Origin of the sequence: Faecalibacterium langellae, from assembly GCF_002549775.1 — a bacterium.
Classification (GTDB): Bacteria; Bacillota; Clostridia; order Oscillospirales; family Ruminococcaceae; genus Faecalibacterium; species Faecalibacterium langellae.
Genome location: NZ_NMTR01000021.1, coordinates 627,875 through 741,817, shown reverse-complemented (window position 1 = coordinate 741,817; position 113,943 = coordinate 627,875). Strand labels below are relative to the sequence as shown.

At 60.0% G+C, this 113,943-nt stretch carries 106 protein-coding genes, 3 tRNA genes and 1 other annotated feature (2 of these 110 only partly in view); of the genes, 11 read left to right on the top strand and 98 right to left on the bottom strand.

Features of this window, described 5'->3' with window-relative positions; all coding sequences use genetic code 11:
- Together CGS49_RS12010 and CGS49_RS12005 are read right to left on the bottom strand one after the other, a co-directional pair.
- Window positions 1-168 carry the 5' portion of a DUF2508 domain-containing protein gene (locus CGS49_RS12010; protein WP_097802034.1) on the bottom strand. It extends 120 nt beyond the left edge of the window, so the window shows 168 of its 288 coding nt (coding positions 1-168); the start codon lies at window positions 166-168; its stop codon lies off the left edge, out of view.
- Between the two features lie 143 nt (window positions 169-311).
- Complete coding sequence (locus CGS49_RS12005; protein WP_097802033.1) at window positions 312-1,493, bottom strand: hypothetical protein; 1,182 nt, start codon at window positions 1,491-1,493, stop codon at window positions 312-314.
- Window positions 1,494-1,627: 134 nt separating this feature from the next.
- Here CGS49_RS12005 and CGS49_RS12000 point away from each other — a divergent pair, with 134 nt between their 5' ends.
- On the top strand, window positions 1,628-1,855 hold the full coding sequence (locus CGS49_RS12000; protein WP_097802032.1) for a helix-turn-helix domain-containing protein: 228 nt from the start codon (window positions 1,628-1,630) through the stop codon (window positions 1,853-1,855).
- Between the two features lie 138 nt (window positions 1,856-1,993).
- Window positions 1,994-2,067, top strand: a tRNA-Gln gene (locus CGS49_RS11995).
- Between the two features lie 94 nt (window positions 2,068-2,161).
- Here the strand turns inward: CGS49_RS11995 and CGS49_RS11990 are convergent.
- The 26 genes from CGS49_RS11990 to rpmE form a co-directional block, all read right to left on the bottom strand.
- Complete coding sequence (locus CGS49_RS11990) at window positions 2,162-3,922, bottom strand: bifunctional metallophosphatase/5'-nucleotidase (protein WP_097802031.1); 1,761 nt, start codon at window positions 3,920-3,922, stop codon at window positions 2,162-2,164.
- A 259-nt stretch (window positions 3,923-4,181) separates the two neighbouring features.
- On the bottom strand, window positions 4,182-5,954 hold the full coding sequence (locus CGS49_RS11985; protein WP_097802030.1) for an oleate hydratase: 1,773 nt from the start codon (window positions 5,952-5,954) through the stop codon (window positions 4,182-4,184).
- A gap of 370 nt (window positions 5,955-6,324) precedes the next feature.
- Entirely contained in the window at window positions 6,325-8,445 is a 2,121-nt protein-coding gene (gene rnr / locus CGS49_RS11980) for a ribonuclease R (protein WP_097802029.1), read from the bottom strand.
- A gap of 178 nt (window positions 8,446-8,623) precedes the next feature.
- The gene (gene secG / locus CGS49_RS11975) at window positions 8,624-8,875 is read right to left on the bottom strand and encodes a preprotein translocase subunit SecG (RefSeq protein WP_097802028.1); all 252 of its coding nucleotides are present in this window, start codon (window positions 8,873-8,875) and stop codon (window positions 8,624-8,626) included.
- Between the two features lie 101 nt (window positions 8,876-8,976).
- A complete protein-coding gene (locus CGS49_RS11970) occupies window positions 8,977-10,572 on the bottom strand; it encodes a peptidoglycan D,D-transpeptidase FtsI family protein (protein ID WP_097802027.1) in 1,596 nt (531 codons plus the stop codon).
- 127 nt (window positions 10,573-10,699) lie between these two features.
- Window positions 10,700-12,334, bottom strand: a complete 1,635-nt coding sequence (groL, locus tag CGS49_RS11965) for a chaperonin GroEL (RefSeq protein ID WP_097802026.1) — start codon at window positions 12,332-12,334, stop codon at window positions 10,700-10,702.
- 51 nt (window positions 12,335-12,385) lie between these two features.
- Window positions 12,386-12,673, bottom strand: a complete 288-nt coding sequence (locus tag CGS49_RS11960; RefSeq protein WP_097802025.1) for a co-chaperone GroES — start codon at window positions 12,671-12,673, stop codon at window positions 12,386-12,388.
- 244 nt (window positions 12,674-12,917) lie between these two features.
- Window positions 12,918-13,919: a diacylglycerol/lipid kinase family protein gene (locus tag CGS49_RS11955; RefSeq protein WP_097802024.1), complete on the bottom strand. Its 1,002-nt coding sequence runs from the start codon at window positions 13,917-13,919 to the stop codon at window positions 12,918-12,920.
- Window positions 13,920-14,024: 105 nt separating this feature from the next.
- The gene (locus tag CGS49_RS11950) at window positions 14,025-16,325 is read right to left on the bottom strand and encodes an ATP-dependent Clp protease ATP-binding subunit (RefSeq protein ID WP_097802023.1); all 2,301 of its coding nucleotides are present in this window, start codon (window positions 16,323-16,325) and stop codon (window positions 14,025-14,027) included.
- A 132-nt stretch (window positions 16,326-16,457) separates the two neighbouring features.
- Entirely contained in the window at window positions 16,458-16,718 is a 261-nt protein-coding gene (locus CGS49_RS11945; RefSeq protein ID WP_097802022.1) for a TIGR03905 family TSCPD domain-containing protein, read from the bottom strand.
- 103 nt (window positions 16,719-16,821) lie between these two features.
- Entirely contained in the window at window positions 16,822-17,679 is an 858-nt protein-coding gene (locus CGS49_RS11940) for a PHP domain-containing protein (RefSeq protein ID WP_097802021.1), read from the bottom strand.
- Between the two features lie 68 nt (window positions 17,680-17,747).
- Entirely contained in the window at window positions 17,748-20,015 is a 2,268-nt protein-coding gene (locus CGS49_RS11935; protein ID WP_343215872.1) for a hydratase, read from the bottom strand.
- Window positions 20,016-20,310: 295 nt separating this feature from the next.
- Window positions 20,311-20,394, bottom strand: a tRNA-Leu gene (locus tag CGS49_RS11930).
- A 76-nt stretch (window positions 20,395-20,470) separates the two neighbouring features.
- Window positions 20,471-21,988 (bottom strand): nicotinate phosphoribosyltransferase, encoded by a 1,518-nt coding sequence (locus tag CGS49_RS11925; protein WP_097802019.1) that lies wholly within the window; start codon window positions 21,986-21,988, stop codon window positions 20,471-20,473.
- Between the two features lie 223 nt (window positions 21,989-22,211).
- Window positions 22,212-23,726 carry an IMP dehydrogenase gene (locus CGS49_RS11920; protein WP_097802018.1) on the bottom strand — a complete coding sequence of 505 codons (1,515 nt, stop codon included), beginning with the start codon at window positions 23,724-23,726 and terminating at the stop codon, window positions 22,212-22,214.
- A 55-nt stretch (window positions 23,727-23,781) separates the two neighbouring features.
- Window positions 23,782-24,240, bottom strand: coding sequence for a hypothetical protein (locus CGS49_RS14055; RefSeq protein WP_143405864.1), 459 nt, complete (start codon window positions 24,238-24,240; stop codon window positions 23,782-23,784).
- A 3-nt stretch (window positions 24,241-24,243) separates the two neighbouring features.
- Entirely contained in the window at window positions 24,244-24,972 is a 729-nt protein-coding gene (locus tag CGS49_RS11910) for an acyl-[acyl-carrier-protein] thioesterase (protein ID WP_097802016.1), read from the bottom strand.
- Window positions 24,973-25,065: 93 nt separating this feature from the next.
- Window positions 25,066-26,298, bottom strand: a complete 1,233-nt coding sequence (locus CGS49_RS11905; RefSeq protein ID WP_097802015.1) for an ABC transporter substrate-binding protein — start codon at window positions 26,296-26,298, stop codon at window positions 25,066-25,068.
- Complete coding sequence (locus tag CGS49_RS11900) at window positions 26,298-27,143, bottom strand: ABC transporter permease (protein WP_097802014.1); 846 nt, start codon at window positions 27,141-27,143, stop codon at window positions 26,298-26,300. The genes CGS49_RS11905 and CGS49_RS11900 overlap by 1 nt, the downstream gene beginning before the upstream one ends.
- Window positions 27,143-27,958 carry an ABC transporter permease gene (locus CGS49_RS11895; RefSeq protein WP_097802269.1) on the bottom strand — a complete coding sequence of 272 codons (816 nt, stop codon included), beginning with the start codon at window positions 27,956-27,958 and terminating at the stop codon, window positions 27,143-27,145. The genes CGS49_RS11900 and CGS49_RS11895 overlap by 1 nt, the downstream gene beginning before the upstream one ends.
- Window positions 27,959-27,967: 9 nt before the next feature.
- Window positions 27,968-29,014, bottom strand: coding sequence for a spermidine/putrescine ABC transporter ATP-binding protein (potA, locus tag CGS49_RS11890; RefSeq protein ID WP_097802013.1), 1,047 nt, complete (start codon window positions 29,012-29,014; stop codon window positions 27,968-27,970).
- 265 nt (window positions 29,015-29,279) lie between these two features.
- The gene (locus CGS49_RS11885; protein WP_097802012.1) at window positions 29,280-30,275 is read right to left on the bottom strand and encodes a DUF4340 domain-containing protein; all 996 of its coding nucleotides are present in this window, start codon (window positions 30,273-30,275) and stop codon (window positions 29,280-29,282) included.
- Between the two features lie 12 nt (window positions 30,276-30,287).
- Window positions 30,288-31,718 (bottom strand): DUF7088 domain-containing protein, encoded by a 1,431-nt coding sequence (locus tag CGS49_RS11880; protein ID WP_097802011.1) that lies wholly within the window; start codon window positions 31,716-31,718, stop codon window positions 30,288-30,290.
- A 15-nt stretch (window positions 31,719-31,733) separates the two neighbouring features.
- Window positions 31,734-32,606 carry an ABC transporter permease gene (locus CGS49_RS11875; protein ID WP_097802010.1) on the bottom strand — a complete coding sequence of 291 codons (873 nt, stop codon included), beginning with the start codon at window positions 32,604-32,606 and terminating at the stop codon, window positions 31,734-31,736.
- Window positions 32,603-33,574: an ABC transporter ATP-binding protein gene (locus CGS49_RS11870; protein WP_097802009.1), complete on the bottom strand. Its 972-nt coding sequence runs from the start codon at window positions 33,572-33,574 to the stop codon at window positions 32,603-32,605. The genes CGS49_RS11875 and CGS49_RS11870 overlap by 4 nt, the downstream gene beginning before the upstream one ends.
- A gap of 230 nt (window positions 33,575-33,804) precedes the next feature.
- Complete coding sequence (gene rpmE / locus CGS49_RS11865) at window positions 33,805-34,005, bottom strand: 50S ribosomal protein L31 (RefSeq protein ID WP_005937210.1); 201 nt, start codon at window positions 34,003-34,005, stop codon at window positions 33,805-33,807.
- Between the two features lie 262 nt (window positions 34,006-34,267).
- Between rpmE and CGS49_RS11860 the strand changes: the two genes are divergently transcribed.
- On the top strand, window positions 34,268-34,813 hold the full coding sequence (locus tag CGS49_RS11860) for a YcxB family protein (protein ID WP_242975460.1): 546 nt from the start codon (window positions 34,268-34,270) through the stop codon (window positions 34,811-34,813).
- A gap of 74 nt (window positions 34,814-34,887) precedes the next feature.
- Here CGS49_RS11860 and tyrS read toward each other — a convergent pair whose 3' ends face one another.
- The 28 genes from tyrS to hprK all read right to left on the bottom strand — a co-directional run bounded on the left by tyrS (window position 34,888) and on the right by hprK (window position 62,580).
- Window positions 34,888-36,108 carry a tyrosine--tRNA ligase gene (gene tyrS, locus CGS49_RS11855; protein ID WP_097802007.1) on the bottom strand — a complete coding sequence of 407 codons (1,221 nt, stop codon included), beginning with the start codon at window positions 36,106-36,108 and terminating at the stop codon, window positions 34,888-34,890.
- Window positions 36,109-36,172: 64 nt separating this feature from the next.
- Window positions 36,173-36,427: a binding site (T-box leader), on the bottom strand.
- 33 nt (window positions 36,428-36,460) lie between these two features.
- Window positions 36,461-38,128 (bottom strand): DNA repair protein RecN, encoded by a 1,668-nt coding sequence (recN, locus tag CGS49_RS11850; protein WP_097802006.1) that lies wholly within the window; start codon window positions 38,126-38,128, stop codon window positions 36,461-36,463.
- Between the two features lie 18 nt (window positions 38,129-38,146).
- Window positions 38,147-38,635 (bottom strand): arginine repressor, encoded by a 489-nt coding sequence (locus tag CGS49_RS11845; protein ID WP_097802005.1) that lies wholly within the window; start codon window positions 38,633-38,635, stop codon window positions 38,147-38,149.
- A gap of 17 nt (window positions 38,636-38,652) precedes the next feature.
- Window positions 38,653-39,504, bottom strand: coding sequence for an NAD(+)/NADH kinase (locus tag CGS49_RS11840; RefSeq protein WP_097802004.1), 852 nt, complete (start codon window positions 39,502-39,504; stop codon window positions 38,653-38,655).
- A gap of 33 nt (window positions 39,505-39,537) precedes the next feature.
- Window positions 39,538-40,341, bottom strand: a complete 804-nt coding sequence (locus CGS49_RS11835; RefSeq protein WP_097802003.1) for a TlyA family RNA methyltransferase — start codon at window positions 40,339-40,341, stop codon at window positions 39,538-39,540.
- A complete protein-coding gene (gene dxs, locus CGS49_RS11830) occupies window positions 40,338-42,221 on the bottom strand; it encodes a 1-deoxy-D-xylulose-5-phosphate synthase (RefSeq protein ID WP_097802002.1) in 1,884 nt (627 codons plus the stop codon). Before dxs ends, CGS49_RS11835 begins: the two co-directional genes overlap by 4 nt.
- A 43-nt stretch (window positions 42,222-42,264) precedes the next feature.
- A complete protein-coding gene (locus tag CGS49_RS11825) occupies window positions 42,265-42,732 on the bottom strand; it encodes a divergent PAP2 family protein (RefSeq protein WP_097802001.1) in 468 nt (155 codons plus the stop codon).
- 31 nt (window positions 42,733-42,763) lie between these two features.
- Window positions 42,764-43,645 carry a polyprenyl synthetase family protein gene (locus CGS49_RS11820; RefSeq protein ID WP_097802000.1) on the bottom strand — a complete coding sequence of 294 codons (882 nt, stop codon included), beginning with the start codon at window positions 43,643-43,645 and terminating at the stop codon, window positions 42,764-42,766.
- The gene (gene xseB, locus CGS49_RS11815; protein WP_242975459.1) at window positions 43,645-43,869 is read right to left on the bottom strand and encodes an exodeoxyribonuclease VII small subunit; all 225 of its coding nucleotides are present in this window, start codon (window positions 43,867-43,869) and stop codon (window positions 43,645-43,647) included. The genes CGS49_RS11820 and xseB overlap by 1 nt, the downstream gene beginning before the upstream one ends.
- Window positions 43,856-45,070 (bottom strand): exodeoxyribonuclease VII large subunit, encoded by a 1,215-nt coding sequence (gene xseA / locus CGS49_RS11810; protein ID WP_097801998.1) that lies wholly within the window; start codon window positions 45,068-45,070, stop codon window positions 43,856-43,858. Before xseA ends, xseB begins: the two co-directional genes overlap by 14 nt.
- Window positions 45,058-45,999 (bottom strand): tRNA (adenosine(37)-N6)-threonylcarbamoyltransferase complex transferase subunit TsaD, encoded by a 942-nt coding sequence (locus CGS49_RS11805; protein ID WP_097802268.1) that lies wholly within the window; start codon window positions 45,997-45,999, stop codon window positions 45,058-45,060. Before CGS49_RS11805 ends, xseA begins: the two co-directional genes overlap by 13 nt.
- A complete protein-coding gene (gene nusB / locus CGS49_RS11800; protein ID WP_097801997.1) occupies window positions 45,996-46,442 on the bottom strand; it encodes a transcription antitermination factor NusB in 447 nt (148 codons plus the stop codon). The genes CGS49_RS11805 and nusB overlap by 4 nt, the downstream gene beginning before the upstream one ends.
- An 81-nt stretch (window positions 46,443-46,523) precedes the next feature.
- Window positions 46,524-46,910: an Asp23/Gls24 family envelope stress response protein gene (locus CGS49_RS11795; RefSeq protein ID WP_097801996.1), complete on the bottom strand. Its 387-nt coding sequence runs from the start codon at window positions 46,908-46,910 to the stop codon at window positions 46,524-46,526.
- Window positions 46,911-47,083: 173 nt separating this feature from the next.
- Entirely contained in the window at window positions 47,084-47,704 is a 621-nt protein-coding gene (locus CGS49_RS11790; RefSeq protein WP_097801995.1) for a SpoIIIAH-like family protein, read from the bottom strand.
- A 58-nt stretch (window positions 47,705-47,762) separates the two neighbouring features.
- Window positions 47,763-48,260, bottom strand: coding sequence for a stage III sporulation protein AG (locus CGS49_RS11785; RefSeq protein ID WP_097801994.1), 498 nt, complete (start codon window positions 48,258-48,260; stop codon window positions 47,763-47,765).
- Window positions 48,257-48,730, bottom strand: a complete 474-nt coding sequence (locus CGS49_RS11780; protein WP_097801993.1) for a hypothetical protein — start codon at window positions 48,728-48,730, stop codon at window positions 48,257-48,259. Before CGS49_RS11780 ends, CGS49_RS11785 begins: the two co-directional genes overlap by 4 nt.
- 4 nt (window positions 48,731-48,734) lie before the next feature.
- Window positions 48,735-49,736, bottom strand: a complete 1,002-nt coding sequence (locus tag CGS49_RS11775) for a stage III sporulation protein AE (RefSeq protein ID WP_242975458.1) — start codon at window positions 49,734-49,736, stop codon at window positions 48,735-48,737.
- Window positions 49,737-49,744: 8 nt separating this feature from the next.
- On the bottom strand, window positions 49,745-50,128 hold the full coding sequence (locus CGS49_RS11770) for a stage III sporulation protein AD (protein WP_097801991.1): 384 nt from the start codon (window positions 50,126-50,128) through the stop codon (window positions 49,745-49,747).
- A complete protein-coding gene (gene spoIIIAC, locus CGS49_RS11765) occupies window positions 50,125-50,319 on the bottom strand; it encodes a stage III sporulation protein AC (protein WP_097801990.1) in 195 nt (64 codons plus the stop codon). Before spoIIIAC ends, CGS49_RS11770 begins: the two co-directional genes overlap by 4 nt.
- Window positions 50,320-50,337: 18 nt before the next feature.
- Window positions 50,338-50,799, bottom strand: coding sequence for a hypothetical protein (locus CGS49_RS11760; protein ID WP_242975457.1), 462 nt, complete (start codon window positions 50,797-50,799; stop codon window positions 50,338-50,340).
- Window positions 50,796-51,695 (bottom strand): ATPase, T2SS/T4P/T4SS family, encoded by a 900-nt coding sequence (locus CGS49_RS11755; RefSeq protein WP_097801989.1) that lies wholly within the window; start codon window positions 51,693-51,695, stop codon window positions 50,796-50,798. Before CGS49_RS11755 ends, CGS49_RS11760 begins: the two co-directional genes overlap by 4 nt.
- Before the next feature lie 128 nt (window positions 51,696-51,823).
- Window positions 51,824-53,824 carry an NAD-dependent DNA ligase LigA gene (ligA, locus tag CGS49_RS11750; protein WP_097801988.1) on the bottom strand — a complete coding sequence of 667 codons (2,001 nt, stop codon included), beginning with the start codon at window positions 53,822-53,824 and terminating at the stop codon, window positions 51,824-51,826.
- Window positions 53,825-54,236: 412 nt separating this feature from the next.
- The gene (pfkA, locus tag CGS49_RS11745; RefSeq protein ID WP_005941980.1) at window positions 54,237-55,211 is read right to left on the bottom strand and encodes a 6-phosphofructokinase; all 975 of its coding nucleotides are present in this window, start codon (window positions 55,209-55,211) and stop codon (window positions 54,237-54,239) included.
- Between the two features lie 178 nt (window positions 55,212-55,389).
- The gene (locus tag CGS49_RS11740; protein ID WP_097801987.1) at window positions 55,390-58,899 is read right to left on the bottom strand and encodes a DNA polymerase III subunit alpha; all 3,510 of its coding nucleotides are present in this window, start codon (window positions 58,897-58,899) and stop codon (window positions 55,390-55,392) included.
- Window positions 58,896-59,825, bottom strand: a complete 930-nt coding sequence (whiA, locus tag CGS49_RS11735) for a DNA-binding protein WhiA (RefSeq protein WP_097801986.1) — start codon at window positions 59,823-59,825, stop codon at window positions 58,896-58,898. Before whiA ends, CGS49_RS11740 begins: the two co-directional genes overlap by 4 nt.
- Window positions 59,826-59,840: 15 nt before the next feature.
- The gene (gene rapZ, locus CGS49_RS11730; RefSeq protein ID WP_097801985.1) at window positions 59,841-60,704 is read right to left on the bottom strand and encodes an RNase adapter RapZ; all 864 of its coding nucleotides are present in this window, start codon (window positions 60,702-60,704) and stop codon (window positions 59,841-59,843) included.
- 14 nt (window positions 60,705-60,718) lie between these two features.
- Complete coding sequence (gene murB, locus CGS49_RS11725; RefSeq protein WP_097801984.1) at window positions 60,719-61,618, bottom strand: UDP-N-acetylmuramate dehydrogenase; 900 nt, start codon at window positions 61,616-61,618, stop codon at window positions 60,719-60,721.
- A 26-nt stretch (window positions 61,619-61,644) separates the two neighbouring features.
- On the bottom strand, window positions 61,645-62,580 hold the full coding sequence (gene hprK, locus CGS49_RS11720) for an HPr(Ser) kinase/phosphatase (RefSeq protein WP_097801983.1): 936 nt from the start codon (window positions 62,578-62,580) through the stop codon (window positions 61,645-61,647).
- A gap of 305 nt (window positions 62,581-62,885) precedes the next feature.
- Here hprK and CGS49_RS11715 point away from each other — a divergent pair, with 305 nt between their 5' ends.
- From CGS49_RS11715 to CGS49_RS11705, 3 genes are read left to right on the top strand one after another with little or no spacing between them, the layout of a single operon-like run.
- On the top strand, window positions 62,886-64,673 hold the full coding sequence (locus CGS49_RS11715) for a Na/Pi cotransporter family protein (protein ID WP_097801982.1): 1,788 nt from the start codon (window positions 62,886-62,888) through the stop codon (window positions 64,671-64,673).
- Window positions 64,670-65,359: a response regulator transcription factor gene (locus CGS49_RS11710; RefSeq protein WP_097801981.1), complete on the top strand. Its 690-nt coding sequence runs from the start codon at window positions 64,670-64,672 to the stop codon at window positions 65,357-65,359. The genes CGS49_RS11715 and CGS49_RS11710 overlap by 4 nt, the downstream gene beginning before the upstream one ends.
- Window positions 65,356-66,708 (top strand): sensor histidine kinase, encoded by a 1,353-nt coding sequence (locus tag CGS49_RS11705; protein WP_097801980.1) that lies wholly within the window; start codon window positions 65,356-65,358, stop codon window positions 66,706-66,708. Before CGS49_RS11710 ends, CGS49_RS11705 begins: the two co-directional genes overlap by 4 nt.
- 9 nt (window positions 66,709-66,717) lie before the next feature.
- On the opposite strand, the gene CGS49_RS11700 is transcribed toward CGS49_RS11705, so the two are convergent.
- The 3 genes from CGS49_RS11700 to CGS49_RS11690 are packed head-to-tail and all read right to left on the bottom strand — an operon-like array spanning window position 66,718 to window position 69,955.
- Entirely contained in the window at window positions 66,718-67,692 is a 975-nt protein-coding gene (locus CGS49_RS11700; protein WP_097801979.1) for a hypothetical protein, read from the bottom strand.
- Window positions 67,689-68,489, bottom strand: a complete 801-nt coding sequence (locus CGS49_RS11695; RefSeq protein WP_097801978.1) for a hypothetical protein — start codon at window positions 68,487-68,489, stop codon at window positions 67,689-67,691. The genes CGS49_RS11700 and CGS49_RS11695 overlap by 4 nt, the downstream gene beginning before the upstream one ends.
- Before the next feature lie 8 nt (window positions 68,490-68,497).
- A complete protein-coding gene (locus tag CGS49_RS11690) occupies window positions 68,498-69,955 on the bottom strand; it encodes a spore germination protein (protein ID WP_097801977.1) in 1,458 nt (485 codons plus the stop codon).
- Window positions 69,956-70,031: 76 nt separating this feature from the next.
- On the opposite strand from CGS49_RS11690, the gene CGS49_RS11685 reads away from it, so the two are divergent.
- Window positions 70,032-70,730, top strand: coding sequence for a DUF421 domain-containing protein (locus CGS49_RS11685; protein WP_097801976.1), 699 nt, complete (start codon window positions 70,032-70,034; stop codon window positions 70,728-70,730).
- A 4-nt stretch (window positions 70,731-70,734) separates the two neighbouring features.
- On the top strand, window positions 70,735-71,103 hold the full coding sequence (locus CGS49_RS11680; RefSeq protein WP_097801975.1) for a DUF4363 family protein: 369 nt from the start codon (window positions 70,735-70,737) through the stop codon (window positions 71,101-71,103).
- Between the two features lie 54 nt (window positions 71,104-71,157).
- Here CGS49_RS11680 and nrdR read toward each other — a convergent pair whose 3' ends face one another.
- From nrdR to CGS49_RS11510, 34 genes are all read right to left on the bottom strand, one after another.
- A complete protein-coding gene (gene nrdR / locus CGS49_RS11675) occupies window positions 71,158-71,628 on the bottom strand; it encodes a transcriptional regulator NrdR (RefSeq protein WP_097801974.1) in 471 nt (156 codons plus the stop codon).
- Window positions 71,629-71,650: 22 nt separating this feature from the next.
- On the bottom strand, window positions 71,651-73,990 hold the full coding sequence (gene secF, locus CGS49_RS11670; protein WP_097801973.1) for a protein translocase subunit SecF: 2,340 nt from the start codon (window positions 73,988-73,990) through the stop codon (window positions 71,651-71,653).
- A gap of 205 nt (window positions 73,991-74,195) precedes the next feature.
- Window positions 74,196-75,479, bottom strand: a complete 1,284-nt coding sequence (locus CGS49_RS11665; RefSeq protein ID WP_097801972.1) for an aspartate aminotransferase type Ic — start codon at window positions 75,477-75,479, stop codon at window positions 74,196-74,198.
- Between the two features lie 217 nt (window positions 75,480-75,696).
- The gene (gene clpX, locus CGS49_RS11660) at window positions 75,697-77,025 is read right to left on the bottom strand and encodes an ATP-dependent Clp protease ATP-binding subunit ClpX (protein WP_097801971.1); all 1,329 of its coding nucleotides are present in this window, start codon (window positions 77,023-77,025) and stop codon (window positions 75,697-75,699) included.
- Between the two features lie 34 nt (window positions 77,026-77,059).
- On the bottom strand, window positions 77,060-77,656 hold the full coding sequence (locus CGS49_RS11655; protein WP_097801970.1) for an ATP-dependent Clp protease proteolytic subunit: 597 nt from the start codon (window positions 77,654-77,656) through the stop codon (window positions 77,060-77,062).
- 147 nt (window positions 77,657-77,803) lie between these two features.
- Window positions 77,804-79,120 carry a trigger factor gene (gene tig, locus CGS49_RS11650; protein WP_097801969.1) on the bottom strand — a complete coding sequence of 439 codons (1,317 nt, stop codon included), beginning with the start codon at window positions 79,118-79,120 and terminating at the stop codon, window positions 77,804-77,806.
- 218 nt (window positions 79,121-79,338) lie between these two features.
- The gene (locus CGS49_RS11645) at window positions 79,339-80,022 is read right to left on the bottom strand and encodes a metallophosphoesterase (RefSeq protein ID WP_097801968.1); all 684 of its coding nucleotides are present in this window, start codon (window positions 80,020-80,022) and stop codon (window positions 79,339-79,341) included.
- A gap of 130 nt (window positions 80,023-80,152) precedes the next feature.
- Window positions 80,153-81,613 carry a threonine synthase gene (gene thrC, locus CGS49_RS11640; protein WP_097801967.1) on the bottom strand — a complete coding sequence of 487 codons (1,461 nt, stop codon included), beginning with the start codon at window positions 81,611-81,613 and terminating at the stop codon, window positions 80,153-80,155.
- A gap of 99 nt (window positions 81,614-81,712) precedes the next feature.
- Entirely contained in the window at window positions 81,713-82,075 is a 363-nt protein-coding gene (locus tag CGS49_RS11635; RefSeq protein ID WP_097801966.1) for a YraN family protein, read from the bottom strand.
- The gene (gene rnhB, locus CGS49_RS11630) at window positions 82,072-82,719 is read right to left on the bottom strand and encodes a ribonuclease HII (protein WP_097801965.1); all 648 of its coding nucleotides are present in this window, start codon (window positions 82,717-82,719) and stop codon (window positions 82,072-82,074) included. The genes CGS49_RS11635 and rnhB overlap by 4 nt, the downstream gene beginning before the upstream one ends.
- Window positions 82,716-83,639, bottom strand: a complete 924-nt coding sequence (gene ylqF / locus CGS49_RS11625) for a ribosome biogenesis GTPase YlqF (protein ID WP_097801964.1) — start codon at window positions 83,637-83,639, stop codon at window positions 82,716-82,718. The genes rnhB and ylqF overlap by 4 nt, the downstream gene beginning before the upstream one ends.
- Window positions 83,636-84,184, bottom strand: a complete 549-nt coding sequence (gene lepB, locus CGS49_RS11620) for a signal peptidase I (RefSeq protein WP_097801963.1) — start codon at window positions 84,182-84,184, stop codon at window positions 83,636-83,638. The genes ylqF and lepB overlap by 4 nt, the downstream gene beginning before the upstream one ends.
- A gap of 170 nt (window positions 84,185-84,354) precedes the next feature.
- A complete protein-coding gene (rplS, locus tag CGS49_RS11615) occupies window positions 84,355-84,696 on the bottom strand; it encodes a 50S ribosomal protein L19 (protein WP_097801962.1) in 342 nt (113 codons plus the stop codon).
- Between the two features lie 215 nt (window positions 84,697-84,911).
- Complete coding sequence (locus CGS49_RS11610) at window positions 84,912-85,556, bottom strand: TIGR03936 family radical SAM-associated protein (protein ID WP_097801961.1); 645 nt, start codon at window positions 85,554-85,556, stop codon at window positions 84,912-84,914.
- Complete coding sequence (locus tag CGS49_RS11605) at window positions 85,531-87,393, bottom strand: TIGR03960 family B12-binding radical SAM protein (RefSeq protein WP_097801960.1); 1,863 nt, start codon at window positions 87,391-87,393, stop codon at window positions 85,531-85,533. Before CGS49_RS11605 ends, CGS49_RS11610 begins: the two co-directional genes overlap by 26 nt.
- Window positions 87,394-87,459: 66 nt before the next feature.
- The gene (locus tag CGS49_RS11600) at window positions 87,460-87,939 is read right to left on the bottom strand and encodes a zinc metalloprotease (protein ID WP_097801959.1); all 480 of its coding nucleotides are present in this window, start codon (window positions 87,937-87,939) and stop codon (window positions 87,460-87,462) included.
- Window positions 87,926-88,480, bottom strand: coding sequence for a M23 family metallopeptidase (locus tag CGS49_RS11595; protein ID WP_097801958.1), 555 nt, complete (start codon window positions 88,478-88,480; stop codon window positions 87,926-87,928). The genes CGS49_RS11600 and CGS49_RS11595 overlap by 14 nt, the downstream gene beginning before the upstream one ends.
- A gap of 92 nt (window positions 88,481-88,572) precedes the next feature.
- The gene (ppk1, locus tag CGS49_RS11590; protein ID WP_242975456.1) at window positions 88,573-91,026 is read right to left on the bottom strand and encodes a polyphosphate kinase 1; all 2,454 of its coding nucleotides are present in this window, start codon (window positions 91,024-91,026) and stop codon (window positions 88,573-88,575) included.
- Window positions 91,027-91,071: 45 nt separating this feature from the next.
- Window positions 91,072-91,431: a ComEA family DNA-binding protein gene (locus CGS49_RS11585; RefSeq protein WP_097801956.1), complete on the bottom strand. Its 360-nt coding sequence runs from the start codon at window positions 91,429-91,431 to the stop codon at window positions 91,072-91,074.
- 66 nt (window positions 91,432-91,497) lie between these two features.
- Complete coding sequence (locus CGS49_RS11580; RefSeq protein WP_097801955.1) at window positions 91,498-92,331, bottom strand: HAD family hydrolase; 834 nt, start codon at window positions 92,329-92,331, stop codon at window positions 91,498-91,500.
- On the bottom strand, window positions 92,328-93,260 hold the full coding sequence (locus CGS49_RS11575) for an RluA family pseudouridine synthase (protein ID WP_097801954.1): 933 nt from the start codon (window positions 93,258-93,260) through the stop codon (window positions 92,328-92,330). Before CGS49_RS11575 ends, CGS49_RS11580 begins: the two co-directional genes overlap by 4 nt.
- A 3-nt stretch (window positions 93,261-93,263) precedes the next feature.
- A complete protein-coding gene (gene lspA / locus CGS49_RS11570; RefSeq protein WP_097801953.1) occupies window positions 93,264-93,740 on the bottom strand; it encodes a signal peptidase II in 477 nt (158 codons plus the stop codon).
- 95 nt (window positions 93,741-93,835) lie between these two features.
- Window positions 93,836-96,628, bottom strand: a complete 2,793-nt coding sequence (gene ileS, locus CGS49_RS11565; protein ID WP_097801952.1) for an isoleucine--tRNA ligase — start codon at window positions 96,626-96,628, stop codon at window positions 93,836-93,838.
- A 36-nt stretch (window positions 96,629-96,664) separates the two neighbouring features.
- On the bottom strand, window positions 96,665-97,480 hold the full coding sequence (locus tag CGS49_RS11560; RefSeq protein WP_097801951.1) for a DivIVA domain-containing protein: 816 nt from the start codon (window positions 97,478-97,480) through the stop codon (window positions 96,665-96,667).
- A gap of 19 nt (window positions 97,481-97,499) precedes the next feature.
- A complete protein-coding gene (locus CGS49_RS11555) occupies window positions 97,500-98,318 on the bottom strand; it encodes a YlmH family RNA-binding protein (protein WP_097801950.1) in 819 nt (272 codons plus the stop codon).
- The gene (locus CGS49_RS11550) at window positions 98,302-98,766 is read right to left on the bottom strand and encodes a cell division protein SepF (protein ID WP_143405863.1); all 465 of its coding nucleotides are present in this window, start codon (window positions 98,764-98,766) and stop codon (window positions 98,302-98,304) included. The genes CGS49_RS11555 and CGS49_RS11550 overlap by 17 nt, the downstream gene beginning before the upstream one ends.
- 107 nt (window positions 98,767-98,873) lie before the next feature.
- Window positions 98,874-100,187 (bottom strand): biotin/lipoyl attachment domain-containing protein, encoded by a 1,314-nt coding sequence (locus CGS49_RS11545; RefSeq protein WP_242975455.1) that lies wholly within the window; start codon window positions 100,185-100,187, stop codon window positions 98,874-98,876.
- A gap of 5 nt (window positions 100,188-100,192) precedes the next feature.
- Window positions 100,193-101,113, bottom strand: a complete 921-nt coding sequence (gene miaA / locus CGS49_RS11540) for a tRNA (adenosine(37)-N6)-dimethylallyltransferase MiaA (protein ID WP_097802266.1) — start codon at window positions 101,111-101,113, stop codon at window positions 100,193-100,195.
- 10 nt (window positions 101,114-101,123) lie between these two features.
- Window positions 101,124-103,247, bottom strand: a complete 2,124-nt coding sequence (mutL, locus tag CGS49_RS11535; RefSeq protein ID WP_097801947.1) for a DNA mismatch repair endonuclease MutL — start codon at window positions 103,245-103,247, stop codon at window positions 101,124-101,126.
- A gap of 36 nt (window positions 103,248-103,283) precedes the next feature.
- The gene (gene mutS, locus CGS49_RS11530) at window positions 103,284-105,899 is read right to left on the bottom strand and encodes a DNA mismatch repair protein MutS (protein WP_097801946.1); all 2,616 of its coding nucleotides are present in this window, start codon (window positions 105,897-105,899) and stop codon (window positions 103,284-103,286) included.
- Between the two features lie 102 nt (window positions 105,900-106,001).
- Complete coding sequence (locus CGS49_RS11525; RefSeq protein WP_097801945.1) at window positions 106,002-106,409, bottom strand: YlbF/YmcA family competence regulator; 408 nt, start codon at window positions 106,407-106,409, stop codon at window positions 106,002-106,004.
- Window positions 106,410-106,466: 57 nt separating this feature from the next.
- Window positions 106,467-107,852, bottom strand: a complete 1,386-nt coding sequence (miaB, locus tag CGS49_RS11520; RefSeq protein WP_430407826.1) for a tRNA (N6-isopentenyl adenosine(37)-C2)-methylthiotransferase MiaB — start codon at window positions 107,850-107,852, stop codon at window positions 106,467-106,469.
- Between the two features lie 147 nt (window positions 107,853-107,999).
- On the bottom strand, window positions 108,000-108,392 hold the full coding sequence (locus tag CGS49_RS11515) for a Fur family transcriptional regulator (RefSeq protein ID WP_097801943.1): 393 nt from the start codon (window positions 108,390-108,392) through the stop codon (window positions 108,000-108,002).
- Window positions 108,393-108,422: 30 nt separating this feature from the next.
- A complete protein-coding gene (locus CGS49_RS11510) occupies window positions 108,423-109,697 on the bottom strand; it encodes a replication-associated recombination protein A (protein ID WP_097801942.1) in 1,275 nt (424 codons plus the stop codon).
- 181 nt (window positions 109,698-109,878) lie between these two features.
- Between CGS49_RS11510 and CGS49_RS11505 the strand changes: the two genes are divergently transcribed.
- From CGS49_RS11505 to CGS49_RS11495, 3 genes are all read left to right on the top strand, one after another.
- The gene (locus CGS49_RS11505; RefSeq protein WP_097801941.1) at window positions 109,879-110,568 is read left to right on the top strand and encodes an endonuclease III domain-containing protein; all 690 of its coding nucleotides are present in this window, start codon (window positions 109,879-109,881) and stop codon (window positions 110,566-110,568) included.
- Between the two features lie 13 nt (window positions 110,569-110,581).
- Window positions 110,582-110,908 (top strand): GlsB/YeaQ/YmgE family stress response membrane protein, encoded by a 327-nt coding sequence (locus CGS49_RS11500; RefSeq protein WP_097801940.1) that lies wholly within the window; start codon window positions 110,582-110,584, stop codon window positions 110,906-110,908.
- A gap of 163 nt (window positions 110,909-111,071) precedes the next feature.
- Window positions 111,072-111,147, top strand: a tRNA-Thr gene (locus CGS49_RS11495).
- 166 nt (window positions 111,148-111,313) lie between these two features.
- Here CGS49_RS11495 and CGS49_RS11490 read toward each other — a convergent pair.
- The 5 genes in view from CGS49_RS11490 to CGS49_RS11470 are tightly spaced (at most 48 nt apart) and all read right to left on the bottom strand, a layout consistent with a single transcriptional unit that may run on beyond the window.
- Window positions 111,314-111,565: a phage holin gene (locus CGS49_RS11490; RefSeq protein ID WP_097801939.1), complete on the bottom strand. Its 252-nt coding sequence runs from the start codon at window positions 111,563-111,565 to the stop codon at window positions 111,314-111,316.
- Window positions 111,558-112,001 (bottom strand): phage holin family protein, encoded by a 444-nt coding sequence (locus CGS49_RS11485; protein ID WP_097802265.1) that lies wholly within the window; start codon window positions 111,999-112,001, stop codon window positions 111,558-111,560. Before CGS49_RS11485 ends, CGS49_RS11490 begins: the two co-directional genes overlap by 8 nt.
- Before the next feature lie 14 nt (window positions 112,002-112,015).
- Complete coding sequence (locus tag CGS49_RS11480; RefSeq protein WP_097801938.1) at window positions 112,016-112,438, bottom strand: YcbK family protein; 423 nt, start codon at window positions 112,436-112,438, stop codon at window positions 112,016-112,018.
- A 48-nt stretch (window positions 112,439-112,486) separates the two neighbouring features.
- A complete protein-coding gene (locus CGS49_RS11475) occupies window positions 112,487-113,257 on the bottom strand; it encodes a DUF6273 domain-containing protein (RefSeq protein ID WP_097801937.1) in 771 nt (256 codons plus the stop codon).
- A 12-nt stretch (window positions 113,258-113,269) separates the two neighbouring features.
- A protein-coding gene (locus CGS49_RS11470; RefSeq protein ID WP_097801936.1) for a hypothetical protein crosses the window boundary here: on the bottom strand, window positions 113,270-113,943 show its 3' portion. It continues 493 nt past the right edge of the window; only the last 674 of its 1,167 coding nucleotides appear in the window; the start codon falls outside the window, past its right edge — the gene reads right to left on this strand; it ends in the stop codon at window positions 113,270-113,272.

Below are 113,943 nucleotides of genomic sequence, written 5' to 3'. Positions count from 1 at the left end.
GTCAGTGTCCACCTCAAGATCGAACATCATTTCGTTGCGCTGCAGGCAGAACAGGCATTCCTTCAGTTCTTCCTCCAGCTCGGGGTGGTAGCGCTCGTGCTCGGTGTCCCGCGGGATGCGGGCCGAAAGCAGGGTCTGCGGGTTTTGGTTGTGGGTTCGTTCCAGCATAGGCCGTCCTCCTCTTTTGGCTTCTGGTCGTTTGTACATTCCAGTATATGAAGGAGACGGTGCAGAATATGCCAGTTTGTGGGAAGAAGGCAAAAAGCCGCCCCGCTGGGTGGTTCCGGGGAGCGGCTGTGGAGCTGTATTTGTTATACGGGTGAGTAATTGCCGTAGGGGTTATCGTAGTGACCGGCAAGGTAGTTCATGCGGTTCATGTAGTGGAGCTCACGTTGGTTGCATGCTTCAAAGTACGCAGCCAGTTCAGAAGTCTTTAGTAGTTCTTCTGTCTGCGACTGTATTTTTTGAAGCCGCGCATTCAATTGCGAATGGTTCCGTTCCCCCTGTGCGTAAACAGCTCCAATACCAGCAATAACAACATTCATTTTGTCACTGATTTGATTTACTGTCTTTTGTAACGCTGCAATTTTTTCTTCAGCATTTTTCATTTCTATATACAACATATATTGATTTTCTCGGATTGCTTCAAGATTTTTTATAACGACATTTAGTTGCGCGCTTATTTTATCCATTCGCATTTCCATGTCGTATTTATTATATGCGCCATCTGGGCCATCTAAAGAATAGCATCTCCCTGACGCGATGTAATCGTAAAAGGAACAAACTGCCACGTAATTGCGATATCTGGGATAGATATTGCCCTTTTCATATAGCTTTATGCAGGTCGTGTAGGTTTTATTTTCTTGCTCTCTAATATTTTGGAGTATCACTCGAAAAGGTTCAGCTTGATTTCTGCACCACTCGTTTTCATGGCGAATCTTTTCATTTTCCTGTTTCCATTGTTCGTTACAGAATTCACGGTACTGTTTACAGCGTTCTTTTTCTTTTTGGTATTCTTCCATGTCTTGATTATATTGGTCTATTTTCTTTTGGTAATCTTTCATCGCACTTCGGTGCATAGAACCCAAGTCCCGCCTGAGTTTTTCAATTTCTCTTTCTTTTTGATATTTCCGATAACCCCATATTCCTAGACACACAAGACCAATCGGAGGAAATAGCAAGCTTGCTACAAGAATGCCGATTATTTTCGTTGCCGAAATTTTTTCTGTCTCGTCGCTCGCCCACTTGATACAATCGTATGATTCTTTTGCTTCTGCTGGTTTTTCCGGTTTTATAGGCTTGCCCTTCCGGGGAGTGAAGTTACGTTCTGTGATTCCATGCATTCTACAGTAGTTTTCGAATGTGATTTCTTGCGATTGCCTAAAAATTTCAATTTTGTTTTGCATTGTTTTCTCTAGTGTTCGCTGAGTATAGAGTTCCTTTTCAACATCTACGACCATCCCCAGATATTCTTTCAATTCCGCAGTTGTCATTCAGCACACCATCCTTTTGGTCTTCACAATGTATTACCCGTATATTGATAATACCCCCGATTATCGCTAATTGTCAATATGCGGCCGATTTCATATTCTTTAATTATGAAAACCTACCAAGGATGGTATATGCTATGATTCGATACGACCCGCTTTGGGAGACAATGAAGAAGCGCGGTGTCTCCCAATATAAATTGCTCAAAGACTACCATTTCAGTGCGGGGCAACTGAGCCGTTTACGCAAAAATGAGAATGTCAGCACCTATACGCTTAATACTCTCTGCAAAATTCTGGACTGCACCCTTGAAGAAGTTGCCGTTTATCTGCCGGACGAACCGGACGGTGAAAAACATCCCGACTGATTTTGCAAAACATTCGGCGCTGCTGCGGCATTTTCCAAAAAAGTACAATTTTTTTCAAAATTATGCTTGACAACGCCGGGCTTTTCCCGTATAATAGCACACGTTGAGCGGCTCACCCCGCAAGACACAACAGAATATTGGGGATTTGCATAGTGGTAGTGCGGTAGACTCTGACTCTACTTGTGGGAGTTCGATTCTCTCATCCCCAACCAGAAGCCATTCGGTTTGTATCGGATGGCTTTTTTCTATTTTGTTATACAAAAACAGCGCACCGCCCTGCCGGACGGTGCGCCTTTTTATGCAGTTTTACAGGATGCTGATGCGGCCTGCGCCGTAGGCATCCTCATAGTTCAGCAGGTAGCCCGGGTAATCGGCCAGCGGGCTGTTGGCGGTGGTCAGGTGCGGCAGGCCTTCGCCATCCACGCCGCCAAAGCTCATGGCGTAGGTGGACATGACCAGATAATCCTCTGCCACATAGTCCTTGATGAGCTCGGCACCGTCGAACATGGCAAAGCCATCGCCCAGATTGCGCAGGGTGTAGTTCATGCCGGCCAGCGCGTAGGTCTTGCCCTCGTCCAGCGGGACATAAGTACCGGAGGTCTTATCGTAGATCTTCACGTTCTGCACGCGCGGGGTGCCGGTGGCGCTGCCGATCCAGACGTTCTTGTCGTCGGTCTGCACGGTGTTGGGGATATCGGTGTGGATCTCGTAGGTCGCACCGGCCACATGCAGGAAGCCACCGTTCTCCTGGCCATCCGGGCCAACGAAGCGGGCTGCAAATTCCAGTGCGTCCTGGATCTGCTTGCCGGTGACTGACATCAGGCAGGCCACATTGCCGAAGGGGCTGACCTGCTTGCAGGTCTTGAAGCTCCAGTCGCCTGCATCCACATCTGCACGGATGCCGCCGCCGTTCATGATGGCAAGATCGCAGTGCAGCTGTTCGACCTCGTTGAAGTAGGAGTAGATGCCGTCGGCCACAAAGTCGCCGAGGTTCGTTTCACCCAGACGGATGCGGCGCTTGCCGGTGGCGGGGTCAGAGATATAGAAGTTGGTCTCTGCCACAGCGATCTTCTCGCCCAGCATATCGTCCACAGCGCTCACCCACTCGGTCTGGATGCCTGCCACGGCGCTGTCCAGGCCGTCGTAAGTAGGAACCAGCTGGGTAGCGATGGAGCCGTCTGCCTTGATGGTCATCTCACCCACATTGGCAAAGTAAGAACCGGTCTGGGTCAGGGCCACTGCCTTGCCGGAGAGGTCCTTCACCCACTCGCACTCCATCACGGTGTGGGAGTGGCCGTCGATGAATGCGTCCAGGCCGGAGGTGTGCTCGATGACTTCCTTGCTGGTCCAGGGCGACGAGGACGGGTCTACGCCCAGATGGCCCAGGCCGATGACATAATCTGCGATCACGCGTGCCTTATTGATGGACTTCTGCACGGCGCTGTACAGCTTCTGGCCGTCCTCGCCGCCGAGGATATCGTAGACATACCGGTTCTGGTTTTTATCCATGAAGTAGGCCGGGGTGGATTTGGTGATGGTCTCCGGCGTGGTGATGCCCACGAAGGCGATGGTACGGCCGCCGATGCGGAAGTATTTGACATCCGACAGAACGCGGTTGTTCAGCGGCAGATTGACCCAGTTGCAGGACAGATAGGGATAGTCCGCATCTGCCATCAGCTCTTTTGCGCGGTCCATGCCGTAGTCGAACTCGTGGTTGCCCGGGGTGGCAGCGTCGTAACCGGCAGCGTTCATCAGCTGGATGATGGTCGCACCCTCATCCATAGAGCCGTAAGCAGTGCCCTGCACATGGTCGCCGGCGTCTACCAGCAGGACGTTCTTGCCGTCATCCTGATAGCTCTTTTTCAAAGCAGCAATGGCGGCATAGGTCAGCTTCGGGCTCTGCTTGTCAATGTAGGTGTGGACATCGTTGGTGTACAGAATGGTAATGTCCTGCACATCGCCGGTCCAGCAGGCAGACGCAGCGGGTGCGCCCAGTGCCATGGTGGCAGCGGCGGCGGACACACCGGCAGCCTTCATAAAGCTGCGGCGGGAGATAAGATTTTTCACAGGGAAACGACCTCCTTTTATTCTGGCTGTTACCAGCAGGCCTCCTCAGGCCCTGCTCTCATTGCTTTTAGCATAACACAGAACCCCGCCGCAGGCAAGCAAAAAAGCTCTTTTCCAACAAAGAAATTTAACTTTTTACCTATATTTTATCCAAAGTATTACTTTCTGCAAGAAAAAGGACCTCTCCGTGGCCTGTCGCAGGCGTTCGGAGAGGTCCTTTTGTTGGGGCCCTTTTCAGGGGCGGAGGACTATGATGTTATCAGATGGCATTGTATTCCTTGAGGATCTTCTCAAGGTCGGTGCCCTCGATCTTCTTCAGGGCTTCCTTCATGGCCAAGCGCGGGATGAGCGGCAGGTCCATGTCGGTGATCTTTTTGCCGTCGCGCAGCTTCACGGTGGCATCCAGCAGTGCGCGCACGTCGTAGGTGCTGCCCCAGACCTCGGGCACGCCGCGGTCAATGTTCAGCAGGGTGTACACAGCCTCCATGCCGGTACGCATGGAATACTCGGTGGTGAAGATGGTGTCACGGCCGGTCTCGGCAAATTGACCCAGGAAGGCAAAGTTGACAGCGCCTTCCGGCACGATGTCGGGGCGATCGCCCATGGCACGCGGCATGAAGAAAGCGTCGATATAGGGCATCATGACCGGGATGGTGTTGGCGCTGTGCTCGGCCAGTTCTTCGATCTGGTCCTCAGGCACACCGATGTGGTACAGCCACTCCATGCACAGCTCTTTGCCGGTGCAGTCGCGCATGGCCTTCTTGACGTAGTTGCCGGGCTTATCGCTGAACAGGCCGTAGACCCAGACACACAGCTGGTCCTTGGGCTGGTCGCGGAACTGCTGCTGACGGTTCAGCGTCCAGCTGAGCAGCCAGTTGGAGTCCTTGACCGTGACGATGCCGCCGGTGACGGTGTGGCCGCTGAACGGATCACGCTTGCAGATCTTCTGGATATACTGCGGGATCTTGTCGTCCAGCGTAGTGATGGTGGCACTCTCCCAGTTGGAGTGTTCGGGGTCGGAGCAGAACTTCTCCGGGTGACCGAAGGCGGGGTCCTGCGCAGCGATCTTCTTCCACAGATCCCAGCCGTTGCCCGGCTTGATGGTGGGGTCAAAGCCGGCAGCCTTGTCCTGTGCACCCATGGTGCAGCTCTCCACACAGCCGCCGTTGGTGATGAACAGCAGGTCGTTCTCGGTCAGGTCGATGGCGTTGGTCTCGCCTGCGTGCTCTACCACCACGCTGCTGGCCTGCTTGCGCTTGCCGTCGATGTCAAACTTCACGTCCACCACCTTGGTCTCGTAGTGGAACTGCACGCCGTGGTCCTTCAGATAGGTGACCATGGGCAGGATGATGGACTCGTACTGGTTGTAGCGGGTGAAGCGCAGGGCCGTGAAGTCCGGCAGACCGCCGATGTGGTGGATATAGCGCTTGAGATAGAGCTTCATCTCCAGAGCGCTGTGCCAGTTCTCGAAAGCGAACATGGTGCGCCAGTACAGCCAGAAGTTGGAGTTGAGCACTTCGTCATCAAAGAAATCCGTGATCTTCTTATCCTGCAGCTGCTCGTTGGGGGTGAAGAACAGTTTCATGATCTCCATGGCACCCTTATCAGACAGGCCGAACTTGCCGTCGGTGTGGGCATCCTCGCCGCGGTTGACGGTGGCACGGCAGAGCGAGTAGTTGGGGTCCTCTTTGTTCAGCCAGTAGTACTCGTCCAGCACGCTGGCACCTTCGGTCTCCAGCGATGGGATGGAACGCAGCAGGTCCCACATGACCTCAAAGTGGTTGTCCATCTCGCGGCCGCCGCGCATCACATAGCCGATGTCGTACTTGTAGCCGTCGCAGGCACCGCCGGGGATGGGGTCCTTTTCAAACACATGGACATGCTCGCCCTTCATCTGGCCGTCACGCACCAGATAGCAGGCGGCAGTCAGGGCTGCCAGACCGGAGCCGATGATATAGGCAGATTTATGATCGACACCCTCGGGCTTTTTGGGGTGTGCAAACGCTTCGTAGTTGCCACTGGAATAATACATAGAGAAGAACCTCCTTGACGCTGTCACGTTTTTCCGGCACCGCTGTGCCGTTCCTTATGGCAACAGTATACCCCGGTGGAGGGGCGCAGACAACAAACAAACTCCGGCTCCTGTATAAAATTTATACAACTTTCCCCTTTTGTAGGAAATGCGTCTAAATTGTGACAAAAGGCTCCAGCAGGAGTGCCGGTAGTTTCTCTGAGGACCGTCCGCTGGGGTGGGACCCTGTTGCCCGTAGGGCAATAGGGCGGGCGATGGAATGGCCCGATTCGTGTCCGAGGAGAAAGCTACCGGCATTTCTGCTAAATTTACAATTCTAAAAACAAAAAGCGGAAAGGCCGCAGCCCTTCCGCCGTTGGAAACTCTGATTTTATTTTGCGTTTGCCGGGGCGACCTCAAAGTCGATCTTGCCCAGGTTGACGTCGGCACGCACGATGGTGATCATCATGGTATCGCCCAGGCTCCAGTTTTTGCCGGAGACCGGGTCCGAAAGGCGCACGCCCTCGGTGAGCATGGTGCCGGAGGGCGTCAGGCTGGATGCAGGCACAAAGCCTTCCACGCCGTTTTCCAGTTCAATGAACAGGCCGCGCTGGGTCACGCCGGAGATGCGGCCCTCGTAGCACTCGCCCAGATGGCGGCGGGCATACTCGGCCTTGTAGCAGTCCTCCGCCTTGCGCTCGATCTGCATGGCGATGACCTCGCGTTCGCTGGACTGCTTGCTGGCCTTCTCGGCAAAGTCGCTGTAGCGCAGCACCATGGTCTCCTTGTCGGTGCCCTTGAGCTGGGCCGTCATGATGCGGTGGATGGCCAGATCCGGGTAACGGCGGATGGGGCTGGTGAAGTGGGCGTAGTCCTGCAGCACCAGGCCGTAGTGGCCCTTGGGCTTGTCCTCATAGAGCGCCTTGGACATGCAGCGCAGCATACCGGTATTGATGATCTGCTCATACGGGCCGCCGCGCACGCCTTCCAGAATGGCGCTCAGCTCCTTGGGGGTGGGCACATCCTTGGCAAAGTGGTCGTTGATGCCGCAGGCCTGCAGCAGAGCGTGCAGACGTTCCAGCTTTTCGGCATTGGGCTCCTCGTGCACGCGGTACACAAAGGGGATCTGCTTCACGCGGGCAAAGTGGGCGGCACACTGGTTGGCCAGCAGCATGAACTCCTCGATCATGGCCTCGCTCTCGCCGGAGGTGCGTTTCTTCACGTCGATGCAGTGGCCGTCTTCGTCCAGGATCAGCTTCACTTCGCCGCTCTCGATGTCCATGCAGCCGCGCTCCTTGCGCAGGCGGGCACGGTGGCCGTACAGCTCCTTCATGGCGGGCAGCTGGGCCAGCACCTCATGGTATTTGCCCTTCAGCTCGTCGTCAGCACTGCCGGCCAGCAGAGCGTTGATCTCGGAGTAAACGCCCTTGACGCGGCTGCGGATGACCGACTTGACGAAACGGTAATCCGTCAGGTTGCCGTCCTTATCCAGACGCATCAGGCAGGAGAAGGCCAGGCGCAGCACACCCTCGTTCAGGCTGCAGATGCCGTTGGAGAGCTGCTTGGGCAGCATGGGCACCACCTGATCGGCGTAGTAAACGCTGGTGGCGCGGCTGAAAGCCTCATTATCCAGCTCGGTGCCGGGCTTGACGTAGTTGGAAACATCTGCAATGTGGACGCCCAGCTCAAAGCCGCCTTCCGGGGTCTTGGTCAGGCTGATGGCATCATCGATATCCTTGGTCTCGGCGCTGTCGATGGTAAAGATGGGCAGCGCGCGCAGGTCCATGCGGCCCTCGGTGTCCTTCTCGGTGACTTCAGCGTCTTCCAGCTTCTTGGCTTCCTCGCGGACCTTGTCCGGGAAGCGGCTGCGGATATCCTGCGCGTAGAGCAGCGCCTTGGCGCAGCGCTTGGCCTCGTCCGAGCTGCCGAACCGCATGGCGACGCCCACGCGGTGATCTTCCTGCCGGTTGCCGCGCTGCAGGATCTCCACGGCCACTTTGTCGCCGTCCTTCGCGCCGCCCTCGCAGTCGCGCATCATCCGCATGGAGATGGCCGGGCAGTCGTCCGGCACGAACTTCAGGCTGCCCTCAATGCGGCGGGCCGTACCAACCAGATCATTCTTTTCTTCCAGAATGGCGAGGATCTCGCCTTCATCGCTGCCCTCCACGCGGGGATGGGCAAACTTTTCCACCAGGACCATATCACCGGGCATTGCACCGCGGGTGAAACGGCCCGGGATAAAGATATCACTGGTGCCGTCTTCCAGCATGACGAAGGCAAAGTTCTTGCCCAGCTTGACCACCTTGCACAGCAGAGCCTTGTCCGCACGGCCGGAACGGACCGTGAAGAACACGCCCTGACGCTGGCAGATGACAGCATCGTGCACCAGCTGGTCCACGGCCTCCATCACTTTGCGGTCCGCACTGCGGTCACCGCCGAACTTTGACTTTAAATCTTTGACGGTGCACGGCTGATTCTGAATCGCGTGCTCAATTTTATCGCGCATTGCCATAATATTTTTTCTCCTTGTTCTACCACGAGCGCAGCCTCCGACGGGCCGTGCTCCTGCCGGTCGTGGGCACATCCGCCCCACCCTGCCCTGCGGCGGCCCACATACAACGGCCGCCCGCAGTTCTATCCTCACGCAGAAAAACAGCCCCGTTCTTGCACACGGGGCTGTTCAGACTTTGTCAACCTGCCAGACGGCCGGTGAACACACAAGCCAGAATGGCGACCACAAAGAAAACGATGCCTGCAATGCGGGTCACCTTGGCCAGCATCTGGTCGGCCGGGGTCAGACGGGCACTGTTTGCGCCGCCTGCGCTGCCGTTGATGGCACCGGACAGGCCCTGACCGTGGGTGTGCTGCATGAGAGTGAGGAAAACGATGACGAGCGAAGCGATCAGCAGGATCGCACCGCCAACAATTTCGATAACAGACATGGATTGAAACGCTCCTTTATTATAATCAATGGAAAACTACGCAAAAATACAAATATATAGTAGCATAACAAACGCCAAAAAGCAAGCAGAATCCGCGCTTTTTATCCCAAAAGCCGCAGCGCTGTGCACAGCCGGGCAAAAACAGCAGCACTGGAATAAGCCGGGTCGGTCTGCCCATCCTGCAGCACCACGATGGTATACTTCGGCTTTTGTGCCGGGTAAAAACCAGCGAACCACAGGTTTTTGCGCTCGACGCCCTCCGGCGTGAACTGGCCGGTCTGGGCGGTACCGGTCTTGCCGCCTGCGCCTTCTTTCAGCCCGGCGGCGTCCTGCGCGGTGCCCTCTGCCACCACCTGCTCCAGCATTTCGCGCAGTGCATCGACCGTTTTTTCAGATAAGATGCGCTTTCCCTGTGGCTGCGAAAATGCTTCCGACACGGCCGCCTGCGTTTCGTCCACAGTCCCCTCCACGAAAAAGGGTGTGCGGTACACCCCGCCGCAGGCGATGGCATTCATCATGGCGGCCACCTGCACCGGCGAGGCTAGAAAGCTGCCCTGCCCAAAGCTGAAATTGGCCAGCTGTCCACTCTGGGCCAGCTCCTGCGCAGTGGGCAGATTTCCGCTGTCGGCATACAGGCGGCCAGCCACGGCGATCTGCCGCCCGAAGCCGAAGGCCTCTGCTGTCTGCAGAAGCATCTCGGCACTCAGCTGCTGACCCAGTCGAACAAAATAGCCGTTGCAGCTCTTTTCCAGCGCTTCGGCAAGGTTCACTGTCCCGTGCGGAACACCGCCTGCGCAGCGGAAAATTTGTCCATCCACCACCACGGCACCGGTGCACTCGTACTCCGGCGAAAGTCCGGCTTCCAGCGCTGCGGCCGCCAGCACCGGCTTGAACACCGAGCCGACAGCATAGCTTTCCAGTACACGGTTCAAAAACGGGCTGTCCGATGCACCCAGACTGGCGGCAAGGTCGTCCGGGTCGTAGCCCGGTACGCTGACGCTGGCCCGCACGGCGGCAGTCTGCACGTCCAGCACAAGGATACAGCCGCTGGTCATGGTCTCGGCGGCAACGGCTTCGGCCGCACGCTGCACGGGGCGGGAAATGGTCAGCTGCACCCCCACTGCGCCGCTGTCATTCTGGATGAGCTGCGGCGTCTCCCCCTCTCGCAGGCGGCCTTGTGCCGTGACCGCACAACGCAGGGTGTCGTGGGCTCCTGTCCCGGCCAGCAGGTCGTCCAGCGCTTTTTCCAGCCCGGCTGCACCATGGCCGTCTGCGTCCAGATAGCCGATCAGATGCTGGCACAGCGGCACCGATGCATACCGTTTTGCCGCCGGGAAGCAGCGCAAACCAAGCGAGGAAAGGTCGCGCATGGTTTCCAACAGGAACGGCGCGGCACGGTTCCGGTTTTGATACAGCGTTGCCTGCCCGGTGCTGTCGGTCTCGCTATAAAGGCGGGGATAGTTGTTTTCACCGGGAAAACACAAGGTCTGCCAGCGCATTTCCAGCCCGGTGAGCGGCAGGCCGTTGCAGTCGTAGAAATTGCCCCGCCGGGTGGGCAGCGCAAGACTCACCGTGCTCTGGGCTTCGGCGCGGGCGGCGTAAGCCGGGTTTTGCGCCAGGAAATAAATGCGGCACAAAACGACCGCAAAGCCAAACAGAATGACTGCATACAGCGCTAGGACCCGTTTGCCGGACATGGTGCCGCCCCCTTTTTCATAAAGGGTGGGCCAAAACGGCAAGTGTTATACATACAAAAAAAGGAGACGGAGTCTCCAAAGAGAATCCGTCTCCTTAAGGTACTTATTGAATGAACGCGGGTGCAGCTTAGTACATGCCGCCCATGTCACCGCCGGCAGGTGCGGCGGGAGCCGGGGGTTCCGGCAGGTCAGCGACCAGGCTCTCGGTGGTCAGGACCATCTCAGCAACAGATGCTGCGTTCTCCAGAGCAGAACGGGTGACCTTGGTCGGGTCCACGATGCCGGCGGCGATCATATCGTCCACAAAGACCTCATTCTGAGCGTCGAAGCCGTAGTTGGGCTTGTTGGCAGAGATGATCTTGTCGATGATGACGCTGCCCTCGAGGCCTGCGTTCTTGGCGATCTGGCGCAGAGGAGCTTCCAGAGCCTTCAGGACGATCTTAGCGCCGGTGCGCTCGTCGCCTTCCAGCGTGTCGCACAGCTCACGCACAGCGGGGATGGCGTTGATGGGAGCAGTGCCGCCGCCAGCAACGACGCCTTCCTGAACAGCAGCCTTGGTTGCGTTCAGAGCATCCTCAATGCGCAGCTTCTTGTCCTTCATCTCAACTTCGGTCGCAGCGCCGACCTTGATGACGGCCACGCCGCCGGCCAGCTTTGCCAGACGCTCCTGCAGCTTCTCACGGTCGAAGTCGCTGGTAGCCACCTCGATCTGGTTGCGGATCTGTGCGATGCGGGCTGCGATGGCGTCCTTGTCGCCTGCGCCACCCACGATGGTGGTGTTCTCCTTGGAGACCTTCACCTGACGGGCATGGCCCAGCATCTGGACGGTAGCGTCCTTCAGCTCGTAGCCCAGATCGGAGGAGATCACGGTGCCGCCGGTCAGGGTTGCGATATCCTGCAGCATCTCCTTGCGGCGGTCGCCGAAGCCGGGAGCCTTGACAGCGCAGACATTCAGGGTGCCGCGCAGGCGGTTGACGATCAGGGTGGACAGAGCCTCGCCCTCGATGTCCTCAGCCACGATCAGCAGCTTCATGCCGTTCTGCATTACCTGCTCCAGCAGGGGGACCAGATCCTGGATGACGCTGATCTTCTTATCGGTGATCAGGATAGCGGCATTGTCCAGGTCAGCCACCATCTTGTCGGTATCGGTGACCATATACGGGGTCAGGTAGCCGCGGTCGAACTGCATGCCTTCCACGATCTCGTTGTAGGTCTCGGCGGTGGTCTTGTTCTCCTCAATGGTGATGACGCCATCGGAAGTGACCTTCTCCATTGCCTCGGCGATCAGACGGCCGATCTCAGGGTCACCGGCAGAAATGGTGCCGACGCGGGCGATATCGTTGCTGTCCTTCACCTTCTGGCTGTGAGCCTTGATGGTCTCAACAGCCTTGTCCACGGCCTTGCTCATGCCGCGGCGGATATCCATGGGGTTTGCACCGGCGGTGACATTCTTCATGCCCTCGGTGACCATGGCCTGTGCCAGAACGGTTGCGGTGGTGGTGCCGTCGCCTGCTGCGTCGTTGGTCTTGGTTGCGACCTCACGCACCAGCTGTGCGCCCATGTTCTCGAACTCGTCCTTCAGCTCGATCTCCTTTGCGATGGTCACGCCATCGTTGGTGATGACCGGTGCGCCGAACTTCTTGCCCAGCACCACATTGCGGCCCTTGGGTCCCAGGGTGATCTTAACGGTATTTGCCAGGGTATCGATACCGGCACACAGTGCCTTGCGGGCGTCCTCGCCCTGCTTGATCTGCTTAGCCATAATCAAATCGCTCCTTTAAAGCTCAATTTCTTAAAATAGAGGGGGTACTGCTCAGTCCTCAACGACTGCCAGGATATCGCCCTGACGGACGATGGTGCACTCCTCACCGTCCACCTTGACTTCGGTGCCGGAGTACTTGCTGGTGAGGACCTTATCGCCGACCTTGACAGTCATCTTGACTTCCTTGCCGTCCACAACGCCGCCGGGACCCACAGCGATGACCTCGGCCACCTGGGGCTTCTCTTTGGCACTACCGGTCAGGATCAGGCCACCCTTGGTGGTCTCCTCGACCTCAACAGTCTTGATAACAACACGGTCTGCAAGAGGAATGATCTTCATAGTTCTTGCCCTCCTATAGTAAAATATAATTTAAAACATTGCTGGGAACCGAGGAGCTTTCATCCGCTCTCTCGGTCATTTAGCACTCCTTTTCTCTGAGTGCTAAGTGTATTGTACTCATCTTGGCTCAAAAAATCAAGGCTTTTTTTGCAGATTTTTATGAATATTTTGTTACAGCAGAAAATTTGATGATTCAGCGAAAAAAGAGACGGCTCCCTTCTGAAAAGGAGTCGTCTCTTTTGCATCAAAGGCTTATTGAGTTTGCACTCTCTGCCTGCCTTTGCGCCGCAAAGCGCTCGAATGCGGGCTTTGGCAGCAGGATGCGCCCCGCCAGCGGCCGGAGCTGCACCGCCACCTGCTCCGTAGGCACACACTCACCATCTGCCGTGGCAACGATGGGCCCGCGGCCATCGACGGCACGCAGAGTCACCTGCTTTGCCCGGCGGTAGATGAAGTACGGCTGGGCCTCCTTGACGAGCTGACCATGTTGGAAATGCTTTCCGCTTTTGTACATGCCCAGCAGCTTTGCAATGGTCAGGCGGCTCACCTTGCGGATGATATACACATCCAGCCAGCCGTCGTCCGGCTGTGCTTCCGGCGCGGCGCAGAAGCCGCCGCCGTAGGTGCGGCCATTGCAGACCGCGCACATCAGGCAGTCCACGGCAAACGTTTCGCCATCAATGGTGTATTCCACCCGGCGGCCGATGTGGCCGCACAGCTGCTCCACGATGGAGAGCGCATAGGCCATCTCACCGCCGCACAGGGGAATGCGCCGGAACTTCGGGATGCCGTAGGCCACCTGTGCATCCAGACCGGCGGCGCAGATGGTGGCGGAAAGGCCGAGGCTGGTGTCCATCAGGTCGATGCTCACCGGCCCGCCGGCCAGCTGGGCATCCAGGTCCAGAAACTCCTCTTTGGTGCCGAAGGTACGCAAAAAGTCGTTTCCGCTGCCAAAGGGCAGACAGCCGACAGCCGTGTTCTCGTACCCATAGGCACCGGTGAGAGCTTCGTTGAACGTACCGTCACCGCCTGCCGTATAGATGCGCAGGGTCTCCCCTGCCTGCCGGGCCTGCCGGGCAGCCGCATTCGCAAGCTCCCGGGCGTGACCTGCGTGGGTGGTGACCTGAATGGTATATGCTTCCGGGGCAAGGCCCGCGCGGGCAGCCGCCGCTTCGATCTGCTGCGGCAGGGTGCGGGTGCAGTCGGTCTTGCCGGCAGTGGGATTCAATAGAAATAAAGTGTGCATGGAATTCCTCCTGCGATTCTGTTGTTTCTATGATAACAGAAAAACAGAAAGTTGCAAGAAAAATCAGCACTTTCACGCGGGCAGCGTTGATCTCTGCCGGCCTGCTCATAGCGTAGCCGCCGCATCCTCCCGCAGGACGATGGAGCCATCGGCAGAGCAATCTGCCGTCCAGTGCTGGCCGGTGCTGGCTTCGCCGGAGGCGATGCGGTCCGCCAGCGCCTGCTCCACGGCACGGTCCACCGCCCGGCGCAGCTCCCGGGCACCGTAGGCTGAGTGAGCCTTTGCCGCCAGTGCCCGGCCCACCTGCGGGGTGTGGTGCAGCTGGTAGCCGCTGCGGGCCGCCCGCGCTTCCAGCTGGCAAAGCAGTTTTTCGGTGATGGCGCACAGGCTTTCCTCTGCCAGCGGGCGGAACACGATCATTTCGTCCAGACGGCCCACGAGCTCTGGCCGGAACCACTTTTTCGCTTCTTCGATGGCCTGCGCCGACTGCTTTTCAAACACAGCCTCGCTGCCCGCCGCAAAGCCCAGCGGAGCGCTCTGCCCCGCCAGGAAGCGCGCACCGAGGTTCGAGGTGAGCAGCACGATGGTGTTGCGGAAATCCGCCTTGCGGCCCATGGAATCGGTGAGCTGCCCATCTTCCAGAATTTGCAGAAGGACGTTCTGGATATCCGGATGGGCCTTCTCGATCTCGTCAAACAGTACGACACTGTAGGGGCGGCGGCGTACCGCTTCGGTCAGCTGGCCGCCCTCATCGTGGCCGAGATAGCCCGGAGGAGCCCCCAACAGGCGGGCGGCAGTGTGCTGTTCCTGATACTCGGACATGTCGAACTTGAGCAGGGCTTTCTCGCTGCCGAACCAGCTTACCGCCAGTGCCCGGGCAAGAGCGGTCTTGCCCACGCCGGTGGGACCGAGGAACAGCATGGCTCCGATGGGCCTGCCCGGCTCGCCAAGGCCGGTGCGGCTGCGGCGGATGGCCCCTGCCACGGCGGCCACAGCACGGGTCTGCCCGACGATCTCCGCATTCAGACGGTCTTCCAGCTTATCCAGCCGTTCCCGCTCCTGCTCGCCTACCCGCTCGGCAGGCACCCCGCTGGCCAGCGCCACCACCCGGGCGATGTCGTCCGGCGTGAGCACCGGCTGTGACCGGTCCGACTGCTCGGCACGGATGCGCACCGCCGCGCAGGCTTCGTCCACAAGATCGATGGCCTTATCCGGCAGGCACTTGCCCGGCAGATACCGCACCGAAAGCTCCACCGCTGCGCGCAGTGCTTCCGGCGGCAGTTTCACGCCGTGGTAGCGCTCATAGCGCGGGGCAAGGCCGTCCAGAATCTGCATGGCCTGCTCCGGGGTCGGCTCCTCCACCTGCACCCGGCCAAAACGGCGCTCCAGGGCGGCATCTTTCTGGATGTGGGTGCGGAATTCCTCGTTGGTGGTGGCACCGATCACCTGTATCTCGCCCCGGGCCAGCACGGGCTTGAGGATGCTGGCCGCGTCGATGGCACCTTCTGCCGCACCGGCACCCACAATGGTGTGGAACTCGTCCACGAACAGGATGGACGTGCCATCCCGCACCAGTTCTTCCAAAAGGTTCTTGAACCGTTCCTCAAAGTCGCCGCGGTACTTGGTGCCCGCCACAAGGCTGGCCATATCCAATGCCAGCAGGCGGCGGCCCTTCAGCGCCCGAGGCACACGGTCCGAGGTGATGCGCTGGGCAAGGCCCTCGGCCAGTGCCGTCTTGCCTACGCCCGGCTCCCCCACGAGGCAGGGGTTATTCTTCTGGCGGCGGCACAGGATCTCCACCATGCGGTCCAGCTCCGCTTCCCGGCAGAACACCGGGTCCAGCTCCCGGTCGGCGGCCTTGCGGGTGAGGTCGCGGCAGTATTTATCGCTGGCGCGGCTGCCTCGGGCCACACTGGCCGCAACGCGCGGCTGGGGCGACAGAATGAACTGCCCGGACAGCTGGCGGCATTCCCGCACGGCCTCGGTGAGCTGCAGGCCCATGGAGGCCAGCAGCAGGCCTGCCGTGCAGCCGTCATCTTCCAGCATGGCGCAGAGCAGATGTTCCGGTTCGGCGCGGTTCAGATGGGCGTTCTGGGCCCCAATGATGGCGTAGTCCATCGTGCGGCGCAGGTCCGGCGCAAAGGCATTCCGGTCCAGATGCAGGGCCGGGCCGCAGCGGCGCTCGGCCAGCTGACGGCGCACGTCTGGTTCGCGAATTTGCTTGTTTGCCAGAAAACGCGCGGCTGCCCCGTGGTCCTGCTGCAGGATCGCCAGCAGCAGGTGGCCGGTATCCGCTTTTTCACAGCCCAGATCCCCGGCCAGTTCCACTGCACTGCGCAGCAGATGATCCGACTCCCGCGAGAAGCCCTTATAGCCGCCAAAGCCCATTTTCTCCCAGATGCTCATTGCATGCTCCTTGTTGCTAAAATGATTGCACAAGAAGTATAGCCCCAAAGCAGCCGAAAAAATCAGTCGTTTGTGTCGGGATGAGAAAACAAAAAGGAGATACCTGCCGGTATCCCCTTCTTGTGGATGATTTTAGTTCATTTCGGCCAGAGCCTTTTTCAGGTTCTTTGCGATCTGATCCGGGCAGCTGGTGTTGCGGAAACCGCACTTGACGCCCTCAAAGCGCTCAATGACCTGCTCGGCCTTCATGCCGCGCACGATGCTGCAAATGCCCTTCAGGTTGCCGTTGCAGCCGCCGATGACCTCCATGCTCTCGATGGTGTGGTCATCGTTCAACACAAAGTTAGTCTGCTTCGAACAGGTGCCGCTGTTTGGAAAATTGAATTCTTTCATATCTCAAAATCCTCTCTTATTTGACCTCTCCTGCCCGGGCGTACAGGGCCCCGGGCTTTCTTTTTATTATAGTGCTCCGGCGCAAAATGTCAACGTGACCGGGTCACACTTCGATGCCCCGGCGCTTGCGGGCCAGCTCCAGAATGCGCTCCACCTGATCGTCTGCGGTGGTGCAGGTGCCCACCGGGTGCGGCACCTTGTGGTTTGCACCGTGGAAGTCGGTGCCGCCGGTGTGAATGAGACCGTACTGCTCGCACAGGGCGGCACACTCGGCCTTGTCTTCAGGGCTGTTGCGGGGGTGGTCCACCTCAATGCCGTCAATGATACCTTCCTTCGCCAGCTGGCGCACCAGCGGCATACTTTTGTATACCGTGGGGTGCGCGAACACCAGCACCGCGCCGGCAGCTTTTGCCGTGGCGATGACCTCCTGCACCGAAGGGTACTTTACCTGATGCAGCACCACACCCCGCGGCTCCCAGCCAAACAGATAGCTGTACAGCTTGCCGTACACGGCATCGCACAGGCCCAGCTGATGCAGCGCTTCCATAATGCCGCTTTTGAACAGTACCCCGCTGTCTTTCGCGTATTCCAGTGCCTGCTCGGTGCGGAACTGCGGATACAGTGCTTCGATCTCCTTTGCGCTCTGCAGACCGCACTCGTTGCGGCGCTGGCGCAGGATATCGCAGTGCTCTTTCAGCGCGCGGCTTTCCGGGTCCGGGTAATAGCACAGCAGGTGTACCCGGTGGCGGTGCTCGTGGTCGTAGCCGGTCAGCTCGGTGGCCGGGATGAGGTGCACGCCGTCCTGCACGGGGTGCTCATAGCAGTAGTTCACGCTGAGCAGGGTGTCGTGATCGGAAATGGCCATGGTGTCCAAACCAACCCGTGCCGCCATGAGCGGCAGGCGGTGGATGGGCACAGAGCCATCGGAACAGGTGGAATGATTGTGAAGATCGCCGGGCATAGAAATTGAACCTCCATGAAAGACACCCGGCCCCGTCAAGAAACAGGGCCGGGTGTCTGCAATTGCAATTAGTGCTTATAGAAATTGATCAGGCAGCCGTCGGCCAGAATTTTGCGCTCGTCGGCGGTCAGCGGGGCCATGTACAGGCTGAACTCCTTGACGGTGTCGCCCAGCACATAGGCTTTGATATCCTGCAGGTCACCCTTGAGGGCTGCGCGGACGCCCGGGATGAACACATAGTCACCCAGACCAAACGGCGTTGCGCCCACCAGCTGCAGCGGCAGCATGCCCCAGTTGATCAGGTTGGAGCGGTAGCGCTTGGTGGCGTACTCGGTAACGATATTGGCACCGGCACCCAGCACGCGCTGGCAGCTGGCGGCCTGCTCACGGGCGGAGCCGTCGCCGGGCTTCACCGCAAAGATGGTGGATGCGATCTGCACATCGTCCCAGGTCAGGTTTTCATAGCCGGGCACCTTGTGCAGCTGGGCCAGCACCTCAGCACTGCCCTCGCCTGCGCGGCGGGCCTTCTCCTCGGCCTGCACGGCCTTGGCACGGCTGACGTACTCCGGGTCCTTGCGGCTGAGGGTGAACTCGGCCAGACCCAGCGGGTTGGAGCGGAAGGAGGACGTCTCACCGGAGGGGATCAGCTCGTCGGTGGTGGTGACGGGGTCGGTGATGTAGGAAGCCACCTTCAGCAGCAGGTTGTCGCCCAGCGGTGCGATCTCGGGCCAGTCCTTGATGTTGGGGCCCAGCTTGAGCAGAGCGTCATAATCACCCTTGCCGAAGCCCTGATACACGCGGGTGTCGTAGCTGGACGAATCGTACTGGTACTCCGGCACAGTGGGATCGTAGTCGATGTCAGTGGCCGGGGTCAGGATGCCGCCGTTGGCCGTGGTGGCCGCGATGCTGCGGGCATCCATCAGAGCGACGCCGGAAAGCTGGCCGTTGCCGGGCTTGGAGCCCTCGCGGCTGGGGAAGTTGCGGGTGGTGTGGCGGATGGACAGCGCACCGTTGGCAGGCACGTCGCCTGCGCCGAAGCAGGGGCCGCAGAAGGCCGTGCGGATGGTGGCACCGCTGGCCATCAGGTCGTGGATGACACCGGTGCGCACCAGTTCCATCATGATGGGCTGGCTGCCGGGGTAGACGCTGAGAGCGTAGTCGCCGCAGCCGCCGGTGTGGCCCTTGAGGATGGATGCTGCCTCGTAAATGCTGTCGTACAAACCGCCTGCGCAGCCTGCAATGACGCCCTGATCCACCCGCAGCCTGCCGTTCTCGATCTTGCTGCACAGGTCAAGGCTGACATCCTTGCGGCCGATCAGCTTCTGCACATCCTGCTCGCAGGCATGGAGGATGTCTTCGAGGTTCGCGTTCAGTTCTTCGATGGTAAAGGCGTTGGACGGGTGCATGGGCAGCGCGATCATGGGCCGGATGGCAGAAAGGTCTACTTCCACCACGCCGTCGTAATATGCGAGGTCTGCCGGGGCCAGCTTCTTGTAGTCAGCAGCACGGCCATGCACAGCGAGGAAACGCTGGGTGGTTTCGTCGGTCTCCCAGATGGAAGAAAGGCAGGTGGTCTCGGTGGTCATGGCGTCGATGGCGTTGCGGGTATCCTGACGCAGGGATGCAATGCCGGGGCCGACGAACTCCATGACCTTGTTCTTGACATAGCCGCTCTTGAACAGCTTGCCCACCAGCGCAATGGCCACATCGTGGGGGCCGCAGCCTGCGGGCAGAGAACCGGTGAGGTAAATGGCAACCACGCCCGGGCGGGCCACATCATAGGTGCGGCCCAGCAGCTGCTTTGCCAGCTCGCCGCCGCCCTCACCGATGGCCATGGTACCCAGTGCGCCGTAGCGGGTGTGAGAGTCGGAGCCGAGGATCATCTTGCCGCAGCCCGCGAACTTCTCGCGCATGTACTGGTGGATAACGGCCAGATGCGGGGGCACAAAGATGCCGCCGTATTTCTTGGCAGCGGACAGGCCGAAGCGGTGGTCGTCCTCATTGATGGTGCCGCCCACAGCGCACAGGCTGTTGTGGCAGTTGGTGAGCACATACGGAATGGGGAATTTCTCCAGACCAGACGCGCGGGCCGTCTGGATGATACCCACAAAGGTGATGTCATGGCTGGCCATGGCGTCAAACTTGATCTTCAGGTTTTCGGCATCGCCGCTGGTGTTGTGGGCCTGCAGAATGCTGTAGGCCATGGTGCCGGTCTTTGCGTTTGCGATGGCTGCTGCATCAAAGCCCTTTGCGGCCAGGGCTGCGTCTGCATTGCCGTCTGCGGGCACCCACTCGCCGCGGGCATAGTATGCGCCGCCGGTGCTGCATTTGATCATATCCAACATCTCGATTCGCCTCTCTTTTTGATTTTCCCGCCCGCCGTATCTTGCGGGCACTGCCCCGGCAGAGCGGTACACCGTCCTCTCTGCCCTCTCCTGCCGTGCGCTTGACTGCACGGCTGCGGCCCAAAGGCTGCATCTGCAAACCATTATACCATGAAACCATGGAAAGAAAAAGCACTTTTTACAAATGAATCGTGAACAGCACGGAAAGAGACGGACTCTGGGTAAGCTGCTTCCTGCCCGGTACAAAATAAAAACAGCCCTCAGCGCAGGCTGAGAGCTGTTTTTATGCCGCCGACGGGGGTCGAACCCGTACTCTGTCTCCAGAAAGGGATTTTAAGTCCCTCGTGTCTGCCAATTTCACCACAGCGGCACAGAAAGAACTGCCGTCTTTTCAAACGGCAGTTCTTATAATACAATACGCCTTGTTTTTTGTCAAGAAAAAGCTTTTACACCTTGCCGCCGTGCAGTTCTGCGTACATCTTGGCACGGCACTCAGCCACAGCCGGGGTCATGTTCACATAGTGCTTGTGCGGGCACTCCAGGCGCAGCTCGCTCTCCCAGGTCTCCTCGGTGAGCTGCTTTGCGATGTAGGCTTTCTTCTCTGCAATAGAGGGCAGCTCAATGGCCAGCTGGCCGCCCAGAATGTGCGGCACCAGCAGCTTTTTCACCTTGGTGGGGGTGATGGTCACGGTGCGCTCGATGGCGTCCGAATCCAGGTTGACCATCGTGATGGGCTTGCCGGCTTCGATTTCCTCGCCGTCCATGGCGATCAGGTCGCACTGGGCCTGGCCGTTTTCGTCGTAGAGACGCCACGGCATCTTCTTGCCCGGGATGATGGCCTTGCTGGCAGAATCCGAGCACTTCATCTTGGGGGTATAGGTGCCGTCCGGCTGCTTGACCGCCACCAGTTTGTACACGCCGCCGAACACGGGATCGGAAGCGGAGGTGATGAGGTTCTCACCCACGCCGTAGGAGTCGAAGTGTGCGTGCTCGTACAGCTCCATGTTAGCGATCTTCTTTTCGTCCAGACCATTGGACGCCACCAGCTTGATGTAGGGCTTGCCGGCTGCATCCAGTGCCTTGCGCAGGCGCTTGGAGCCGCGGGCCAGGTCGCCGGAGTCGATGCGGGCACTCTTGACGCGGCGGTTGGGGTCGTTGGGGTATTTCTCAATGAGGTAGTCGTCCAGCTTGATCAGGTTGGGCAGGCCGCTCTCCATAATATTATAGGTATCCAGCAGCAGGCTGACCGAATCCGGGTAGGTATCCGCAAAGGCCTTGAAGGCGTCGAACTCGGTCGGGAAGAACTCGATGAAGCTGTGTGCTACGGTGCCCACGGCCTTGACGTCTGCGCCAAACTTCATCTCGGCCAGGCAGTTGGCCGTGCCGATGCAGCCGCCCAGAACGGCCGCATAAGCACCATCGTTGCCGGCGCTCTCGCCCTGTGCACGACGGGTGCCGAACTCCATGACGCTGCGGGGCGTATGGGTGTTCAGGCCAGTGACACGGGTGGCCTTGGTAGCGATCAGGCTGTGGAAGTTCATGGTCTGCAGCAGATAGGTCTCGATTAGGATCGCACCCACCAGGTCGCACTCGATGCGCACCATCTGCACATGCGGGTAAGCCACGGTACCTTCCGGCAGCGCATACATATCGCCCTTCCACTGATAGGTGCGCAGGTAATCGCAAAACTCCTCGCTCATGCCCTTGGTGCGCAGCCACCAGATATCCTGTGCGTTGAAGTGATAGTTCAGCAGAAAGCGGGTCAGTTTGCGCTGGCCTGCACTGATGGAATAGCCCTGATCATCCGGGTTCTTGCGGAAGAACATATCGAACACCAGGGTCGTGTCCTTGAACCCGTGCAGGAACAGGCAGTTGGCCATGGTGAATTCATAAAAATCAACGACCATTGCGGGGTTGTCGTAGTCCTCATCCGGAATGTAGGGCACAACCTTGATTTCGTCCATGAATAGTATCCTCTCTTTTTTGCACCCGGCAGGAGTTTCTCCTCCCCTGCCGTCTGACTTCCGCACCGGAGATGTTCCGTCGGAAGCGCACCGTCTCTGTCTTGACAGTGCGTTTCCCTCATGATATCACCATTTGACGCCCGGTTCAAGTGGTTTAAGTAAAATTCTGGTGACAAAAAAGCCGCCCATGCACGGCGGCACAGGCGGCTCTCAGTGTTACAGTTTAACCGTTGATGATGTTCGGGGTGGCATTTTTCAGCACGACATCGTGGCTGCCGCCCTCCACGATGGAGGTGGAGGACACGACGGTCAGCTTGGCCTTCTGCTGCAGCTCGGGGATGGAGAGCGCACCGCAGTTGCACATGGTGCTCTTGACCTTGTACAGGGTGGTCTGCACGCCGTCGGCCAGAGGGCCTGCATACGGGACGTAGCTGTCCACGCCTTCCTCAAAGCTCAGCTTGCTGGATCCACCCAGGTCATAGCGCTGCCAGTTGCGGGCGCGGTTGGAGCCTTCGCCCCAGTACTCCTTCATATACTGGCCGTTGATGCGCACCTTGTTCGTGGGGCTCTCGTCGAAGCGGGCGAAGTAGCGGCCCAGCATGACGAAGTCGGCACCCATGGCCAGCGCCAGGGTGATGTGGTAATCGTGGACGATGCCGCCGTCGGAGCAGATGGGCACATAGATGCCGGTCTCCTTGTAGTACTCGTCGCGGGCCTTTGCCACCTCGATGACCGCGGTGGCCTGGCCGCGGCCAATGCCCTTGGTCTCGCGGGTGATGCAGATGGAACCGCCGCCGATGCCGATCTTCACGAAGTCGGCGCCAGCCTCGGCCAGGAAGCGGAAGCCCTCAGCATCCACAACGTTGCCGGCACCGACCTTGACGGTGTCGCCGTAGTGCTCGCGGATCCAGCTGATGGTGCGGCTCTGCCACTCGGAGTAGCCCTCGGAGGAGTCGATGCACAGCACATCCACACCGGCATCCACCAGTGCAGGCACGCGCTCGGCGTAGTCACGGGTGTTGATGCCGGCACCGACGACATAGCTCTTGTTCTTGTCCAGCAGCTCGTTGACGTTCTTCTTGTGGGAGTCGTAGTCCTTGCGGAAGACGATATACTTCAGGTTGCCCTCGGCATCCACCAGCGGCAGGGTGTTGATCTTGTTATCCCAGATGATGTTGTTGCAATCGTGCAGAGAGGTGTTCTCCGGGGCGGTGACCAGCTTTTCGATGGGAGTCATGAAGGTGGTGACCGGTGCGTCGTCGGGGGTGTGGTTGACACGGTAATCGCGGGAGGCCACGATGCCCAGCAGCTTGCCGCCCGGAGTGCCGTCGGCAGTGATGGCAATGGTGGAGTGGCCGGTGCGGGCTTTCAGCTCCAGCACATCGTGCAGGGTGGCAGTGGGTGCCAGATTGGAGTCGGACACGACGTAACCGGCCTTGTAGCTCTTGACGCGGCGCACCATGGCGGCCTCACTCTCGATGCTCTGCGAGCCATAAATGAAGGAAACGCCGCCCTGACGTGCCAGCGCGATGGCCAGTTTGTCGCCGGAAACAGCCTGCATGATGGCGCTGATCATGGGGATGTTCATCTGCAGGGGGCATTCCTCCTCGCCCTTGCGGTACTTGACCAGCGGGGTCTTCAGGCTGACGGCAGTGGGCACGTTCTCAGCGGAGGAATAGCCGGGGACCAGCAGGTATTCACCGAAAGTGCGGGAAGGTTCTTCATAGAAATAAGCCATGTTCAAACTCCTTTTCTCTTAACGCATCAACATCAATCGGATTCATGTTTGTCACTTATAAATTGATTGTATATACTGTACCACAAAGCCCGCCGGAATACAAACCCCCGCCCCGCCAAACTTTGTAAATGTCCTTTGCAGAAAAACAGGCAAAATGCCCAGCAAAATTGCGCAAGGTCATACTTTTCCGCATGGGAAGCCGATTTTTCGCCTTTTCCGGGCGGCAGAAGATGCAAAAAAGCTCGTCCCGGAAAGGACGAGCTTTTTTGCACACGAAGCGGGATACCGCCTGTGCGGCACGCAGGATCACGAACTGTGAAGGAGAACAGTCGGAGGAGGAGAACCCCGTGCCCGATATCCCTAAAAACAAGAAGAAAAAGATTTCACACTCAGCAGAGCCGCTTGCCCTTGCTGTAACCATATTGTAACTCTTTTGGAATCGTTTTGCAATAGCTTTTTTGTAATTTCTTTGTAATAATTTTTGAACTTTTTGTGGACAAGCATCGGCAGGCATCTTTTACTCACCCAGTTCCAGATAAGATTCAAAGCTGGTCTGGCCGTTATGCTTGCCGATGATGTACCAGCCCTCTGCCGAGGGTGCATAGAATACTTCCACTGTTTCACCCATCGGCACCTCACGATGGTAGTTGATGGAGGCAAAGGTCACCGGGCCTTTGCGCACCACCTCCAGCGGCAGCGCGTCGCAGACGAGATCGAGGTAAAAGGCGTTGTTCAAATGGCCGTTCAGATCACACTGGGAGTAGCGCACCGTCCACTCCCCTGCGCTGGTGAGCCCTTCACGGCACTTGTGCAGCTGCAGGGGCAGCTCGCCTTCCACCGTTTCGTTCCAGAAGCCGTCCACCGTCCAGCCCGGCTCCCGCAGGATGCGGTTCTCGGCAAGGCTGACCACGATCCAGCGGCAGTCCACCATGGCCACCTGTTTGCCTTCGGCGTCGGTCACAGTGGTGATGCGCTTGACAGAGCCGCGCCTGCTGGCTTCGGCCCGGGTGAGCAGGGTGAGCTTCTCCGCACGCTGGGGCACGCGGTCAAACTTGAGCGCCTGTTTGCCCACCAGAAAGGCTACGCCGTGATCCTTGAAGAACTGGTCGGTCATGCCAAAGGTCCGGGCATGATCTGCCGACACCTGCTCCACATAGCGCAGCAGGGCGCTGGGCTTGAGCAGGCTGCGGAAGTCCGCATCCGCATTGAGCACCGTTGCGGTCTCGGTGTAAAAATTGGGTTCCATAATGTTCCTTTCCCATCCAAAATGATTTCAAAAAGGCCCCGCTCTCTCCATCGTCTGCGGCAGCAGCAGATCCGAGAGGGCGGGGCCGTCTGTTTAATACTGGTTGCGGCTCTTTTTGCGCAGTTTGCGCCAGATGTTGAAGCAGGCCAGCGCCACCATGGCGGCCAGCAGCGACAGGAACAGCAGGCTGCTGCCGCCCTCGTCGTAGCTCTTCATCTCGCTCCACTTCACGTCCAGCTCGCTGTTCACGTCATCGCTCAGAGCGGTGAACACCCGTTCCTTCGCGGCAAGTTCTTCCGGCGGATAAGCGATCTCGCTGTCGCGCAGGTCCTCGTCCAGCACCTCCCGCACCGACTCCATAGGAGTGGTGTAGCCGATGTACTCGGCGTTTGCCTTGCCGATGTCCGTCTCACACATGAAGTTGATGAACATTTCGGCGGCTTCCTGGTGCTCACTCGTGGCGGGGATGGCCATGCAGTCCACCGACAGCACACTGCCCTCCTCCGGGAACACCCAGGCAAGGTCGGGGTTATCGTCGATCATGGTGATGGCGTCGCCGGAGTAGTACACGCCGACGGCTGCCTCACCGCCGATCATTTTATCAAAGATCTCATCCATGACGTAGGCCTGCACCAGCGGCTTCTGAGCCTTGAGCTCTTTCACCACCTCGTCCACTTCTTCCGTGGACTGGGGGTTGATGTCATGGCCGCTCTTGAAGGCCGCAATGGCGTAGGCGTCGCGGCTGTTGTTGAACATCAGGATGTTGCCGGCATACTGTTCATCCCACAGGTCCGCCCAGCTGGTGGGTGCCTTGTCCACCATCGTGGTGTTGTAGATGATGCCGGTGGTGCACAGCATGTAGGGCACCGTATAGGCGTTCTGGGGGTCGTAATCCGGGTTGCGGTATTCCGCGTCGATCTTCTGGAAGTTGGGGATGTTGTCGTAGTTGAGGGGCTTGAGCATCCCTTCTGCGATCATCTTGGCCACCATGTAATCCGACGGGATCACCACATCGTAGTCCGCCGCACCGGATTTGAGCTTGGCATACATGGACTCGTTGGAATCGAAGGTGGTGTAATTCACCTTGATGCCCGTGAGCTGCTCAAAGGCAGCCACCACATCCACGCTGTCGTCCGAACCGTTGGAGATATACTCGCCCCAGTTGTAGACGTTCAGGGTGATATTCTGGCCCTTGAAGCGGGTCCAGTCATAATCAGCTGACACCGAGATATCCTCGTTGACCTCAATGGTCCCGGCTGCGAATGCAGGCAGAGTGCAGCACACCGCCAAAGCCAGCGTGAGCAGCAAAACAGCAAAACGTTTCATCACACGCCCTCCCCTCTCAGTGCCTTCTGGTCGCGGCGGTAATTGCGGCTCTCCATCGCATTGGAAATCAGGATGATGCACAGGATCACCACGAACATGATGGTGGACAGAGCATAGATCTCCGGACTGACCTTCTTGCGGGTCATGGAGTAGATGGCGATGGGCAGGGTCTCCACGGTACCGCAGTTGAAATAGGAGATCATGAAATCGTCGATGGAATAAGTCAGGCAGATCAGGAAGGCCGACAGGATGGCCGGGCTGATCTCCGGCAGGATGACCTTGAAGAATGCCTGCTTCGGGTCGCAGCCCAGGTCGAGCGCTGCCTCATACAGCTTGATATCCAGCTGCTTGAGCTTGGGGCTGACGTTAAAAATAACGTAAGGCACATTGAACGCGATGTGCGCAATGAGCAGCGTCGGAAAGCCTATGATGGTGTCCGGCAGCCAGGAAACGCCATCGGCAAAGCGCTGGTAAGCCACGAACAGCAGCATGAGCGAAATGCCGGTGATGATCTCCGGGTTGACCACCGGGATATAGGTGATATTGGTGACCACAAGGCGGCTCTTGCGGCCCATGGACGCGATGCCCAGAGACGCCGCCGTGCCCAGCACCGTGGCGACGACCGCCGACAGCAGGGCCACTTCCAGCGAGACGCGCAGCGCACTCAGGATGGAGGAATTGTGCAGCAGGCTGGAATACCATTTGAGGGTGAAGCCGGTGAACAGCGAGTAACCCTTGGACTGGTTGAAGCTGAACACGATCATATACGCAATGGGCAGGTACATGAAGCAGAAGAACAGGATGATGTAGACGCGCTGCATCAGGCGCAGATGTTTGGTTTTCATCAGGACACGCCCTCCATTTCATCTTCATCAAAGCTGGACGTGAAGCTCATGCACAGCAGCACGATGATCATCAGCACAAGGCTCATGGCGGAACCCACGTTCAGGTTGTAGCTGTTGCCCAGGAACTGCATCTCGATCAGGTCGCCGATGAGCAGGTTGGAGCCGCCGCCCAGCATACGGCTGATGACGAAGGTGGACACCGCCGGGACGAACACCATCGTGATGCCGGTGCTGATGCCGGGCACGCTCATGGGGATGAGCACCCGGACAAGGGTCTTGGTGGTGGAAGCGCCCAGATCCTGCGCCGCTTCCACAAGGCTCTGGTCGATCTTGGTCATGCTAGTGTAGAGCGGCAGGATCATATAGGGCACATAGTTGTACACCATGCCCAGCACCACCGCGCCGGAGGTGTTCAGCATGGAATAGGGTCCGAGACCAAAGAAGCCCAGCACGGCGTTCACCGGGCCATTGATGCTGAGCAGGCCCATCCAGGCATAAGTGCGCAGCAGAAAGTTCATCCACATGGGCAGCATGACCAGCATGAGCATGATGTGCTGCTTGTTCACCCGCAGACGGGAGAGGAAATAACCCACCGGGAACGCGATGACCAGACAGATGACCGTGGCAATGAGGGCCAGCAGCAGACTGCGGGCAAACACCGAGCCGTAGCCGCTGATGGAGGTGAGGTTATCCAGCGTGAAGGCACCGTTGCCATCGGTGAAGGCATAGTACACCACGATGATGAGCGGCACCACCGTGAACAGCACCATCCATACAAAGTAGGGATAGGCCAGCTTCTTATCATAAATCTTCATCATCGCGGCTCACCCCTCCGAACGCGCCATGATATGGATCTCGTTGGGGCCGATGCGCATACCAATGGTCTCACCGGGCGTGCAGGCGCGGGTGGAGTGGATGAGCCACTCGCGGCCCTCGCAGTCCACATGCATCTCGAAGTGGACACCCTTGAAAATGACATCGTTCACGACACCAACCAGCTGGCCCTCTACCGGAGAGACCACCTCGATGTCCTCCGGGCGCACAACGACCTGCACGCTCTGCTCGCGGGCAAAGCCGCGGTCCACACAGGGAAAGTCCACACCGGAGAAGGACACCAGGAAGTCCTTGTGCATCACGCCGTCCACGATGTTGGAATCGCCGATGAAGTCGGCCACGAAGGCATTCTTCGGCTCGTTGTAGATGTCCTCGGGCGTGCCGATCTGCTGCACCTTGCCGCCGTTCATGACCACGACCGTGTCGGACATGGTCAGGGCTTCTTCCTGATCGTGGGTGACATAGATAAAGGTGATGTTCATCTCGCGCTGCAGACGTTTGAGCTCCAGCTGCATCTCCTTGCGCAGCTTCAGGTCCAAAGCACCCAGGGGCTCATCCAGCAGCAGGATCTCCGGCTCGTTGACCAGACTGCGGGCGATGGCCACGCGCTGCTGCTGGCCGCCGGACATCTGGCTGATGCTGCGGCGCTCGAACCCCTTCAGGCCCACGACTTCCAGCATGTCACGCACCTTGCGGCGGATGGTTTCTTCGTCCATCTTCTTCAGGCGCAGGCCGAAGGCCACGTTCTCGAACACGTTCAGGTGCGGGAACAGTGCATACTTCTGGAAGACGGTATTCACCGGGCGCTTGTAGGGCGGCACGCCGGTGATGTCTTCGCCTTTCAGCAGCACCTTGCCGGAGTTCGGCTCCAGAAAACCTGCGATCAGGCGCAGGGTGGTGGTTTTGCCGCAGCCGGAGGAACCCAGCAGCGTCACAAACTCTTTGTCATGGATGTCGAGGTTCAGCCCATCCAGAATGCGCTGACCATCAAATTCCACCACGATATCCCGCAGTGAAACGATCACCGAGTTGTCCATTTTTTACTATATCCTCCTTGTAACTCAGATACGAAAAAAGACAGGGTCTTTGCCCCATCCTTCTCCCGCATCAGGGTGACCCAGCCCCGCACAACATCCATGACGACCGTAAAATATTGCGCAGTTATTCTGCCCTGTCTCGTCTATCTTAATCAATCTTTGCTGAAATGTCAATCACTCTGCCGATGTTTGCCGAAACTTTACGCAAAGCAACAAAAAAACATGCGCCGCAGCGGGCTTTCCGCATGCGGCGCATGTTGGCATTTTATTCCGTTTTGAGCTGGTCGGCCGTTGTCAGAAGGGCCTGCACGGTGCTGAGGTCCACGGCATACACGGAGCTGTCCCCTTCTGTCATCAGCCAGCAGCCGTCGGCATTGCTGGCATAGCGCAGGGTCACGGTGCCGTCGGCGGTGGCGGCCTGCACGGTGGCAAGCGGTGCATCAAAGCCGTAGGCAGACGGGTCCGCATCCGTCACCTGTGCCGAGACATAGCTGCTGAGGGCTGAGAGGATGCTCTGCACTTTTGTCTCGTCCAGTGCGGCATCCGGCTCATCCGCAAGACGCCAGACAGTCTGGTATTCTGCCGAGTCCGCAGAGCTTTCGGAAGAAGCATCTTCCGAACTGCTTTCCGTTTCCACCGGCTCCGAGACGGCGTTCAGCGAGAGGATGCCGCTGTTCGTGGTAATGGAGACACTTTCCAGTGCCGAGGCGGTCAGCCCCGCCGGGTTGAAGGCCCCGAACAGGTCGGCTTTGGTCAGCTCAAAACAGGCGGCCTTGTTGCCGGACACGGTGTAGATGGCGTCGTCACCTTCCTTTTGCACATACATGTCCCCGGTGACCGGGTTCTCAGTGCCAAACGCAAACGTGCTGGTCTGGCCGTTTGCGGTAACCGTCACGGTAACGGCCGGGTCGGTCAGACCATAATCCTCGCCAGTCTCAGCCGTGAGCTGGCGTTTGGCGTTCAGCGATGCCAGCGCCGTCGCCATGGTGTTGCAGGCGGAAGCGTCCAGATGATAGTCCGGGTCGTCGGCCAGCGTCCAGCTGCCGGAGTCGTAGTTCAGGGTGATGGTCTCACCGCCGTAGATATACTGCAGCTGTTCCAGGTCCCCGATGGCAAAGTTGGAAAGCGGGATGGTGCCTTCTGCGGCGGCACTGGACGCGGCTTCTTCCGCAGCATTGCTGCGGGTGACGAGCCATAGCAGCCCGCCGAGGAGAAGCGCCAGCAGCAGAAGAACGGCAAGGGTGCGCTGTTTTGTTTTCATGCGGCTGCCTCCTTACTTGCGGCGGCGCAGCAGCACCACCACGGCGCCCGCAATGAGCACTGCCGCGGGCAGCACAAAGACGAACACCAGCCCCAGCGTTGTGGCGGTGGAAGCCGGAATGGTGATGGGCGAAGCTTCCAGTGCCTTGGTGTCGATGAGGATATCCTGCCCCACCATGGAAGCCGCGCAGCCCTGCAGGAAGGTCAGGTTGCCCGGGATGGATTGATACAGCTGTTCGTTGTCCATGTTGGGGCAGCCGATCCAGATTACCTCGGCACCGGTGTCATCCTTGCGGGCCCACACCGCCAGCGAGAAGGGGCCGTCGGTGTCGCCGTCCTCTTTTGCGGTGGTGGAGCTTGTGTCGAAATTCAGCTTGCTGTAAGCGTCCTCCGAGGTGTTCAGCAGGGATTCGGCCGTCACACCGTCGGTCTCGGTGACGGTGATGCCCTGCGCCACCGACAGCATCACATGGGTACTGCGGTTCACGCCGTCCAGCGCGGTGCTTTCGTCGGTGGTGCCGTAGTCCGGGAACAGCGAGTACGGGGAGCCGTACAGGGCATGGCTGCTGTCGCCTTCCACCACAAGGCCCGCTTCCCGGGCAAGGCCGAACTGCGCCATAACGGCGTCCAGATTCGGCGTCTCGTCGTAGCCGTTTGTGGTGAGCAGCACCCTGCCGCCGTTCTCCAGGTAGGTCTGCAGCTGGGAGATCTCATCCACCAGGCCGTCAGAGGCAAAATCCGAGGTGGGATCATTGATGATGAGCAGGTCGCAGTCGTCGGGGATGGTGCTGGTGAGCAGGTCCAGCGGCTGGGCCGTGATGTTCTGGGCTTCCAGCGCTTCGGTCAGCGAGGAAGTCAGCGCCTGTTCGCCGTGGTTCGTGGTGTAGTAGGCGTGGGTCTCCTCGGCTGCCGTCAGCTTGTAGATGGCCGAGGTGATCTGCTTTTCGCCGCCGAAGGTCACGTTGGCAGAACCGGTGGTGTAGTAATCGGAGTAGTCATATTCGTAGAGGTCGGCAGCGTCCAGCACCACGTTGTTCTCCCCGCTCACCACGATCAGGCTGCCGGTGGAGACATCGGATGCACCATACTGGGCCGCAAAGGTCGGGTAGATGGCCGGGTCCTTCTGCTCCCAGCGGAAGTGGCTGCTCTCGTCGGCGTAGTGGTCCAGCAGCTTGGTGAGGATGGCGTCCTCGCTGCCGGTCTCGCACAGATAGTAGACCGTCACGTCCTGGTCAAGGCTCTGCACCAGCTTTTTGGAGCTGTCGCCGAGAGTATACATCTTGGCTTCGGAAAGATCGAACTCGGTATATTTTTTCGGCAGTGCACCCACCAGCAGGTTCAGCAGTACCGCCAGCACGATGGCCGCTGCCAGAATGGCCGTGGAGTACACGCCGCTGCGGAACACCTTGCCGTTTGCAGAGGAAGTCAGCTTAAACTTTTTCATGTTGGTTCCCTCCTCTCAGTTCCAGCGGCGCTTTTCCAGCCCCTGTGCCGTGAAGAACAGGAACAGAACGGTGACGGTCAGATAGTAGACCAGCGTCGGGATGGAAAAGCTGCTGTTGACGAATTCCTCAAAGGGGCTGAACAGGCACAGCCCGCTGAGCACGGCGCTGAAGGCCTCGGTCAGCCAGCTGCTCTGCAGCAGGAACAGTGCTGTCAGCGCCACGCAGCAGCCCGCGAACAGCAGGCACCCCAGCGTGAAGCTGCGGGTGCGCAGCCCGGCCGCCACGCTGAGCACAGCCGCAATGACCGTGAACAGCGCCAGCGCCACGGCGCTGCCCGTCGTGAACAGGTTGCGCAGGCTGGGCATCATGTAGGCCACCAGCAGGGCGGCAATGCCTGCCACGGCTGCAATGATCTGGTTCTCGGTCAGGCTGGACAGGAACACGCCGATGGCGATGGCCGCGCAGCCCATAAGGTAATAGCACAGCAGCGCTGCAAAGTTTGCCAGCGTCGCTGTGCCGGTGGCACCCAGCGCCGCCAGCACAAGGATCATGACGGCGTCTGCGATGCAGGGCAGCGCAAAGATGACGCACAGCGCAAAGAATTTGCCCAGCACGATGCCCCACACGGACACCGGACTCGTGAGCAGAAGCTGATCGGTGCGGGTGCGGCGCTCCTCAGCAAAGGAGCGCATCGTCAGCACCGGGATATACAAAAGCAGCACAAAGATGGTTCGGCACAGCGTATAATAGCCAAAGTCCGTCAGGCCGTAGCCCAGGTTCAGTGCCACAAAATAGATGGCCGCAGCCGCCAGCATGAAGGCTGTGAGCACAAAACCGATCATGCCGTGGAAGCAGCTGCGGACCTCACGTTTGAAAATCGCGATCATTCGTCTTCTTCCTCCCCTTCTGTCGTCTGGGCGGGGCCGCGCTCGGTCAGGGCAAGGAACACGTCCTCCAGCGAGCGGCTCTCGGCCGTCAGCTCCAGCACCGTGCAGCCCGCCTTCGTGAGGGCGCGGGACACAGCGGCGCGGTGGTCGGTCGAATCCCTGCTCTCGGCCGTGAAGGTCACCTGGCCATCGCTTTCGCTCACGATCTCTGCCTTGCAGATGCCCGGCACAGCACCCACGGCCCGCAGCACCGCCTTGCCGTCACCCAGCACCGTGACCCGCAGGCAGCTGCTGGTGTCGAAGCTGTCCCCCAGCGCATCCGGGGCACCCACAGCCACCAGACGGCCCTTGGAAAGGATCAGCACCTGGCTGCACACGGCCTGCACCTCGCTGAGGATGTGGCTGGACAGGATGACCGTGTGGGTCCGGCCCAGTTCCTGGATCAGCTTGCGGATGCCGATGACCTGCGCCGGGTCCAGGCCAACGGTGGGCTCATCCAGAATGATGAGCTTCGGGCTGCCCAGCAGCGCCTGCGCAATGCCCACGCGCTGGCGATAACCCTTGGACAGGCTGCGGATGAGCCGGGGCAGCACATCTTCCAGCCCGGTGCGGCGGGCAGCTTTCAGCACCTGTTCTTTGCGCTCAGCCTTCTTTTTGACGCCCTTCAGTTCCGCTGCAAAATCCAGATATTCCTGTACGGTCATCTCCGGGTAAAGCGGCGGCTGCTCGGGCAGGTAGCCCACACAGGCCTTGGCCTGCTGGGCTTCTTCCGGCAGGCTGAAGCCCGCCACCTTCACCTCACCCGAGGTGGGCGCAAGGTAGCCGGTGAGGATGTTCATGATGGTGGATTTGCCCGCACCATTCGGCCCCAGCAGACCAAAAATCTGCCCATCCCCCACCGTGAAGGACAGATCTTCAATGGCTGGGCGGGTGCCGTATTTTTTGCTCAGATGAGAAACTTCGATCACAGCAAACGCTCCTTCGTTTCGGAAAGCCGCCTTTCCCGCCGGAGCAGCCCCGGGCGCAAAACAGCTTTCGGATTCATGCTGGTATATTTTAGATGGAAAATGTGTAATTTCTAAGTCAATCCTGTGCGGCAATGCAAAAAGATTTCTTAAGAATTATAAAAAGCAGTGCTTTCTTCTGCCGACAAAACAAAAACGCTGCCTCCCGAAGGAGACAGCGCGAAAAACCATAATTACTTACGGCCGAAACGCTTGTTGAAGCGCTCAACACGTCCGCCGGAGTCAACCAGCTTCTGCTTGCCAGTGTAGAAAGGATGGCACTTGGAGCAAACTTCGACGTGGATCTCAGGCTTGGTGGAACGAGTCTTGATGACGTTGCCGCATGCGCAGGTGATGGTGCAGTCAACGTAGTTCGGATGGATACCCTGTTTCATTCTTTTCACCTCATTTCTGGTTCTGACGTTCGGGGCCATATTATAAATGTATGTGCCCATCACAACCTTCAATATCGGCTACCCCGTCGAGCGGCCTTGGAAACGATTGCCTTACTATTATAGCACGATTTCAAAAGAATGCAAGAGGAAATTTCGGCTTTTTCAGCACTTTTTAAGAAAAGTCGGTCTGTGCGGCGCTCTGCCCTTGCCTAACTGCGGCAAATGTGATACCATTTCCATGATAGAAAAAGGAGGCGACTTTATGTCCCAGACGATCTCCGCGCAGCCCATCTCGGTCTCCATCCAGATGGACGCCCAGGGCTTCCGCGATTTTGCCGTGTTCGATGTGTTCCACCACCGCAAAAGCTGGGTGCGGCCCACGATCTTTGCCGTCATCATGCTGGCGTTTGCCGGTGTCTGCCTTTCACAGATCGGCAAGCGCCCCGGTGCCGCTCTGCTGACCGTTGTGCTGGCCCTTGTCGGCATCGGCCTGCCGGCCAGCTACTTCGGCGCTTACTTCTACAGCCTTGCCCAGCAGGTGAAGAAGATGCACTTCCCCCGCCCGTTCTACCGGCTGGAGCTGGCCGATGACGCCTTTTCCATCTGGATGGTGGGCAGCCAGGACAAGGCAGAGCCAACCGAACGCCATGCGTGGGACGGCATCCATTGTGCCTACCGCACCCAGAACGCCGTTTATATTTATGTAGAGCCTGGCAAAGCCTACCTGATGAACGACCGGCTGGATGCCGCCTGGGAATTTTTGAGCCAGAAGCTCCCCGCCGAAAAGCTGCACGACCTGCAGAAATAACTGCGCTTATACAGAAAAAGGAACTGCTGACAAGATGTCAGCAGTTCCTTTTTTGCTTATCGGGCGTTCCCGTTTTACAGCGTGACCTTGTGGTAGACCTTCTTGCCCTTCTTGATGACGATGCCCTTCTTCAGCTGCTCTGCGGTGAAGCTGACAGAGGGTGCTGCCACCTTTTCGCCATCGGCCAGGACGCCGCCCTGCACCACCAGACGGCGGGCTTCGCCGTTGGAGGCTGCCAGACCGGCCTTGACCATCAGGGTCAGGATGCCGATGGAGCCGTCGGTCAGGTCGGCTTCGGTCAGCTGGGTGCTGGGCATATGCTCGGTGTCCATGGCGCTGCCGCTGAACAGAGCACGGGCAGCGTTCTGTGCCTTTTCGGCTTCTTCCTTGCCGTGGACCATGCTGGTCAGCTCGTAAGCCAGGATCTCCTTGGCCTCGTTCAGGCGCTGGTCCTTCCAGGTGCTCATCTCGTCGATCTGCTCCAGCGGCAGGAAGGTGAGCATGCGGATGCACTTCATCACATCGGCATCACCCACATTGCGCCAGTACTGGTAGAACTCGAAGGGGCTGGTCTTGTTGGGGTCCAGCCAGACGGCATTGCCGGCGGTCTTGCCCATCTTCTTGCCCTGGGAATCGGTCAGCAGAGTGATGGTCATAGCGTAGGCGTCCTTGCCCAGCTTGCGGCGGATCAGCTCGGTGCCGCCCAGCATGTTGCTCCACTGGTCGTCGCCACCGAACTGCATGTTGCAGCCGTAGTGCTGGAACATGTAGTAGAAGTCGTAGCTCTGCATGATCATGTAGTTGAATTCCAGGAAGGACAGGCCCTTCTCCATGCGCTGTTCGTAGCACTTGGCGCGCAGCATGTTGTTCACCGAGAAGCAGGCACCCACGTCACGCAGCAGTTCCACATAGTTCAGGTTCAGCAGCCAGTCGGCATTGTTCAGCATCAGAGCCTTGCCGTCGGAGAAATCAATGAACTTCTCCATCTGCTTCTTGAAGCAGGCGGCATTGTGGGCGATGTCCTCCTTGGTGAGCATCTTGCGCATGTCGGTGCGGCCAGAAGGGTCGCCGATCATGGTGGTGCCGCCGCCGATCAGGGCGATGGGCTTGTTGCCCGCCATCTGCAGGCGCTTCATCAGGGTCAGGGCCATGAAGTGACCAGCGGTCAGGCTGTCGGCGGTGCAGTCAAAGCCGATGTAGAAGGTAGCCTTGCCGTTGTTGATGAGGTCGATGATCTCGTCATCGGTGATCTGGGCCACCAGACCGCGGGCCTGGAGTTCTTCGTACAGAGTCATAAGTTTTTCCTCCTGTTGTGTGGGGCAGAGGGAAACAAAACGCCCCCTGCCAAAAATGAATTTGGCAGAGGGCGAGAAAATTCGCGGTACCACCTCTGTTTGCCGCCCCCTCACGGAAGCGGCCTCACGAGTGCGCACCCCAGAGTAGAGTGACACTCCTGCGTTTGTAACGCTCGCACGCGGCACAGCCTACTAGCCAAGCGGCATTCGGCCTGCAGCTCCGGGAGGTATTTCGCCTGCTGCTCTGCGGCCCCTTTCACCAGCCGGGGTTTCTCTGGGCAGAACGCTACAGGGTACTTGTTCCCTTCATCGCTATTAACGAGAACTACTTTATCACAACAAAACGGCCTTGTCAAGCCTTGCTTCGCTCCTGCAGCATTTCGCGCGCATTTGCGCGGGAAAGCTCGGTGACGTGGTCGCCGGAGACCAGCCGGGCCAGCGCTTCCACGCGGCCCTCCGTATCCAGCGGGTGGATCTCGGTATAGGTGCGGTCGTTCTCCACATTCTTCTGGATGAGCAGGTGGCAGTCCGCCAGCGCTGCGATCTGAGCCGTGTGGGTGATGCACAAAATCTGGTGCCCCTGCGCACTCTGGCGCAGCACTTCGCCGATGCGGCTGGCTGCCTTGCCGGAAACGCCGCTGTCGATCTCGTCGTAGATCACGGTGGGCACGGCGTCCTTATCGGCCATCGCATTTTTGATGGCCAGGGTGATGCGGCTCAGCTCGCCGCCGGACGCGATCTTGGCCAGCGGCTTCGGCGCTTCGCCAGGGTTTGTGGAGATATAGAACTCGATGCCGTCCTGGCCGTGGCTGGCCAGCGGGCCGCGGGTGTGGCGCAGCGTCATGCGCACGCCGGGCATGTTCAGGAAGTCCAACGTGCCGGAGATGCGCTTGTTCAATTCTTCAAAGGCGCGCAGGCGGGTCTGGGTCAGCACTTCGGCCTTCTCGCGTGCCTGCGCATACAGGCGGCGCTTTTCCGCCTGCAGGTGGTCGTAGCGTTCCTGGGAAGTCTGAATGTTCTGCAGCTCCTCGCGGGCCTTCTGGCCGAATGCGATCACATCCTCGACGGTGTCGCCATACTTGCGCTTGAGCTTGTAGAGCAGGTCCAGCCGCTGCTCGATCTCGTCCAGCTCGGCGTCGTTCGTCTCGTAGGCATCCAGCCGCCCGACCAGGTCAGCCGCGACGTCTTTGGCCGTATAATAAAGGTCTGTCAGCTGACCGGCTGCGCCGGAAAGCGCCTCGTCCAGCTGCGCGGCGTCCGAAGCCGCGTTGGAAGCTTCGCCCAGAAGGTCCACCGCACCGGCCGCCTCGTCACCGCCGGAAAGCAGCGCGTAGCACTGGGCGATGCGGTCCCGGATGGTGGAGGCATTCGCCAGCACCCTGCGGCGGCTTTCCAGCGTCTGCTCCTCGCCTGCGGTCAGCGCCGCATTCTCGATCTCCTGCACCTGATAGCTCAGCAGGTCGACCCGCCGCTGCTTTTCCGCCTCGTCGGTGATCATGGCATCCAGCTCGCGCTTGATGCGCACAAGTTCCCGATACAGCGCATAATATTCCTGGAACTGCACGTCGTTCTGCGCATAGTCATCCAGAATGCCCAGGTGGCGCGCCGGGTTCAGCAGGCCCACCGAGTCGTGCTGGCCGTTGATGTTGATCAGCCCGCCGCACAGCTCCCGCAGCACGGCAGCCGTGGCGGGCATTCCGTTGATGCGGCAGCTGCTTTTGCCTTCGGCGGTGATCTCGCGGCTGAGCATCAGCGCATCCGAGCGCTCGTACCCGGCCTTTTCCAGGCTGTCCAGAACGGCATCCGGCACCTGCTCGAATGCCGCGCGGATCACGGCCTTGGCAGCACCGGTGCGCACCAGGTCCTTGGAGGTGCGGTTGCCGAGGATCGCGTTGATGGAGTCGATCAGGATGGATTTGCCCGCACCCGTTTCGCCGGTGAGCACATTCAGGCCCGGCTGGAAGTGGACCTCTGCCTTCTGGATGACGGCAACATTTTCAATTTGCAGGCTGCTCAGCATGTTCCTCTCTCCCGCATATCATTTCTGTCCGATGTGCCGCGTCAGCTCCGAGCAGATGGTTTTCGCATCGCGCTCCGAGCGGGCAACGATCAAAAACGTGTCATCGCCGGAAAGCGTTCCGACAACATTTTTCCACTGCAATGCGTCAAAAACCTCGCACGCAGCATTTGCCATGCCGGAGTAGCACTTCACCAGCACCACATGCCCGGCATAATCCACCCCCAGCACCGACTCGTGAAAGATCGTTTCAAAGCGGCTCTGCGTTTTGGGGTTGAACCCTTCGCTCCGGCTGGAAACATACCGGTAGCCCTCTGCGGTGGCTGCCTTCACCAGGCACAGCTCCCGGATATCGCGGGAGATCGTGGCCTGCGTCACCTCGAAGCCTTCCCTGCGGAGGTGATCCAGAAGGACCTCCTGCCGGCTGATGGGATACTCCTGTACGAGCCGAAGAATCGCCTGCAGGCGGTCCCCCTTGCTCTTTGCATCTTCTTTACGGCTGCGCGCCATAAAAATCGCCTCCCCTGTTATCGTCTGCTCCGCAGCTTCTGGTCGATGGCCTGGAACTGATCGGCCTTGCCGAAGGTGATCAGCTTTACCACCTGATCGGAGAGCCGCACCTCTGCCGTGGCACCGGCCTTGAGCGGGAAACCGGCCGCACCGTCGCAGCTGATGAAAACCTCATCGTCTGCCACCTGCCCCACGCAGATGTTCAATTTGCGTTCCTGTGCAAAGACCATGGCCGGGCTGGCCAGGCTGTGGGGGCAGATCGGCGTGACCACAACGCCCTTTGTCTGGGAATCCAGGATGGGACCGCCCGCCGCCAGTGAATAGGCGGTGGAACCGGTGGGTGTGGCGACGATCACGCCGTCACCGCGGTAGTGCTCCACGAGAATGTCGTCGCAGTAAATGCTGAAGTCGATGGCCTGCTGCAGGCGGCCCTTCGTGACCACGACATCGTTCAGGGCGTGGCCCTCCCAGCCATCGTGCCCCAGCACCCGGACGAAAAGGAGCATCCGGTTGTCCAGGCTGAATTCGCCCCGGGCCACGGCGGAGAGCTTTGCTTCCATCTCGCTGATCTCACAGGTAGCCAGAAAACCGCAGCGGCCCAGGTTGATGCCCAAAATCGGCTTTGCGTACTGCAGCGAGAGATTGGCCTCGTGCAAAATGGTACCGTCGCCGCCGATGGTCAGGATCACATCGGCACGCTCCAGGCAGTCCTTCTGCGGCAGGTAGACAACGCCCATGGTGCTGCAGCTCTCCCGCAGGTCTTCGCACATCAGGACGGCGGCCCCGTGCGTCAGCAAGATCTGCGCTGCGCGGAGTGCGATCTCGCTGGCGGAAGCCTTGCCGGGATTCGGTGAAATGTAGATCGTCATGCCGGAAGCCCCTCTTTTATAAAATGAATGCGTTCAGCGGTCCAGGCTGCTGTGGCTTGCCGCCACCACCTGTTCGGCCACGCTGTCGTCCAGAACGGCCGGCTCGTCGCTTTTCTGGACGAACATCAGGTATTCAATGTTGCCTTCCGGGCCCTTCACCGGGCTGAAGTCCAGTCCGCGCACGGCAAAGCCGTTGGCGGCAGCGTAGCCCATGGCATTGTGCAGCACTTCGCGGTGGGTGGCCGGGTCGCGCACGACGCCATTTTTGCCCACCTTCTCGCGGCCAGCCTCAAACTGCGGCTTGACCAGGCAGACGCCCATGGCATCCGGGGTCGTGATGGCCTGTGCCACCGGGAAAATGTGGTGCAGCGAAATGAACGAGACGTCCACACTGAAAAATTCAATGGGCTCTGCCAGTGCATCCGGCGTGACATTACGGATGTTGGTGCGTTCCATGTTCACCACGCGCTCGTCCGTCCGCAGTTTCCAGGCCAGCTGGCCGTAGCCTACGTCCACGGCATAGACCTTCACGGCACCGTTCTGCAGCATGCAGTCGGTGAAGCCGCCGGTGGAAGCGCCGATGTCCATGCACACCTTGCCGCGCGGGGTCAGCGGGAAGCACTGCATGGCTTTTTCCAGCTTCAGGCCGCCGCGGCTGACATAGCCGATGTCGTGGCCGCGCACCTCGACCTTGGCGTCCTCTTTGATCATCTCACCGGCCTTGTCCACCTTCTGCTCGTTGACAAACACCACGCCGGACATGATCATTGCCTTTGCACGTTCACGACTCTGGATCAGACCATGCTGAACCAGATATTGATCCAATCGAATTTTCACGATTCAAATTCTCCTTTCATAACCGCAGCCTGCACAGCCTGGGCCAGGCTCTCTGCGTCCAGCCCGACCGCCTGCCGGATCTGGGCAACGCTTGCGTGCGGCAGGCGGGCTTCCCGCACGGCACGATGGATAAATCGTCCATTCCAGCCATTCTGCCGCAGCACGTACTCCAGATGCTCGCCAATGCCGCCGACGGCAATGCATTCCTCTGCAAACAGCACGACTTTATAATTCATCAGGTCTTCGACAAGTTTTTCTGTAAAGGGATATATCTTTACAAGCTTCAGCGTATCACATTCGATCGAATTTTCATTCAAACTCCGCTCCGCTTCGATCAATTCGGCCATTTCATCCGCATAGCTCACCAAGACGATTGATGTACCTGCCTTTTTCGTCAGGAAATCATATTCCGACCCGGTGCAGGGGTGCTTTGCCAGTGCTGCATCTTCCCCGCCCCGCGGGTAGCGGATGGCGCGCGGGCCCTGGAACGCCCCCTGCAGCAGTTCATGCAGCCAGTACGTCAGTTCTGCATAGTTGGAAGGCGCATAGATCGGCATGCCGACCTGGCTCAGGAAGGCCGGGTCATAAATGCCCTGATGGGTCTCACCATCGGCCGGAACAAAACCGGCGCGGTCGATGGCAAACACGACGTTCTCCTTCAGCAGGTTCACGTCGTGGATGATCTGGTCGTAAGACCGCTGCAGGAAGGTGGAGTAGATGCACACCACCGGCAGCATTCCCTGGCTTGCAAGCCCGGCCGCGAAGGTCACCGCATGCTGTTCCGCCATGCCGACGTCAAAGAACCGTTCCGGGTGGCTGTGGGCAAAGAACTGCAGGCCGGTACCATATTTCATGGCAGCCGTAATGGCGCACAGGTTCCCGACCTCGCCGCCTTCCTTCACAAGTGCCTTGCCAAACACTGTGGAGAAGGACTCCTTGGGTGCAACCTCGGGGTCCGGCATCCCGTCCGGGTCAAACGCCGACACGCCGTGGTAGCTGCCCGGGTTGATCTCGGCGGGCCGGTAGCCTTTGCCCTTTTTGGTGACGACGTGCAAAAAATGCGGGCCCGGGCGGCCACAGATGGTGCGGAGCGTCCGTTCCAGTTCTTCCTCGTTATGCCCGTCCACCGGCCCGATGTACTGGAACCCCATGTCCTCAAACATGGTGGAGTGATACATGGCACGGCGTACCAGCGTTTTGGCATTGGTCAGTGTCTTTTTCATGGGCGTGCCCACCACCGGCACATGGTCCAGGAAGCTGCTCACATTATCTTTTGCATCATAGTAGGCCGTCGTTGTGCGCAGGTGGGTCAGATACCGCGCCAGCGCGCCCACATTTTTGGAAATGGACATCTTGTTGTCGTTCAGGATCACGAGCAGATTGTCCAGATTTTCAATGTTGTTCATGCCTTCGTAGACCATGCCGCCGGTGAACGCACCGTCGCCGATGATGGCCGCCACAAGGCCCGGCTCGTGCCGCAGCTTTTTGGCCCAGGCCATGCCGATGGCAAGGGAAAGCGCCGTGTTCCCGTGCCCGGCAATGAACGCGTCGTGAACGCTTTCATCCGGGTTCGGAAAGCCGGAAATTCCGTCGATCTGACGAAGCTTATCAAATTGCTCTTTGCGGCCGGTGAGGATCTTGTGCGTGTAGCACTGATGCCCCACATCAAAGACGATGGCATCCTTCGGCGTTTCCAGCACGCGGTGCAGCGCCACGGTCAGTTCCACCGTGCCAAGGTTCGAGGCCAGGTGGCCGCCCGTTTTTGAAATGTTTTCCAGTAAAAAATGACGGATCTCCTCGCACAGCTGCACGATCTGCTGGTGATCCAGCTGTTTCAGATCGCTGGGCTGGTGAATGCTGTCCAGCAGCAATGATCCCATAATCCCACATCCTTCAAAAGGAGTTTTCGATGGTTCGACCATTTTACGCGATCGGGTACAGAAGGCCGACCGCCACGCCGACCAGAACACCCGCCACGACCTGCAGGGGCGTGTGACCGACCATTTCCTTCAGGTGCATGTTCTGCAGGAAGGGCGCGTTTTTCTCGCTCACGTCGATCCACTGCGCGATCATCTGGTTCAGCACCTTCGCCTGTTCGCCAGTCTCGTGGCGCACGCCCATGGCGTCGTGCATCGTGATGATGGCGACCACGCTTGCCACGGCGAAAATGGCAGAATTGACACCCTCGCAGCGTGCCGTTGCGATCACCATGGCGCAGACGGTCGCACTGTGGGCGCTGGGCATGCCGCCGTCGCCCCACATGCGCTCCAGCTGGAATTTGCCCAGCAGGATAAAGTTGATGAGGGTCTTCAGCACCTGTGCCACGAACCAGCCCAGAAGCGATACGGTAAGGATCGGATTGAACGAAAAGATCTCGTGAATGAACTGCATAATCATCTTCCTTTATGATTTGATCGGGGGATCAGCTTTTGCGCACCAGAAGCTGCTGTGCCAGCTGCTCCAGAAACGCCGCTTTTGTGCCAAAATGGCTGTGCAGCTGCGCGCAGGTCTCGGCGTTGAGTTTTTGTGCAAGGTCCATTGCACCCTGCACACCGTACAGGGTGGCAAAGGTCGTTTTGCCGTTTTCGCTGTCGCTGCCGATGGGTTTGCCCAGCTGTTCCGGCGTGCTGGTGACGTCCAGCACATCGTCCACGATCTGGAACACGAGCCCCAGACCGTAGGCATAGGCTTCCAGCACACGGCAGGTCTCGGTGTCGGCCTCTGCGGCAGCGGCCCCCATCTGGACGGCCGCGTTGATCAGCGCGCCGGTCTTGTTGCGGTGGATCAGCCGCAGCTGGTCCTCGGTGGCGGCAAGTGCCTCATATTTTAAATCCAGCTCCTGCCCATAGACCATGCCGCGGCTGCCGGCACCGGCGCCCAACGCCCGGGCTGCCCGAACGCAGGCCTGCGCCGACGCAGGTGCGTTCGCGACCACCTCAAAGGCTTCGGTCAGCAGCACATCCCCTGCCAGCATGGCAGTGGCCTCATCAAAGGCCTTGTGGCAGGAAGGCCGCCCACGGCGCAGGTCGTCGTTGTCCATGCAGGGCAGGTCGTCGTGGATCAGTGAATAGCAGTGCAGCATCTCCACAGCCGCCGCAAACTGCCCGGCTGCGGCCTTGTCGCCGCCCAGCAGGTCGCAGACGCTCAGCACCAGCACAGCGCGGATGCGCTTGCCGCCGCCCAGCAGGCTGTAGCGTGCCGCACGGCAGACCTCGGACGTCTCCGGCAGGAACTGCCCACAGGCTGCATCCAGTGCCTTTGATGCCTGCGCGAGATAGGCTTCGTATTGCGCTTTGTATTCCATCAGTCTTCCTCCCCGCTGTCCGGCGCGGACTGCGCAAGCTTTGCGTCGATCTCCTCGATCTGGAGCGAGGTCTTTTCCAGCGCAGCGCGGCAGTATTCCATCAGCGCCGCCGCCTCGGCATAGAGCTTGACGGAGTCTGCAAGGGTGGTTTCTTCGCTTTGCATCTTTGCAAGAACACCATTCAGGCGTTCCATGCCTTCCTCAAAACTTTTAGGTGTTTTCATTGAGTTCCTCCACTGCTTCCACCCGGCATCTTGCGCGGCGGGAAGCGCTTCGAATATAGACCGTCTGCTCCGGCTGCAAGGCCCCCTCGGACAAAATCTTTCCCTTTTCGGTGGTCATCATCGCATAGCCGCGTGCCAGCACGCGATACGGGTTCAGGGAATCCGCCAGAACGGCCGCATGCTGCAGCTGCCGCGAAGCATCCGTTTCTTTTTCACGCAGCTGCGCGCGGATACTGTCCTGCAGCTGCTGCAGTGCTGCCGCATTTTTCTGCAGCAGGCGGTCCGGCAGGTGTTGTTCCAACACATAGTTGTATTGTTCCAGACCATTATAGCATAAATCGAGACGATTTTGCATATTTTTGCGAATATTTTGTTGTAATTCCAGCAAAATTCTTTTTTGCTCGGCGCGGTCCGGCACGGCCAGCTCTGCGGCGGCCGAGGGCGTCGGCGCGCGTTGGTCGGCCACGAAGTCCAGGATCGTATAGTCGATCTCGTGGCCAATGGCGCTGATGAGCGGCTTTTTGCAGCGGAAGGCTGCCCGGGCGATCACCTCCGCGTTGAACACCCACAGGTCTTCCCGGCTGCCGCCGCCGCGCGCCACAATGATCTCGTCCACATCCCGGCGCTGGTCCAGCCTGCGGATGGCGTCCGCCACCTGCTGGGCCGCTTCAAAGCCCTGCACCGTCACCGGGCAGAGCAGCAGCTTCGCGGCCGGCCAGCGGCGGCCGATGACGTTGCGGATGTCCTGCAGTGCCGCACCGGTCTTGCTGGTCACGACGCCGATGCACTGCGGAAATGCAGGCAGCGGCTTTTTGTGCTCCGGGTCAAAAAGGCCTTCCTTGGCAAGCTTCTCCTTGAGCTGTTCCAGTGCAAGCTGGGCCGCCCCCATGCCGTCCGGGAACATTGCGTTGACGTACAGCTGGAACGCGCCGTCACGCTCATACAGCGTTGCACGGCAGCGCACCACGACCCGCATCCCCTCCTGGGGGCGGAACGCAAGCCGGGCAGCATCCGAGCGGAACATCACGGCCTTCACGCTGCAGGCATCGTCCCGCAGGGTGAAATAGCAGTGACCGCTGCGGGCATTCTGCACAAAGTTTGCGATCTCGCCCCGCAGGGCCAGATCGAACAGCACATCGTCGGCGTCCAGACGCATTTTGACATAACGGTTCAGCGCAGAGACCGAGATCACTTCAGCCATAGCCCGGCCTCCCGCGCAGCAAGGATCGACACGCCGATGGCGTTATCGCTGGAATACTGCCCCGGCACGAAATAGACACCGGGCAGGCGCTTGTTCACCCAGCTGTGGATGATGTCACTGCTCATGACACCGCCTGCGCAGACCACCGGCAGGCCGGGGTATTCCTTCTGGGCGGCTTTGGTCATCTTGACCACCGTATCGGCCACGCAGAGCAGGCAGTATTTGCAGACATACTCCGGGCTTTTGCCCGCTGTCAGCAGCGCATTGCACTGGTTCTCCAGCCCGGAAAGGCTGCACTGCATCCCCTTCACGCTGGACTTCGGCTTGATCTCCTCGGTGCACTGGGCGGCAAGGCGCGAGACCTCGGCACCCGCCGGGAAGGCAAAGCCCAGCTTGACGCCCACACGGTCCACGGCCTGGCCGGCATAAAGATCGGTGCTGGTGCCAAGGGGCGTGATCTGGCGCACCTGGTCGCACAAAAGCAGATCGGTGGTGCCGCCGGAGATGTGGAACAGCAGGACCTTTTCCCGGAACAGCTGTTCTCCTTTGGCGGCGAACAGCGCAGCGGCCGCATGGCCCTGCTGATGGGTCGTCAGCACGAGCGGGATGTCCCGCGCCTTTGCAAAGGCGGTCGCGGCGCTGACGCCTGCCAGAAAGCAGGGCATGTAGCTGCCCTCGGCCGGGCGCGGCTTCTGGGATACGCCCACGGCTTCGATCTTTGTCAGGTCGAACTCCTGTGCAAGCTGCTGCAGCATCTCCGGCAGGGCCGCCGTGTGGTGGAACAGCGCATCGCTCTGCCGCAGACCAAGCTGGCCCGCCTTGACCGGCAAAAAGCGCTTCTTTGCACAAACAACCTCTCCGGCTGTGTCAAACACCGCCAGAGAGGTTGCATAGTTGCTCGTGTCGATCCCAAGCGTATAACGGCTCACTGTTCAGCCGACTCCGCTGCGGCTTCGTCGTTCAGACCGTGGTCGCGGGCCACTGCGCCAAGCAGGCCGTTCACGAACTGATAATCTTCGTCGGCACCATATTTCTTCGTCAGTTCAACGGCCTCGTTGATGGCAACGCCGGGCTTGTTCTCGCCGCCAAACAGCATTTCGGCAATGGCCAGGCGCAGCACCGTCAGGCTCACGCGGGGCAGGCGCTCCATCGTCCAGTTGCGCAGGTGCGCACGGATCTCGTCGTCCACCTCAGCCGAGTGGTCGTAGTAAGCGTTCAGCAGGTGCTTGCTGAAGCCGTCCACCGGGTGGTCTTCGTCGTTTTCTTCGTGGTTCAGGATGGCCTCGGCCAGCGGCACATCGCCAAAGGTCTGCGAAAATGCCAGCAAAAAGGCATTCTCGCGTGCTTCTCTACGGGGCAAAATGTTTTCCATACTATTCCTCTCGCAACACGAACCCTCCCCATCCGAAGCGGCGGGGAGGATCGGTCATTTTCTATTCGGTCTCTAAAAGGGTCACTGCTGCTCTGCGTCTGCATCGGCAAGGCCGGCGATGACCAGATTGACACGGCTCACCGTGACGTTCGTCATGTTCTGGACCGCGTTCTTCACGTTCTCCTGCACCTTTTCTGCCACAGAGGGGATGCGTGCGCCGAAGCGCATCATCAGATGCAGGGTGATCGTTGCGGTGCCGTCACGCATTTCCACGGCAACGGGCGTCTGGATGCTGGAAGCCTCCAGCAGGTTCGAAAGCTTTTTATTCTGCTTGCCGCAGGAGACCCCGGCAACGCCCTCGATCTCCAGCGCAGCACAGCGTGCGATCTTTGCCAGCACTTCGGTCGAGATCTGAAGGGTACCGCCCTGAAGATCTGTATTCTGCAAATCCATTGTGTTGTCCTCCATTCAAGAGCGGGGCCGGAACGCCCGCCCTTTTCTGTTTGAAATGGTCCTGCCTGAAATGATCCATGGGATACGCAGGACAACATCACGTTCGATTGATAGTGTTATTATACCATCAATCCGGGTTCGATTTCAATACTTGATTCAAAAACTCTGCCGCCGGGCCTGCAGGGCACTTATTTCACCTCCACCACGGTGATATTCTGAGCCGGAACGGTGCTCTTGCTCAGCACCACATCCCGGATCTGTGCCACCTGTGCAGCCGTGAGCGGCTCGCCGGAGGTCATCACAGTCAGGTCGGCCCGGCCGGACTGCAGAAAGCACAGGCAGTCCGCAAAGCCTTTTGCCTTGATGAGGGTCTCGATCTCGTTCTCGGCGTTCAGGTCTTCCAGCCCGGCGGTCATCTGGTCGGTGTATTCCTTCTTTTCTTCTGCAGAAAGTGAGGAAGACTTCATGGTCTTGCGGATGGTATCCAGCGCTTCATCGTGCGCCTTTTCCCGCTTGAGCCGGGCCTGCTCAAAGAACTTCGCGCCGCTGTCGCTGGCCACGCTGACCAGCTGCGCCTCGCCGTAGTTCTTGTTTGCGCTGGAAACCGCTTCCGCCTCGGTGGGCAGCTCATCCAAAATCGCTTCGGCCTGGACCGGCTCCTCCACCGATGCCGCGACCATCTGCGCCGTTTCTTCCGTTTCAATGGAGCCGGTGCGGGCGTACTGCCAGTTCAGGTAGACGGCGATCAGCAGGGCAGCTGCCAGCGTGACGGCAGTGGCCCGACGGGTGTTCTGGGAAAGTGCTCTCATGAAAAGTTCCTCCTTTTCTCACGGTTCAAAAAAACGGAACAGCCTGTTTGCCCGCTTGTCAGCGGCGTTGTTCCACACAGATGCGATTGGACGGCAGGTCCAGCAGCGCGCCGATCATCTCCGTGATGCGCGCGGCCACCCGGACGTCTCCCCCGCCCTCGCACAGGACGGCAACGCCCTGCACCTGCGGCAGGTACACCGTCTCGGTCAGGGCGGAACCGTCGTCGAGCAGGACATGTGTATTCTGCGTCTGCAGTTCCCCGGACTGCGTGTCCACTGCATAGACCGACTCCTCACCCGTTTCCAATGTGACCATCACCGTTGTTTTGCCTGCGCCGCTCATCTGGGAGACGAGCGTTTCCAGCCGCTGCTCCAGCTGCGTCTGATATGCTGCGGTATCCAGCGGTTCGCCCGCAGCAGCCGTTGTCTGCCGGGCCGGGAAAAGCTCGGAAAGCAGGATCAGCACCATGGCCAGAAAGCCGATCCCCACCGCAAGCAGGGTGCGTCCCTGTTTACCCTGCAGTTTTTCCGGCAGGGTGAAACGTCCGTTTTTCATGTTCCCGTCTCCTCCTCGGTCTGCAGGCTCGGCTCCACGCCAAGCCGCTGCTGAAGATAATCGGCGGCTTCCCGGCACAGGGCGGTGCTGCTCCCGGCGGGCACGGTCATGGACGCCTGCACGGCCTGCAGCGTCTGCCCGTCCTGTTCCAGTATGACCCGGATCACAGCGTCCAGCCCGAACTGTTGCCGGCACTCGGACTCCAGCTGGGCTTCCAGGCGGCTTTGCGCATCGGCAAGGATCTGGTCTTCCAGCCCGGGCAGACTGACCGGTGTGCTTTGAGGCACCGTCCATTTGCCGAGTTCCGTCCGGGCAGACGGAAGGAGCTGCAGAAGGACTATTAGAATATATAGCCCGGCCAATGCTTTTATGCATCTGCGCGCCCAGCCGCTGCCCACCAGAAGGGTCACCGTTTCGGTGCAGATACAGGCCAGGCAGAACACGGCAGCCGCAGCCTGAAATGTACGCATTCCATCACCCTCCCGACAGCATCAGTGCCGCCACGCCCACAGCCATGAGCCCAAAGAACAGTGCCGTTACGGCGGCCATGCAGCGGACGGCCTCCGCCAGGCACGAAAACAACGCCTTGCACCGCCGGTTCTCCGCAAGGTCGCACAGGAGGACGCAGCCGTAAAGAAGCGCCAGGTGCACCAGAAGCGTGAGATACAGCGGCAGAAACTCCGCCCCGAGGAGCGCGATCCCGGCAAGGCCCAGCGTGCTTTTCAGCAGCTGCATCCCGGCAAGGACGGCATCTGCGGCACCGCTCAGGGCATCGCCGATCACCGGCACGCTGCCGGTGAGGAACCGCCCCACCTGCAGGGTGGTCTTGTCCAGCTGCAATGTCACGACCCGCTGCAGCCCCAGAAGGATGGCGAACAGCCGCCCGGCGAGGCTGAGCCCCTTTTGCAGCAGCCTGCCCGCCGAGCGGCAGCCGTCGGCAAGGCCTTTCTGGGTGCTGATGCAGCACGCCATGCTGATGGCAAGGTAGCTTTGCAGCAGCGGCCCGACCCAGAGCGCTGTGCACTGCGCCAGCAGGCACAACCCGGAAAGCAGCAGCCCGCAGGCGGCCATTCCGGCCTGCATTTCCCCGCCTGCCGTCAGCACCCCGCCGTACACCGGCAGAAAGCCCAGCAGAAAGCTTTTCCAGCTGGTCATCTTTTCGCAGATCTCCTGGGCAAGCCCGGTGAGCCCACCCCAGGAGAGGACCCCGCAGCCTGCGGCGGAGACCAGCTCCAGCAGATCGGCATTGCGGCTGTCGCCCAGCAGAAAGGAGAGCAGCAGCACCGCCAGCAGAAACAGAAAGACCGCTATGTAGCTGTGCGCGATCTGGGTCAGCAGCTGAACCGGATGGACCGGCAGCAGCGAAAGCAGCGCCCCGAGCGGGTCCTGTGCAAATGCTTCCGCACTCTGCGGGGCGGCTTCCAGATACGGCTGCCACAGCTCCTGCCCGGGCAGACCGGAAAGCAACGTCGTCATGGGCCATTTCACCCTCCCAAGCTCCAGATCTTCTGGCAGATCTCCTCCAAAAGCGGCCATGCGGCCCCCAGCACGAGGCAGCGCCCGGCAAACCCGGCACACCAGCCAAGGGAGCTTGCCCCGGCCTCCTCGCAGAAGGTGCGGGCATAATCCGTCACCAGCAGGATGCCTGCGCAGCGCAGAAGGCACGCAAAGGCCTGTCCATCCACCTGGCGGCCCAGAACGACCACCCGCTGCAGGAGCGATTGCACCGCGCCGCTCAACTGCAGCAGAAGGAACACGACTGCCGCAATGGAGACCAGCACCGCATAGACCGGGGCGTCCTTTTGCAGAAAAAGCTGAGCCACCGCCAGCACGATGATGGCCCCTGCGACCATACACGCCGTGCTCATAGTGAAAACAGGGATTTGATCGTGACGAACAGGGCGCTGATCTGCTTTACAAGGATGGACAGCACCACCACCAGCCCGGCCAGCGTTGTCATCATGGCCTGATCTTCCCGCCCGGACCGGATCAAAAGCTGGTTGAGCACCGCCACGATGATGCCGATCGCCGCGATCTTGAACACGAGATCAATTTCCACCTTTTCGTCCTCCCGCTTTCAGAAAAAGAAGATCGCCAGCACCATACCGGCTGCCAGCCCCAGCCGGTGCGGCAGACCGGCCCGGGCATGGGCCTGCTGCTGTGCCTGCTGCAAAAACTCCTGAAACCGCGCGATGTAGTAATCCAGCCGTTCGCACTCCTGCTCGGCGCTCGTCCGCCCGAGGCCGGACATGCACTCCGCAAAGCAGGCCCGTTCCGCTTCAGAGAGTGCTTTGGGTGGGGCAAGTGCCTGCAGCGCCCGGGGCTTTGCAGGCGTTTCCAGCAGACCTTCCCGCTGGAGCTGTGCGTCCAGCTGCGTCAGGTCCGCCCGGCGGAACGCGATCTCCTGCCGGATGCGCCGCAAAAGCCGGATACTCCATTCCAGTGCGCAGAGCTGCTCCCGCGTTCGCTGCTGAAATGCATCGCCGGTCAGCCAGCCGCACAGCGGCAAAAGCAGCGCGCCGAACACGCGGAGCATCATGGCTCCACCACCCGCACTTCCTGGATCTGCCCTGGGGTATTTCGCCCCCGCAGCAGCACAAGGACCCGCAGCATCCCGTGCTGCTGTAAGTACCGCACCTGCGGCCGCCGGAAGGCATCTTCAACCCCGGCGGCGTGGACGCTTGCCACGAAGTCCACCCCGCCGAAAAAGCCCTGCTCCAGCGCCTGCGTTTCTTCCAGTGAGCCCAGCTCGTCCAGCACGATCACCTGCGGGCCCAGCGTGCGCAGCGCCATCTGCACCGCAGCCGCCTTCGGGACACCTGCCAGCACATCCACGGCGGCCGGGCGCAGCGTGTGCCCCGCCGGGAAAAGCTCTCCCCGCTCGTCCACGACGGCCGCAGCGCAGTGCAGCTGTTCCAGCGCAAAAACGATCTGGCGCAGCAGGGTCGTCTTGCCGCTGTCCGGTTCACCGACCACCAGCATCCCAACAAAATGCCCCTGCAGAAGCTGCCGGAGTTTCTCCGGGAGAACGGCCGAAACCACGCGTGCGATGCGGAAATTCAACGAGGTGATCTGCTGCAGAATAAGCTGCCCGTCCCGCTCCGTGAAGCGCCCCGCCACCCCCACCCGGCACCCGCCGGGCGCGGTCAGAAAACCTTGCGCAAGCTCTGCCTGATGGGTGTGGACCGAGCCGCCGCACAGGGTGTGAAAGATCTCCTCCATTTGAATGGCCGTCAGCCGCAGCCCGCGCAATGCGGCCGGGCAGTCCGGCAGCGTTTCGGCTGTGCATTGCCGCCCCGCAAGGGTCAAAACGATGCCGCAGCCTGTCCGCAGCCGAAGTTCATGGATGCGCCCGGCCAGCGTCGGCGGGATATGCAGCAGCGGTTCGGCAAGCCAGGTGGGCAGCGCACGCACCGCCTGATAATACTCGTCCATTTTGGTTTCCCCTTTCCGCGAACACTTTGCTACGAGTATATGCGGACACGCCCTGCTTAGAACTGCCAACAAAAAACTCCCCGGCAGACCGTTCGTCCGCCGGGGAGTTTGCTTCGATTCAAATGCTATCAGGTGTTGTCGTCCCGGATCATATCCAGGAATTCCTGTTCGGTCAGCACCGGCACACCCAGTGCCTGTGCCTTGGTCAGTTTGGAACCGGCCGCCGTGCCTGCCACCACATAAGCCGTCTTTTTCGAGACCGAACCGCTGGCCTTGCCGCCGTTCTTCACGATCAGGGCTTCGGCCTCATTGCGGGAAAGGGTCTCCAGCGTGCCGGTGACCACCAGCGTTTTGCCCGCCAGTTTGTCGCCCTTGGGCTCGCCCTTCCACTGCATGTTCAGGCCTGCATCGGCCAGGCGGTGCACAAGGTCCGTCGTGCCTTCTTTTGCAAAGAACTCCACCACGCTCTGGGCCATCACGCCGCCAAAACCGTCGATCTCGCTGATCTGTTCGGCGGTCGCTTCCCGGATGGCCTGCAGCGTGCCGAAATGCTCTGCCAGCAGTGCAGCCGCCTTATCGCCGATGTTGCGGATGCCGAAGCCGAACAGCAGTTTATCCAGATTGTTCTGTTTGGACGCTTCGATGGCGTTCAGCAGATTATCTGCACTCTTTTCCTTGAATTTGTCCAGCGTCAGCAGTTGCTCCCGGGTCAGGGTGTAGATATCCGCCGCCGAGTGCACCATGCCCTTTTCCACCAGCTGCGTTGCCACAGCAGTGCCGAGGCCGTCGATGTCCATCGCGTCGCGGGAAGCAAAATGAATGATGTTGCGCAGGGATTGCGCCGGGCACTCCGGGTTGACACAGCGCAGGGCGGCCTCATCTTCCAGATGGACCACCGGTGCCCCGCAGGAGGGGCAGACCTTCGGCATCTCGTAGGGTTCGGCATCCTCTGCATGATGGGTCACGCCGATGACCTCCGGGATGATGTCCCCGGCCTTCCGCACCTGGATGGTGTCGCCGATGCGCAGCCCGAACTGCCGGATAAAATCTTCGTTGTGCAGCGTTGCGCGGGCGACCGTCGTGCCCGCAAGAAAAACAGGATCGAAACAGGCAGTGGGGGTCAGCACGCCGGTGCGGCCCACCGCCACTTCAATGCCGCGCAGAGTGGTCTCCTTGACTTCCGGCGGGTATTTGAACGCGATGGCCCAGCGCGGAAATTTGTTGGTGGAGCCCATGAGGTCGCGCTGCGCGAAGTCGTTCACCTTGATGACAGCACCGTCCATGTCGAAATCCAGCTTTGCACGGTTCTGGCCGATCTGTTCGATCTCGGCAATGGCGGCTTCGATGTCGTGCACCACATGGTAGCGCGGCGAGACCGGCAGTCCCAGGCTCTTGAGGTAATCCAGGCTTTCCGAATGCTTCGTCAGCGTTTTGCCGCGGATCTGCTGCACGTTGAACACAAAGATGGAGAGCCCACGCTTGCCGGTGATCTTGGCGTCCTTCTGGCGCAGGGAACCAGCCGCAGCGTTGCGCGGGTTCTTGAACGGGGCTGCGCCCTGCAGCTCCTGCTCGGCACACAGCTTTTGGAATGCCTCGTGGGGCATATACACTTCACCGCGCACTTCCAGAAATTCCGGCGCGTCTTTCAGCTTTTTGGGGATGCTGCGGATGGCGCGGACGTTGGCGGTCACGTCCTCGCCCACCACGCCGTCGCCGCGGGTGGATGCCCGGACCAGCTCACCATTTTCGTATTCCAGGCTGCAGGAAAGACCATCAATTTTGATCTCCACCACATACTCCGGTTCTACCCCGGCTTCCCGCACGCGGCGGTCAAAGTCCCGCAGTTCGTCAAACGAAAAGGCGTCCAGAAGGCTTTCCATTTTGACCGCGTGAGTCACCTTGGGCAGTTTGCTGCTGGCCGTGCCGCCGACCTTCTGGGTGGGCGACGAGGCCGTGACCAGCTGCGGGAACTGCGCCTCCAGCGCTTTCAGTTCCCGGGTCAGGGCATCGTACTCAAAATCTTCCAGCTCCGGCGCATCCTGATCGTAATACAGCCGATTGTTCTTTTCAATGACCGCGCGCAGTTCTTCCACGCGCTTTGCTGCCTGTTCCAGTTCCAAATTCTCCACGCTCCCGCTCTCCATTTTCCGCTGCCGCGTTGGCACTGCAAACTGCAAATGCGGCACGAAATCCATTTTAATTAGTATACCACATTGCGGCGCATTCCGCAAAGGAGTACGCTTTGTATAAATCAAATTTTCTGCTGGTTTGAAATCGTTTTCATTTGTGTGCTTCGGTTGATTTTGAATCAATCCACAAAGATACTCTTTGTTTATACATCATAATTATTGTCGTATCATCGTTCTTATTTTACCATTCTCTGCTTGTGCTTTTCAGTAATTCCGTTTGACAAAGATGCTGTTTCTACGCAAACGGCAGCGTTCTTTCCTTCTGCTGCCGCAGCAGAAAAAGGCACAAAAAATCGCCCTTCCGGTTCCCCGAAAGAGCGATTCAAACATTTTATGAAGTTGTTTTACGTGATCAGATACTGATGGTGTTACATACGTCGATCAGCACCGGGTCAAGCGTCTTGGTCATTTCAAGCGCTTCATCCACCGGGTAATCCACCAGCTTCTCGCCCTTCATGCCGACGATGCGGTTATACTTGCCCTGCTCCAGCAGGCAGACGGCGTGGTAGCCCATTGCGGAGGCGTTCACGCGGTCACGCAGCGTGGGAGAACCGCCGCGCTGGACGTGGCCCAGAATGGTGGCGCGGGAGTCGATGCCGGTGCGGGCCTGGATCTCGTTGGCGATCTCCTGTGCATGGCCGACGCCCTCGGCAACGATGATGATGAAGTGGCGCTTGCCGGTCTTCTGGGTCTCAGCGATCTTGTCCAGAATGTCGCGCTGCATATCGAATTCCTTCTCCGGCAGCAGGACAGCCATAGCACCGGAGGCAATGGCCACATTCAGGGCGATGTAACCAGCGTTGCGGCCCATGACCTCAACCACACTGCAGCGGTCGTGGCTCTGGGTGGTGTCGCGCAGCTTGTCGATCATCTCCAGTGCGGTATTCATGGCCGTATCATAGCCAATGGTGTAATCGGTGCAGGAGATATCATTGTCAATGGTGCCGGGCAGACCGATCATCGGGATGCCGCGGTGTGCCAGCTCACGGGCACCGCGGTAAGAGCCGTCGCCGCCGATGACCACCAGAGCATCAATGCCCAGCTCACGGCACTTCTCTGCGCCCTTATCCTGGCCTTCCTTGGTCTTGAACTCCAGGCAGCGGGCAGTGTACAGAATGGTGCCGCCGGCAGAAATAATGTTCGACACGCTGCGCAGGTTCATCTCGAAGCACTCGCCGTTCAGCAGGCCATTGTAGCCGCGCTGAATGCCGATCATGCGATAACCCTTGTGCAGGCCCGTGCGGACCACAGCGCGCACGGCAGCGTTCATGCCAGGAGCATCACCGCCGCTTGTCAGCACGCCAATCGTTTTGATCTGCTTTTCCATACGAGAGATTCCCTCCAATTTGTTCTTCATTTACCCATGAGCAGTTGTCCTCTATTTAACACCGCTCAAATGCTTTGCTCAAAGATATTTTAGATACCTTAAACTCGCCTTTGATAATTATATCACACTCGGCGGCATTTGAAAACAGCCAGTCTGTCGCTATTCGTGCACAGAAATGTCATTTTGTTGCAACATTCTCGGCACCGACCAGTCTTTCCAGCTCTTTGAAGAACAGCGGATGCCCCGAAGTGTACAGCCGCCGGGGCGCTGCCAGACGCTTGCCGGAGTCCTTCATGCAGAGGATCACCGGGATGTCGCCGTCGAAGATGGACAAAAGGTTTACCACCTTGGCATATTCCCTGCTCTCGCGGGACGGCAGACGGATATAGACCTTTTTCGCAGCAGTCTGCAGCGGGTCCTGCCGGCCGTGGTCCGGGCTGGAGGGGTCATAGTTTTCAATGGGAACGATGCTGTCCGCCAACAGCTTGGACGCTTCGTCCTCGCGCACCGACAGGCGGCCATCAATGACGACGACCGCATTTTCCCGCAGCGCATCCCGGAACAGGTCCAGAACCTTCGGGAAGACGATGACTTCCATGGTGCCGGTCAGATCTTCCACACTGGTAAAGGCCATCATGCTGTTGGATTTGGTGGTCATCATGCGGTTTTTGACCACTGCACACACGATGCGCACCCGTTCGCCGTCCTTCACATGGGCGTCCTCGCCGGTGAGCGCCTTGATGGTGTGGGACGCCACCTTTGCCGACTGCTCCCGGTAGGCGTCCAGCGGGTGGCCGGACAGGTACAGGCCGCTGACCTCTTTTTCCTGCTGCAGCAGCTCCTTGTGGCTGTATTCCGGCAGCTGCTTGATCTCGTAAGTGTCTTCGGAGGCGTCGTCCTGCGCTCCCCCGCTCATGACCGAGAACAGGTCCAGCTGGCCGTCCAGGTTGCGACGGGAGTCGGTCTCGATGCTTTTCAGGATGCCTTCCACCGCTTCCACATGGCTGTGGCGGTTGTTGCCCATGCGGTCGAAGGCACCGGCTTTGATGAGGCACTCCACGGCCCGGCGGTTCAGCTCGTTGCCGTGCATCCGCTTGCAGAAATCATAGAGGCTGGTGTAGGGCTTGTTTTTCCGCTCTGCAACCACGTTTTCGATCAGATTGCGGCCCACGTTTTTGACCGCATTCAGGCCAAAACGAATCTGGCCCTTGTCATCCGCCGTGAAGCCGCCGTTCGAGACGTTCACATCCGGCGGCAGCACCTTGATGCCAAGGCGGGCGCACTCGCCGGAATACTCAATGACCTTATCGGTGTTATCCAGCACGCTGGTCAGCAGTGCCGCCATGAACTCGCTGGGGTAATGGCACTTGAGGTAGGCCGTCTGGAATGCGACGTAGGCATAGCAGGCGGCGTGGCTCTTGTTGAAGGCATAGGAGGCAAAACTGGACATTTCGTCGTAAATTTCGTTCGCCACCTGTTCCGAAATGCCGTTTGCCACACAGCCGGGGCACTCGTTGCCCGGGTCGGTGCAGCCATGGACAAAATGCTCACGCTCTGCTTCCATGACGGCGTGTTTCTTCTTGCTCATGGCGCGGCGGACATTGTCTGCCTGCCCGAAGGAGAAGCCCGCCAGCTCGCGGAAGATCTGCATGACCTGTTCCTGATAGACGATGCAGCCGTTGGTCACGTCCAGAATATGGGCCAGCTGCGGGGTCTTGTAGCTGATCTTATCCGGCTCGTGGCGGTTGCGCAGGTAGGTGGGGATGGAGTCCATGGGGCCGGGGCGGTACAAGCTGATCAGAGCGATGACATCTTCCAGGTTCTGTGGCTGCAGGCCCACCAGCACCTGCTTCATGCCGGAGGATTCCAGCTGGAACACGCCCTCGGTGTCGCCCTGCCCCAGCATTTTATAGGTGTCCGGGTCGTCGTAGTCCAGCTTCTGGATGGAGAACTCCGGGTGATGCTTCTGCACGGCGGTCTCCGCATCCCGGATGACCGTCAGGGTGCGCAGGCCCAGAAAGTCCATCTTCAAAAGGCCCAGTTCTTCGATCTCGGTCATGTTGAACTGGGTCACGGGCAGGCCGTCGTTGGTGGCCAGCGGCAGATAGTAGTCCGTGGGTTCCGGCGTGATGACCACGCCCGCTGCGTGGGTGGAAGCGTGGCGCGGCATGCCCTCCACCTTCAGCGCGGTGTCAATCAGTTCCGTCACCTGCGGGTCGGTGTCGTACATCCGCTTCAGCTCCGGCGAAACTTCCAATGCGCGCTTCAGCGTCATTTTCAGCTCCATGGGCACCTGCTTTGCCACGGCGTCCACCTGCTGGTACGGGATGTCCATCACGCGGCCCACATCGCGGATGGCGTTGCGGGCCGCCATGGTGCCGAAGGTGACGATCTGCGCCACATGGTCCGCACCGTACTTGCGGTTGACATAGTCGATGACTTCCTGTCGTCGCTCGTAGCAGAAGTCCACGTCAAAATCGGGCATGCTGACGCGCTCCGGGTTCAAAAAGCGCTCGAAGATCAGGTTGTAGCGGATGGGGTCGATATCGGTGATGCCGACGCTGTAGGCCGCAATGCTGCCTGCGCCGGAACCACGGCCCGGGCCCACCGGGATGCCCTGGCTCTTGGCATAGTTGACATAGTCCCACACGATGAGGTAGTAGTTCGTGTACCCCATCTTCTTGACCACGCCGATCTCATACTGCAGACGGTCTTTGTTGGCCTGCGGCACGTCGGGGCCATAGCGGCGCTCCAGACCCTCCCAGCAGAGCTTTTCAAAAAACGCCTGATTGTCCATGCCGTCCGGGGCTTTATAATAAGGAATCTTGGTGTGCCCAAAATCAAAATCAAAGTTGCACTGCTCGGCGATCTTGGCCGTATTCTCGCAGGCCTCCGGCACCATGGAGAACAGGTCGTACATTTCGTCCGTCGTCTTGACGTAGAACTCGTCGGTCTGGAACTCCATCTTGTCGGCGTCCTGAATGGTCTTGCCAGTCTGGATGCACAGCAGGATGCCCTGCATCTTGGCGTCCTCTTTGCGCAGGTAGTGGGAGTCGTTGGTGGCAGCCATGGGGATGCCGGTCTCCCGGGCCAGCTTGATGAGCTGCGGCAGGACGATGTTGTCCTCCTCCAGGCCGTGATCCTGCAGCTCGATATAATAGTTGCCCTCACCGAACAGGTCACGGTACCACAGCGCTGCAGACTTTGCACGTTCGTAGTCCCCTGCCAGAATGGCCTGCGGCACCTCACCAGCAAGACATGCCGAAAGGCAGATGAGGCCCTCGTGGTACTGTTCCAGCAATTGCTTATCAATGCGGGGCTTGGAATAAAAACCCTCCACGAAAGCGGCCGACACCATTTTGATGAGGTTTTTGTAGCCCGTCTCGTTCTTGCACAGCAGGATCAGGTGGTTGTTGCCGTCGATCTTGTTCACCTTATCAAAGCGGGTGCGGGTGGCCACATAGACTTCGCAGCCAATGATTGGCTTGATGCCCGCCTTTTTTGCCGCCTTGTAGAACTGCACACAGCCATACATGACGCCGTGGTCGGTGCAGGCGATGGCATTCTGGCCGCACTCCTTCACGCGGTCCATCAGCTGGTCGATGCGGCAGGCACCATCCAGCAGGCTATACTCCGTGTGGATGTGCAGATGGACAAAAGGCCGGGTATTCGGGGTGGATTCACTCATGCTTTTGCCTCCTGTTCCAGATTCTGCCGCAGCGTTTCGGCCAGTGCTTCCAGCTTTTTCATCCGGTGCGAAAGGCCGGATTTGCTCACGGGTGGGTCAAAGCAGCTGCACAACGCCGTGAGCGAAAGGTCCGGGTTCTGCATCCGCTTGGCGGCCGCTTCCTGCAGCACCTCCGGCAGGGTGCGCAGGGCATCGTTTTCCTCCAGAAAGCGGATGGCTTTCAACGTCTGTGCGTTGGCCCGGGCCGTCTTGCCGAGATTTGCGGTGTCGCAGTTGGTCTGCCGGTTGGTCTGGTTGCGCACCTGCTTGAACGCCTTCAGGGTGTGCATCTGCTCGGCCGCGTCTGCCGCGCCCATAAAGCGCAGCAGCCGCTCCACATTGGCGCTGGCTTTGACGTAGATCAGGTTGATGCCGTTGCGGCGGGTGCGGTGGGGCGCAAACTCGTGCTCTGCCAAAAGCGCCTCAAAATCCCGCGCAAGGTTCGTGCGCGGGGTGAGAAACTCCAGATTATATTCCTTCTGCGGGTCGATGACCGTGCCGCTGCACAAAAAAGCTGCGCCAATGTACGCACTGACGCAGGTCTGGCAGCGGATGAGGCGGGGGTCGATCTGCAGGCTGGTCTCGCTGCCGGTGGTGCCGAACAGCTCGTGCATCCGGGCCACCTGCTCCGGTGCACGGATGTTGAACTCATACAGAATGCCGCTGGGGCGCTGTTTTTCAAAGATCTCGCCCTGCACACCGCAGCGCGCGAACAGCTGCTGGGCCGCCGCAGCGGTCTGGCGCTGTTCGGTCTGCAGCACAAGGCCCTTTGCATCAAAGTATTTTGCAAAGCAGGCGATGCCGTAAGCGGCGGCACGGACGCAGCAGTCCTTCTGGATGCTGCGCGCGGCGATCTCCTCCCTTGCACGGGATGCGAAACTACTCATATTTCCTCTATTCTGTCAGCGGGTGGAATCCCGGTGCTGCACGCCTGGCTCGTAACCAAGCTGTTTGCAGTATTCCGCGATCTTCCGCGCAAAGGTGATGGAACGGTGCTTGCCGCCGGTGCAGCCCACTGCAATGGTGAGCTGGCTCTTGCCTTCCTTGACGTACAGCGGCAGGGCATATTCCAGAAAATGCTCATAGCGCTTGAGCAGCTCCTGCGCTTCCGGGTGGCTCATGACGAAATCCACCACTTCCTGGTCAAGGCCGGTCTTGTGTTTGAGTTCCGGCACATAGAAGGGGTTGGGCAGGCAGCGCACATCCAGCACAAGGTCCGCTTCCGGCGGGATGCCAAACTTGAATCCGAAGGACATCACCGTCAGGCGCATGGCGCTCTTGGCCCCGCCGTTCTGCAGGAACAGATCGCAGATGCGCTCCTTGTTCTGCGCGGTGGAAAGCAGCGCCGTATTGATGGTGTAATCTGCCCGTTCCCGCAGCGGCTCCAAAATCTGGCGCTCCTTCAAAAAGGCCTCCCGCGTGGGGATGCCCTCTGAAATGCTGATGGGATGGCGGCGGCGGGTCTCACTGTAGCGGCGCATCAGCACATCGTCCGGGGCATCCAGGAACAGGATCTTATAAGGGATCTTCTGCTGATCCAGCTGGTCCAGCGCACGCTCGATCTGCTCCCGGCTGCGGCAGCCGCGCACGTCCATGGACAGCGCCACCCGCTCCAGCTGGCTCTCGCCCGCTTCCGAAAACGCCGTGATGCTGGGCAGCAGCCCCGCCGGGACGTTATCAATGCAGAAAAAGCCGATATCTTCCAGCGCATTCATGGCAACCGATTTACCCGCGCCGGACAGACCGCTGACGATCAACAGTTCCATGTCTATCCTTCCTTTTATTTTACAACACGAATTTCTTTTTCCAGTTCGTACCCGGTCTTTTCCTGCACGATGGCGCGCACTTCGTCACACAGCGCCAGAACATCGGCGCAGGTGGCCCCGCCCAGGTTCACCACGAAGCCGCAGTGCTTCTCGCTGACGGCGGCCCCGCCGTGGCGATAGCCCCGCAGGCCGCACTGGTCGATGAGGGCTGCCGCAAAGGCACCCGCCGGGCGCTTGAAGGTGCTGCCGGCGCTGGGCTTATCCAGCGGCTGTTTGTCCAGACGTTTTGCCATCAGCTCGTTCATGCGGGCCTTGATGGCACCCGGGTCGCCCGGCTCCAGGCGGAAGCAGGCGCTGAGGATGCAGCCGCCGTTTTCTTCAAAGGCGCTGTGCCGGTAAGAAAGGTCCAGCTCGGCCGCCGGGGCTTCCGTGATTTCACCCTCTGCGGTGAGGTACCGCACCGACTGCAGCACGTCCTTCACCTCGCCGCCGTAGGCACCGGCGTTCATGTAAACGGCACCGCCCACCGTGCCGGGGATGCCGTAGGCAAATTCCAGGCCGGTCAGACCATGTTCCAGCGCAGCAGTGCACAGAGCCGAAAGCTTCAGCCCGGCCCCCGCCGTCACCTGCACGGTGTCGGCAAAGCGGAGTTCCGTTTTCAGGGCGGTGGTGTCGATCACCGCGCCGCGGTAGCCTTCGTCCGCAAAGAGGATGTTGCTGCCGTTGCCCAGCAGATAATACCGGACGGCCTCTGCTTTGCACAGCGCCACCGCTGCGCAGAGCTGTGCTTCGCTTTCCGGCAGGATGAACACATCCGCCGGGCCGCCAATTTTAAAGGTGCAGTGTGCCGCAAGGGGCTCGTTCTCCTTGAACGGGATGCCTGCCGCTGCCAGCTTCTGCTTGAATCGTTCCATAATGGTTTGCTCCTTTTCCGGGGAAATCAGTCGATCTTGTCATCCAGACCCAGACGGATGAGCAGCTCACGCGCTGCGTTGTAGCCCATCTTTTTCTGGCGGTTGTTGATGGCAGCCGTTTCCAGCACCACGGCCAGGTTGCGGCCCGGCGAAACGGGGATGCTGGTGCTGGGGATGCTGACGCCCAGAATGTCATAATATTCGTTTTCGAGCCCGGTGCGCTGGTAGTTCTTGGTGGGGTCCCAGGCTTCCAGCTGGACCACGAGGTCCAGGCTCTCGCTCACCTTGACCGCGCCCACGCCGAACACGCGGGCCACATTGACGATGCCGATGCCGCGCAGCTCGATGAAGTGGCGGATGTTCTCCGGCGCGGTGCCCATGATCTGGCGGTTGGACACCTTGCGCAGTTCCACGGCGTCATCTGCCACCAGGCGGTGGCCGCGCTTGACCAGCTCAATGGCCAGCTCGCTCTTGCCGATGCCGCTGTCGCCCAGGATCAGGATGCCCTCGCCGTACACTTCCACCAGCACGCCGTGGCGGGTGATGCGGGGTGCCAGTTCCAGATTCAGCACGCTGATCAGGCTGCCCATCAACGTGCAGGTGGTCTCGTTGGAGCGCAGCAGGGCCACGCCATGCTTCTGGGCCAGCTCCTGCATCTCCGGGAAGGGGGTCAGCTCCTCGCTGCGGCAGACGATGACGGCCGGCGGCTGCTGGCGGAACAGCTGGTCCAGTGCTTCATAGCGTTTTTCCGCCGACAGCCCGGACAGAAAGTTCATCTCTGCCAGACCCATGATCTGCAGACGCAGTTTGTCAAAATAATCATAGTAGCCCGCCAGGAACAGACCCGGGCGATTGACCTCGGCGATCTCCACGCAGATCTGATCCAGTTCCTTCGGCGTATAGACCACTTCCATGCTGACACGCTCGATCAGCGTTTTCAGCGAGACGTTGAACGTACCCATCCTTCGTTTCCTCCTGTGCTCCCGCTGCTGGGCGGCACTGCCGTTGCGCAGGCCGGGACAGCATTTCTTCCTTTATTATAATAGAACCCTTCTCAAAAAACAATATTGTCCCGGCCCTTTTTCCGCACCCCGCCAGAAACCGGCGCAGCATCGCAGCCATGCACCTGATTTTTACGTTTTTCTTACCTTTACATGGATTTTACATTCCCTCGATTTTGGATTTTACATTGCACCGGTATACTCATATTCAGGAGAAACACACCGAAAACACGCTACACGTCAAATCAAAAGTGAGGAACCACTCTATGACAATTTTCAATGTCTTTTCACTGCTGGGCGGCCTGGCCTTGTTCCTGTTCGGTATGGACATCATGGGCAAGGCGCTGGAAAAGCAGGCAGGCGGCCAGCTGCAGAAGATCCTGAGCAAGCTGACCGACAGCCCCATCAAGGGCTTCTTCCTGGGTCTGTGCGTCACCGCCATCATCCAGAGCTCCAGCGCCACCACCGTCATGGTGGTGGGCTTTGTCAACAGCGGCATCATGGAGCTGCACCAGGCCATCGGCGTCATCATGGGCAGCAACGTGGGCACCACGGTCACCAGCTGGATCCTGAGCCTGTCCGGCCTGCAGGGCGACAGCTTCATCATCAAGATGCTCAAGCCCACTTCTTTCAGCCCTGTGCTTGCATTTATCGGCATTTTGCTGTATATGTGTAAGAGTGAGAAGAAAAAAGGCATCGGCACCATCCTCATCGGTTTTGCCGTGCTGATGACCGGCATGACCACCATGTCCAACGCGGTGCTGCCGCTGCAGGGCGAAGCATGGTTCACCAGCCTGTTCACCCGCTTTTCCAACCCCATTCTCGGCGTTCTGGTGGGTGCCCTCGTCACCGGCATCATCCAGAGCTCCAGCGCCAGCGTCGGCATCCTGCAGGCACTGAGCGCCACCGGCGTCATCACCTATGGCAGTGCCATCCCCATCATCATGGGCCAGAACATCGGCACCTGCGTCACTGCACTGATCTCCTCGGTGGGTGCCAATAAAAATGCCCGCCGCGCCGCCATGGTGCACCTGTACTTCAACATCATCGGCGTGACCATCTTCCTGGTGGGCTTCTACGGCCTGAACGCCGTGTGCCACTTCCCCTTCGTGAACACCACCATTGAGGCATGGGGCATCGCTGTGGTGCACTCCGCATTCAACATTCTGGCCACCATCATCCTGCTGCCCTTTGCCAATGTGCTGGAAAAGCTGGCCATCCTCACCATTCCGGATTCCCCGGAAAAAGAGGGCTTTGCCCTGCTGGATGAGCGTCTGCTGAACACCCCCGCCATGGCCGTGGAGCGTGCCCGCAGTGCCACCGGCGAAATGGCTGAGCTGGCCCGCGTGGGCGTCATGCAGGCCATGAGCCTGACCCACAAGTGGGACGATGCCCTTGCCCAGAAGGTGCGGGACGAGGAGTGCCAGGTGGACCGCTATGAAGACGCCCTGGGCACCTACCTTGTCAAGCTTTCCAGCCGGGAGCTGAGCCACGCCGACAGCCAGAGCGTGAACACCCTGCTGCACACCATCAGCGATTTTGAGCGCATCAGCGACCACTCGGTGAACCTGCTGGCTTCGGCAGAGGAGATGCATGTCAAGGACATCCAGTTCTCGCAGGACGCCCGCGACGAGCTGCAGGTACTGGAAGATGCCGTGCAGGACACCCTGAACCGCACCACCGAAGCCTTCCGCAAAGGCGATCTGCACCTTGCCGGAAAGGTGGAACCGCTGGAAGCCGTGGTCAACGAGCTGGTGCGTGCCATCAAGGCCCACCACATCGCCCGCCTGCAGGCTGGCAGCTGTTCCATTGAATATGGCTTCGTGCTGGAAGATATCCTGACCAACTACGAGCGCGTGTGCGACCACTGCAGCAATGTGGCCGTTGCACAGATCGAGGTGGCACAGGACAGCTTCGATACCCACGCATACCTCAACGACCTGCGCCACGGCAACGACACCAAGGAGAGCGAGGAATTCCACCGCCGCCTGGACCGTTACCGCGAACGCTACCTGTTCCCTGAAAATCACATTGTGGAGGAAAAGGAACAATGATCTATCTTGTCGAAGACGATGCCGCCATCCGGGAGCTGGAGCAGTATGCTCTGCAGTCCAGCGGCTACGAAGTATCCAGCTTTGAAAGCGCCGAGCCGTTCTGGCAGGCTATGCACGCCGCCGAGCCGGAGCTGGTGATCCTGGACGTGATGCTGCCCGGCGAGGACGGTTTTTCCATCCTGAAAAAGCTGCGCAACACCCCTTCCCTGCGGCGGCTGCCGATCATCATGGTCACGGCCAAATCCAGCGAGCTGGACACCGTGCGCGGACTGGACTGCGGCGCGGACGACTACATCACAAAACCCTTCGGCATCATGGAATTTTTGAGCCGCGTGCGCGCCGCGCTGCGCCGCTCGGCCCCGGAGGCGCGGCCCAACGTGCTCACCTTCCACGAGATCCTGCTGGACAACGCCCGCCACAGCGTGACGGTGAACGGCGCGCCTGTGGAGCTGACCTACAAGGAATACAGCCTGCTGCGCCTGCTGCTGGAAAACACCAACCTTGTCGTGACCCGCGAGACCATCCTGCAGGTGGTGTGGGGCACCGACATCTCGGTGGAGAGCCGCACGGTGGACATGCACATCCGCACCTTGCGCAAAAAGCTGGGTGATGCCGGGCGCTATATCTGCACCGTGCGCAAGGTGGGCTATAAGCTGACCGATGAGGAGGAGGCTGGCGAAGAATGAAACTGCGCAGCATGGAAGAAAAAATCAGCTATCGCCTGTTTCTGATGGGTTTTCTGGGGCTGCTGTTCACAGCTGCACTGTGCATCTTCGTTTTTCACAAGGCGTTCACCGCGCAGGCCTGGACCGGCCTGGAGCAGGAAGCCGAACTGGTCAGCGCCGACTATGAGATGACCGACCAGCAGCCGCAGGAGCTGACCCACTTTGTGACGGAGGACCTGCGCATCACCCTGATCTCGCAGGACGGCAGTGTGCTGTTTGAATCCGCCACCGATCAGCCCATGGAGAACCACCTCTCCCGCCCGGAGATCAAGCAGGCCATTTCCGACGGTGTCGGCAAGGACATCCGCGACTCTCAGACCATGGGATACGAGACCTATTATTACGCCGTCCTGCTGCCCACCGGCGAGATTTTGCGCGTGGCACAGGACGCCGAGACCATCTGGTCCATCTACGATTCCTCTATCCCGGCCATCGTGCTGAGCTGCGTTGCCCTGATGATGGCCGCCGCCATCCTGGCCGGGCTGCTGACCAAGGCCCTCGTTCAGCCGGTGCTGGATATGACCGAGGACCTTGACCACATCCAGGAGAATGTGCCTTACAAAGAGCTGATCCCCTTTGCCGAGAGCATCCACTCCGACCGCATCCTGCGCGAGAACAACGAGAAGATGCGGCAGGAGTTCACGGCAAACGTCAGCCACGAACTGAAGACCCCGCTGACCAGCATTTCCGGCTACGCGGAGCTGATCGAGACCGGCATCGCAAAACCGGAAGATGTGCAGGGCTTTGCCCAGAAGATCCATGTGGAAGCCACCCGGATGCTGCAGCTGGTCAACGACATCCTGCAGCTTTCAAAGCTGGACAGCGCCAGCGAGACCGGCAGCACGCCTGCCATGGAAGTGGTGGACCTGCTGGACGTGGCGAAGGAATGCGTGGAGCGGCAGAAACTGAATGCCCGCCGGGCCTACATTTCTCTCTCGTACCTCGGCGAGAGCGCCCCGGTGCGCGGCAGCCGCGACCTGTTGGATGAGCTGTGCCAGAATCTGTGCGACAACGCCATCCGCTACAACCGCCCCGGCGGCAAGGTGCAGATCACCACGGCCTGCTGCCGCGACGGCCACTGCACCCTGACCGTGGCCGATAACGGCATCGGCATCCCGAAGGAAGCGCAGTCCAGCGTGTTCGAGCGTTTCTACCGCGTGGACAAGAGCCGCAGCAAGGCCACCGGCGGCACCGGCCTGGGCCTTGCCATCGTCAAGCACATTGCCCGCATCCATGGTGCCCGCCTCAAGCTGGAAAGCCAGGTGGACGAAGGCACGACCATCACCGTCACCTTCCCCACGGCCGATTGACCGCGCCATTCAGAACCCCAGAAAATGCACGTCTGCCCGTATCTCCGGGCAGGCGTTTTTTGTTGTGAACATTTCTCCGTTTGTTCCTGCCTGCACTGCCCTGCGCGGGCCGAGGGCGAGAAGGTCTGCCCCCTGCTGCCAGAAGGTGTGCACCGTTTGCACGGCAAGGGCTTCCAGCTCTGCACGCTGGGCTTCGGTGGGCTGGGGTTCCCCCGCCGCCAGCTGCGCGTCCAGCCGCAGGCGCACCGCGTTTTTATCCAGTGTCACAGATACGCTGCAGCGACGAATTTTCACCTGTTTTTCGTCCAGCCAGAAGGTTTTTGCCCCGGGCTGCTCCGCCAGAAGGCGGGCCATTTCCGCCTGAGCTTCCGGCAGCTCTGTCTGCCCTGCGCCCGTTTGCAGGAGGGCTGTTTTTTCAAATGCAGCGTCTTCCTCCGCGCGGCACAGCAGCGGAAGCAGCATCGTCTCACCGTGCTGATAAAGCCGCGGCATTTCGGCGGAATGCGCCTTGAGTTTCTCGAGGAGTTTGTCTGCAAAACCGCCCTGCTTCTCACAGGCTTTCAAAAGGTCTTCTCCGCTCAGGCAGGTGCAGCTCACCCGGGCTGCGGTGCGCCCGCATTTGCGCGCAAGCACCAGCTGCTCGTAGTCTGCCAGCAGTGCATCTGCACCGCCGGGCGTGGTGAGCAGGTAATCACAAAGCCGATAATCCGCCGCCTGCGGCAGCGCTTCCTCTGCGGCAGAGAGGGCTTTTTCCAGCGTGTCCCCTTCGGCCCCGGCGGCCTGCACCGCCGCAGACGCCTCCGAGGCGTCCGCCGAAGCTTCCGGTGCCTGATACCAGAGCAGCACCTGCGTGCCGGTTTCCGTCCGGGCCAAATACACGGCCCGGACCATGCTTTTCTCGGTGGTCTCGCAGCGCAGAAACAAAAAGCACCAGCCCACACACAGCGCCGTGAACAGAAGCTTGAAACGTGAGCGTCGGTTCATTCTGCGGCTCCTTTCCCGGCAGGGGCAGTGCCGCAAAGACAGGTGCGCAGCGCCGTGCACAAAAAGCCGATCCGGTAAAACGCGCAGGCCAGCCAGACCAGCAGCAGCAGCGCATCCAGCCGTGAAAACACGCCCGCGTTCCAGGCACGGAGCAGCTCTCGCTGCGGGTAATCACCCGCCCCGAAGACAAGACCCATCCCGAGCCATGCGGCGGCCTGCACCGCAAAAGCAAGCCAGGGCAGCCCCAGCAAGTGCTTCGGCGTTTTTCCTGCACACTGCGGCGGGCCGAAAAAGTATTCCGCATAAACAAGGGCCTGCACACTGCGGGCCGGGCGCGCGGCATCCGCCGCCACCAGCCTTGCCCAGTGCATCTGCCCCAGCAGACCCGGCAGGCACAAAACAATGCCCAGAAAGACCATCCACCACAGCACCCGTGCAGCCGCGTTCCAGCTGCCGGGCGCAAGCTGTCCCCCGGCCCAGAGCAGCAGCGGCAGCGCGCCGAGCAGCGCCATGGAGCGGAATTCCTCCCGGCAGACGGCGTGTGCCTGCAGGACAGTGCGGGCAAGCTCCGCCAGCAGCCAAAGCGGCAGCGCGGTCATCCATGCCAGCCGGAACGCCTGCGACCGCTGCCAGAATGCGCCCGCAAGCAGGATCAGCGCCGACAAAACGGCCGCGTTCAGCAGCCCGGACAGCAGTGCCGTGCGCACCGAACCAGCCGGGGCCGCGGCGTCTGCCAGCGCGGCCGTGAGCACGCTGAGGCCCAGTGCCGGGCCCGAAAAAACCTCTTTCTGTTTCATGCTGCACTTCACCTCCGGTCCTGCCAGATATTGAAGCCCTGCCGGGAAAGGCGGCGGTAGTTGCGCCGGATGACGCCGTCCTCTGCAAGGGGTGCCTGCGGGAACGGGTGCGGCGCAAGGTACGGCACCCCCATCATGCCGGTGCCGGAAAGGCTGAGCAGAAACGCAAAAAACGCTCCCACCAGCCCCACCGGCCCGGCAATGCCCGCCGCAAGCAGAACGCCCAGCCGCAGCAGCACGGCGGGCTCATACAGCGACGGCGTGACGAACAGCGCAATGGCCGTGACACTGGCCACGAAGATGACCGGCGTGCTCATGAGGCCGGTGGCAATGGCCGCATCCCCGAGGATGAGGGCCGACACCAGGCTGACCGAATGCCCCAGCGACTGCGGCATCCGCAGCCCGGCTTCGCGGATGACTTCCAGCACCAGAATGACCAGCAGCATTTCAGCGAACAGGGGCAGCGGCGTGGCCTTCTCTGCAGCGGCGATCTTGTATAAAAGCTGCGGCGGGATGAGCTCCGGCAGGTAGACCGCAAGGCACACGAACACCCCCGGCAGAAACACGGTCAGGTAGAAGGAAGCATATTTCAGCACCCGCAGAAAAGATGCAAACACGGCGGTGGAGGCATAGTCATCCAGACATTCAAAGTTCTCACAGAAAAGGGCCGGCAGCACCATGGCCGACGGGCTGCCGTTGACCAGCACGATGATCTTGCCCTCGCAGAGCTTTGCCGCCGCGGCGGCCGGGCGCTCAGTATAGCTCACCGGCGTGAACAGCCGGGCCCAGCTGGGCAGCAGCCACGGCACGAAATAGCTGGAATCCAGCAGCAGTTCCGGTTTTGCGGCGGCCAGCGTTTTGCGCACGCGGCGCACCATGGCCGGGTCTGCCCTGCTTTTGCAGTAACAGAGGGCATATTCTGTTTTGGCGGCGGTATCTGCCTGCTGCACCTCCTGCACAAGGTCGGGCGTGCGGATGAGCCGCCGCAGCAGACTCAGGTTCACCCGCAAAAGGTCAGCAAAGCCTTCCCGGGAGCCGCGCAGGTTGCCTTCGCCCGAGGGCTCCTCCACCGAGCGGTACTTCAGCCCCTGCACCGAAAACGCGATGCCCTCGGCACAGCCGTCCAGCAGCAGCACCGCCATGCCCGCCGTCAGCCGCTTGACAAGGTCCGGCATATCCTGCACAGGGCTGCTTTCTGCCGGAAAGGCCGACCCGTGCAAGATCAGCGCATAGGCTTCCTGCCCGGTCAGCGGCTGCGCATCGGACCGGTTCGGCGGGGCCTGACGGCTGGCGGCATCCAGCAAAAGCTCCCACAGGGAATCCAGACTGGCCATGCCGTCAAACAGAACGATGGCCCCTTTGCAATGATAAATCGCGATTTCTTTGACATAATAATCCGCAGATGCGCCAAACAGCGCATCCAGCGCGGCAAGATTTTCGGCCAGAGAGCGTGATAACTTCTGCATGTGCTTCACTCCTTTGCACAGCAGTATGCCCGGCGGCTGCGCGTTCCATTCCAGCCCGGACGGGAGGGGGTCTTTTATGAAGCTTCTGATCTGCCGCACCATCATCATTTATCTGTGTGTTCTGTTTGCCATGCGGCTGATGGGCAAACGCCAGCTGGGGGAGCTGCAGCCTGAAGAACTGGTGTCTACCATCCTCATCTCCAACCTGGCCTCCATCTCCATTGAGTCGGAGGAAGTGCCCATCACCTCCAGCCTGATCCCACTGTTTCTCATTGCGGCGCTGGAACTGCTGGGGTCGGTGCTGAGCTTCCGCAGCCAGAAATTCTTCAACTTTCTCTCCGGGCGGCCCAAGACGGTGATCCTGGACGGGCAGATCGACCAGAACGCCCTGCGGATGCTGCGGCTCACCACCGCCGACCTGATGGAAGCACTGCGCGGCAAGAACATCTTCGACCCGCGCGAGGTCTCCTACGCCGTCATTGAAACGAACGGCACCCTCTCGGTGGCGCTGCGGCCGGAAAAAGAACCCGCCCGCCTTGCCGACCTGCAGGTGAAGGCAGAGCACACCAACGCCACCATCCCCTTTGTGCTGGACGGGCAGGTGCTGGAAGACAACCTGCGCTGGTGCGGCAAGGACCGTGCCTGGCTGGAGCGTACGGCCCAGGCCAACACCCTGCTGCCGGAGGAAATTTTGCTGCTCATCGGCAATGAGACCGAGGATTATTTCCTGCTGAAAAAAGAAAGCCGCCATCCCGGCGGCTCTCCAATGAGGTGAGCACATGAAACGCATTTACGCCTGTATTGTCATCGTGGCGGCGCTGCTGGCCGTTTCCTTTTACAGCAGCTTTCAGGTGCAAAAATTCGCCGACACCATTTCGGTGCAGCTGGATACCGCCATCGACGCCATCCGTGCCCAGGACTACCCCACCGCACGGCAGGCCCTTGCCGACGGTGCCGACCGCTGCGACCAGATGCGCACCGGCATGAACCACCTGCTGCGCACGGCTGATTTCACCGAACTGGAAGCAGCCCTGCGCGCATCGGACGGGCATCTGGAGATGAACGCCCCAGAGGAGGCCCTCGGAGAGCTGCGCCGGGCGCAGGTGCAGGTGGAAACGCTGGAATGGCTCTCCCGGCGGCTGGTATAAAAAACACCGGCCCCCTGCCCTTTCGGGCCGAGGACCGGCGAAGAAGGATGTTCCTTATTTCTGGGGTTCCCTGCGGTCGCCCATGAGCTTTTGCAGCTCATTGAAGAAGCTTTCCACATCCGCGAACTGGCGGTAGACCGAGGCAAAGCGGACGTAGGCCACCTCGTCGATCTTTTTCAGCTCCTGCATGGTCAGCTCGCCGATGCGCACGCTGGGAATTTCGCGGTCGTAGGAGCTGAGCAGGGTCTGCTCGATGCTGCTGACCGCGCGCTCCAGGGATTCATAGCTCACCGGGCGCTTGGCGCAGGCGCGCACCATGGCGTTGAGCAGCTTCTGGCGGTCGAAAGGCTCCCGGGAGCTGTCTTTCTTCACGACCACCAGCGGCACAGTCTCCACGATCTCGTAGGTCGTAAAGCGCATATGGCAGCTCAGGCATTCGCGGCGGCGGCGGATGCGCTCATTGTCTTCGGTGGGGCGGGAGTCGATGACTTTCGATTCCTCCGCGCCGCAATAGGGACACTTCATGGTCTGTTCCTCCTGAAACGGGTCAGTTTTTCTTTGCCTTGGGCTTGCGCTCGCTCCACAGCACCCAGGCCGAAGTGGACACGCACAGCGAGGTGTACACACCGCTGATCATGCCCATCATCAGCGGGAACGCGAAGGTGAAGATGCTGTCCAGGCCGTACAGCTTTGCGATGATGCACATCACGCCCAGGGCCATCACGGTGGTGATGGTGGTGATGAGGGTGCGGCGGGCAGACTGGTTCACCGAGCGATTCACCAGCTCCTCAAAGGAGGCCTTCTTGCCCATCAGGGCGCGGTTCTCGCGGATGCGGTCGTAGACGACGACGGTGTCATTGATGGAGTAGCCGAGGATGGTGAGCATGGCGGCGATGAAGTTGCCGTCCAGGGCGGTACGCAGCAGCACGAAGGTGCCAAACACCACCATCAGGTCGTTCACCAGTGCCAGCACTGCCATCATGCCGCCGGTGAGGCCGCCGATGTTCTTAAAGCGCAGGGCAATATACAGCAGGATCAGCACCAGCGCGAACACCACGGCCACAAGGCTCTTTTGCAGGAACTTGGTGCCCATGGCCGCGCTGACATTGCTCAGCGACAGCTGCGCAAAGCTGTTGTCCGGGTAGCTCTCGTTCAGGCTGTCCAGCAGGGACTCCACCTGTTCGGTGGTCACGGTCTCGGTGCCGGGCATGGAGATCTTCAGGGTCTGGCCGCCGGTAGCGATGTTCTCGCCGGTCTGCAGGGTCAGGCCGTTGTTTTCCAGCGCAGTGGAAGCCGTCTTCTGCACATCGGACATGGTAAAGCTGCCTTCATAGCTCAGGGTGATCATGGCACCGCCGGTGAACTCAGTATCCAGATGGACGCCGAACACCACAGCGCACAGCACGATGGCCGCCATCAGGCAGGAGGAAACCGTCAGGAAGCGCTTGCGCAGGCCCACGAAGTCGATGGGCTTCTTCTCGGCCTTTTCCTTGCCGGGCTTATCGGCACCATAGAGCCACGGGCTGCGCAGGGCCTTGATGGAAGCCGCGCCGCGGATCATGACGCGGGTGGCGAACACGCCGAACACGAAGTTCAGCAGCACGCCGGTAAGCAGCGTGTAGCCGAAGGCGTAGATGGTGCCTGCGGTGGAGGGACCAAAGGCGAAGAACACAAAGTGCAGTGCCTTGGCAAAGATACCGTCCGAGGGGCCGAAGGCACCCATCAGCACGATGGCCACGATGACAATGGTAACGTTGCCGTCAATGATGGGGGTCAGGCCGCGGGCAAAGCCGCTCTTGAGGGCACCATCCAGAGATTTGCCGTTTTTCAGTTCTTCCTTGATGCGCTCTGCGGTGATGACGTTGGCATCCACACCCATGCCGATGGCCAGAATAATACCGGCGATACCGGGCAGGGTCAGGGTGAAGCTTTCAAACACCGGGAAGTAGCCGGACACGAAAGCCAGCGTTGCCGCCACCTGACCGGCCAGTGCGATGCAGGCCAAAAAGCCCGGCAGGCGGTACAGCGCGGTCATGAACACCACGATCAGTGCAAAGGCGATCAGGCCAGCCAGCACCATGGCGCTCAGGCTGTTCTCGCCCAGGCTGGGGCTGACGGTGGAGTAGCTGTCCACGGTCAGGGCAAAGGGCAGTGCACCGGAGTTGATCTGGCGGGCCATCTTGACCACCTGCTCCTGGGTGAAGGGGTTGGATGCAGAGCTGGTGATGATGGCCGAGCCGTCGGTGATGGCGGTGTTGACCGTGGCAGTGCTGACGTTCTCGTTATCCAGCCAGATGCTGATGGTGCCATTGGATGCTGCCAGCGCAGTGGTTGCATCGCCAAAGGCCTTGGCACCGTCGTCGGTGAATTTCAGGGAGACATAATATTCCGATGCGCCGCCGTTGCTGACGGGGCCGTACTGGGCGGCTGCACTCTCGATCTTGGAGCCGTCCAGGATCAGTTCACCGTCGGCACTGCTGCCCTCGCGGAAGGTCAGGTACGCGGTGGTGCCGATCTCCTGAATGGCGGATTCCGGGTCAAAATCCGTCTCACCGGACTGCCACGGGAACTCCAAGATCAGGCTGTCGGAATTGTTGTCCACATACAGCTCATAGTCGGTGACGTTCAGCGCCACGAGGCGGTTCTCGATGACGAGCTGAGCCGCTTCCAGCTGTTCTTCGGTGGCGTCGTAGCCGTCCGAGGGAACGAAGGTGACGTTCACGCCGCCCTTGATATCTACGCCGAAGCGGATATCCTGCGCACCCTTGATGTAGGTTTTGGTCACATCACCGTACTTTGCGTACACACCAAAGAAGGCGGTGTACACGAACGCTGCGATCAGCAGCACCGTGAGGACCAGATGCCATGCTTTGCCTTTTGTTTTCATAAAATTCAGGAAACCTCCAAAAGCTGCACCCTGGGGGAATACAGCCCGTATTCATGTGTGAACCGTTTGCCCCGCTGCTGTTCCGCGGGGGTGGGTCCGTTTGCCGCAGAGCCGCCGTCGTGCCGGCCGCTTTGCGATAAAACTCCCCTGACGACCAAAGCGGCCGCACAGAGGAGATAAAAATTCAGCTTAAATCAAAATGCGCTCAGTCTGCCTTGTCGGCCAGCAGCTTTTCCACCACGGCCAGGCGCACGCAGACGCACAGCAGCTCGGAAGCAGTTTCCACTTCGTCCAGGCTGGGGTACGTGGGCGCGATGCGCAGGTGAGAATCCTGCGGATCCTTGTGGTAGGGGTATGCAGAGCCTGCACCGGTCAGGGTCAGGCCGGCATCCTTGCACAGGCCAGCCACGCGCTTTGCACAGCCGGGCATGACGTACAGGCTGATGAAGTAGCCGCCCTTGGGGTTGGTCCAGTGGGCGATATCGCCGCAGGGGGTGAGATTATTCTTGAATGCGGTCTTGACGGCATCGAAGCAGGGCACCAGACGGCGGCGATGCTTTGCCATGTGGGCCAGAACGCCTTCCTTGTTCTTCAGGAAGCGGACATGGCGCAGCTGGTTCATCTTATCGTAGCTGATGATCATCACCGAGAAGCGCTTGCACATATACTTCATGCTGTTCTCGCTGCAGGCGATGGCAGAAACACCGGCACCCGGGAAGGTGATCTTGCTGGTGGAAGTGAACATGAACACACGGTCTTCGTTGCCGTACTTCTTGCTCTCGTTCAGCAGCACCGGGGTCTCGATGATCTCATCGGTCAGGTGATGGACGATATAAGCCTCGTCCCAGAAGATCTTGAAATCCGGGGCGGCGGTCTTCATCTTTGCAAAGCGCTCAATGGTCTCATCGCTGTAGGTATAGCCGTCGGGGTTGGAATACTGCGGCACACACCAGATACCCTTGATATCAGCGTCCTCTGCTACCAGCTTTTCCACGATATCCATATCCGGGCCGTTCGGGGTCATGGGCACGCTGATCAGCTCAAAGCCAAACTCCTCGGTGATGGCGAAGTGGCGGTCATAGCCGGGCACCGGACAGAGGAACTTGCGCTTTTCCACCTGAGACCAGGGGCAGGTCGACTCCGGGAAACCGAACACATAGCCGATGTTGATCAGGTTATACATCAGCTGCAGGCTGGAGTTGCCGCCCACGAACACCTCGCCGGGCTGCACGCCGAACACGTCGGCAAACAGCTCACGGGCCTCCTGCAGGCCTTCCAGCTCGCCATAGTTGCGGGCATCGGTGCCTGCATCGGTGGTGTAATCGTTCATCTTCAGCAGGTCCATGGCCAGATCCATCTGGTGGGGGCCGGGCTTGCCGCGGGCCATGTTCAGCTTGAGGCCCTTTGCCTGAAATTTTTTGTACTCTGCTTCGAGCGCTGCCTTTTCGACAGTGAGTTCCTCACGATTCATTGCAAGATAATTTGCCATTGAAAACACACTCCTTTATCGTACTTCCTGTTACCCATCGCACCAGTTCTGCGTCCTTGGGAGCATTCCTGCCAGGGAGCGCGCTCCGCGCAGAACCATGCCTTAATATTATAGTACATTTTGGCCACGGAAACAAAAATAATAAAGCAAAAAGCCCTGTCAAAAGCAAAAAGCTTTTGAAACAGGGCTTTACTCTCCCCTATCCGGCGATTTTTCGTCAGTTCAGGGAGACCTGATTTTTATAGCGCTTGCGCACAGCACCGTATTCCAGATGAGCTTCGCCATTCTCCACGGTGTCCTCGTCCACGGTCACGCGGATGATGGTGGCATCGCTGGGCACATCGTACATGATGGGCAGCAGGATGCTCTCCATCACGCTGCGCAGGCCGCGGGCGCCGGTCTTACGCTCAATGGTCTTGCGGGCGATGGCGTGCAGGGCTTCGTCGGTGAAGCTCAGCTCCACGTTGTCCATGCCCAGCAGTTCCTTGTACTGCTTGACCAGGCTGTTGCGGGGCTCCTTCAGCACGCGGACCAGTGCGTCCTCGTCCAGATCGTCCAGCACGGTGATGACCGGCAGACGGCCGATCAGCTCCGGGATCAGGCCGAACTTGACCAGATCGTGGGGTTCCACCTTGCGCAGCAGGGCGCGCTCGGCCTCGCTGGAGTTATCCTTCAGTGCACTGCCAAAGCCAAGAGCGGACTTATCGGTGCGGCGCAGGATATACTTATCCAGACCATCGAAGGCACCGCCGCAGATGAACAGGATGTTGGTGGTGTCGATCTGGATGAACTCCTGCTGCGGGTGCTTGCGGCCGCCCTGGGGCGGCACGTTGCTCACCGTGCCCTCGAGGATCTTCAGCAGGGCCTGCTGCACGCCCTCGCCGCCCACATCGCGGGTGATGGAGGGGTTCTCGCTCTTGCGGGTGATCTTGTCGATCTCGTCGATATAGATGATACCCACCTGTGCCTTCTGCACATCGAAGTCCGCTGCCTGAATGAGCTTGAGCAGGATGTTCTCCACATCCTCGCCCACATAACCGGCCTCGGTGAGGGTGGTGGCATCGGCGATGGCGAAGGGCACACCCAGCATCTTGGCCAGCGTCTGAGCCAGCAGGGTCTTGCCCACGCCGGAGGGGCCCAGCAGCAGCACGTTGGACTTTTGCAGCTCCACATCGCCGCCCTTGCCGCTGAGGATGCGCTTATAGTGGTTGTAGACCGAGACGGACAGCACACGCTTTGCTTCGTCCTGGCCGATGACGTACTGATCCAAGCCTTCCTTGATCTCGGCCGGGGTCAGGATGTTGATGTCCAGATCGGCTCCTGCGGGCTTGATGCTGGCGCGGCCTGCGCCGCCCCGGCCCGGACGGGCGCTCTTGGGCTGGTCCGGCTGATCGGAAAGCAGGTCGTGGCACAGGTTGATGCATTCGCTGCAGATATTGACGCCCGGGCCAATGATCATGCGCTCCACTTCGTCCTGATGCTTTCCGCAGAAGCTGCAGACCAGGTCCTTTTCGTTTTTATCTCTGCCGGAATTGTTATTTGCCATAGCTGTTTTTCCTTATCCTGGATAAATTAGCGGCTCAGCGATGGGCGATGACCTCATCGATCAGGCCGTACTCCTTTGCTTCCTCGGGCGTCATATAATGATCGCGCTCGGTGTCCAGCTGGATCTTCTCCAGCGGCTGGCCGGTGTACTCGCTGAGGATGCGGTTCATCTTGTCGCGGATGTGCACCATGTGCTCAGCGTGGATCTTGATATCGGTGGTCTGGCCGGAAAGGCCGCCGCCCTGGCCGCCGATCAGCGGCTGATGGATCAGGATCTCCGAGTTGGGCAGAGCAAAACGCTTGCCCTTGGTGCCGCTGGCCAGCAGGAAAGCACCCATGGAGGCTGCCATGCCCATGCAGATGGTGGAAACGTCACACTTGATATACTGCATGGTGTCATGGATGGCCATGCCGGCGCTGATGGAGCCGCCGGGGCTGTTGATATACAGGCTGATATCCTTGTCCGGGTCCTGCCCTTCCAGATACAGCAGCTGCGCCACCACGAGGCTGGCGGAAGTGTCATTGACATCCTCACTCAGAACGATGATACGGTCGTTCAGCAGACGGGAGAAAATATCGTAGGAACGCTCCCCGTGCGCCGACTGCTCGACAACGTAAGGAACAAAGCTCATAAAGTTCGCCTCCTGAAATGGAATATAGTATTTGCAAAATTGACCGATACGGATTCCCTTCCGGTTCTGCCGTATCGGTCAATTTTAACAACCTTTGTTATAAAACGCACAGCGCACTGCACGTCTTACAGCTGCATCCGGCAGAAATTACTCTGCGTCAGCAGCCTTCTCAGCCTCAGCGGCCTTCTCCACAATGTTTGCGTGGCTCTTGATGAAGTCGATGGCCTTGTTGATGGCCAGATCCTTCTTCAGGTCGTCCACGTTGACCAGCTCACGGACCTTGTCTTCTTCCATCTTATACTGGTCGGCGATGCGCTTGATCTCAGCGTTGACTTCGTCCTCAGAAGCCTCGATGTTCTCAGCAGCGGCAACAGCCTCCAGAGCCAGGCGGATCTTGACCTGCTTCTCAGCCTGCGGCATGAAGGAAGCGCGGAACTGATCCACGGTCTGGCCCATATACTTCAGGTAGTCCTCGAGGCGCAGACCCTGCTGCTCCACGCGGAATGCGAAGTCGTTGACCATCTCGTCCATGCGGGTCTCGTACATTGCCTGGGGGATCTCGCCCTCCATGCTCTCGATGACCTGATCGACCAGAGCGTTCTCAACAGCCAGATCGTCCTGCTTGTCCAGCTGCTCCTGATTGTTCTTGCGGATGGAAGCCTTGAACTCGTCCAGGGTGTCGTACTCGGAGCAGTCCTTTGCCAGCTCGTCGTCCAGAGCAGGCAGCTCCTTGTACTTCACTTCGTGCAGCTTGATCTTGAAGACAGCAGCCTTGCCAGCCAGCTCAGCAGCCTGATACTCTGCGGGGAAGGTGACGTTCACGTCGAACTCCTCACCAGCGGAGTGACCAACGATCTGCTCCTCAAAGCCGGGGATGAAGCTGCCGCTGCCCAGGGTCAGGTTGTAGTGCTCAGCCTTGCCGCCCTCGAATGCGACGCCATCCACAAAGCCTTCGAAGTCGATATCAGCGATATCGCCGTTCTCGGCAGCACCCTCACGGGTCAGCTCACGGGCGTTGCGCTCCTGCACACGCTTCAGCTCGGCCTCAACAGCCTCGTCGGTGACAGTATGGACAGTCTTCTCGACGGTCAGACCATTGTAGCTGCCAACCTTGACTTCGGGCTTCACAGCGACCTTGACGGTCAGGGTGACACCCTCGGCCTCGCTTGCGGAATCGACGGTGACCTCAGGACGGCCCACGGGCTCCACGCCAGCTTCCTTCACAGCAGCCTCGAAAGCCTCGGGGAACAGCTCGTTGATGGCGTCATAGGTGAAGACATCGGCACCATACATCTTCTCGATGATGGAACGGGGAGCCTTACCCTTGCGGAAGCCGGGGACAGAATACTTCTTGCCTTCCTTCTTGAAAACATCGGCAACGGCCTTCTTGAAAGCCTCTGCGTCGATGGAGAACTGCAGCTCTGCCATGCTCTTTTCGAGCTTTTCACACTTGATGAAATTCATTTGTTTTTCCTCCACTCAAAAATTCTATTGCGCCGGGCAGGAAGTTTTTGCCCTTTGCAACCGCGCACTGCGTCCTGGATGAACTTGCTTTTGCAACATGCGGGGACGCGCGCGCTCAATTGGGTGCAACAATCGCGTCAAAACTTATTATAGCACGGCTTGGACACAATTGCCAGCCCAAATTGTGAATTTTTATCATTTTTGACCGCTGCTCACGGTCAGTTGATGCGGTACGGGCAGAAACGCAGCCCGTCGGCGCTCACCAGCTTGTAGCGGATGCCGTCCACCTCGCCCTGCACTGCGTAGCGGATGGCGTTGCCGTGCAGGTGGCCGTAATAGCAGGTCTTGATGCCATACTCTTTTAAGGTGGCCACGATCTCCGGTGCGCTGGTGCCGGTGTAGACCGGCGGATAATGCAGGAACACCAGCTTTTCCAGCCCCGGCTCCGCCGCGTCCAGGCTCATGCGCAGGCGGCCGATCTCGCGGTTCATCACCTTTTCGTCGTGGGCCTCACCCACATCGAACAGCCAGCCGCGGGTGCCGCAGATGGCATAACCTTCTACACTATAAGAATTGTTGTGCAGGATGTGCAGGGTGTCGAAACCCTCCGCCTTGAGGTACGCGTTCATCTTGTTGGCGGTGGACCACCAGTAATCGTGGTTGCCCTTCATGATGATCTTCTGCCCGGGCAGGCTTTGCAGAAAGGCAAAGTCCTTGCGGGTATCGGTCAGGCGCATGGCCCAGCTGATGTCACCTGCCAGCACAATGGTATCTTCCGGCCGGATGAGTTTTCGCCAGTTCTTCTCCAGACGCTCCACATAGTCGTTCCAGCCGGGGAAGATGTCCATCGGCTTGGAAGCGCCCAGAGAAAGATGGGGATCGCCAAGCACAAAAAGTGCCATGTTTTTACTCCTGTTCTATCGCAATTCTCGCAAACAGCTCCAATCATAACAGCATATTTGCGATATGCAGCCTGCGGATGTTGCCTGGGCATTGAAAAACGCAGGCTGCGATAAAGTGCAGCAGGATGTGTTATTCCTGATAGCCCAGCGCCACCTCGGCGATCTGCGCGGGTTCGATCACGGTGTCAAAGCGCTCCGGCTTCTGACGCAGCGCGGCAAGGCTTGCCGGTGCGGCGTGGGCGGTAGCTGCTTCCAGCTGCTGCATTGCTTCGAAATCATTTTCCGGTGCGGCCTGGCCCAGAGCGGCCAGAACGCTGCGCGGGAACTTGAAGGGAGATGCGGTGGACAGCACCACCATGGGCACACCATCACGCTTTTTCTGCGCAGCGACGTGGAATGCCACAGCGGTGTGGGTGTCGCACAGGTAGTTGTCCTTTTCGTAACGGGCACGGATCTCCCCTGCCACCTCGGCCTCGCTGCTCCAGCCGCAGGAGAAGTTCTTCTGAATGGCGGCCAGCGTTTCGGGGCGCACAGTGTAGCTGCCCTTCTCGGCCAGGTCCTTCATCAGACCCGCCACCTCGGCGTCACTGCCGGTGACATGGTACAAAAGGCGCTCGAGGTTCGAGGACACCAGAATGTCCATGCTGGGGGAAGTGGTCTTGAAGAATTCGCGCTTTGCGGTGTAGGTGCCGGTGGTGAGGAAGTCGGTCAGCACGTTGTTCTCGTTGGAAGCGCAGACCAGCTTGCCCACGGGCAGGCCCATGCGCTTGGCATAGTAGCCCGCCAGAATGTCACCGAAGTTGCCGGTGGGCACACAGAAGTCCACTTCGTCACCGAAGGTGATCTTGCCCGCTCTCAGCAGCTGGGCATAGGCGGCAAAGTAGTAGACGATCTGCGGCACCAGGCGGCCCCAGTTGATGGAGTTGGCGCTGGACAGGCGGATGTCCCGCTTGGCCAGTGCGGCCGCAATGGCGGTGTCACCAAAGACCTTCTTTACGCCGGTCTGGGCATCGTCAAAGTTGCCGCGCACGGCGTAGACTGCCACGTTGGCACCCTCCTGGGTGGCCATCTGCAGGCGCTGGATCTCACTGGTGCCGCCCGTGGGGTAGAACACCGCGATCTCCACGCCCGGGACGTCATGGTAGCCGTCCAGAGCAGCCTTGCCGGTGTCGCCGCTGGTCGCCACAAGGATCAGGGTCTTCTCCGTGCGGCCCAGATTCTTTTTGGCTTCCACCAGCAGTTTCGGCATCAGCTGCAGGGCGTAATCCTTGAAGGCACAGGTGGGGCCGTGCCACAGCTCCAGCGCATAGGTATCCCCTTCCACCGGAGCCAGATAACCGGCCTTGCCGCCGAAGGCTTCCCCGTAGGTCCTGCGGGTAGCTTCGGTCAGGAAGTCCTGCGAATAGTCGGTCAGATATTCTTTGATGACGGCGGCTGCCATGGCCGGATAATCCAGCTCACACAGCGCCTTCACATCCACCTGCGGGAAGCTTTCCGGCACGAACAGACCGCCCTCATTGGACAGGCCCTGTGCGATCGCTTCCGAAGAAGTCACCTTGCGGTTTTGGTCTCTGGTACTGAAAAACTGCATCGTTGTCGCTCCTTTTTCGCCGTAGAACGCGCAAAACGCGCTCCTGCTGCTGCGGCAGAGAAGCTCTCTGCCGGTCCATTTCCCACCGGGGCACTCGCTTTACGCGAGGAAAGCGCCCCTTATAATATGTACCATCCAGCGCCCGCTGTCAAGAGGAAACACTTCTGCCACGTCAAAACGCACCGGTGCGTCGCTCAGGCCGTTTACCTGCAGATAGCTCTGCGCGGCGCGGATGAGACGGCGCTGCTTGGGCCGGTCCACCGCTTCGGCCGGGCTGGCAAGGGAGTTCTCGGCCCGGGTCTTCACCTCGCAGATGACGATGGTGCCGTCCGGTTCCTGCATCACCACGTCCAGCTCCCCCATCCGGGTGCGGAAGTTGTGGGCCAGCAGGCGGCAGCCCTGTTGCAGGTAAAACTTTGCGGCAGCGGCTTCGCCCTTCCGGCCGGTCTCGGCGCGGTTCACTTGCCGCTCTCCGGCCAGTAGCCCTGCTTTTTCAAAAAGCTGCGGCGGTAGAACGGCTGGATGCCATACTGCGCGATGAGTTCATAGTGGAGCTTGGTCGGGTAGCCCTTGTGCTTTGCCAACTGGTACTGGGGGTACTGCCTGTCCAGTTCCAGCATGTAACGGTCACGGCTGACCTTGGCCAGCACCGATGCCGCGCCGATGCTGGCGCTGGTGGCATCGCCCTTGACCACCGGCTGTGCCGGAATTTGCAGCCCTGCCGGGGTGCGGTTGCCGTCCACAAGGACGAGGTTCGGCACGATGTCCAGTTCTTCCACAGCCTGCTTCATGCCGCCCATGGTGGCGTTGAGGATGTTGTCCCGGTCGATGATGTCCGGCCCCACAAAGATGATCTTGTAGGCCAGCGCCTTTTCCACGATCTCATCAAATAATGCTTCCCGCTTTTTCTCGGTGAGCTTTTTGGAGTCGTTGATGCCGTAGACCGGGTTTTCCGGGTCCAGGATGCAGGCCGCGACGCACACCGGGCCGCACAAAGGGCCGCGCCCGGCTTCGTCTACCCCCGCAAAGCAGCCGTACTGGCTGCGCACGGCGGCGTCGTACTCATACAGCGGGGCGGAAATTTCCTCGTCGGAACGGCGCTTCATTCGTCATCCTCCTCGGCAAAGTCGGCCAGATCATCCCGCTGCGGCGGGCGCTCCAGCGAGATGCGGCCCCACTTGCAGGCGCGGAACTCGTCCACCAGCATGATGGCACAGCGCTCGGTGTTCACCTCGCCGCCGCGCACCAGCAGGCCGCGCTTGCGGCCGATGGCTTCCATCAGCTCGTAAGGCGGCAGGGCCATGGTCTCGGCATCCAGCTTGTAGCGCTGGGCCACCAGGTCCGGGTAGTTGCGGCGCACTTCGTCCAGCAGGTTCATGGCCAGTTCTTCCACGTCCAGAATGTCATCCTTGATGGAACCGATGAAGGCCAGGTTGGACGCAATGGTCTTGGAATCAAACTTTTTCCACAGCACACCGGGCATGTCCAGCAGGTCGAACTTGTCGGTGCTGACCCACTGCTTGCCCTTGGTCACGCCGGGGCGGTCGGCCGCCTTGGCACGGGCCGAGCCCGCAAAGGTGTTGATGAAGGTAGACTTGCCCACATTGGGGATGCCGCAGAGCATCACCTGGGTCTTGGCACCGCTCATGCCGCGGTTCTGGCGGCGTTCCAGCAGGCCCGCCAGCTCTTTTTCGATGGCGATCTTGACGGCGTTGGCACCGCCCTTCTGCTTGGCGCTGATGGCCACGCATCCGGCATCTGCCGCGCGGAAGTACTTGATCCATTCCTCGGTCACCGCCGGGTCGGCCAGATCGGCCTTGTTCAGCGCATAGAGCTTCGGCTTGCGGGCCGTGATGCGCTCGATCTCCGGGTTCAGGCTGGAAAGCGGGATGCGCGCATCCAGCAGCACAAGGCTTGCGTCCACATGCTGGATCTCCTGCTCCATCATGCGCAGGGTCTTGGTCATGTGGCCCGGGAACCACTGAATATTGTACTGGTTTGCAAACCGGGTATCCATTTCGTTCATTTTACCACCCCAAAATCTGTAAAGGGCATAAAGCACAAAAGCACCTTGCCCAGAATATCGCGCTCGTCGATGCAGCCGACGTAGGACGAACGGCTGTCCAGCGATTCGTTGCGGTTGTCGCCCATCACGAACACCGTGCCCTCCGGCACCGTATACGGGAACTCCACGTCATAACCCAGATGGGTGGGCGCGGCAATGTAGTCCTCCTGCAGCACCTCACCGTTGACGGTGACAGTGCCGGCCTCGTAGTCGATGCTGATGGTGTCGCCGCCCTTGGCGATGACCCGCTTGACCAGCGGCTTGCCGTAGGAGGTGTAGCTGTCCACGATGACCACATCACCGCGCTGCGGCGTATAGCCTGCCCCCCACACGATGAGCTTATCGCCGTTGACCAGCGTTGGCACCATGGAGCTGCCGTCCACCTGAATGATGCGGAAAAAGAACGAAAAGATGAGCACCAGCACCAGCGCCGCCGAGATCAGCGCCTCGTACCATTCCAGTAGATTCTGCCCGCGCACGGGCTTTGCCTGTTCCTGTTTTTCCATATCCGGTACACCTCACCCTCTGAGTTTTGCATCACTGACCCGATTATACAGCAATCCGCAGCCCCTGTGCAAGCGCACCGGCTGCAAAAAGCCGCATTTTACTGAAATTTTGATAAAGAAAAAAGGGACAACAAGGTTGTCCCTTTTCTCCCGTTTCAAATCGGGGATGATCAAATATCGCTCTTGACCTTGGCAGCCTTGCCCGTACGGCCACGCAGGTAGAACAGCTTTGCGCGGCGGACCTTGCCCTTGCGGACAACGGTGACCTTCTCAACGAAGGGGCTGTTGATGGGGAAGACACGCTCGATGCCGACACCGTAAGCCACGCGGCGAACGGTAAAGGTCTCAGCAACGCCGCCGTGCTTCTTAGCGATCACAGTGCCCTCGAAGGCCTGAATGCGCTCACGGTCGCCGTCCTTGATACGAACATCAACGCGGACGGTATCGCCAACGTTGAACTGGGGCTTCTCAGCCTTGATGCTGCCTTCAGAAATAATCTTCAGTGCGTCCATTTTTGAATCCTCCATTTGTTTTTAGACGTTCATACACGGCACTTTGCCGTCAGAGGACCGCCCGTTTAATGATATTGTCATTAACCCCGCTGTGGTCTCAGCGGACACTAACGCCTAAATAGGATATCACAAAACCCGCGTGAATGCAAGCGTTTTGACCAAAATAAATGCAAAAATTTTCTGTTCTGTCAAAACGTATGTCTTTTGTGCCCTGCTCAGGCAAACAGCTGCTTATCTGCCGTCAGAAACTTTTTGCGCAGGATGTTCGCGCTGGCGGCAGGCAGGCCGAACTGATCTTCCAGAAAGCCGGTGAGCAGCGAGGGGTTCAGGTTCAGTTCCTGCGCGGCGGGCATACACAATTCAATGTGCAGGCTGTCCCCGTCCACAGTGTATTCCACCTGCGGGATGTGGTCCTTCAGCTCAATGATCTTGTTGCCCTTTTTGCCGTGCTTTTCCACCGTTGCGCTTTCCAGCGCGTTGTACTGGTCCAGCACGGCCGCCGCAGCTGCCGGGTAAGTGATGCGATAGCAGGCATAGGCGATGAGGTCCGCCTTCATCTGCACCGGACCCACATGGGTGATGACGATACCGGCGGGCATGATGGCGTTCAGCGCGTCCTTCCACTGAGCAAAGTCCGGGTTCTCGGCCTCCGTCTTAACGTCCACGCACTCGCACTCGCTCTCCTGCCCCAGAGAAAGCGGGCAGGCAAAGGTCATGTAGATGTGGGGGTTGAAGCCCAGCGTGTGCCACACCGGCAGGCCGCTGCGCTTGAGCACCCGCTGCATCACCCGCTGCAGGTCCAGCAGAGAAATGTAGGAGGCCTCATTCTTTTTCTCAAACGAGATTCTTACTGTAATCAAAGCAGGGACCTCCTAACAGATGATTTGCACCGCAGCCGTGGCAGGCACGGTTGCAGGGCTGGGTGGTCTGGGCGGCAAGAGCCTTGTTGTATTCCCGCACCAGATATTCGTGGGTGACGCCGTAATCCATGTGAGACCAGGGGGTCACCTCGTCCAAACCGATGGGGCGCTGGCAATAGAATGCCGGGTCGATGCCCATATCGGCAAAGGTCTGCAGCCAGGTATCGTACTGGAAGCATTCTTCCCAGCCGTCGAAGTAGCAGCCACGCTTGTAGGCTTCCACAATGACCGGGGCAAGACGGCGGTCTCCCTTGGCGAACACGCCCTCCAGGAAGCTGGTGGTGCTGTCGTGGTAGTTGACCTTGATCTTGCGGCTGTGGACGCTCTCCAGCAGATGCTTCTGCTTGGCGCGCAGCATTTCCTCGGTATCCATGGGCACGAACTCAAAGGGTGTATGAGGCTTGGGCACAAAACAGGCGCAGCTGATGGTCACCTGCACACCCTTGCCCTTGCCGCGCTTCGGCAGCGAATAGTACAGGTCCACCACCTTCTGGGCGGTCTCGGCGATGCCCTCAATGTCCTCCATGGTCTCGGTGGGCAGACCCATCATGAAGTAGAGCTTGACCGAAGTGTAGCCCGCGTTGAACGCGATGGTGCAGGTCTTTTCGATCTCGTCCCAGGTGACGTTTTTGTTGATGACATCCCGCAGGCGCTGGGTGCCGGCTTCGGCGGCAAAGGTCAGGCCGCTCTTGCGCACCTTGGTGGTCTTCTCGATCAGGCTCTGGGAGAAGTTGTCCACACGCAGAGACGGCAGCGACAGGCTGACGTGCTCCTTGGGGGCCCACTCGTTCAGGTCGTCCAGCAGTTCTTCCAGCTGGCCGTGGTCCGAGGTGGACAGGCTGGAAAGGCTGAGCTCCTCATAACCGGTATTGGCGCACAGGTCCTGCGCCGCCTTGTTCAGCAGGCTGGCATCACGCTGACGCATGGGGCGGTACAAAAAGCCCGCCTGACAGAACCGGCAGCCGCGCACGCAGCCGCGCAGCACCTCAATGCTGGCACGGTCCTGAATGGCACCCACCATGGGCACCACGAAGTTCGTCGGCGGGGCAAACTCGTTCAGATCCTTGATGATGGCCTTGGTGATGCGGGCCGGGATGCCCGGCTCGTTGGGCGTGATGGACTTGACCCTGCCGTCCTCGTAATACTCCACATCATAGAACGCCGGGATGTAGATGCCGGGGATTTTGGCGATGCGCTGCAGCAGCTCCTTTTTGGAGACGCCGCCTTCCTTTTTGGCCTTCTCGATCTCAGCACAGATGCCGGGCAGCTGATTTTCACCCTCACCCAGCTGGACCACATCGAAGAAATCCGCAATAGGCTCCGCGTTGCAGGCGCAGGGGCCGCCCGCCACGATCAGCGGCCAGCTCTCGTCGCGGTCTTTGGAATAGAACGGGATGCCTGCCAAGTCCAGCATGGCCAGAATGTTCGTATAGGAAAGCTCGTACTGCAGGGTAAATCCCACTGCATCAAAGGCAGTGAGCGGGTCTTTGCTCTCCATGGTGTAGAGCGGCAGGTGCAGGCGTTCCATCTCGGCCTTCATATCGAGCCACGGCATGAAGGCACGCTCGCACCACCAGTTCTCGTGGCTGTTGAGCAGCTCGTAGAGGATCTTCTCGCCGAGGAAGGACATACCCACCTCGTAGGTGTCCGGGAAGCAGAATGCAAAGCGGACGTCCATCTTTTCTTTGTCTTTATATACACTGCCGGGTTCGCCGCCAGTGTAGCGGCCGGGCTTCTGCACCCGTCCCAGCGCTTCTTTCAGTTTGGGATCAAACATTGAGTCCTCCAAATAAACAATCCTGATTTACACGTCTTTTTATTGTACCCGAAACCGGATGTTTTTTCAATCGTTTCCCGCCAAATTTTTGTGCGAGTTCCACACAGCATACAGGCAGGCGGCCATCTGCGCGCCGTCCAGCGGCGGGATGGGCAGCAAATTGAACCCACCCGTCAGCAGATTGGCGGCCAGAAAGGCGCTGCCCCGGATGGTCATGTTCCGGCCCAGCCGCAGCGCCCAAAGGCTCGCCAGCAGAAAGTTGACCGCCGGGCCGGCCGCCGCCAGCCAGAACCGCCGCCCCGGGGATAGCGCATTCCCGCAAAGGCGCATGCAAAAGCCGGTCATGGTCACCTCAATGACCGGAAAACGGTGGAAAAACGCGCAGTAGAGCAGAATATGCCCCCACTCGTGCAGAAAAGCCGCCAGCAGGCCCAGCCGCAGAAAGCCGCTGGCGTCGAAGTAGAGCAGAACATACAGCGCCCCGCACAGCAGCACCGGGTCACGGAAGACCAGCGGCCCGGCCCGCCGGGTATCACGATGCTTCATCGGCAAGGCCCAGCGCTGCCGCCGGGTCTTGGGCGGTGCCCTGCTCCCACAGCTCAAAGTGCAGGTGCGCCCCGGTGGCGCGGCCGGTCTGCCCGGCAGTGCCAAGCACCTGCCCCGCCTGCACCACCTCCCCGGCCCGGACGTAACAATACTGCAGGTGGGCGTACCGTGTCTCCCGGCCGTCCGGGTGCAGCAGATACAGGCAGTTGCCGTAGCTGGCGCTGCGGCTGGCCCGGGTCACCACACCACCCTCTGCCGCAAGGACGGCGGTGCCCTCTGCACAGGCAAGGTCGATGCCTTTGTGGAATGCCGTCTCTCCCGTGAAGGGGTCGTCCCGCCAGCCATAATCGTCCGAAACGCGGTATTGCGTTGTTTTCAGCGGGAAGCAGAGCGTTTCCCGCTTTGTCTGCGCCCGCACCGGCAGCACGGCCGCGATGCAGAGCAGCAGCAGCGAGACCGCTGCCCCAAAGAGCCCGGCTCCCGGCCCATGTTTTCTCCATTTTGTGAGCCGCCCGGCTCGTCCGCTTCGCTTTGCCCGCATACGCTTTCCCCTTTCCGCTGTAGTCCACTGTATGCAGGCGGGCACGCAAAAAGACCCGGCAGAGCGCTTGCTCTGCCGGGCCTTGTAAAGTTTTATTTACGGAACTTGAAGAAATCGAGGATGCGTTTCAACGGATTCTTTGGCGCGTGTGTTTCTGCCACCGGCTTCACCGGCCGCGGGGCGGGCGCTTCCGCCTTGGGTGCAGGCTGCGCCGGACGCGGCTTATTGTTCACCATCTGCTCCAGCTGGTCAAAATGATCCGGGCTTTCCGGGGCCGGTTCCTCAGCAGGCACAGGAGCCTTTCCCGGTTCGTTCTGCGGCGCAGCGATATTTTCGGCCGGGGCCGCTGCCTTTTCCGGTTTGAGCTGTTCTTCTGCAGCGGGTGCAGCTTCGGTTCCAACAGGCGCGGCGGCAGGTCCCGGGGCGGGAGCTGCCGGTTCTGGGGCCAGCGTCGTCGGCTTCCAGGGTTCGGGCTGGGTCCAGTCATCCTTCAGCAGGTCGTACATGCCCATCTGGCCGTTGACCAGTTCCTCGCCCTCGGCGGGCTTTACCTTCTGGTAGCTGCCGTCCGGGCGCATCTCGCGGGCGTTGACGTTATCCCGCAGCTGCAGCTGCAGGATGTCGGTGAGTTTTTGCACCAGCACCGGGTCTTCCACCCGGACGCCTACCTCCACGCGGCACTCGGTGTTGCGGGTGAGGAAGTCGCCGGATGCGATGTAGATGCGGGTGTGCACGCCGTCGAAGAAGCTGTAGATGCGGCCGTGCTCAAGGTAGCGGCCCACGAGGCTGCGGATGTGCAGGTTCTCGGTCTTGCCGGGCACACCGGCGCGCACGCAGCAGATGCCGCGCACGATCATGTCGATGCGCACTCCGGCACAGCTGGCTTCCTGCAGTTTGAGAATGATGTCGCGGTCGCTGATGGAGTTGTTTTTCAGGATCATTGCCGCCGGGCGGCCCATGCGGGCGGCCGAGATGACATGGTCCATTTCTTCCAGCAGCACGCTCTTGAACCGCAGCGGGGCCACCAGCATCTTGTCGCTTGTCTCGGTCAGCTGCTGCACGGCAAGGTTCTGGAACACGTTGGAGGCTTCCTCGCCGATGCCCTGATCTGCCGTGATGAAAGAGTGATCGGTGTAGAGTTCGCTGGTCTTCTCGTTGTAGTTGCCGGTGCCGATCTGGGTGATATAGGAGTAGCCGTCCTTCCCCTTTTTGGTGATGAGGGTGAGCTTGGAGTGGACCTTGTAATCCTCAAAACCGTAGATGACAGTGCAGCCTGCGCTTTCCAGCTGCTTGGACCAGTCGATGTTGTTCTGCTCGTCAAAGCGGGCGCGCAGCTCCACCAGGGCCACGACTTCCTTGCCGTTTTCGGCCGCTTCCGTCAGCGCCTGCACGATCTGGGACTCCCGCGCCATGCGGTAGAGGGTCATCTTGATGGAGATGACGTCCGGGTCGTGGGCGGCCTTTTTCAGCATGGCAATGAAGGGCCGGATGGACTGGTACGGATAGCTGAGCAGCACATCGTGCTTCTGCACCTCGGCGGCAAGGTCGTAGTCCGACGGGGGCAGCATGGGCCGGGCCGCCGGGTAGAACAGTTCCGGGCGGCCCTCGGCTTCGATGCGGCCGGTGAGCTTGTAGAAAAAGCTCAGGTCCAGCGGGCTTTTCTGCTCGAACACCCGCTTGTGGGTCAGCAGCAGCCGGTTGCACAGCAGCCGTTCTACCTCCGGCGCGGGCGCAGGCGTGATCTGCAGGCGCACAGCAGCCAGTTTGCGGCGGCGCTTGAGCAGCTCGGTCATGATCTCGCGGTAATCGATGTCATGATCCATCATGCCTTCTTTCACGTCGATATCCGCATTGCGGGTAACGCGGAACAGGCATTTTTCCAGAATGGTCTCCTTGCCGAAGATGCTGGCTGCAAAGTGCAGCACCAGTTCTTCGGTAAGGGCAAACAGCGTTTCGCCGTCCTTTTTAATGAAGTGGATGCGTTCCATCTGGCTGGAGATGGGGATGATGCCCAGGCTCTGCCCGGCAGGGTGCTTTTCCTTGAGCAGCACGCCGAGGTAAATTTCCTTATTGCGCAGGAACGGGAACGGGTGGCGGTTGTCCACGATCTGCGGGCTGAGGATCGGGAACAGCTCGGTCTGGAAATACTTCTTCCAGACATGCTCGTCCTCTTTGGTCAGATGGTCAAGATCCACCTTGCGGTAGCCATTTTCGGCCAGTGCTTCCAACGCTTTTGCGTAATATTTGTCGCAGTCCTCCTGCAGCTGGGCGGTTTTGGGCATGATGGCGGCAAGCTGCTCGGCGGCCGTCATGTTGGTCTTGTTCTCGCGCTTTTCCTTTTTGCCCTTTTCCTGCTCCAGGTTCGCGCGCTCCTGCAGAGAGCCCACGCGCACCATGAAGAACTCGTCCAGATTGGAGCCATAAATGGCAAGGAACTTGACCCGCTCGGCCAGCGGCACGTTTTTATCCTTGCCCAGCGCAAGGACCCGCCGGTTGAAGTCCAGCCAGCTCAGCTCGCGGTTGATAAAAATGGTATCATCGCTCATGTTCATTCCCCTTTTTTCCGCTCTGCGGGCAAGCGTTGCCGCAGTTCAGCGCACAGTTGCCTGGCCTGCCCAGGAGGCCACGATGTCTTCGGTCAGGCCCGGAACGTCTGCCGCATCTGCCACCTGCGCGAACGGCCCATACTGCTGCCGGTATGCCACAATGGCCCGGGCACGGCTCTCGCCCACGCCGGGCAGGGTGCACAAAGCATCCAGGTCGGCGGTGTTCAGGTCCACCCGGGTGTAGGCAGAAAGCGTCTGCCCGTCCGGCAATGACTGTTCCTCTGTGCCCTTCAGCGGGACCGCGAACCGAAATGCCAGCACCGCGCACAGGATGGCCGCCGCCAGCGAGAGCAGAACGAGCGCTCTTTCCCGCCGGGCGGCTTCGGGCCGAAGTTGTTCTTTCATTGTACCCGACTTTCCTCTAAAAAGAAAGGCCTCTGCGGAAGAATTTGCAGAGGCCTTGCACAAACTTTACACGGATTTTTCGGCATCCCGCACCATACGGTACAGCACTTCCACCGCTGCACCCGCAGATGCGTCGGTCAGGGTGACGTTCTGGGCGGCAAGGCGCAGCTCTGCCGGGGCATCGGCTGCAGCCGCGCTCCGGCTGGCCGCGCGCACCAGTTCCAGCATCGGCATGCCGCCGGCCAGCACCAGCACGTTCTCCGGCTCTACGCCCGCCGGGCCGCAGACAGCGTCCAGCATTTCTTTGCCGGAGACGGTCTTCGGGGTCAGCAGCAGGGTGTCCGGCGCTGCGCGCTCCCCCAGCAGCACAGCCGTGCGGTCGCCCAGTGCCTTGCCCAGCAGCGAGACCATGGGCACTGCCTTGCTGTCCTGATACAGCAGCACCCGCAGCACGTTCTCGCCCTTGATGTCTGCCGCATTCGCCAGCAGATAGGGCGTCCACTCCTGCTGCAGGTGGCGTTCCAGCGCGTTGCTCATGCGCAGCACGCGGGTGGTGCCGTCGGTCATCTGCAAAGCGATGCCCACGCCCGCCGCAGAGGGCAGCTGCGCAAACAGGTCAGCGTCCTGCCCGGCAAAGCTGCACAGCGGCTGGCGGGTGCCGTCGGCATAGTGATAGGCCATGGTGCCGCCGCAGACCAGCGCAGGCGCTGCCAGCCGCACGCTGCCCAGAATGGACCGCACCGCCCGGGGCGAACGCTGGGAAAAGACTGTGAAGCGGCCGCCGCGGCTGGAAAACAGCTGCAGCACATCCCGCACCACCTGGGTCAGGTTGCCGTCTGCACCCAGCAGCAGATTGTCCAAATCACACAGGACCAGCGTGGATTCCAGAGACTGATTCATACATTTCCCCTCCTGAGCGTTGCAAGAAAATGGGTAAAGTAATCCGGCAGTTCCGAATCAAAGCGGAGCTGTTCGCCGGTGATGGGGTGCACAAAGCCCAGCGTTTTGGCGTGCAGACACTGGCCGTGCAGGCTGGTGATGCAGTTGTGGGGGCCATAGACCGGGTCCCCCGCTACCGGGTGCTGGATGGACGCCATGTGCACGCGGATCTGGTGCGTGCGGCCGGTCTTCAGGCGGCATTCCAGCATGGTGAAGTTGTTCAGTCGTTCCAGCACCTTATAGCCCGTATAAGCGTACTTGGTGTGGGGCTCACTGGCCGGGTAGACCGCCATTTTTTTGCGGTCAGTCTTGCTGCGGCCGAGGTTGCTTTCCACAAAGCCTTCGTCCTGGGCAAAGCCGCCGTAGACGATGGTGTTGTAGGCACGCTCCACGCTGTGCACCGCCATCTGCTGCGAAAGGCCGATGTGGGTCGCATCGTCCTTTGCCACCACCAGCAGGCCGCTGGTGTCCTTGTCGATGCGGTGGACGATGCCGGGGCGTATCTCGCCGCCGATGCCAGAAAGGCTGCCCTTGCAGTGCCACAGCAGTGCATTGACCAGCGTGCCGTCCGGGTTGCCCGGGGCCGGGTGCACCACCATGCCCTTAGGCTTGTTCACCACCAGCAGATGCTCGTCCTCATAGACGATATCCAGCGGGATGTCCTGCGGCACAGCCTCGATGGGCTTTGCGTCCGGGATCTCCAGCAGGATGGTGTCCCCTGCCTTGAGCTTGAGGCTTTTGGCCACCAGCTTGCCGTTGCACAGCACATGGCCGTCTGCCACAAGGGCCTGCAGCGCCGAGCGGGAAAGGCCGGTATCTTCGCCGCTGAGAAAGCGGTCGATGCGCTGGCCAGCCGTCTCCGGCTCCACGATAAATTCACGCTGTTCCATGGTTTACTGCCCCTTTGCGTTTTCGCCGTGCAGTTCTTCCAGAAAGATCACCAGCACCCAGAGCCCCACGCCCACGCACACACAGATGTCCGCAAAGTTGAACACTGCAAATCGCATGAACAGCAGGTTGATATAGTCCACCACCTCGCCGTTGAGCACGCGGTCGATCAGGTTGCCGATGCCGCCGCCCAGCACAAGGATCATGGCCGCCTGCTGCAGGTATTTGCCGCGGCTGCGGAAGAACAGCACATAGGCCACCGCCAGCAGCGCCGCGCTGGTGGCGATGATGAGGAACAGCTGTTTGCCGCTGAGCAGGCTGAATGCCATGCCCTGGTTGAGCACAAAGCGCAGTTCCACCACATGGGGGATGAACGGCATGGCCCCCACCGGCTGCAGAGCATTCACCGCCCACAGCTTGATGGCCTGGTCGATGCCCACCAGCGCCGCCACGGCCGCCAGATTGAAAAGAACAAAAGCCATAGGATAACTCCCAAATCATTCAGTATAAAAAACGGCGCTCCCCGGGTAAGGGAGCGCCGCCCTTTTCAAAACAGTTCTGTTTTTACGCGGAAGGTTTATGCTTCCACAACGCTGGCGCAGCGTGCGCACAGGGTGGGATGAGCTGCGTGGGTGCCGATGGAAGCAGAGTACTTCCAGCAGCGCTCGCACTTCTCGCCGGTGGCGTGTGCCGCAGCAACGCCCAGACCTTCGACAGCGCTGGCAGCGCCGCCCTCACCCTTGACCAGCTCCACATGAGAGACGATCATCAGGTCGGCCAGCTCATCCATGGGGATGCTGTTCAGCAGGTCATAGACAGCGTCATTGCAGTACAGGGTGACAGCAGCTTCCAGAGAAGCACCGATGGTCTTCTCGGCACGGGCCTGCTCCAGCACCTTCTTCACCTCGTCGCGCACGGCGATGAGCTGTGCCCACTTTGCCTTGAAGGCATCGTCGGCGGCATACTGGCCAGCCTTGGGCATCTCCTCGAACACGACGTACTTGTTCATGCCCTCGGTCTTGGGCAGGAAGTCCCAGATCTCCTGGCTGGTGAAGCACAGGATGGGCGCAATGATCTTGTCCAGAGCGACGAGGATCTTGTACATGGTGGTCTGAGCTGCCTTGCGGCCTGCGCCGTTGGTGCAGTACAGACGGTCCTTGGTGACATCCAGATAGAAGTTGGACATGGCCACAACGCAGAAGTTATACACGGCATGGTAGACCTTGTTGAAGTCATACACAGCGTAGCCTGCATTGGTGTTGGCGATCAGGTCGTCCAGAGCGGCCAGTGCCCAGCGGTCGATGTCCTGCAGCTGATCGTCCGCCACACAATCGGTGTTGGGGTCAAAGCCATCCAGGTTGCCCAGGATGAAACGGGCCGTGTTGCGGATCTTGCGGTAAGCCTCGCTCAGCTGCTTGAAGATGTTCTTACCGGCACGCACATCCACGGTGTAGTCGGAAGAAGCCACCCACAGGCGGATGATATCCGCGCCGTAGTCCTTGATGATCTCGCTGGGCTCCACGCCGTTGCCGGCGCTCTTGTGCATCTGCTTGCCCTGCTCGTCCACGACCCAGCCGTGGCACAGAACGGACTTGTAGGGTGCGCAGCCCTTGGAGGCAACACTGGTCAGCAGGCTGGACTGGAACCAGCCGCGGAACTGGTCGCCACCCTCCATATACATATCGGCCGGGAAATGCAGCTCGGGGCGCTCCTCCAGCACAGCAGCGTGGGTGGAACCGGAGTCGAACCACACGTCCATGATGTCGGTGTCCTTGGTCCACTCGGAAGCGCCGCACTTTTCGCACACTTCGCCTGCGGGGATGATCTGCTCGGCTTCGTACTTGTACCATGCGTCAGAGCCTTCCTTGCGGAACAGGTCGCTGACCGCCTTGATGGTTGCATCGGTGATGTGGTAAGCGCCGCACTTCTTGCAGTAGAAGGCCGGGATGGGCACGCCCCAGGTGCGCTGACGGCTGATGCACCAGTCGTTGCGGTCGCGGACCATGCCCTTCATGCGGTCATGGCCCCAATCCGGCATCCAGGTGACCGTGTCGATGGCCTTGTAGACATCCTCGCGGAACTTGGAGATGGAGCAGAACCACTGTTCGGTGGCGCGGAAGATGATGGGGTTGTGGCAGCGCCAGCAGTGCGGGTACTGATGCTTGATGTGCACCTGACCCATGATGACACCGGCCGCAGTCAGGTCGGCCAGAATGGTCTTGTTGGCTGCCCAGACGCGCTGGCCTGCATACTTGCCAGCCAGTTCGGTCAGATAACCGCCGTCGTCCACGGGCACGGTGATGGGCACATTGTACTTCTGAGAAACGTTGAAGTCATCGACGCCGTGGCCGCCTGCGGTGTGAACGCAGCCGGAACCGCTTTCCAGCGTGACATGGTCGCCCAGAATGACGGTGCCTTCCTTGGGCAGGTAGACGTGGTTGTAGCGCATGAGCTCGAACTCAGTGCCGGGCACAGGCTCGCCCACGATCTCGTAGTTCTCGATGTGGCAGGCGTCCATGACGCTCTTGACCAGCTCGGTGGCCATGATGTGGAACTCGTCGCCGATCTTGACGAAGGAGTACTCAAACTCACCGTTCAGGCAGATGGCCTCGTTGGCGGGCAGGGTCCAGGTGGTGGTGGTCCAGATCACGAAGTAGGTCTTGTCCATCGGGATGCCGTGCTTTGCCAGCGTGCCGTTGGGGTCCTGAGAAACGTGGAAACGCACAAAGATGGAATCGCAGTCGTCCTCACCGTACTCGATCTCGGCCTCAGCCAGAGCGGTGCGGCAGTCCGGGCACCAGTACACGGGCTTCAGGCCCTTGTAGATGTAGCCCTTCTTGGCCATCTCGCCAAAGATCTCGATCTGGCGTGCCTCGAACTCAGGCTTCAGGGTCAGATAGGGGTGCTCGAAGTCACCGATAACGCCCAGACGCTTGAACTGGTCGCTCATGATGTCGATGTGTTCGGTGGCAAACTTTTCGCAGATCTGGCGCAGCTCCAGCTTGGAGATGTCCTTCTTCTTGTCGCCGACGGAGGACAGAGCCTTCAGCTCGATGGGCAGGCCGTGGGTATCAAAACCGGGCACATAGGGAGCCTGGAAGCCCTCCATGTTCTTCTCGCGGATGATGATATCTTTGATGATCTTGTTCAGGGCGGTGCCCATGTGGATGTTGCCGTTTGCATACGGAGGGCCGTCGTGCAGGATGAACTGCGGTTTGCCCTCGTTGTGCTTCATGAGCTGGTTATAAAGGTCGTTGTCGTCCCAATCCTTCAGCATGACCGGCTCCTTCTTGGGCAGGCCGGCACGCATCTCAAACAGGGTCTTGGGCAGGTTCAGAGTACTATCGTACTGCGATTTGTTCTTAGCCAATGGTTTACACTCTCCTCTATATTTGCTTAGGGTGCCTTACTCGCTGAACTTGACGCCCTGAAAGGCATCGTAGTCCGGTTCTTCGGGCTTCATGTCAGCAGGAGGCGGGTCCAGCTTCAGCTGGCTCTCGTCCTTTGCCCAGAAATCCTCACTGCTGTCCTCTGCCGCTTCGTCTTCGGCAGCATCTGCGGGCTCTGCTTCGTCCGCCGCCGGGGCTGCGGGCTTTGCGGCAGGCTGGGCGTCCGCAGGTTCCTGCGGGGCAGGCTCTGCATCCGGGGCTGCAGCGGCAGGCTCCTCGTCCGCCTTTGCGCCTTCGTCTGCGGCGTCCTTCTGGAACTCCGGCAGGCGGCTCAACGATTCCACATGGCTGCGGTACAGGTTGAGCACGTCGGACTTGAAGCGGGTCACTTCCAGACGGACGCGGTCATACTCGCGCTCCTCGGCAAGCTTTTTCTCATTCGCTTCGCTCTCGATCTCGTCTGCGCGGTCGCTGGCCTTCTGCAGCAGCTCGTTGGCGTCGCGGATGATGTCATCGCCGCGCAGGTTGGCGCGGTGGATGATCTCCTCGGCCTTCTGGTTTGCTTCACGAATGACATTTTCGCCCATGCGCTGTGCATTGATCAGTGCGCTCTTGAGCATTTCGCCGTCCGCTTCAAAGCCCTTCAGCTCCTCGTGAAGCTTCTGGTTCTCGGCAGTCAGATCGGCGATCTGTTTCCGAAGCTGCTCCATCTGTGCATCATCGCTGTGGAGCTGTTCCTCGACCTTGTCCAGAAAACGGTCCACGTCCTCTGTGCGGTAGCCGCGGAGGTTCTTCTCGAATTGCACAGAACGTACATCCTGCGGAGTCAGCATAGCAATTTCCTCCCGTTGTTTAATATTGAAAAAACTCGATGATCTGTCGGTCTTTTTTGCTTTTTCCGGGCAGTGCGGTCAGGCCGAAGCGGCCCTTGCCCCGCACCGTGAAGACATCGCCCTCATACACCGGGGCGTGGGGTTTGTCGGCGGGGAGATGGTTGATCTCCACCCGGCCCGCCGCGATCAGCTCGCTTGCCATTCCGCGGCTGCACCGGAGCATGGCCGCCAGAACGGCATCCAGCCGCAGCGACGACACCGTGGCACTGCGCATCTCGCGCTGCGCCGCCGGGAACGCGGGCACCTCGCCCGGCTCCAGCAGTTCGGTGGTCAACTCGGTGTGCCCGGCCTGGAACAGCTCGCGGCAGATCAGCTGTGCCGCCGGTTCCAGCGCGAACACATAGGCCGTGCCCGGCTGATCCTCCGGCAGGACGATATCCCCCAGTGCTTCCCGCTTGAGTTCAAGGCCCATCAGGCTGCCCAGATAGTCCTTGTGGGCGGGCAGCGCAGCCCCGGCCAGTGCGCGGCACTGCAGCCGCACACAGCGGATGGGGCTTTCCGCATAGCTGAACTCCGGCTCCAGGCAGAGGATCTTCCGCTCGGCTTCGGGCCAGCCGCCGTCAAAGCGGAAGCCCTCCTGCACCCCGGCACGGCCCAGTGCCGCCCGGGCAAGGTCCTGTTCGCGGTCGCTGAGAAAATCAGAATACCGCGCGATCTCCCGGGAAAAGGCGGTGCGGGCCAGATCCTCGATGTGCCGCATCAGATAGCGTTCTTCATCGGTGCGCGCCGGGATGAACCCACGCGCTGCCTTGGGCTGCGGATCAATAGAACGCGCCATTGCTCTCCAGCTCGTCCAGCAGGTCACCCATGATATCCACGTTATACGGGGTGATGATGAAGGTGCTGTTGGCCACGCGCTTGATCTGGCCGTTGTTTGCATAAGCCACGCCGGACAGGAAGTCCACCAGACGGCGGGAAACTTCCTTGTTGGTGGACTCCAGGTTCAGCACCACGGTGCGCTTGTTGTTCAGGTGGTCCGCGATCGTGCTGGCGTCCTCAAAGCGCTCGGGCTTGACCAGAACCACCTTGAGCTGAGTGGTGGCGTTGATGTTGACCACCTTGCCCTTTTTCTTGGCGTTCTCGGCAGAATCGTCCACTTCATCTTCTGCGCCGACACCGGCATTGTTATTATTGCTCACCATCTGAGGACCGTCGTCGATGTACTGATCCTCGTAATCGTCCTCCTGGTCAAACAGGCCCTTCTTGAGACTATCAAGCAAAGACATACAATCTGCTCCTTTCATTCGGGCAGCTTCGCGCCGCCTGGCGTATTTTGCAAAAGAATGCAAATAGCTTTTACTATTATCGGATTTTTTGCGCCGGATGTCAATAACTACAAAAGCTTTCCGTCATACAAATTTTGTCCCGAGACGATTATTTCGTCATAAAGCCGCACCTGACTCACCGAACCATCGGTCCCCTTGGGCAAAACGAGGGTATATTCGCCCTGGGTGATGAGCGGGTGGTCGTCGTCCACCGGGTCGATCCTGCAGAAGCGGGCAATATTGCCGTACTTGACATACACGCCCGGGATGTAGTTCTCGCCCTTGTCCTCGGCTTCGGTGCCGTCTTCCTTTAAATAATGGATAGCAGCCGTCGGCACCAGCAGGCCGGTGTCCTCCCCCAGCGAAATTTTCGCTGCGGCCTTGTTCAGGCACAGCACATCGCCGTTGATGGAGTTGCAGGTGAGCACGAAGCGGGCAAGGTCGTTGTCCGCATCAATGGTCACATCAGTAACGGTGGCCTTGAGGGCAGTCTCCACCCGGCCCGGGAAGCTGATCTCCACGGCCGTGCGGCGGGGCTTGCCGTCCTGGCCCAGAAGCTTTTCGCCCTCTTTTGCCGAGCACACGCCCACATAGCGCCAGGTGAAGCCGGATACGATCTTGCCTGCACAGCCGTCCAGCGCCAGCACGGGGTCGGAATCCAGGTAGCCTTTCAGCTCCTGCGCGCTCAGGGCAAGGATATCCTCTGCCCCGGCGTTCAGCCGCCCGCTGCTGGAAGCCCGGACGAAGTAGCCGGTCTGCGGGGCGGTGATCTGGGTGGGATTGCCCAGCTGCGCCTGCACGGTCTGGGCCTGCTGGGCCAGGGCCGCGATCTGGTCGGTAAAGTTGGCCGCGTCGCCCGTCACGATCCAGAGCTTGTTCTGGGCCAGCAGGTAGGCATCGGCGGAATCGCTCACGGCTTCATAGTCGCCGTCATCCAGCGTATCCATCAGGTCGTACAGAGCCGAGGAGCGGTCCTTCAGCAGCGTGTCCAGCTGCAGCGCCGAGGTGTTCTGGGACCTCTGCAGCAAGTCGATCTGGTCCGTCAGCTGGGTCAGCTGCTGGCGCAGCACCGCCTGCGAGGCATCGCTGTAGATCTCGGCCACGGCCGTGCCTGCCGAGACGCGCTCGCCGTCGGCGGCAAGGTAGCCCAGCGTGCCGCTGCCGGCCACATAACTCTCGTCGAACAGCAGCACGCCGTCGGCGTCGATGGCGTCCGACACCACAGCCGGGAGGGCTGTTTCATATGCATTCTGCGGGAACAGGATGTGCACCGCCTGCCAGCCCACATAGCAGGCCGCCGCCAGCAGAAATGCCGCCAGCACGCCTGCCAGCGTGGCCAGCACCTGCGGGGCGCGGCGTTCCTTCCGGGTCTCATCCGGCATAACGATCATCCTTTCGCTAAAAATTCGCTCACGGTGCGGATGGCGGTCTGCCGCACATCCGGTGCGCCTGCGTCCAGCCAGACCACGCCTTCCATGTGGCGGAACCAGGTCAGCTGACGCTTGGCGTAGTTGCGGGAGGCCTGCTTGAGTTTATCCGTGCAGGCTTCCAGCGAAGCAACCCCTTCAAAATAAGGGAAGAATTCCTTATAACCGATGGCCTGCGCCGCCGTGCGGTAGGTCTCGCGGTTTTGCCAGACGAGCTCTGCCTCGGGCAGGATGCCTGCCTCCAGCATTTTGTCCACCCGCAGGTCGATGCGGCGGTAAAGCGCCGCACGGTCCGGGAAGTCAAGGCCCAAAATCAGGCTGCGGTAGGGCTTTTCCGGCGGGAGAGACTCTGCCTTCTGCTCACTGAGCTTTTTGCCGGTGGCGCGGTAGTGTTCCAGCGCCCGAAGCACCCGCACCTGGTTATTCGGGTGGATGGCGGCGGCAGCTTCCGGGTCCACCTGCCGCAGTTCTTCGTACATGGCCGTGCCGCCTTTTTCGGCAAGTTCGGCGGCCAGCTGCTCCCGCAGACCGGCGGGGGCCTTTTCCTCGGTGAAGCGCACCCCGTTCAGAAAGCTCTGCACATACAGGCCAGTGCCGCCCACGAGGATGGGCAATGCACCGCGGGCAGAAATTTCCCGCTCCAGCCGTCCGGCCATGGCGGTGAAATCCGCCACGCTGAAGGGCTTGTCCGGCGTGAGGATATCCACCCCGTGATGCGGGATGCCGCAGGTCTCCTCCGGTGTCACCTTGGCCGTGCCCACGTCCAGACCTTTGTAGATCTGCATGGAGTCGCAGCTGATGACCTCGCCGGAAAAGTGCTGTGCCAGCGCCACGCCCAGCGCGGTCTTTCCGGTGGCTGTTGGGCCGACGACAGCCACCACCGGGTGTTTTTTACACGATGCGTCCAAACTGCTTCTCCAGCTCCCTTCGGGTCAATTTCAGCACGCAGGGGCGGCCATGGGGGCAGAACGGCGGCACCTCGCCGGACAAAATCTTCTCGGCCAGCGCCATCAGCTCCTGCGGCGAGGACTTGTCCCCTGCCTTGATGGCGGCACGGCAGGAGATGGAGTGCAGCACCCACTCGGTGTGCTCGTTCAGCGCATCGTGGCCGCCCTTGAGCAGCTTGTTGGCGATCTCGATCAGCAGGCTTTCGGCATTCTGCGGCTCCACGTCCGCAGGCACTGCCCGCAGCACCACGGTGCCGCCGCCGAAATCCGCGATCTCAAGGCCCGCGTTTTCCAGCAGCGGGATGTTATCCAGCAGCGCCTGCTTTTCTTCGGCTGCCAGGTCGATAGCCATCGGTTCCAGCAGCATCTGGCTGGGCACATTGCCATAATTGGCCGCCAACTTTTCGAACAACTGACGCTCGTGGGCGGCGTGCTTATCAATAAGGCACAGCTCATCACCGCGCTCGGCCAGAATGTAGGTCTTGAACACTTCGCCCACATAGTGCAGCGGTTCAGGCCGCCCGGCCGTGGGGTCGAAGTTCATCTGTTCCGGCTCGGTCTGCTCTGCCGTTTCCTCCGTCGGTGCTTCTTCCGGCTCCGATACAGGGGCGGCGGGCTGCTCCGGCGGCATCTCAGGGGCCGGGTCCCAGGCAGCCATGTGGTTCTGCTCTGCATGGAGATTTGTTTCCGGCATCTCCGGTTCTACATCCAGCTGCGCTTCGTTGGCCGCGGTACGGAAAGGTTCCGTTTGCGGCTGGGCGTCAGCAGACGGGCTGTGCAGTGTCACAAAGGGGTCCAGAATATCGGCATCGGCAGAAGCACTCTGCCAGCGCGGACGGCCGGACTGCACCGGGGCTGCCGCCATTTGCGGGCGCACAATTTCCGGGGCAGGCTCCACTGCCTGTTTCTGGGGCTGCTGCGGCAAAGCGCCGGGGTCCGCCTGACCCGAAATGATGGCCGAAAGCCCTGTAAAGTCATTTTTCTTTACATCATTTTTGATTTCTTCTGCGATAGTTTTTTCATTTTTGGCAGATTCTTCTTTTTTGTCTGCTTCAAAGGTGAAAAGCCGTTCCCCGGTGCCGGGCTGAGCCAGTGCCAGCTTGACGGCATGGTAGACGACGTCAAATACATCGTTTTCCCGGGCAAAACGGGCCTCGATCTTGGCCGGGTGCACGTTCACATCCACCAGATCGGCGGGCATCTGCAGCAGCAGAATGCCGCCCGGGAACTTGCCCTGCATCATGGTGCCCTTGAAGGCCATCTCCATGCCGGCCATCATGGTGCGGTTGCGCACATAACGGCCGTTGATGTAGAAATGCTGCATGCTGCGGCTGGCACGGCAGCTCTTGGGCGGGGTGATGAGGCCCGCAATGTGGTAGACACCCTCCTGGTTTTCCAGCTCGATGAGGTCGCGGCTGAACTCACGGCCCAACACCGCATAGGCGGCCCCGCGCAGCTGGCCGTCGCCGGGGGTGACATACTGCAGCTTGCCTTCCCGGATGAACTTGACGCTCACCTCCGGGTGGCTGAGGGCCACATGCGCCACGTTATCGGCCACAAAGGTGCCCTCCGAGGAGTCCTTTTTGAGGAACTTCATGCGGGCGGGGGTGTTATAGAACAGGTCCTTCACCCGGATGGTGGTGCCCACAGCGCGGGCACCCGGCTCCCGGGAGACCTCCTCCCCGCCCTCGATGCAGTAGACCGTGGCAAACTCGTCCACTTCGGTGCGGGTGGTCAGCTCCACACGGGCCACGCTGGCAATGGACGCCAGTGCTTCGCCGCGGAAGCCCAGCGTGTGGATGCTGTTCAGATCGTCCGGCTTTTCAATTTTACTGGTGGCATGGCGGATAAACGCCGTGGAGATATATTCCGCTTCAATGCCGGTGCCGTTGTCGCTGATCTCGATCAGCTTCACGCCGCCGGATTCGATGCTTATGGTGATCTGGGTCGCTCCGGCATCAATGGAGTTTTCCAGCAGCTCCTTCACTACCGATGCAGGCCGCTCGACGACCTCACCGGCGGCGATGAGCTCTGCGGTGTGCTTGTCCAGAACATGGATCACTGCCATGGTGTTCCCTCCTTCATGGTTTTTGCGGGGCAGCCGTTAACCGTTCAGGCTGCCTTTCAGGGTCTTTTTCAGCTCATAGAGGAAGTTCAGCGCTTCGATGGGGGTCAGGGTCTCCACGTCCAGCGCCTCCAGTTTTTCCATCATCTCGCTGGGCACGGCGGGAGAATTGTACTCCTGCAGGGCGTCAAAATCCATCTGCTCCACCTTGTTTTTGGGGGCAGTGGCTTCCAGCGTGCGCAGCACTTCGTGGGCGCGGCGGGTCACGCTGCCGGGCAGACCGGCCAGCTTTGCCACCTCGATGCCGTAACTGTCGTCGGCGGGGCCGCGGATGATGCGCCGCAGGAAGGTGATGTCCTCGCCGCGCTTTTTCACTGCAATATTGTAGTTTTTCACGCCATCCAGCGCGCCTTCCAGTTCGGTCAGCTCATGGTAGTGGGTGGCAAACAGGGTCTTGCAGCCCAGGCCCTTGGCTGGGTCGGTGATGTGCTCCACCACGGCGCGGGCAATGCTCATGCCGTCAAAGGTGGAGGTGCCGCGGCCGATCTCGTCCAGCACCACAAGGCTTTTCGGGGTGGCATTTTTCAGAATGTCGGCCACCTCGGTCATCTCCACCATGAAGGTGGACTGGCCGGCAGACAGGTCATCCGATGCACCGATGCGGGTGAAGATGGCATCCACTACGCCCACATGGCAGCTGGACGCCGGGACGAAGGAGCCGATCTGTGCCATCAGGGCGATCAGCGCATTCTGGCGCATGTACGTCGATTTACCCGCCATGTTCGGGCCGGTGATGATCAGGCAGCGGTCGGTGGTGCAGTTGAGGGTGGTGTCGTTGGGCACGAACAGGCTGCCCTTCAGCATCTGCTCCACCACGGGGTGGCGGCCCTCGGTGATGGTGAGCTCGTCGCCGTCATCCACAATGGGGCGGCAGTAGTTGTTCTCGGCCGCCACCTGGGCCAGTGCCGTGAGCACATCCAGCTGAGCCACCGCGTTGGCGGTGCGCTGGATGCGGTCCAGCTGGGCGCTGATGCTTTCCAGCAGTTCGTCGAACAGGCGGTGTTCCAGCGTGATCAGCCGTTCGTGGGCACCCAGGATCTTGCTTTCCAGCTCTTTCAGTTCCTGGGTGATGTAGCGCTCGCCGGTGGTCAGGGTCTGCTTGCGGATGTAGGTCTCCGGCACCATGCTCTTATAGGAATTGCTGACCTCGATGTAGTAGCCATAGACATGGTTATAGGCAATTTTCAGCTTGGGGATGCCGGTCTCCTGCCGCAGGCGGGCTTCCAGCTGGGCCAGCACGCCCTTGGTGTTGTCGCGGATGGAGCGCAGCTCGTCCACCTCGGCGTGGTAGCCCTTGGCGATGACGCCGCCATCCTTGAGGGTGGAAGGCGCTTCCGGGTCCACCGCCGCAAAGATGCGGGCCTTGATGTCCTCCAGCGGGTCGATGCGGGCCGCCAGCTCGGCCAGCTCCGGGCAGCCGCAGCTCTCGGCCTGTTTGCGCAGGCTGGGCAGACGGTCGCAGGTCTGGGCCAGCGTGTAGATCTCCTTCGGGGTCGCGGAGCCGTAGACCGTGCGGGTCATCAGGCGCTCCATATCCGCGACGTAGCCCAGCTCGTCGATCAGGTCGCCGCGGACCATGGTCTGCTTCACAAGGCTTTCCACGGCGTTCAGGCGGCGGTTGATGAGGGTGCTGGAGAGCAGCGGCTGCTCGATCCAGCCGCGCAGCAGCCGCTTGCCCATGGAGGTTCTGGTCTTGTCCAGCACCCACAGCAGGGTGCCGCGCTTTTCGCGGCCGCGCAGCGTTTCGGTCAGCTCCAGGTTGGCCCGCGTCACCGACGAAAGCCACATGAACTGGGCTTTGTTATAAGTAATGACCGTTTTCAGGCGTTCCACACCCTTGATCTGGGTGTCATGCAGGTACTCCAGCAGCGCCGCCATGGCAAAGCGCACCAGGCCGTCCTCGGCGATGCCGGTGGCCTGGGCCCAGCTGCGGCCGAACTGCCCTTCCAGCGCCGTGCTCACAAGGCCCGGCGCATAGCGTTCGTCCTCGATGAGTTCCACCGAACAGGTCAGACTTTTCTTGATGTAAGCCGTCACTTCGCGGCAGTCCAGCAGGCCGGGATTCATCAGCACTTCGCTGGGGTGGTAGCGGCACAGCTCGGTGATGACCGCCGAGGCGATCTTGTCCGCACTCAGCTCGGTGATGTGGGCCGTGCCGGTGGAGACATCGGCAAAGCACAGGCCCGCCTTCTTGCCCTTCAGGTAGATGCTGGCGATGTAGTTGTTGCGGTCGTCCTGCAGCATGCTGCTCTCGATGACCGTGCCGGGCGTGACCACGCGGATGATATCCCGTTTGACGAGACCCTTGGCCTTGGCCGGGTCTTCCATCTGCTCACAAATGGCCACCTTATAGCCCTTGGCGATCAAGCGGGCCACATAGTTTTCGTAGCTGTGGAAGGGCACGCCGCACATGGGGGCGCGCTCCTCCAGGCCGCACTGCTTGCCGGTCAGGGTCAGGTCCAGCTCTTTGGACACCGTGAGGGCGTCGTCGAAGAACATCTCGTAAAAGTCACCGATGCGGTAAAAGAGAATTTCGTCCTTATGTTGATTTTTGATCTCAATGTATTGCTGCATCAGGGGCGACAGCTCTGCCATGTTTTTTCCTCTCTCCCGTTTTCTACAGTTTGCGGCTTGTAACCGCCTTTGCAAACAAAACGCGGTCTGTTTTGCACAGCCGCGTTCCGTGTTCTGCTGGTTTTAGTGGCAGCCGCCGCAGGTGGAACAGCTGCCGGTGCAGGAAGCAGAAGGCTCCTGCACGGTCATGGGGTCGCCGCCGTTCATCGCAGTGTTGATGATGGCGTCGATATAGTTCACAAGGTTCTCGCAGTCGCGCTTGGCCTCGTTGTAAGCAACCATGCCTTCGTTGCTCATGATCTGGCCATAGAGGCTGTTCACCTTCTCGTTCAGCTCTGCGATGCGGGCGTCGTTGCGCTCGGTCTTGCCGATCTCGTTGTTCAGGTCCATGCGGGCCAGGTTGAACTCGCCGATCAGGTTCTGCAGTTCCTCGTCCTTGTCGTTTGCCTTGCGGGCCTGGTCCAGCACGAGGTAGCGGTTATCGGTCTGCAGCGCAACAGCTGCGCGCTTGAAAAGATCAATGCAATCCATTGGTTTTATCTCCTTATATTGTATTCTTTCAGGGGCGGAAATGGCCCCGGAATCACGTCATTCTGCTTCCAGCTCGCCCAGCAGCACGGTAGCCCGTGCGCCGGTGAGGTGTACATTTGCATACTGGCCCAGCAGCGCCGGGTCTGCGGTGAACTCCACGGTCAGGTTGTTGTCCAGCCGGCCAGACAGGGTGCCTTCGCCGCGGCCAAAGCCTTCCACCAGCACCTTGACGGTCTGGCCCACCTGCGCCTTGACCAGCGCCATGGCGATCTCGTCCTGCGCCTTGAGCAGGCGGGTCATGCGGTCGGTCTTCTCCTTGCGGGGGGTGGGGTCCGGCATATCGGCAGCCTTGGTGCCGGTGCGCTTGGAGTAAATGAAGGTGAACAGCTGCATGTAGCCCACCTTCTGCACCAGCTCCAGCGTTTTGACGAAGTCTTCCTCCGTCTCGCCGGGGAAGCCGACGATGATGTCGCTGGAGAAGGTGATGCCGGGCACGGTCTTGCGGGCGTACTCGATGAGCTCGAGGTACTGCTCCACGGTGTAGTGGCGGTTCATCTTTTTCAGCAGTTCATCCGAGCCGCACTGCACCGGCAGATGCAGGTGCTTGCACAGCTTCGGCTGGGCCGCAATGGTGTCGATGAGCTTGTGGCTGGCGTCCTTCGGGTGGCTGGTCATGAAGCGGATGTGGTAGTCACCCGGCACGGTGCACAGCAGGTTGAGCAGGTCGGAGAAGTCGATCTGTTCTTCCAGGCCCTTGCCGTAGCTGTTCACGTTCTGACCCAGCAGGGTGATCTCTTTGTAGCCTGCTTCCACAAGGCCGCGGAACTCGGCCAGGATGTCGCCGGGCTTGCGGCTCTTTTCGCGGCCGCGCACATAGGGCACGATGCAGTATGTGCAGAAGTTGTCGCAGCCATACATGATGGGCAGCCAGGCGCGGAACTCGCTCTCGCGCCGGATGGGGATGTTCTCCACGATGACCGGGCGCTGGGCCGGGTCCAGCAGCACGCGCTTGTGCTTTTGCAGCTTCTGGGCGATGAGCTGCGGCAGGGTGTCGATGCCGTCCACGCCGAACACGAGATCGACGTAGGGGTAGCTCTGGCGCAGCTTTTCCACCACATGCTTCTGGTTGGCCATGCAGCCGCACAGGCCGATGATAAGGCCGCGCTTTTTCTCCTTGAGACCCTTCAGCGCGCCCACGTTGCCGAACACGCGCTGCTCGGCGTGCTCGCGCACGGCGCAGGTGTTGAACAGGATGAGGTCGGCATCCTCGGGCTTATCGCACAGGCCGTAGCCGATATCCACCAGCACGCCCTTGATGCGCTCGCCGTCGTTCACGTTCTGCTGGCAGCCGTAGCTGTGCACGAAAGCCAGCGGCGGCGTATCGTAAGCCTGCTTCACCAGCTCGGCGGCGATGTTGTTGTGCTCAAAACTAATGTATTCCAATGAAACCATCCTTCTCCGCCAGGGCACACGCCCCGCACGGCGAAACTCTTTTTAATCGTTTGCTCCGAAGCATTCTTCAAAAGCTCTCTTTAGTATACGCTCTTTGCGCCGTTCGGGCAAGAGGGAGAAGCCATTTTTTCCGCAAGGTCACTGCGCATTTTCACGCATCTGCTTCTCGCAGCAGGCTTCGCACACGCCGATGAGCACCACGGCGCAGTCCTGCACGCGGCCTTTCTGGTTCTTGACCAGCTTCATCACCTGCTTTTCGTCCACCTCGGCGTCGGTCACGCCGCCGCACACAGTGCAGTACAGGTGGCTGTGCCAGGGCAGCGTGTGGTCAAAGCGGTCTGCCTTGCCCGGGATGGACACCCGGCGCACCCGGCCCGCGTCCACCAGGCTGTTCAGGTTGCGGTAGACGGTGCCAAGGCTCAGACCCGGGCACTCCTTGACGGCGGCATCGTAAATTTCCTCGGCGGTGGGGTGGTCGCAGAGGTTCTGCACCGTCTGCATGACCAGCTCGCGCTGTTTGGAATATCGCATATCCTTCTCCTTTGTTTTCTTCTTTTGGGGTCAGACGTTCTCCTCGCCCTTGATCTTCGCCCAGTAGGCCCGGGCGGCCTGCTCGGTCTTGTTGTCCCCGAAGGTGTAGTACTTCACATCCTTGATGGCATCCGGCAGGTACTGCTGGTCCACCCAGTGGTGGGCGTAGTCGTGGGCGTATTTGTAGTTCTGGCCCTTCACCAGGGCGTCCTCACCATCGTAATGCTTGTTCTGCAATTGGCGCGGGATGGGCCCGGTGCGGCCCGCCTGCACATCTGCGATGGCCGCGTTGATGGCGTCGTGGGCACTGTTGGATTTGGGGCTGGTGGCCACCAGAATGACCGCATCTGCCAGCGGCAGCCGGGCTTCCGGCAGGCCCACCATGTTGGCGGCATCCACCGCCGCCTTCACGATGGGGATGATCTGCGGGTACGCAAGGCCCACGTCCTCGCAGGCGCAGACCATCAATCGGCGGCAGGCCGAGGGCAGATCGCCTGCTTCCAGAAGGCGGGCCAGATAATGCAGGGCGGCGTCCGGGTCGGAGCCGCGCATGGACTTCTGGTAGGCCGAGACGATGTCGTAGTGGTCGTCGCCCTCCCGGTCATAGCGCATAGCCGTGCGGCGGGTGACCTGCTGGATCATTTCCAGCGTGATGTGTTTTTTGCCGTCCTCGACGGGTGCCGCCGTCACCGCAAAATCCAGGCAGCCCAGCGCCTTGCGCAGGTCACCGCCCGCGCTCTCAGCAAGGTAAGAGCAGGCGTCCTCGTCCAGGCAGACCTCGGTGTCCTCGCCTTCGGAGAGCTTCTTCACCGCGTTGTGCAGCCCGCGCTCCACGTCTGCTGCGGAGAGCGATTTGAACTCGAACACCGTGCAGCGGGACAGCAGTGCATTATAAATGTAAAAATAGGGGTTCTCGGTAGTGGATGCGATCAGCGTCACCGAACCGTCCTCAATGCATTCCAGCAGGCTCTGCTGCTGCTTTTTGTTCAGGTACTGGATCTCGTCCAGATACAGCAGGATGCCGCCGGCCCCTGCCAGCGTGCCGATATCCTTGAGCACGGCCTTGATATCGCCGGTGCCGCAGGAGGTGCCGTTGAGCTTGTGCAGGGTCATGCCGCTGTTCTCGGCAATGATGCGGGCCACGGTGGTCTTGCCTGTGCCGGACGGGCCGTAGAAGATCATGTTGGGGATGCGGCCGCTCTCAATGGTGCGGCGGAACACCCGCCCCGGTGCCAGCAGGTGCTGCTGGCCGCACACGTCTGCCAGTGTCTTCGGGCGCAGACGCTGTGCCAGTGGTTCGTTCATCCTGTTCCCCTCCCTTCCTGCCGGGCGCAATCCCCGGTGTTTTTCTTATAGTATATCGCATTTTGGCGGCAAGGGCAAGGCTTTATCTGAAAATCATTCTCAGATAATCTTCGACGGCAGTTTACAAAAAGCGCAAAACATGGTATTATCAGGGCAGTCTTTTGCCGAAAGGAGTGGTGAGATGCCCGCAACGAAAAAAGCGCCGGAAGACCTGACCGCCAAGAAGGCGCTGGCACTGGAGGTCATCGACCGGCTGAAAAAGGAGTACCCGGACGCCGGGTGCACATTGGATTATGACCACGCCTGGCAGCTGCTGGTCAGTGTGCGGCTGGCGGCCCAGTGCACCGATGCACGGGTGAACATCGTGGTGGAAGATCTGTTTGCAAAATACCCCGGCGTGGCCGCCCTTGCCGCCGCAGAACCGGAGGACATTGAAGTCATCGTAAAGCCCTGCGGCCTGGGCCGCTCCAAGGCGCGGGACATCTCCGCCTGTATGCGGGTGCTGCGGGACAAGTACGACTGCCAGGTGCCCACCACCTTTGAAGAACTGCTGGCCCTGCCCGGCGTCGGCCGCAAGAGCGCGAACCTCATCATGGGCGACGTGTTCGGCAAGCCGGCCATCGTGACCGACACCCACTGCATCCGCCTGTGCAATAAGATCGGCCTTGTGGACGGCATCAAGGAGCCGCAGAAGGTGGAGATGGCGCTGTGGAAGATCGTCCCGCCCGAAGAAGGCAGCGACCTGTGCCACCGCTTCGTGATGCACGGCCGGGCCGTGTGCAATGCACGCAAACCGGAGTGCGAAAAATGCTGTTTGAAGGATATCTGCCGCTATGCGCTGGAGCTCTCCGGCGCGCAGGCGGATCTATAAGGAGGTCTGTCTTATGATCACATTGACGATTTTACTTATCATTGCTTTGATCTGCGTCCTGGTGGGCTGCCTGATGGGGCTTTTCTCCCTGCTGGGCGTGCTGGTCTCGCTGGCCGTGGGCGTGCTGGTGGGCGCACTGGCCGGTTATGTTGCCGGGCGCTTCATGGGCACCGAGACTTCGTTTAGCCGCAACATCCTCATGGGTGTTCTGGGCAGCTTTGTGGGCGAGTTCGTGTTCGGGCTGTTCGGCATCCATGCCACCGGCAGCTTCACCTCGTTCGCCATCTCGGTGGTGGGTGCCTGCATCTGCATCTGGGTCGGCCAGAAATTTTTCAGCTGACCGCCTTTTCCCCTGCCGCCCTTGCGAAATTTTTCGCAGGGCGGTTTTTATTTTTGCCTTTTCCGGCCAGAGGTTCCGGCAGCCGCCGCCTGCGCCCGAAATCCAGCCTTGACAGCCACCCGGAAGTGTGATAGAATACCACCTGTTACAGAATATCGCATGTGCTACTGTGGCTCAGCTGGTAGAGCAGCTCACTCGTAATGAGCAGGTCGCCTGTTCGAATCAGGTCAGTAGCTCCAAGACAAAACCCCCGAAAAGCGGCTTCACGCCTAGCTTTTCGGGGGTTTTTCTTTTTGCTTTTGCCTTCGCCTTTTGCGCTGAAAGCGCCTTAATTACCCTTGTTTCCCTCAAAAGGTTCTAAATTGGTGGCGCAACAGGTGGCGCAAAGTGGCGCACCTCTGCCCGTCAGTTCACGCGCTTTTTCTTCTCGCCCATCCATGCATCCGCCTGAATGGCCGCCGCCGTGAAGCTGTTGTTCTTCCACCAGCTCACCAGAGCGGCCACGGTGGTGATGCCGGCCGTCACCAGCTGTTCCACGGTGGAGCTCTCGATGGGCAGGATGGGCTTGCCCATGGCGCTCAGCACCTGGTTTGTCAGCGCCAGCAGCAGCACGGCCGTGCGGGCAATGGTCCCTGTGGAAATGTGATTGTTATTCATGTTCGGTTCCTTTCTGCCCTTCCGGGCCTTCCGATCTCTGTTTCAAAATGTCCACGGCCTTGGTGATGACCGCCGGGATCGGCAGCCCCATCAGGCCCGCGTTCTCGATGATGCTCAGCGTCTCGTTGCAGATAAAGCCGATCACCACGGCGTCCCGCACAAAACTGGTCGCCATCACGGCATCCAGCCGACAGGCCACCAGCACGATCAGCAAGGTCTCGCCCTTGCGGCACAGCCCCTTCCACCCGGCCCGGCTTTCCAGCGCGCCGGTCTTGCTTTTCGGGCTGGCATGGAACACCCCCGCCACGATCAGGCCGGTAATGTAGTCAATGGCCATAAAGATGATCAGTGTCTGCAGCGCGGCGTCCCACCCGCCGAATAAGCTGGCGATCACCCCGCCCAGCGCGCCCACGGCCACACAGAAATAATCCTTCACGTTCTCACCCCCTCTCAGCCGGTCCACCGGCTCTTGGCGGCCCGGACGTCCACATGTACAAAGGCGCAGTTCCGCACGCCGGTCTTGATGGGGTAGATGCCGATGCCTCCGGAGTTCGGCATAAGGCTCTCCACATACTCGGCCAGTTTGGTGATAAGGACCCCCTGGATGTAGATGTCCGCAGCCTTGCCGTACTGGTGTTGGCTGAACTTCGCACCGCCTACTTTCTTGCTCAAGTTGTAGGCAGCCGTCCGGTAGGCCGAGTTGATGACCACCGGCCTGCCAAAGTGGTCCCGCACTTTCTGCAGCAGCGTCACCAGTTCGCTGTCGATAAAGATCGGGTCGCTGCCATCGCGGCAGCGGAACTCCTTCACCTGAAAGTTCTTGCTCAGATAGCGGCCGCCATCCTTCGCAAGCGAATAAACTTCTAATGCCATATGTACTACGTCCTTTCTGTTCAGGCCGTCTTCGGGCGGTCTGCTTTTTTATGCTGCAATGATGTGTCCGGTGTCGTCCACCAGCGTGGACGGTGGCAGGATCATGCAGGGGCTGACACCATGATTGCTGCCGTACCGTGTTGCCGTAACACCCCTACTAGTAACCGAATAAATATAATCCGTCTTGGAGTAATACGACGATCTCGTCCAGCAGCCACTCCAGCTACTAACCCCATTTTGCTGGAAATAAGCTAACCTCGTGCCTTCAACATTCGCATCCGGTGCAGCTCTATCGCAATCGAGTTCAGAAACGGACAAAATGAATGCTTTGGTGCTCAAACCTTTCGACCCGCTATGAACGTACCCACTGGATGCGCCATCGCTGGTGTAATAGGTATACGGGATTTTCACCGTCTTGATTGCGCTCCGAATAGCGGCATCAATCAAGTTATAGAATGTCCCGTTGAGATACGAGTGGATATAGCTCTCCGCGTATCGGTTATAGGCCGAGTCAAAGCGCATGCTTGTGTAGCTGCCCAACATCAGCAGCCACACCCCGTTGCAGCTCTCATCATACTTGCTGCTGGGCAGGCCCTGGTGTACCACTAGCCACTCATAGTCCGTGCCGCCTACCGCAATCTTGACGGTGCTGCCCACAGCCAGAGTGCCCAGCGGTGTGCCGCGCTGGTACCACAGGCGGGCGGTGCCATTTGCGTCACCCACATAAGCTTTTTTGACGGTCCGTGCCACGCCATCCACACCCACATACAGGCCCTTGATCTTGCGCGCCACGCCGTCAATGCCGATATATCCGCTCATGCCACCACCTCCTTACTGGTACACCAGATACACAGCCCCTGCTGTCAGCGCGCTGCTGCCTGCGGTCAGGTCGGTGGTGCTGGCGGTCACTTGCGCGGGGCTGTACCCCAGCGCTGCCGCAACATTGTCGGATGTCACAGTAAGCGTTCCGTCCTCCTCAACACTGAGGTTCTCCCCCACCTTCACCAGACCCAGCGTGTCCGCCGTCGCGGTCGGGATGGTGTAGCTTGTCTGCTCCCCGCTGCCAAGGGTCAGGGTCAGCGTCCGGCCATTCAGGGCAACGTTCTTCACATACGCTGCGCCGCCTTCCTCCACAGCCCCCACGTCGGCCGCCGTCATCGGCGTGCTCTTTCCGGTGCCGCCGTGCTCCACAGCCAGAACGCCGGTCATGTTTTCCAGGCTCGTGGTGTCCTTCGTCTGCAGGGTCTGGGTGCTGCCGTCGCCGAAGGTCAGCGTCAGCGTCTGCCCCACAAGGCGCACGGCCTTCACATACCCGGCGCTGCCTTCCGGCACCGCGCCCAGGTCGTCGGCGGTCAGTGTCACCACGCCGCCCTTGCCGTTCACGCTGCGCACCGCCCCGTCCGAAGGGGCCGTCAGCTCTGCCCGTTCCGCCGCTGCTTCGGCCCGGTCGGCATCGCTTTCCACGCTCTGCTGCGCCACCACTGCCTGCGCGGCCGCCGTCTGGG

What these genes read in the sequence shown, in the direction of transcription:
- CGS49_RS12005 (WP_097802033.1), bottom strand. Translation starts at nt 1,493, where the DNA reads ATGACAACTGCGGAATTGAAAGAATATCTGGGGATGGTCGTAGATGTT.
- CGS49_RS12000 (WP_097802032.1), top strand. Translation starts at nt 1,628, where the DNA reads ATGATTCGATACGACCCGCTTTGGGAGACAATGAAGAAGCGCGGTGTC.
- CGS49_RS11985 (WP_097802030.1), bottom strand. Translation starts at nt 5,954, where the DNA reads ATGTATTATTCCAGTGGCAACTACGAAGCGTTTGCACACCCCAAAAAG.
- rnr (WP_097802029.1), bottom strand. Translation starts at nt 8,445, where the DNA reads ATGGCAATGCGCGATAAAATTGAGCACGCGATTCAGAATCAGCCGTGC.
- secG (WP_097802028.1), bottom strand. Translation starts at nt 8,875, where the DNA reads ATGTCTGTTATCGAAATTGTTGGCGGTGCGATCCTGCTGATCGCTTCG.
- CGS49_RS11970 (WP_097802027.1), bottom strand. Translation starts at nt 10,572, where the DNA reads ATGTCCGGCAAACGGGTCCTAGCGCTGTATGCAGTCATTCTGTTTGGC.
- groL (WP_097802026.1), bottom strand. Translation starts at nt 12,334, where the DNA reads ATGGCTAAGCAGATCAAGCAGGGCGAGGACGCCCGCAAGGCACTGTGT.
- CGS49_RS11960 (WP_097802025.1), bottom strand. Translation starts at nt 12,673, where the DNA reads ATGAAGATCATTCCTCTTGCAGACCGTGTTGTTATCAAGACTGTTGAG.
- CGS49_RS11955 (WP_097802024.1), bottom strand. Translation starts at nt 13,919, where the DNA reads ATGCACACTTTATTTCTATTGAATCCCACTGCCGGCAAGACCGACTGC.
- CGS49_RS11950 (WP_097802023.1), bottom strand. Translation starts at nt 16,325, where the DNA reads ATGAGCATCTGGGAGAAAATGGGCTTTGGCGGCTATAAGGGCTTCTCG.
- CGS49_RS11945 (WP_097802022.1), bottom strand. Translation starts at nt 16,718, where the DNA reads ATGAAAGAATTCAATTTTCCAAACAGCGGCACCTGTTCGAAGCAGACT.
- CGS49_RS11940 (WP_097802021.1), bottom strand. Translation starts at nt 17,679, where the DNA reads ATGCCCGGCGATCTTCACAATCATTCCACCTGTTCCGATGGCTCTGTG.
- CGS49_RS11935 (WP_343215872.1), bottom strand. Translation starts at nt 20,015, where the DNA reads ATGATCAAATGCAGCACCGGCGGCGCATACTATGCCCGCGGCGAGTGG.
- CGS49_RS11925 (WP_097802019.1), bottom strand. Translation starts at nt 21,988, where the DNA reads ATGGACGAAATCAAGGTTGTGCCCTACATTCCGGATGAGGACTACGAC.
- CGS49_RS11920 (WP_097802018.1), bottom strand. Translation starts at nt 23,726, where the DNA reads ATGGCTTATTTCTATGAAGAACCTTCCCGCACTTTCGGTGAATACCTG.
- CGS49_RS14055 (WP_143405864.1), bottom strand. Translation starts at nt 24,240, where the DNA reads ATGCCTGCCGATGCTTGTCCACAAAAAGTTCAAAAATTATTACAAAGA.
- CGS49_RS11910 (WP_097802016.1), bottom strand. Translation starts at nt 24,972, where the DNA reads ATGGAACCCAATTTTTACACCGAGACCGCAACGGTGCTCAATGCGGAT.
- CGS49_RS11905 (WP_097802015.1), bottom strand. Translation starts at nt 26,298, where the DNA reads ATGAAACGTTTTGCTGTTTTGCTGCTCACGCTGGCTTTGGCGGTGTGC.
- CGS49_RS11900 (WP_097802014.1), bottom strand. Translation starts at nt 27,143, where the DNA reads ATGAAAACCAAACATCTGCGCCTGATGCAGCGCGTCTACATCATCCTG.
- CGS49_RS11895 (WP_097802269.1), bottom strand. Translation starts at nt 27,958, where the DNA reads ATGAAGATTTATGATAAGAAGCTGGCCTATCCCTACTTTGTATGGATG.
- potA (WP_097802013.1), bottom strand. Translation starts at nt 29,014, where the DNA reads ATGGACAACTCGGTGATCGTTTCACTGCGGGATATCGTGGTGGAATTT.
- CGS49_RS11885 (WP_097802012.1), bottom strand. Translation starts at nt 30,275, where the DNA reads ATGAAAACAAAACAGCGCACCCTTGCCGTTCTTCTGCTGCTGGCGCTT.
- CGS49_RS11880 (WP_097802011.1), bottom strand. Translation starts at nt 31,718, where the DNA reads ATGAAAAAGTTTAAGCTGACTTCCTCTGCAAACGGCAAGGTGTTCCGC.
- CGS49_RS11875 (WP_097802010.1), bottom strand. Translation starts at nt 32,606, where the DNA reads ATGATCGCGATTTTCAAACGTGAGGTCCGCAGCTGCTTCCACGGCATG.
- rpmE (WP_005937210.1), bottom strand. Translation starts at nt 34,005, where the DNA reads ATGAAACAGGGTATCCATCCGAACTACGTTGACTGCACCATCACCTGC.
- CGS49_RS11860 (WP_242975460.1), top strand. Translation starts at nt 34,268, where the DNA reads ATGTCCCAGACGATCTCCGCGCAGCCCATCTCGGTCTCCATCCAGATG.
- tyrS (WP_097802007.1), bottom strand. Translation starts at nt 36,108, where the DNA reads ATGACTCTGTACGAAGAACTCCAGGCCCGCGGTCTGGTGGCCCAGATC.
- recN (WP_097802006.1), bottom strand. Translation starts at nt 38,128, where the DNA reads ATGCTGAGCAGCCTGCAAATTGAAAATGTTGCCGTCATCCAGAAGGCA.
- CGS49_RS11845 (WP_097802005.1), bottom strand. Translation starts at nt 38,635, where the DNA reads ATGGCGCGCAGCCGTAAAGAAGATGCAAAGAGCAAGGGGGACCGCCTG.
- CGS49_RS11840 (WP_097802004.1), bottom strand. Translation starts at nt 39,504, where the DNA reads ATGACGATCTACATTTCACCGAATCCCGGCAAGGCTTCCGCCAGCGAG.
- dxs (WP_097802002.1), bottom strand. Translation starts at nt 42,221, where the DNA reads ATGGGATCATTGCTGCTGGACAGCATTCACCAGCCCAGCGATCTGAAA.
- CGS49_RS11825 (WP_097802001.1), bottom strand. Translation starts at nt 42,732, where the DNA reads ATGCAGTTCATTCACGAGATCTTTTCGTTCAATCCGATCCTTACCGTA.
- CGS49_RS11820 (WP_097802000.1), bottom strand. Translation starts at nt 43,645, where the DNA reads ATGGAATACAAAGCGCAATACGAAGCCTATCTCGCGCAGGCATCAAAG.
- xseB (WP_242975459.1), bottom strand. Translation starts at nt 43,869, where the DNA reads ATGAAAACACCTAAAAGTTTTGAGGAAGGCATGGAACGCCTGAATGGT.
- xseA (WP_097801998.1), bottom strand. Translation starts at nt 45,070, where the DNA reads ATGGCTGAAGTGATCTCGGTCTCTGCGCTGAACCGTTATGTCAAAATG.
- nusB (WP_097801997.1), bottom strand. Translation starts at nt 46,442, where the DNA reads ATGGAAAACATTTTGCCCCGTAGAGAAGCACGCGAGAATGCCTTTTTG.
- CGS49_RS11795 (WP_097801996.1), bottom strand. Translation starts at nt 46,910, where the DNA reads ATGGAGGACAACACAATGGATTTGCAGAATACAGATCTTCAGGGCGGT.
- CGS49_RS11790 (WP_097801995.1), bottom strand. Translation starts at nt 47,704, where the DNA reads ATGAGAGCACTTTCCCAGAACACCCGTCGGGCCACTGCCGTCACGCTG.
- CGS49_RS11785 (WP_097801994.1), bottom strand. Translation starts at nt 48,260, where the DNA reads ATGAAAAACGGACGTTTCACCCTGCCGGAAAAACTGCAGGGTAAACAG.
- CGS49_RS11780 (WP_097801993.1), bottom strand. Translation starts at nt 48,730, where the DNA reads ATGCGTACATTTCAGGCTGCGGCTGCCGTGTTCTGCCTGGCCTGTATC.
- CGS49_RS11775 (WP_242975458.1), bottom strand. Translation starts at nt 49,736, where the DNA reads ATGACGACGTTGCTTTCCGGTCTGCCCGGGCAGGAGCTGTGGCAGCCG.
- CGS49_RS11770 (WP_097801991.1), bottom strand. Translation starts at nt 50,128, where the DNA reads ATGAGCACGGCGTGTATGGTCGCAGGGGCCATCATCGTGCTGGCGGTG.
- CGS49_RS11760 (WP_242975457.1), bottom strand. Translation starts at nt 50,799, where the DNA reads ATGATGCTCCGCGTGTTCGGCGCGCTGCTTTTGCCGCTGTGCGGCTGG.
- CGS49_RS11755 (WP_097801989.1), bottom strand. Translation starts at nt 51,695, where the DNA reads ATGGACGAGTATTATCAGGCGGTGCGTGCGCTGCCCACCTGGCTTGCC.
- pfkA (WP_005941980.1), bottom strand. Translation starts at nt 55,211, where the DNA reads ATGGAAAAGCAGATCAAAACGATTGGCGTGCTGACAAGCGGCGGTGAT.
- CGS49_RS11740 (WP_097801987.1), bottom strand. Translation starts at nt 58,899, where the DNA reads ATGAGTGAATCCACCCCGAATACCCGGCCTTTTGTCCATCTGCACATC.
- whiA (WP_097801986.1), bottom strand. Translation starts at nt 59,825, where the DNA reads ATGAGTAGTTTCGCATCCCGTGCAAGGGAGGAGATCGCCGCGCGCAGC.
- rapZ (WP_097801985.1), bottom strand. Translation starts at nt 60,704, where the DNA reads ATGGAACTGTTGATCGTCAGCGGTCTGTCCGGCGCGGGTAAATCGGTT.
- murB (WP_097801984.1), bottom strand. Translation starts at nt 61,618, where the DNA reads ATGGAACGATTCAAGCAGAAGCTGGCAGCGGCAGGCATCCCGTTCAAG.
- hprK (WP_097801983.1), bottom strand. Translation starts at nt 62,580, where the DNA reads ATGGGTACGTTCAACGTCTCGCTGAAAACGCTGATCGAGCGTGTCAGC.
- CGS49_RS11715 (WP_097801982.1), top strand. Translation starts at nt 62,886, where the DNA reads ATGACAATTTTCAATGTCTTTTCACTGCTGGGCGGCCTGGCCTTGTTC.
- CGS49_RS11710 (WP_097801981.1), top strand. Translation starts at nt 64,670, where the DNA reads ATGATCTATCTTGTCGAAGACGATGCCGCCATCCGGGAGCTGGAGCAG.
- CGS49_RS11705 (WP_097801980.1), top strand. Translation starts at nt 65,356, where the DNA reads ATGAAACTGCGCAGCATGGAAGAAAAAATCAGCTATCGCCTGTTTCTG.
- CGS49_RS11700 (WP_097801979.1), bottom strand. Translation starts at nt 67,692, where the DNA reads ATGAACCGACGCTCACGTTTCAAGCTTCTGTTCACGGCGCTGTGTGTG.
- CGS49_RS11695 (WP_097801978.1), bottom strand. Translation starts at nt 68,489, where the DNA reads ATGAAACAGAAAGAGGTTTTTTCGGGCCCGGCACTGGGCCTCAGCGTG.
- CGS49_RS11690 (WP_097801977.1), bottom strand. Translation starts at nt 69,955, where the DNA reads ATGCAGAAGTTATCACGCTCTCTGGCCGAAAATCTTGCCGCGCTGGAT.
- CGS49_RS11685 (WP_097801976.1), top strand. Translation starts at nt 70,032, where the DNA reads ATGAAGCTTCTGATCTGCCGCACCATCATCATTTATCTGTGTGTTCTG.
- CGS49_RS11680 (WP_097801975.1), top strand. Translation starts at nt 70,735, where the DNA reads ATGAAACGCATTTACGCCTGTATTGTCATCGTGGCGGCGCTGCTGGCC.
- nrdR (WP_097801974.1), bottom strand. Translation starts at nt 71,628, where the DNA reads ATGAAGTGTCCCTATTGCGGCGCGGAGGAATCGAAAGTCATCGACTCC.
- secF (WP_097801973.1), bottom strand. Translation starts at nt 73,990, where the DNA reads ATGAAAACAAAAGGCAAAGCATGGCATCTGGTCCTCACGGTGCTGCTG.
- CGS49_RS11665 (WP_097801972.1), bottom strand. Translation starts at nt 75,479, where the DNA reads ATGGCAAATTATCTTGCAATGAATCGTGAGGAACTCACTGTCGAAAAG.
- clpX (WP_097801971.1), bottom strand. Translation starts at nt 77,025, where the DNA reads ATGGCAAATAACAATTCCGGCAGAGATAAAAACGAAAAGGACCTGGTC.
- CGS49_RS11655 (WP_097801970.1), bottom strand. Translation starts at nt 77,656, where the DNA reads ATGAGCTTTGTTCCTTACGTTGTCGAGCAGTCGGCGCACGGGGAGCGT.
- tig (WP_097801969.1), bottom strand. Translation starts at nt 79,120, where the DNA reads ATGAATTTCATCAAGTGTGAAAAGCTCGAAAAGAGCATGGCAGAGCTG.
- CGS49_RS11645 (WP_097801968.1), bottom strand. Translation starts at nt 80,022, where the DNA reads ATGGCACTTTTTGTGCTTGGCGATCCCCATCTTTCTCTGGGCGCTTCC.
- thrC (WP_097801967.1), bottom strand. Translation starts at nt 81,613, where the DNA reads ATGCAGTTTTTCAGTACCAGAGACCAAAACCGCAAGGTGACTTCTTCG.
- rnhB (WP_097801965.1), bottom strand. Translation starts at nt 82,719, where the DNA reads ATGAAGCGCCGTTCCGACGAGGAAATTTCCGCCCCGCTGTATGAGTAC.
- ylqF (WP_097801964.1), bottom strand. Translation starts at nt 83,639, where the DNA reads ATGAACGAAATGGATACCCGGTTTGCAAACCAGTACAATATTCAGTGG.
- lepB (WP_097801963.1), bottom strand. Translation starts at nt 84,184, where the DNA reads ATGGAAAAACAGGAACAGGCAAAGCCCGTGCGCGGGCAGAATCTACTG.
- rplS (WP_097801962.1), bottom strand. Translation starts at nt 84,696, where the DNA reads ATGGACGCACTGAAGATTATTTCTGAAGGCAGCATCAAGGCTGAGAAG.
- CGS49_RS11605 (WP_097801960.1), bottom strand. Translation starts at nt 87,393, where the DNA reads ATGTTTGATCCCAAACTGAAAGAAGCGCTGGGACGGGTGCAGAAGCCC.
- CGS49_RS11600 (WP_097801959.1), bottom strand. Translation starts at nt 87,939, where the DNA reads ATGAAGCATCGTGATACCCGGCGGGCCGGGCCGCTGGTCTTCCGTGAC.
- CGS49_RS11595 (WP_097801958.1), bottom strand. Translation starts at nt 88,480, where the DNA reads ATGCGGGCAAAGCGAAGCGGACGAGCCGGGCGGCTCACAAAATGGAGA.
- ppk1 (WP_242975456.1), bottom strand. Translation starts at nt 91,026, where the DNA reads ATGAGCGATGATACCATTTTTATCAACCGCGAGCTGAGCTGGCTGGAC.
- CGS49_RS11585 (WP_097801956.1), bottom strand. Translation starts at nt 91,431, where the DNA reads ATGAAAGAACAACTTCGGCCCGAAGCCGCCCGGCGGGAAAGAGCGCTC.
- CGS49_RS11580 (WP_097801955.1), bottom strand. Translation starts at nt 92,331, where the DNA reads ATGAATCAGTCTCTGGAATCCACGCTGGTCCTGTGTGATTTGGACAAT.
- CGS49_RS11575 (WP_097801954.1), bottom strand. Translation starts at nt 93,260, where the DNA reads ATGGAACAGCGTGAATTTATCGTGGAGCCGGAGACGGCTGGCCAGCGC.
- lspA (WP_097801953.1), bottom strand. Translation starts at nt 93,740, where the DNA reads ATGGCTTTTGTTCTTTTCAATCTGGCGGCCGTGGCGGCGCTGGTGGGC.
- CGS49_RS11560 (WP_097801951.1), bottom strand. Translation starts at nt 97,480, where the DNA reads ATGCTGACTCCGCAGGATGTACGTTCTGTGCAATTCGAGAAGAACCTC.
- CGS49_RS11555 (WP_097801950.1), bottom strand. Translation starts at nt 98,318, where the DNA reads ATGGCGCGTTCTATTGATCCGCAGCCCAAGGCAGCGCGTGGGTTCATC.
- CGS49_RS11550 (WP_143405863.1), bottom strand. Translation starts at nt 98,766, where the DNA reads ATGTCTTTGCTTGATAGTCTCAAGAAGGGCCTGTTTGACCAGGAGGAC.
- CGS49_RS11545 (WP_242975455.1), bottom strand. Translation starts at nt 100,187, where the DNA reads ATGCCGGATGAGACCCGGAAGGAACGCCGCGCCCCGCAGGTGCTGGCC.
- mutL (WP_097801947.1), bottom strand. Translation starts at nt 103,247, where the DNA reads ATGGCAGTGATCCATGTTCTGGACAAGCACACCGCAGAGCTCATCGCC.
- mutS (WP_097801946.1), bottom strand. Translation starts at nt 105,899, where the DNA reads ATGGCAGAGCTGTCGCCCCTGATGCAGCAATACATTGAGATCAAAAAT.
- CGS49_RS11525 (WP_097801945.1), bottom strand. Translation starts at nt 106,409, where the DNA reads ATGGATTGCATTGATCTTTTCAAGCGCGCAGCTGTTGCGCTGCAGACC.
- CGS49_RS11515 (WP_097801943.1), bottom strand. Translation starts at nt 108,392, where the DNA reads ATGCGATATTCCAAACAGCGCGAGCTGGTCATGCAGACGGTGCAGAAC.
- CGS49_RS11510 (WP_097801942.1), bottom strand. Translation starts at nt 109,697, where the DNA reads ATGAACGAACCACTGGCACAGCGTCTGCGCCCGAAGACACTGGCAGAC.
- CGS49_RS11505 (WP_097801941.1), top strand. Translation starts at nt 109,879, where the DNA reads ATGCCCGCAACGAAAAAAGCGCCGGAAGACCTGACCGCCAAGAAGGCG.
- CGS49_RS11500 (WP_097801940.1), top strand. Translation starts at nt 110,582, where the DNA reads ATGATCACATTGACGATTTTACTTATCATTGCTTTGATCTGCGTCCTG.
- CGS49_RS11490 (WP_097801939.1), bottom strand. Translation starts at nt 111,565, where the DNA reads ATGAATAACAATCACATTTCCACAGGGACCATTGCCCGCACGGCCGTG.
- CGS49_RS11480 (WP_097801938.1), bottom strand. Translation starts at nt 112,438, where the DNA reads ATGGCATTAGAAGTTTATTCGCTTGCGAAGGATGGCGGCCGCTATCTG.
- CGS49_RS11475 (WP_097801937.1), bottom strand. Translation starts at nt 113,257, where the DNA reads ATGAGCGGATATATCGGCATTGACGGCGTGGCGCGCAAGATCAAGGGC.